This window comes from Gilliamella apicola, from assembly GCF_003202915.1.
GTDB lineage: Bacteria > Pseudomonadota > Gammaproteobacteria > Enterobacterales > Orbaceae > Gilliamella > Gilliamella apicola_Q.
Genome location: NZ_QGLP01000005.1, coordinates 517,447 through 632,789, shown reverse-complemented (window position 1 = coordinate 632,789; position 115,343 = coordinate 517,447). Strand labels below are relative to the sequence as shown.

The following is a 115,343-nucleotide window of genomic DNA, read 5'->3' as shown; positions in this document are numbered from 1 at the left end:
AATAGATGTACATCGATTCTTATTCCAACTACAGCGGGAACCGGTTCTGAAGCTACGCCAAATGCTATTTTAGCAATTCCAGAAAAGTCCACCAAACAAGGCATTATTTCACCGATTATGCTGCCTGATTATGTCTGTTTGATTCCTGAATTAACTATTTCTATGCCGAAGCATATCGCTGCGTCCACCGGAATCGACGCTCTATGCCATTTAATCGAGTGCTTTACTGCCAATATCGCTAATCCTGTGGGCGATAATTACGCTTTGATTGGTATGGATAAATTATTTAATTCGTTAGAAAAGTCAGTTAATGACCAAACGGATATTGAAGCAAAATTGAATATGCTTTGGGCTTCATACTATGGTGGCGCTGCAATTGCTCATGCTGGAACACATTTAGTTCATGCAATGTCATATCCACTTGGAGGTAAATATCACATACCGCATGGTGTAGCGAATGCCATTTTACTTGTTCCATGTATGGAATTTGTTCGTGATGCGGTTGTTGAAAAATTTGCTCAAGCTTATGACTTATTGCCTGATGCCAATTTAAATTTAACAGACGAAGAAAAATCACACGCATTAGTTAATTATTTTAAGGAGTTAGTGAAACGTTTAGCGCTACCTTCTAAGTTACAGGAACTGAATATCTCACCAGAACATTTACCTTATCTTGTTGATTCTGCATTAGAAGTTAAACGTTTAATGAATAACGTACCTAAACAAGTGACTAAAGATGATGTTCTAACTATTTATCAATCACTTTTATAAACAATCCTACTTCTGGAGTAAAAATTATGAGCAAAAAAGTAGAGGGAATTTTAACGGCCATTGTCACAACTTTTGATGATAATGGTGATTTTTGCCCTAAACGAATGCGCAAACAAGTTCAACGGCAATTAACTAATGGCAATAGTGTTTTTTGCAATGGTACTAATGGTGAATTTTTTGTATTAACTCAGCAAGAAAAGATACAAGTTACAGAAGTTTGTGTCGATGAGGTTGCAGGACGCTCACCGGTAATGGCTCACATTGGTGAAATCTCAACACGAGAAACAATAAAACTTGGCAAAGAAATAGCAAAATTAGGTGTCGATGCGGTATCAGTAATTGCACCATATTTCATCCCATTGAAACAAGAAGAGCTAATCTACCATTATTCTACCATTGCCGATGCTCTCACTGTTCCCGTATATCTTTACAACATTCCAGCCAGAACAGGTAACACTATTTTACCTGAAACCGCCGCAAAACTTGCTGAGCATCCTAATATCGCAGGAATAAAAGATAGCGCAGGAAGTGCTGAAAGTTTGCAGGCTTTTCTTGACGTAGCAAAAAACCTAGATGGTTTTGATGTATTAACGGGGCCTGACTCATTGATATATCAAGGCTTTGTAGGTGGGGCAGTTGGATCAATTTCAGGGCTGGCTAATGTAGCACCGGGATATATCAATGCAATCTGGAAAAATTTTAAAGCGGGTGATTTTGAAAAATCTAAAGCAGCACAAGACGCTGTGGGTGATTTAAGGAAAAATTTATACGCAACAGTGTTCTCTCCTGCGGCTGTTAAAAAAGCATTGACTCTGATGGGGGAAGAGGTTGGGGTAAGTCGTTATCCAATAACGTTTACTGATGAAGACATAACAACCATTAAAGCTATTGTCAAACAATTATAACAACTATTTAACATGTAATTATAAGAGAAATAAAGGTGATATATGCATTACTTTGGAACAATGGACACAATAATAATAGTTAGTATTGTCGTCCTTTATATATTAGCTACATCATGGATGACTTATTTTTTAAGAAGTAAAAATAATAGCGATTTCATGGAAGGCTCAAGAACTGTACCAGCAATAGTAGTTGGAATATTATTAATGACTGAGTACATTGGCGCAAAATCAACAATTGGCACCGCACAATCCGCATTTGATAATGGGATAGCCGCATCATGGTCAGTTATTGGCGCGGCTATTGGTTTCCCACTGTTTGGATTATTGTTAGTAAAAAAAATCTACAATACTGGTGAAATTACCATTTCAGCTGCTATTGCCCAAAAATATGGCAATTCGACCAAAAATTTAATATCGATCATTATGATTTATGCATTAATTCTTGTTAATGTCGGTAACTATATTAGTGGCGCAGCTGCAATTTCAACAGTTTTACAAATTTCATTACCAGTTGCAGCTTTCATTACCGCTGTAGTAAGTACTTTCTATTTTGCATTTGGTGGCCTAAAAGGTGTTGCTTATGTCACTATAATACATAGTGGTGTTAAATATTTTGGTGTGTTATTTATATTGGGTACGGCTTTATATCTTACTGGCGGTTTCGGACCAATGATTGAACAAATGCCACCACATTATTGGACATGGGATGGAAAAATTGGCGCAAGTACTATTTTTGCTTGGTTAATTGGAACAATTGGTTCAATATTTTGTACTCAGTTTGTTATTCAAGCGATCTCTTCAACTAAAGATGCTAAATCGGCTAAGCGCGCATGTTGGTATGCATTCTTTTTCTGTCTTCCTATTGCGATTGCTATTGCGGTTATTGGTGTATGTGCAAAATTTTTGCATCCTGAAATCAAAAGTTTATATGCATTACCGGTTTTCATTCAAGATATGAACCCTTTCATGGCTGGTATTATTACCACATCATTAGTTGCTTCTATATTTATTAGTGTAAGTACAGTTGCTTTAGCAATTGCATCATTAATTGTGAAAGATTTTTATGTTCCATACTTTAAACCAACACAAGATAAAGAATTTAAAGCAACCAAAATTATTTCAGTTATTGTTGGATTTGCTCCGCTACTACTAGTACTAGCGTTTCCTGAGGTTTTAAAACTATCGTTCTTCACTCGGGCTATTCGTTTATCAATTACTATCGTTGCAATGATCGCGTTTTATCTACCATTTTTAAATAGTACTAGAGCAGCTAATATGGCTTTAATTGGTGCAGCGGTTATCACTTCAACCTGGTTTTATTGTGGAGATCCGTTAGGTATTAATAATATGTATGTAGCATTACTTTCGCCAGCAATCATCATGTTATTAGATAAAATCTTAATCAGTCCTTTTGTAAAATCCAACCAAAAAACTGATGCTTAATAGGGAGATAAATGAATGACGAAAATTACATTGGACTGTAGCGGAAAATTGACCACAAATAGTTCTGATCCATTACGCATTGATGCTTATTTACCAACTGAATGTGTACAAAACCATGCTGCAAATTTATTACCATTGCCAAATGGTGATTTGCTCTGTACATGGTTTGGTGGTACACAAGAAGGGATTGCGGATATTTCGGCTTATTATTCAAGATTGAAGAAAGGCTCAGATACCTGGAGCAAAGCAATAAAACTCTCTGACGATGCCACTCGTTCTGAACAAAATCCATTATTCTTTTTGGATCCAGACAATGTGTTATGGCTTTTATATACAGCTCAAGTTGCAGGTAATCAAGATACGGCAATCGTTCGTTATCGTAAATCAAATGATTTCGGTGAAACTTGGGGGCCAATAAATACACTTCTTGAAGACTCAGATAAAGGCATTTTTATAAGGCAACCTATAACAGTTATGCCAAATGGTGATTGGTTATTACCAGTATTTTATTGTATTGCTAAACCTGGTGAAAAATGGGTTGGTAGCTATGATACTAGTGGTGTAATGATATCAAAGGACAAAGGTAACACTTGGACTAATGTTGATATACCAGACAGTCTTGGTTGTGTTCATATGAATATTATGATGTTACAGGATAATAGCTTATATGCTCTTTTCCGTAGTCGTTGGGCTGATCATATTTATGAAAGTCGATCTAATGATGGTGGATATACCTGGACAAAACCAATTCCTACAAAATTACCTAATAATAATTCGTCTATTCAAGCAACCGTATTGAATAATGGTCATATCGCCTTAGTTTTCAATAATTCAAGCGCGAAGGATGCTAAAGAAAGACGAGTATCGTTATATGATGAAATTGAAGATAGTAGTAGCGCCAATAAAAAAGAAGCCGCTATCATTCAAGGACAAAAAAATGCTTTTTGGGGAGCTCCAAGAGCACCGATGTCTTTAGCTATTTCAACCGATAATGGTAACACATGGTCTTTTATTCGTAATTTAGATGAAGGCGATGGTTACTGTATGTCGAATAATTCTAAAGATAAATTGAATAGAGAGTTTTCTTATCCTAGTATCAAACAAGGTTTAGATGGCAAACTCCATATCGCTTATACCTATTTCCGCATGGCAATTAAATATGTCGTTGTTGATGAAAATTGGGTTAAAGCTGGTAAATAATTTAATCTAGCCCATCAATTTTGATGGGCAATATTGGATTAGATATTATTTTAAACAATGTAATGGAGAGTAATGATGATTGCAGGGAATATGAATTTTTTGAAATTAGCAACACTACCAAAATCGTTATATGATATTTTGTCTCAGCCAGAAACAAGCCTAAATTATTTAAAAAGTTTAGGCGATGGTCGTTATCAATTAGAGGGTGAAAAATGGTTTTATAATATAGGTGATTCAATTACTTCACCAATTCAAGATAGGCATACTGAATTTCACAAAAAATATTTAGATATTCAATTAATTTTAGACGGTGAAGAAATTATCCGTTATGGATTAAATGATTGTAGTTCTGATTCATATTTTGAGAAAAAACCAGATCTTTTTATTCTAGAACAACCTTTGTTGACTAATTCTATTCATCTAAAAGAGGGGGATTTTGCTACTTTTTATCCAGGAGAACCACATCAAGCATTGTGTATGGTTGATACGCCTAAGAAAGTTCGAAAAGCAGTATTCAAAGTTCCTGTAGAAATTATCTAATTGTAATTTCATTAAGATTAAGTTAAATCCTATTTAAGTTTATTGTAAACGCATTATTTGACTTTACAGTAGACTTATATGGTTGTTTTTATAACAATGTTGTAAAGTCTTGGTTAATTTATCTCGCTATCTATCCTCTTAAGTCAATTAATTTTTAGGCTAATTATCACATATAACCAATAGTTATATAGATGTAAATTTTTGTTATTTAGCACTAAGAGTGTTTATTGGTAGACTTTTTAAGTAAACACCAAATTACCTTATTGAGGATCTGTCATGAAATTTCTAACTAAATCGTTAACAGCTGTTGCTTTAATCGGTACATTATTGAATGTTAATTCTGCTTATGCAGATCGTTTGGATGATATTGAAAAACGGGGGGAGATTAAGATTGCTGTTTTTGATAGTAATCCTCCGTTTGGCTTTATTGATGAAAAAACCAATAAAATTGCCGGTCTTGATGTTGATTATGCCAATGAAATTGCCAAAGCATTAAAGGTAAAAGTCGAACTCGTTCCTACTAATCCAGCTAATCGCATTCCTCTACTTACTTCACAAAAAGCGGATTTAATTGTGGCAAACTTTACGGTTACTGACGAGCGGGCTAAAACAGTCGATTTTAGCTTACCTTATTTTGCTACCGGTCAGAAGTTTGTAGCTAAAAAAGGGTTATTAAAAACTGCTGATGACCTTAAAAATCTTCGCATAGGAGCAGATAAAGGAACAGTAATGGAAATTACGTTACGTGAAAAGTTCCCAACCGCTAAAGTGATCTCATATGATGATACGCCTTTTGCTTTTGCCGCATTACGCAATGGTGTGGTACAAGCTATTACTCAAGACGATGCGAAGTTAATTGGTTTGCTAGCTAATCTTCCTGAAGAACAACGGGCTGCTTTCGAAATTTCACCATTTAGTATTACTCAAGAATATCAAGCTGTTGGTATTCCAAAAGGGGAAACTCGTTTGCAAGAAAAAGTTAACCAAATATTATTAAAACTTGAAAATGATGGTGAAGCCTTAACTATTTATAACCGTTGGTTTGGACCAGATACTAATTCAACCATGCCTCGTGGTGATTTCAAAATTGGTAAAGGTCAATAAATAATGTTTGAGCAATTACTAGAGCCACGTTATTTGTGGTGGTTGTGGGATGGTTTTTTAGTTACGCTTGCTATTTCATTTTTAACCATCATTTTATCTACAATATTGGGATTTTTGCTAGTTATTGCTCAACAAAGCCAAATCAAAATTATCAAAGCCGTAATCATCGGTTATAACGCCATATTTCGTTATTCTCCATTGTTACCGCAACTTTTTTTCTGGTATTTTGGTGTCGGTAATTTATTACCGGTGGAATTTAAAATATGGTTATTTGATGAACCACAAATCCAACTGCTTTTTTTCACGTTAAAAATACCTTCTTTTGAGTTTATTATTGGATTAATTGGTTTAACATGTTATTCGAGTGCTTTTATTGCTGAAGAATTTCGTGCAGGAATCTTGGGCGTAAGTAACGGACAAGAACAAGCATCATTAGCTTTAGGTCTTACTCGTTGGCAAAGTATGCGATTTATTATTTTACCGCAAAGCATTCGTATCGCATTTCCTCCACTAATTGGTCAATATATGAATATTATCAAAAATTCCTCCTTAACAATGGCAATTGGCGTCTTGGAACTATCTTATGTTTCACGCCAAGTTGAAACCGAATCGCTAAAAACATTTCAGGACTTTGCGATAGCCACATTTTTATATATTTTAGCTATTGTGATGGTGGGTACCTTTGGTAATATTTATCAATCAAAGCGATTAAACAAGGTCTAATGCATTATGGATTTTAAAGGTTTTGAAGTTATTTGGAATAATTTAGATTACCTATTGTGGGGGAACTTCCCTGGCGGCATTGTTTTGACATTGTTGATGAGCTTTGTGGCTATTATCTTTTCGACTATTTTGGGAATTTTTGCTGGTATTGGTTTGACTGTTTGTCGAGGTTTTTTACGTCAACTTTTAGTTGTGGTTTTGGGCTTTTTAAGAGCTATCCCCGTCATTATGCTGATATTTTGGACTTATTTTTTATTACCCGTGTTATTGAATGTCGATGTACCGGCTATCGCCACTGTTATTTTTGCTTTATCCTTGATTGGCGGGGCCTATATTGGACACTCTGTACATGCGGGAATGGTTGCTATTGCCAAAGAACAATGGCAAGCAGCTTTTTCATTGGGCTTAAATAAAAAACAGGTCATATTTTTTATTATTTTGCCACAAGCGTTAAAAATGATGCTACCATCATTTGTTAATCAATGGGTATCATTAATTAAAGATACCTCTTTAGCCTATATAGTTGGTGTTGCCGAGTTTACTTTTATTGCTACTCAAATTAATAATCGAAGTATGGTTTATCCAACTGAAATATTTTTGTTTGTTATTATTGTCTATTTTATTATTTGTGCTGCACTTGATTTCAGCGTATCAGTGTTACCGAAGCTTCATTTATTTACTCGAAGAAAGAAGATAAATATTTAAATATTGTTTCATGAAATAAAAACATCTATATAAAGCTCAAAATCGTTGTTAAGGTTCTTTTAAGCTTTATTAGTTAAATTACAATTAAATATTGTTATATAGGTCGTTGTATGTTGCTTGATATGAACACTCATCTTTTTTTATTAATTAATGCTCAGGAAAAAGCTTCTAAATTATTTATTCTCTTTGCTATCTTTTGTGCTAAATATTTAATCTTAGCACTTATCGGTATATTGGTAATATATTTTTTATTTAGACCTATATATAGACAGTTAATTATAAAAATGGCTTTAGGGTTAGCATTAGCATGCATCATAACCTTCATCATTCGGCATCTTTTTTATTTACCGCGACCATTTGTACAAAATATTGGTACTAATTATTTAGCTCATGACAAAACTAGCTCTCTTCCTAGTCAGCATGCGGTTTTTGTTTGGACTATCTGCTTCACAATTTATCTAAATTATAAAAAGCAGTTTAAGGCGTTAGCTTATTTATGTACGGTTGTGGCATTGTTAGTTTGTTGGAGTCGTATCTATCTAGGCGTTCATTGGCCATTAGATATACTAGTGGGTATTTTGTTCAGTTTTATATCAGTTTATTTAGTCAAAAAAATAGGGATTATACGTTATAATAGTTTTAAATAGTTACCGCTATATTATAACTATTTGAATAATATAAATTTTTTAATAAGCTCAATGAATAAATTGTAAAGCGTATAATAGTTCTTAATGTTAACTTTAACATTTCTCAATTCTACATTAGGTAACATTATAATGAAAATTCTTATAGTAGAAGATGATAGTTTATTACAAAAAGGTTTATATGATGCGATAACCTCTAATGGCTATGTTTGTGAAGTTGCATCGAATGGAAAGCAAGCTGAAGAGCTTGTCGAGTTTGCGCAGTTTAGTTTAATTGTTCTGGATTTAGGGCTACCAGATTGTGATGGTTTAGCGTTACTTAGTCGATGGCGTAAAAAAAATATCGATATTCCGGTTCTTATCTTAACTGCTCGCGACACAATTGAAGATAGAGTTGAAGGTTTAGATCTTGGTGCTGACGATTATCTAATTAAACCGTTTGCTTTAACCGAATTGTTAGCCAGAATAAGGGCGTTGATTCGTCGAAATCAAGGAACAGCAGATAATGTTGTTAGTTATGGTCCTATTTCAATTGATATTAAACTGCAAAAAGTCACTTTAAATAATCAAGAGGTGATATTAACGCCTAAAGAGTTTATTTTATTATCTCGACTGATGCTAAAAGGGGGTGAAAAAGTGCACCGAAGCTTATTACAAAATGACCTCTATGATTGGCAAAGTGATCCCAATTCAAATGTGCTTGAGGTTTATATTCATGCACTACGTAATAAAATCGGTAAAGATTTAATTAAAACCGTACGTGGATATGGTTATCAACTAAATATTAATAGTTAGTTATTTTTTTATTCTTATTATATGGCAAATTTATGATTGAAAAGTCTTTGAATAACATCCGTCATAGTATTCGTTGGAATCTATTTCTTACGTTGGGTGCAATTATGTTAATTTGCCAAATCATCACGGTTTTTTGGTTGTGGTATGAAAGTAAAGAACAAATTGATGCTTTAGTTAATTTAACCTTGAGTAAAAATAAAATAGCTGAAGTGATTGAGCATGAAGAGTTAGAAGCAATTTTTGCATTGTTTTGTTCAGTATTTTCCATGATGGTTGTGACCCTGTTTTTAGCTTATAAGGCAATTAAATGGATTACTAAACCACTTGAGATACTTGAAAAAGATCTTAATCAAAGAACCGAAGATAATCTTAAACCGATAAATCCGATTAGTAATATGCGAGAAATTAAGTCTATTACTACGGTATTAAATAAGTTGTTTGAAAGACTCAATAATACGCTTTCCCAAGAACGTTTGTTTACTGCTGATGTTGCCCATGAGATGCGCACGCCATTAGCCGGAATTCGCTTACATTTAGAATTGTTAGAAGCTAAAGAAAAAATAGATTGTCATGAATTAATCGAACGTATAGATCGCTTAGTTAGTACTGTGGAACAACTGTTGTTGCTAGCTCGTGCAAATCAAAAATTTACTTTAGGTCATTATCAAAAAATTAATTTTTATGATGATATTCAACTCCCTCTTTATGATGAATTAACTGAGTTAACCGAACAAAAACAACAATCTATTGATTGGCAAATTGCGAGTAATAATATTACTTTTAATGGTGATGCGACCTTGATTCGTTTATTGATTCGTAATTTAGTAGAAAACAGTAATCGATATAGTCCGAATAAAAGTAAAATCACTATCTGTTTTTATAAAGGTTCAGAAGAAATTATATTAGCGGTCAAAGATGAAGGATATGGGATTGATGAATCAAAAACCGAAAAATTAACTCAAGCTTTTTTCAGAATGGATCGTAAACATGATGGAATAGGGTTAGGTTTAAGTATTGTCAACCGTATAACTAAATTACATCATGGGCAATTTACTTTAAGAAATCGGCAAGACCATAAAATGGGTACTATTGCCGAAGTCAGACTTAATGATTCACTTCATCAATTAACTTAGTAATTAATGTATTATGCTGATTTTCTCGAATAAGTGATGATAAAAATCGTTGCCATGTGCGTTCAATTTTTGCTTTGGCAAAAAATCCCACATAATTAGCGATAGGAATAAAGGTCGAATTACCTATGTTATCGATAATAATTAAGCGATTTTCTTCAGCTGATAAGTGCTGAAATAGTATATTTTTACTTTTGATTGTCATTGTAATAATGCGATCTTTTAGTAATGCGACTTTTAATGCTTTAAGTGATACAACTAACGCTGCATAATATTGTTTGGTTAACTGTTCATCGAATAGGTATTTTTCTAATGGTATAGAGATTTTTCCATCATAATCTCGAATAAGCTCAAAAACATGACCTTGGCCAAAGTTAGTGGTTACCGGACTATAATATTTGGCTAATACATCCCATGATATGTTGCGATTTATAAGATGTTTATAATAAGCAATTTCACGGTTGGTCTCTTCTTCTGCGCCATCATTATAATTAACCTTGATACATTTATTAGGATCATCGGGATGATGATAGCATTTGCGGTGTAACCCTTTACTTATATAATCTTTCTCTGTAAGTTGAATTAAGTTTTCCATCAATCTTTATCGTATTTGTGAATGTTAGGTAAAAGTGTAGCAGTTACTGTTTTTTATCGCCATGCTTTTTTTATTATAAATCCTAGCGCTTTTGTATTATTTCTGTATAATATTGCCACCCACGTTACAACAGTGTTCTTCCCAATACTGTTTTCGATTGTCAACATTTAGTATAACAACTCGAAGGGGTTAGTTAATTAAATAGTAGCGATCAAAAAGTGTAAATAAATCAATTGATTTATTAACGTGAGATTAATTAAAATTTGGATAAATACAAATGAGTACTTTTTCAGCTAAACCAGAAACAGTTAAACGCGACTGGTATGTTGTCGATGCAGCAGGTAAAACGTTAGGTCGTTTAGCTACTGAAATCGCAAGCCGTTTGCGTGGTAAACACAAAGCAGAATATACACCACATGTTGATACAGGTGACTATATTATCGTTATCAATGCAGAAAAAGTTGCTGTAACAGGCAAAAAACGCACTGATAAGATCTACTATCGTCATACTGGCTACATTGGTGGACTTAAAGAAGCGACTTTTAAAGAAATGATTGAACGTCATCCTGAACAAGTCATCGAAATTGCTGTAAAAGGCATGTTACCGAAAGGTCCTCTTGGTCGTGCAATGTACCGTAAACTTAAAGTTTATGCTGGTAGTGAGCACAATCATGCGGCACAACAACCGCAAGTATTAGATATTTAAGGGGATAGAAGATGGCTGATAATCAATATTACGGTACAGGTCGCCGCAAAAGTTCTGCTGCTCGCGTGTTTATTAAACCAGGTAGTGGAAATATCATTATTAACAAACGTTCATTAGAGCAATACTTTGGTCGTGATACTGCTCGTATGGTTGTTATGCAACCTTTAGAGTTAGTTGAAATGACTGACAAGCTTGATCTTTACATTACTGTTAAAGGTGGTGGTATTTCAGGTCAAGCTGGTGCGATTCGTCACGGTATTACTCGTGCATTAATGGAATATGATGAAACTTTACGCTCTTCATTACGTCAAGCGGGCTTTGTTACTCGTGATGCACGTCAAGTTGAACGTAAAAAAGTGGGTCTACGCAAAGCTCGTCGTCGTCCACAATTCAGCAAACGTTAATTATTACGTTACAAATTTGTTTCAAAACCCAGTTTATGCTGGGTTTTTTTTAAATTTTTCATTGCTCAATAAGCTACAATATCTATGGTTTTATCTTTAATTTAATTATATATTATTCAATTAGATAAGTTATTTTATTACATCTGTTTCACTTCTTTTAAAAGCCATTAACAAAAGTTTAAAAAGACTATTCTTAGAAAAAACAAAAGAAAATACATTTTTTTTAACAAATTTGTTATCCAATTTGCTAGAATAGTGATCATATAATAACTTATTTTAAATTTGCATATTTGGAGTGAACATGGTTGTTGCTGTTAATAAACGTTCTGTAATGACATTATTTTGTGATACAACTGATATTTACGGCCATCAGATTCGTTTCGTGTTGGCAGAAAAAGGGGTAACCGCTGAGGTTGAATTTGTTACAGCAAATAATTTACCTCAAGAATTATTGGATCTTAATCCATATGGTTCAATTCCAACATTAATCGATCGTGACCTGACTCTATATGAACCACATATTGCACTAGAGTATTTAGATGAACGTTTTCCTCATCCACCATTAATGCCGGTATACCCAATTGTTAGAGCAAACTCTCGATTAACAATGTATCGTATTAAAAAAGAGTGGTACAGTGCTTACGAAACCATCTTAGCAGATCCTGATAGTAGCAAAGCCAAAGAAGCACGTAAAAATTTACTTGATGATTTAGTTTCTATATCTGTCATGTTTAAAGAAAAAGATTATTTTATGAGTGATGATTTTACTTTGTGCGATTGCTATTTTGCTCCATTACTTTGGCGTTTACCGATGATAGGTATTGAATTGCCGAAAATTGCTGAGAAAAATTATCTTTCATATATGGCACGTATTTTTGAACGTCCTGCTTTTATAAGCTCGTTAACTGAAGATGAAAGAAAAATAAGAGCATAATATTTTATTTTAAAAATTACAGTTTAGTAATTCAACAAGGTAGCCATTATGGAACTTGATAATATGACTCCTCGTCGTCCTTATATGTTTAGGGCGTTTTATGATTGGATTTTAGATAATGAGTTAACCCCCTATATTGTGGTTAATACTTTAATTGATGGCGTATTAGTTCCTCAAGAGTTTGTAAAAGATAATCAGATAATACTTAATATTGCTCCTCAATCTGTTGGGCAATATTTGGTAACTAATGATCAAATTGAATTTAATGCTAGATTTTCCGGCGTTCCGCAACATATCGTGGTACCAATGGCCGCCATTGAAGCTATCTATGCCCGTGAAAATGGAGTGGGGATGGGATTTGAAGATGAACCGCATTACAAAGCATTAAGGGAAGGCACAAATAAACCATCAGAAAAAAACAAACCAGCTAATCCTTTCCGGGTTGTTAAATAACTGCTCTTAGCTACTCCTAATTATTTTTATTTATTAACCTAATTTCATTATCCTATTTTGAATATTGCCAAAATAGGATACCTTTCTACCTAAGGTAATATCTATCTAAATAATAGCGAAGATAAATCATGCAATGTATAAAAAGAATTGTTATTTCGCAATTTATAATTGATAATGATTATTATTTCGGATATGGAGTATTCATTCAATGAAAACGAGTAATCCCACTTATCGTCTTTGGCAACTCACATTTAGATATAAAATAATAATTATTTTATCTTGTTTATTTTCAATCCTGAGTGTGGCGACAGCTTTTATTCCTTTTATTTCAGTTTATTATATTGTTTACGAAATAATAACGGCCTTGGTAAATCATCAACTATTAAATAGTGAACTTATCATTAGTTATGGCTGGTTGGCTTTTATTGCCGCAGCCTCTTCAATCTTTTTTAATTTTCTTGCACTCTGTTGTTCACATATTGCAGCGTTTAAAACTCTCTATCATTTAAAATATAATTTTGTTCGTTATTTATCATGTTTACCACTAGGATTTTATACTGCACATTCGAGTGGAGAATTACGAAAAATTGTTGATGATGATATTGAAAAAATTGAGATTTTTATTGCCCATCAATTACCAGATATCATTGGATCATTTGCAACACCTGTGATTATATTAATTATTTTAGCCTTTTTCGATTGGCGTCTAGGCTTAGCAACGTTAGTACCAATAATCTTAGCCTATATTGTGTTAATCAGCGGTTACCGTCGAAAAGGTATCAAAAACAATATGCAAGAGTTTCAAAAGCGACTTGTTGATATGAGCAATGCATCAGTGGAATATATTCGAGGAATAACGGTTGTCAAAGCTTTTAACCAAACGTTTTTCTCATTTAAACGTTTTTATGAATCAATCAAAGCCTATGAACAATATTGCCTTAGGTTTATTAATTGCTTCAAATACCATATGGCATTTTTTATCCTTATCTTAAATAACATTTATCTTTTTATTGTTCCAGTAATAATTTTGTTATTAGGTGTGACTGATAATTATGCAAATTTTATTTTGGCTTCTATTTTCTATTTAATCTTCTCATTGGCATTACCAGCGCCATTTTTTAAACTTTTGTATGTCTCACAAGGTTTACAAAGAGCAGTGAAAAGTGTTGAAAATATGGATAATATTTTAAATACTAAGCCATTGGTTGAACCTGAATTGGGCCTTGAAGTCGATAATTATGATATTCGTTTTAATGAGGTTACTTTCACTTATGATACAAATGAAGCAAGTGATGCTCCAGAAAATAATGCATTGAATAATATCTCTTTTGATGCCAAACAAGGAACCACTACCGCGCTAGTTGGACTGTCGGGAAGTGGTAAAAGCACAGTTTCTTTACTCATTCCTCGCTTTTTTGATCCAAATAAAGGTTCAATAACGATTGGTGGTGTGGATATTAGGCAAATGAAAAGTGATTATTTATTATCGTTGGTAAGTTTTGTGTTTCAAGATGTTTTTCTTTTTAAACAAACTATTCTAGATAATATTAAAATCGGTAAACCAGATGCCAGTTTAGATGAAGTTATTGTCGCAGCTAAAGCTGCACAATGTCACGAGTTTATTGAAAGATTGCCTGATGGCTATCAATCTGTAATTGGCGCCAAAGGAATACATCTTTCAGGAGGGGAAATGCAACGTTTAGCGATAGCCAGAGCACTATTAAAAAATTCGCCTATCTTGATTTTAGATGAAGCGACTTCTTTTGCTGACCCGGAAAACGAATATAAAATTCAACTTGCCTTGAAAGTTTTGATGGAAGGTAAAACCGTTATTATGATTGCTCATCGTTTATCGACAATAAAAGATGCAGATCAGATTGTAGTATTAGATAAAGGTAACCTTGTTGAAAAGGGAACCCATGACGAACTCATTGATCGTCAGCAAACCTATTGCAAAATGTGGCAATACTATAAACAAACGTTAGATTGGCAGATGGATGGTTCTTGTGGCAATGATGAGGTGGCACATGTTTAAAAAAATCTTAATGTTGTCTGATATCGAAAGTAGAAATCTTAATCAAGCTATAATAGCTTGTAGCATATCCAATTTATCATTAATGTTACCTTTTATCATTTTATTACAGATAATCATACTGTTAATTGAACCATTAACTAATCAAATACCGGTAAATATTTATTATCTCTGGATAATGGCTGGCTTAGGGGGTGTATCAGCAATTTTGTTCTTACTATGTTATAAAAGAGAATATAAAAAGACCTATACTAATGCTTTTAGTCAAGCAGCGAATACCCGAATTGAAGTTGCTGAAAAGATTCGAAAACTACCACTTAGCTTTTTCAATCGAAAAGATCTTTCAGAGCTCACAGCTAATATCATGGGAGACTGTGCTGTTATAGAAAACATGCTTAGCCATGTAATACCACAATTGATTGGTTATTCATTAAGTAGCTTTATAACATGTTGTCTATTAGCATTTTATGATTGGCGTATGGCTAGTGCTATTTTCTGTACTTTACCGATTGCCATTATTATTGTTGTTGTCGGTAAAAGGTTAGAGCAAAAATTAGGGGAAAAACATGTTCAATCCAAATTAGCTGTATCAGGCGAAGTTCAAGAATATCTTGAAGGTATAAAGATTATAAAAGGATTCGGCTTAAGTGGTAAAAAATTCCAACGCTTAGATAAGGCCCTTAAAAATATGATGTGGGCATCAATAAAGTTTGAAGGAATAGGCGGCATTATTGTCACCTTGTCTACCATGGTATTGCAAGTCGGTTTAGGCATTGTTGTACTCCTAGGAGTTAATTTGATGGTTACCGGTAGTTTGGATCCAATTACTTTTATTGCTTTTATCATTATTAGTTCTCGGATTTATAGTCCTTTGATATCGGTTTTAACATTATTACCTGAACTGTTTTATATGCTTGTCTCTATCGACAGAATGAAGAGTCTGCAAACTGAATCAATCATGGAAGGTAAAGATGATGTAATTTTTGACAATTTTTCTATTAATCTTGACCATGTTAACTTTTCCTATAACCAAGCCAGTGTTATCAATGATTTAAGTTGTACTATTCCAGAAGGTAAAATGACGGCATTAGTTGGACCATCAGGTAGCGGTAAAAGTACCTTATTGCAATTGATCGCTCGTTTCTGGGATGTCAATTCCGGTAAAATTACCATTGGTAATCAGGATATTAAACAGATTGATCCTGAAACCTTGATGCACTCAATGGCCTTTGTTTTTCAACAGGTAGTACTATTTGATGATACCATCATGAATAATATTCGAATTGGTAAGCATAATGCTAGTGATGAGGAAGTTAAATTAGCAGCTAAAATAGCCCGATGTGACGAACTTATAGCTCGATTACCCGATGGTTGGAATACATTAATCGGTGAAAACGGTAGTAAGCTTTCAGGTGGTGAAAGACAACGAATCTCAATAGCCAGAGCATTATTAAAAAATGCGCCAATCATTTTACTTGATGAAGCTACAGCTTCATTAGATCCAGAAAATGAGGTTTATATTCAAGAAGCAATCGCTAATTTAGTCAAAGATCGGACCGTGATTGTTATTGCTCATCGCCTAAAAACCATCATCGGTGCGGATAATATTATTGTCTTAGATAAAGGTTTAATTGTTGAACAAGGTAATTATCATGAATTAATGGAAAGAAATGGCTTATTTGCCAAGCTTTATAGTTTACAAAAACAGACATTCTCTGTTACTTCATGACAGGCTATATTTATCAACTTAATCAGTATATCATATAGCAAAATAACTGATAAAAAACAGACAAATGAGTAACGAAATTGAATTAAAGTTTCAAATCAATCAAAGTGATATAGAGCAGTTACAAAATTATTTAGATCAATGGGTTTGTTGTGATGAAGCCGAGTTTTCATCACAACAACATTTGGTTAATCAATTAAATCTGACTAACACTTATTACGATACAGAAGATCATTTTTTACGACTTAATGGTTGTGGTCTTCGAATTCGAACTACAGAAACTGAGCAAAGTAAGTGTTTTGAAATTACATTGAAGTCAAAAGGTAATTCTATAGGTGGATTACATGAACGCATTGAAATTAACCAACCTTTACCTAATGATAAGCTCGATTTAAGTGTCCTACCGAAAGAGGCATTACCTAATGGATTAACGCCGTTAAAACCACTTTTCACCACCAATTTTAAGCGGCAAACTTGGCTGATTTCATTTGCCAATAGCGAAATTGAAGTTGCTTTAGATTTGGGGCAAATTACCTTAAATAGTCAATCTATGCCAATACAAGAGGTAGAGTTAGAAATCAAACAAGGCAACAAACAAGATTTGCTCAACTTTGCAATCGAATTAAGTCGTTTTAACTTACATCTATTTTCTCAGAGTAAGGCTTCTCGGGGCTATCGTTTATTAGATAACTTAACCTTAACTCCTACTGTTCTTTCTTCACAAATTAAGCAAGATTTAGCAGGACTACTAAACTTTTGGCAACAAAATGAAGAATATGCTTTAGCAAATAATGATTTAATTTTTTATAAACAGCTACTTATTCAAATAAACGAGATACTGATTAACCAAAATCTGCAAATTGAGCCTGAATTTAAACAGTGGCAAATGGCGATACCATTGATTGACTCGATTAAACAGTTTGCTTATTGCGAGGTGAATACCAAGTTCAAGTTGATGTTAATGGCTGAAATAAATAAAAAATAGGTATACGAATTAAAATGAAAACAACCCTCTTCAAATTACCACTATTATTAGTGGTATTTTATTGGTTACTATATAGTGTTTTTACTGTTATTTATCTTACTGGATTTGATAACGATTTTATATTATCAGATAGTACGACTTATCAAATTGGCTTGAAAATTGTTAAGCAAGTTTTAATCAATTTTTTAATTCAAATACCTAATTCAATAATTCTTTTTATTATTTCCACAATAACATTTAATCAGTATTCCATTACCATAATTAATCAGAAAAACATTATTAATACCTTTTTAATTGCCATATTTATTGTATTAAGCGATATGGTTTTTCGCTGGAGTTTCTACTCTTATAGTTATGATTGGATTGTGTCTAAACTAAGATTTTTAAATATCAATTATTACTATAATTTTTCTCAAGATATATTTCATCTAATTGAATATCTCATTATCTATTTTTTTATAACACTTTGTACTTATCTTAGTATTAGGTTATTCAAAAAAAATTATATCTGTAACGAAATCATATTAACTCAAACAGAGAGTCAAAAGTTACATATGGGGTTATTCATCTGTTTTTATAACTGTTACTTTATAACCATGTCATATTTATTGCTTTTCAATGATATGTATTACGGTTTAAGTAACCTGATTTTCTCTATAGTCTTATTAGCTATATTTTTATCAATAGTAAATTTAGTTGGTTATTTCTTGCTAAGAAAATGCTTTAAAGCGGTAACAGAAATTTTGGTCATAAAAAAGGTAATTTTTAGTTCGCTTATTACCTTTATATTAAACTGCCTTTTATTAGTACTTATTCTATACATTTACAACTATATCTATAGTCTCCTACCATTCGATATTATCTCTAGTACTTTTGAATTGTTTTACTTATGGATGTTTTTAATTACTTTGTTGATTTCAAGTTGTCTATTGGTAAGAAAGATGACAAAGCTGTTTTTTGATAAACATTAACCCGCTATTCGAATCAAAGAATATAACATTGTTATTGGCCGTTACGATATAAACAATAACAATGATAAGGTAAACAAGCAATATAAGACCTAACGATAGTCAGCTGCTATAGTTTTATCGGTAAACAGATTGCAGAAAAATATCAATATTGTTTTTCGCGATTTGTTTAATAAAAAGATAGGTGAACTTAAAAAGTCATTTATAATAGTTAATTAGGTGATTTCATCAACATGTAACTATTTTAAGTGAGTGCTTATTATGTCTCAGCCTATATCGCTAGCTTCACCATTAATTGCTCAGCAAAAGCAGAAAATTATCTCCCAATTATCACAATGTAATACAAAAGAGGTGTTCGATAACCTTGATATTTTGCTGCAAAGTGATTTTATTGTTGATGCTGTTTATCGCTATCCCGAGTGGCTGACAGACATTGTTAACAATCCCCCGCAAGCTGATGAAAGAAATTACTATCAACCGTGGTTAATTGAAAAATTAGCATCAATATTTGATGAATTAGCATTGATGAAAGCGTTAAGATTATTTAGGCGCTATATTTTGCTAAGACTCGAATGGTCACAATTAACCCGCACAAGTAGCGATGAGCAAATTTTATTGCAACTTACTCACTTAGCTGAGGTGATTATTGTCACTGCAAGAGATTGGCTTTATGAACTAAGTTGTAAAGAATGGGGAACTCCCTATAATTCACAGGGACAAGCTCAGCCATTACTCATCCTAGGTATGGGGAAATTAGGTGGTGGAGAACTTAATTTTTCCTCCGATATTGATCTTATTTTTACCTATCCTGAGCATGGTCAAACACAAGGTGGCCGGCGAGAATTAGACAATGCTGTCTTTTTTACCCGCTTGGGACAACGTCTAATAAAAGCTTTAGACCAAATTACCGAAGATGGTTTTGTTTACCGCGTTGATATGCGTTTACGTCCGCTTGGCGATGGCGGTCCGCTCGTCTTGAGTTTTTCCGCGATGGAAGACTATTATCAAGAACAGGGGAGAGACTGGGAACGTTACGCTATGGTAAAAGCGAAAATACTCGGCGATCAGCAAGATCCTTACATCAAAGAACTCTACCAAATGCTAAAACCTTTTGTTTACCGTCGTTATATTGATTTCAGTGTATTACAATCATTGCGCAATATGAAAAGCATGATTGAACGCGAAGTTCGTCGTCGAGGTTTAACCAATAATATCAAACTTGGGGCAGGTGGTATTCGTGAAATAGAGTTTATCGTACAAGTTTTTCAACTTATTCGCGGTGGCCGAGTTGTTGGTTTACAAACTCGTTCCATATTAACGGCTCTACAGGTGATAGAACAAGAATCCCTACTTAATGTTAACGAAGTAAATACGTTACGAGAAAACTACTTCTTCTTACGTCGCTGTGAAAACCTATTACAAGCGATACATGATGAGCAAACCCAAACTTTACCAGAAGATGAATTAGACCAAATACGTTTAGCAATCGGCATGAATTTTAGTAACTGGAACGAATTTGTAACGGAACTCACTAGAAGAATGCAATTTACTCGACAAATATTCAATCAGCTTATCGGTGAGGAATCAATAGAAACAGCACACAACGCAAACAACGACCAATATGCTGAGCTTTGGGTTCCTGATTTACAATTAAGTGATGTTACTTCGGTCTTATCCAACTATGCACATGATGATGCTGAAAAGCTCTATCAGATGCTTTGCCAATTTCGTAATGATATAGGTAAAAGGACGATTGGTGTTCGCGGACGAGAAATCCTTGATCAGCTAATGCCAAGATTACTGGAATTGGTTTGTAATGATAAGCATACGCTAATCGTATTGTCGCGGATTTTACCGCTATTGGTTAATATTGTTAGTAGAACTACGTATTTAGAATTACTGCTTGAATACCCAACTGCATTGAAGCAACTAATTCGATTATGTAGTGCTTCGCCAATGATTAGTGAACAACTTGCACATTATCCAATACTATTAGATGAACTAATAGATATTAACTCACTTTATCAAACTGTTGCACCTAATGAATACAAAAGTGAACTTTATCAATATTTACTAAGGATTCAAGTTGATGATGAAGAACAACAACTTGAGGCATTAAGGCAGTTCAAACAGATGCAACTACTGCACATAGCGGCGGCTGATGTTGAACAAGTTTTAAATACCATGAAAGTCAGTGATCATTTAACCTATGTTGCTGAATCACTGCTTGATTTTGTCGTTCAAATGGCGTGGAATCAAATGGTTGCTCGTTATGGAATACCCGCACATTTAACCGATAATCAAAAAGGCTTAGTTATTATCGCTTACGGTAAATTAGGCGGCTTAGAATTAGGATATGGTTCTGATTTAGATCTGGTATTTCTTCACGACTGTCCAGCCGATAGCATGACCAATGGGGATAAACAAATTGATAGCCGCCAATTTTACTTGCGATTGGTGCAGCGAATCATTCACCTATTTAATGTCCGTACAAGCTTTGGTATTCTTTATGAAGTTGATGTTCGTTTACGTCCACAAGGGGATGCAGGATTATTAGCCTGTAGTTTAAGCGCATTTTATGACTACCAAATGCATGAAGCTTGGACATGGGAGCATCAAGCACTGGTTCGAGCAAGAGCTGTTTATGGTGAAATAGATCTTATTAAACGCTTTAACCAAATCAGACATGATGTTTTATGTAAAAAACGTGAAGAAAATGTTTTAAAAACCGAAGTCCGAGAGATGCGTGAAAAGATGCGAACCCATTTAGGTACTGGTGGATCTCATCGATTTAATTTGAAAATTGATGAAGGCGGGATTGGTGATATTGAATTCTTATCTCAATATTTGGTACTAAACTATGCGCATCAATACCCTAAAATGACCACATGGAGTGATAACGTACGAATTCTTGAGTTAGCGGCAAATTATCAAATTATGGACAGTCAAGAAGCAGAGCAACTGACTAAAGCTTATATTGATATGCGTAATGAAATACATCAATTATCATTACAACTTTTACCTAGCACTGTTGATGATTCCTGTTTTAAATCAGAAAAGCAGATTGTTAACCAAAGTTGGTTAAAATGGCTTAAATCATAATTAGTCCAAATCTATTCTTAATTAATGTTGTTGATTTGATTGATGAGAAAAACTTATGGAGTTTAATAATTAGTGGCGACGATCAAAGATATAGCGAAACTTGCTGGGGTATCTCATGGTACGGTTTCAAATGTACTTAACGACCGTGGCAATGTTAGTGTAAAAAAAATTAAATTGGTTGAACAAGCGATTCAACAACTAGGCTATCAAATCAATTTATCAGCCAAAATTTTGAAAGAGGGTTCAACCAAATCTATATCGGTAATTCTGCCGAATATTACTTCAGAACAGTATAGCAATTTATATGATGGTCTATTTAGTCAAGCTAACCGACAAGGGTATGAACTTTCCCTTTACCTTACTTATGATTCTAAAGAACTTGAATTACAATTAATACACAAGGTAGCGGCCAAACGTGATCACGCCATTATAGTAGTTAGCTCATTATCCGATGCTAATGACTATTACCAAAAAGTTAAATTACCAAAAGAAAAAATCATCTTTGTATATCGAAAACCTTCATCCGCACAACAGTTTGTATCCCTTGATTATGAAAAAGCCGGGCAAGATATTGCTAAAGAGTTAATGAAAAAATCGTATCGTCACATTGGTTTATTTAGTAATTCAGAGCATTATACTCATATTCAAACCTTCAAAAAAGGTTTACAAAATACCTTCAAAGAACAGCATTACGATATAACCCTGAATAACATTACCTCAAAACCTTCTAACGGTACCTATAACTTAGCCTTTAGTTTTTTTGCAGACGAGCAGGTTAATTATGATGCTATTATCACCATGGATATGGATCGAGCTCATTTTGTACGCAATGCAAATTATTTTGGTAGTCTACAATCTTGCCCTGCAATTTATACATTAACCAATAATAGTTTTTTTTATGAAGATAACATTTACCAATACCATATGAATTATGGCATATTAAGTGAGCAAATTATTAAGTTGATAGATGGAAAAAAGATTAACCAGCTTGAGAATAAAGGATTCTCATTATTACCTGACTCAGGTTCTGATAATATCACTAAACATTCACAAACCATTAACTTTTTGATATTACCTAGTCCATCAACCCAAGCAGTTAAAAAACTATTGCCTCATTTTAAAAAGATGAGTGGCATTGATGTTAACTTAATAATAAAACCTTTCGATGAAATATATCCTATTCTTAATCAACTTGAACAGCATCAGCAAATTGATATTATTCGAATTGATATGGCCGGATTACCATGGTTTGCACCGTCGGTATTCAAACCCTTAACCAACTTAGATATTAACTTAAACCAGCTATTAACAAAATATCCTCCTGAAATTGTTGAGCGATTTAGTTTTGTGAATGATATCACTTATGCTATTCCTTTTGATCCTAGTGTACAGATGCTTTTTTATCGCAAAGATTTATTTAATGATCCATTAATTAAACGGGCTTATTATGAAACATATCGACAACATCTTAATATTCCTAAAAGCTTTAAAGAGTTTGACCAAATTGCAACTTTTTTTAATCGAGAACAAAATCCAGAATCCCATGTAGAGTTTGGCAGTTGTATTACTCTTGGTAATTATGAACTTATCGCATCTGAGTTTTTAGTTCGTTACTATTCTCAAGGTGGAAAGTTAATCAATTCTAATCAGTTTGGTTTAAATCCAGCTATTGCACTAACCACCTTGAATCAGATGCGATCATTTATAAATGTAGCTAAAAATATACAATCAACTTGGTGGCAAGAGTCGGTAAATTTATTTGAACAAGGTAAACTAGCCATGTTAATTGTTTATATGAATTTATTTAGCTATATCAATCATCGTAATATTTTGCCTTTAGTTGGGTATGCCAAAGTACCTGGCAAAAAGTCACTATTTGGTGGTGGTTCTCTAGGAATATCAAAATACAGCTCTAAAGACGAACAAGTAAAAACTTTTTTCAATTGGCTTTATTCCAGTGAAATTAGCGAACAAATAGCGCTACTTGGGGGGGCCACTGCTCAAAATACTATTTTTCAAAATCATCGAATTATTAACAGTTATCCATGGTTACCAGTGGTACAACAACAATATGCCAATGGAATTCGGGAAAATAGCATGACAGGGAACGCGGTTAATTTAAGGTTGATGGAAAACATTATCGGTAAACATCTAACACAATGGATCACCAGTCAATATAGCTCAAAGCAAGTCATTGAGTTGATCAATTGTGAAATTGAAAAAAATATGGCTAATAAATAATTATTAGCCATGATTAATCTTTTAAATTAAAGCAATTATTCTACTTCATTGACTTCTACTTATTAGGTGTCATGATGACATCTTTATCTCTAAAGAAAAACCAGAACCCAAAAGCAACGATTGCGGCAACTACAGCAGGGTAGATCCAAAACTCTTGCCATTGTGGTCCAGCGCTTGGTAGTGTTTTTTCGGTAACAACGCGATTATTGATAAATCCACATACTGATGCCGCCATAAATACCCCAAAACCGTTAGAAACAATAAAACGTAAGCCTTGAGCTTGTGCTTTAATTTCTGGGCCGGCTTTCTTATCAACATAGATATCACCAGCAGTAAAGAAGAAATCCCAACAAATACCTTGTAATAACAAAGTACCAATAATATAGAAGAACATATTACCGTCAGATGTTGCTGCTAACGATAGCATCATGCTACGAATTATCCAGCAAATTGCGCCGAATAAAATGATTTTTTTGAAACCAAAACGACTTAATAAGAATGATAAAAGGAACATAAATAGCACTTCGGTTGCGATGGCAATTTGCATCATTGACGCAGGTTCTAAACCTAATACAGGTAAATACACCGGTAAATAAGCACTGTATGCAGTTTTAGTTATCATTAAGACAAAAGTCGAAAGCATGAAAATAGTAAAATATTTATCTTTGAAGAGTGATAATGCATCTAAACACATTGCATCTCGGATTGAGAATTTTTTATTTCGACTGGTTGGCGGTGTATTTGGTAGGGTGAAACAATAGATCCCATAAACCACAGAGGCACCAGAAGCAAGTAAAAATGAATTAATAGAACTTGAGAATCCGGTATAACCAAGAATCAATCCTACAATCATAAAACCAATAGTACCAAATACCCGAATAATTGGGAACCAACGTACGCCATCTATATGTCTGAAGCTAACGCTGTTCGCTAACGCAGTTGTTGGATAGAATAATAAACCAACAATAAAAATCATAATTAAAAAGCCTGCTATATTACCGCTTTCGACAAAATTAGGAATGATAAATAAAACACCTGCATTTAGAATATGTAATATCCCCATTACTTTTTGCGAAGCAATAAATCTATCAGCAATCATTCCAATGAAAAGCGGAGAGATAATGGTTGCTATTCCTAAAACAGAATAAGTCGAACCAACAATTTCTTTTAATCCATAAGCAGCAAGAACTGCCCCAATAACCATATTCCATGCACCTTGCACAAAATATTGTAAAAACATCATTACCAGTAAACGTGGTATTTTAAACATATAAAGCTCCGTTTTAAATCGTCTTCGTCAGGCCATCATAGGCAACTTGAATATTGTAAGGTTTAAATATTTCAACCAATTCATCATGCATAAAACCACTGCTATGCGAGTGATGAGAAGTGATAAGTTGAGTGTTTGAATCGAAAATACCCTCATCTAACATACGCTTTTGCGTTGCAATAACGGTTTCAATACTCATGTGATTATTGGTCTTATCATTCTGTTTGTAGCCGTAAGTACACTCAAAAATAGCCATATCTACTTTTTTACCGCTATCTTTTAACCATTGCCAAGTGAGCTCAGGAAAATAGCCTGAATCATGACCATGCAGTAACGTTTTTCCATCTTTTTCGATTAAGTAAATAAAGCAGAATTCCCATTTAGCATGATTAGCCAGCAGAGCCGTAACGGTATAGCCAGCAGAGGTCACAACAGTTTGAAAAGGCACTAACAAATTAAATACAAAACGCTCAGGACTATATCCTGGTAAGACATTTAAACAGCCATTAATAGCAATATCATTGCCATAGACATAAAGAGGATGGTCAATATTAAAACCATAATCCACCATACGACTGAATAGATCGCCGACATTAAAATGGTCTGGATGAGTATGAGTAAACAATAAGTCCTTTATTTTAGTGACATCAATGTTTTCTCTCATAGCTTGATAACTATATTCAGGGGCAAAATCAATTTGCACAATATCATCAATAAGAATTGAACTGCGGGTTCTAATATTTTTACCTTTTTCAATGCGTGATTTTTCACAAATCTGACATTTACAAAAAGGATTTGGGATACCTTCCGATGCAGCCGTACCCAAAAACTGTAATTTCACATTGTTCTCCTAATTAAACTTCAAACATCGTTATTTTATAAAAATTGGAACGTTTCAATTTTATTTTAATGTCATTATAACCACAATAAAATTAATATTTTTTTTTGCTAATTCGTGAGCCGGATCAAGTTTTATATATTAACTGTTACTGTTTTGATGCCTGGGGAGGATTATCGACGATATTGATCATCGCCGATAATAGAGGAATTGATATGGAAGAGAAAATCTTTAGTTAGCCTCTTTCCACAGAATTAGATCTTGATCGTCGAGTTCTGACGCATCAAATCCGACCATGGCTGGTAATTCTTCACGGTCAAAAGCTAAATCGCCACCATTAACATCGATATCACCCTTCTTAATCCCTTTAAAATCATAAAGGTTGGTATCACATAAATGTGAAAGGGTAATATTTTGCGTGGCACGAAACATGGTTTCTATACGACCAGGAAACTTTTTATCCCAATCATTTAGCATCTCTTTGATCACTTGACGTTGCAAATTAGGTTGTGAACCACAAAGATTACATGGAATGATTGGAAATTGCTTAATTTCGGCATATTTGGCAATATCCTTCTCTTTGCAGTAAGCGAGTGGTCGAATAATAATATGCTCACCTGAATCATTCATCAGCTTGGGTGGCATAGCCTTAAGTTTGCCGCCATAAAACATATTTAAAAACAAGGTTTCCAAAATGTCATCACGATGATGTCCAAGCGCAATTTTGGTTGCACCAAGTTCAGTTGCAGTGCGATATAAAATACCACGTCGAAGCCGAGAACAGAGTGAACATGTAGTTTTGCCTTCAGGGATTTTTTCCTTAACAATACCATAAGTATTTTCTTGAACAATTTTATATTCAATACCTAAGGATTCTAGGTATTGAGGTAGAACATGTTCAGGAAATCCTGGCTGTTTCTGATCTAAATTAACGGCTACTAATTCAAATTGCACTGGGGCACTGATTTTTAAATTAATAAGAATGTCTAGCAATGTATAACTATCTTTTCCGCCTGATAAACAGACCATTATACGATCGCCTTCTTCAATCATATTAAAATCAGCGATTGCTTCGCCAGTAAGACGACGTAAGCGTTTATGTAATTTATTTTGATTGTATGTATTCATCACGATTTAATTGATTATTCCGCTCGGCTCATATATCGGCGTTCAGCAATATGAATTTTAACTTTTTCGTGGTTATCAATATATTCTGGTACTTGAATAACAAGACCAGTAGACAGTGTAGCGGGTTTAGTTCGTGCACTTGCCGAAGCACCTTTAATACTTGGCGATGTTTCAATGATTTCAAGTTCAACTGTTTGTGGTAATTCTAAAGCCACCACTTCACTTTCAGCCATTAAAACTTGAATGCCATCCATACCTCCTTCAGGGATAAATAGCAGTTCCTCTTCAATTTGATCCTTCTTAAAAATAAACGGCGTATAGTCTTCATTATCCATAAATACATATTCATCACCGTCAATATAAGAGAAGCTAACAGGGCGTCGAAATAATTCGATAGTATCTAAAATATCATCACCTTTAAAACGCTCTTCAACTTTGCCTCCAGATTTAACATCGGTAAAACGCATTTTATAAAGTGTACTTGCACCACGAGCACTAGGGCTTTGTACATCAATTTCTTTTACCAGCAACAATTTGCCGTTATAGGTGACCGCATCACCACGTTTTATTTCATTTGCTTTAGCCATAATACATTCTTCATATTCAAAAGAGTTAAAAATTAGCTCGCTATTTTACTCTTAACTTGCTATTGTCACCAATAAAATTTATAAAACAAACTCAAATTCATCTAATTCTCATGACTGATTCATTCAAATGCCGTAAAAATTGTGGTGCCTGTTGTATTGCACCGTCAATCTCATCAGCTATGCCAGGTATGCCAAACGGCAAACCAGCGGGAGTTGCATGTTATAATTTGGATGAAAATTTTCAATGCAAATTATTTGGTCTAGCAACCCGTCCTAAAGTTTGTAGTCACTTAAAGCCATGTTTTGAAATGTGTGGTACCAATCGTAACCAAGCATTCGATTATTTAACTCAATTAGAACAGTTAACTAGCAACTAAGTATTGCGAATATTTAACATATCCGCTGTATTATTAGAATTATTTATCTCGCGAATAAATTTTTTTGATACACTTCACGCACTTTATTAGCTAATGATAAATATCAAATAAATTAGCTTAAATCAGCTACTCATCTACAACACATTAGGTAGTAGCTAGGATATTTAGTAAATTTAATCTGTTTAATAAGAAGAAAATTAATATGACGAAAAAATTAAAGCGTGATTTGAAAGCTCGCCATTTAGCAATGATCGCTATTGGTGGCTCAATCGGTACAGGGTTATTTGTTGCTTCTGGGGCTACGGTTGCACAAGCGGGACCAGGCGGCGCCTTACTCTCTTATGCGATTATCGGCATAATGGTTTATTTTTTAATGACTAGCCTGGGTGAGCTTGCTGCTTATCTTCCTGTTTCAGGAACTTTCGCAACCTATGGAGCTCGCTACGTTGATGAAGCCTTTGGTTTTGCCATTGGTTGGAATTATTGGTATAACTGGGCGATTACCGTTGCTGTTGACTTAGTTGCTGCACAATTAGTGATCTCTTATTGGTTTGATGCTGGTGCTTATAGTTGGTTATGGAGTTTATTGTTCCTAAGTATCATATTCTGCTTGAACTATATTTCTGTAAAAGGCTTTGGTGAAGCTGAATTTTGGTTCTCATTAATCAAAGTGGTTACCGTTTTATTATTTATTGCGATTGGCTTATTGATGATAATTGGCATCTTAAAAGGTGCTGAAAATGCTGGTTGGCAAAACTGGGAAATAGGTGATGCACCATTTGTTGGTGGATTTTCATCCATGATCGGTGTTGCGATGGTTGTAGGCTTCTCATTCCAAGGTACCGAACTGATTGGAATTGCGGCGGGAGAATCAAAAGATCCAGAAAAAAATATTCCCAAAGCCATGAAACAAGTCTTTTGGCGTATACTGCTATTCTATATCTTTGCGATTTTAGTGATTAGTTTAATTATTCCATACACTGACCCTAACTTACTGCGTAATGACGAAACAGATATTAGTGTTAGCCCATTTACTTTGGTGTTCCAACATGCAGGGTTATTATCAGCAGCTGCTATTATGAATGCAGTAATTTTAACCTCAGTTCTTTCTGCGGGTAACTCGGGTTTATATGCTTCAACACGTATGCTATATGCCTTAGCTAAAGAGGGGAAGGCTCCTAAAATCTTTAGTCGATTATCTTCATCAGGTGTACCGGATATGGCGCTGTTTGCCACAACATTAGTGGCTATGCTGTGCTTTTTAACTTCACTATACAAAGACCAACAAGTTTATTTATGGTTACTTAATATGTCTGGTATGACCGGGTTTATTGCATGGCTTGGTATAGCTATTAGCCATTATCGTTTTAGAAAAGGCTATGTGTCACAAGGACGAGATCTGAATAAATTACCGTATCGCTCAAGTTGTTTCCCATTTGGTCCTATTTTTGCCTTCGTACTCTGTTTGACTATTACGCTTGGTCAAAATTATGAAGCATTTTTACAAGATACCATTGATTGGAATGGTGTTATTGCCACTTACATCGGTATTCCATTATTTCTTGCAATTTACTTTGGTTATAAGATTGTCAAAAAGACAAAATGGATAAAATACGATCAGATGGATTTTTCTCAAATGGACTAAGTCAGCCACATATAAATTATGTATTGCGCTTCCGTCGACATCTGTCGACGGAATTGTATTAAAAAAGAGAGAATAACCAATAAACTGGTTAACGAAATACAAACAACAAGTGTGATAACGATATTAGCGACTACGGAATATGATACGTGCCTTTGAAAGATCATAAGGTGTCATTTCAACCGTTACTTTATCACCGGTCAGAATACGAATATAGTTCTTTCTCATCTTTCCAGAGATATGTGCGGTAACAACATGACCGTTTTCAAGTTCAACACGAAACATCGTATTCGGAAGAGTATCAAGAATAGTACCTTGCATTTCAATGTTATCTTCTTTTGCCATTGGGGCCTCTTAATATTAAATACAAATTAAATACACTCAAATCAATTAATATTACTCCGATTTTCTTTATGCTTAAAATAGAAAAGCGAATTTATCAAATAAATCACCTATTTTTGGTGTGTGCAAATTCATTGATTTGAGTATAAACACAGAATAGCTATAATTAGAATAACTAAATATAGCGGCGAAATAATGCCGAAAAAACTCTCAGATGTAAAGTCATTTCTAACATTTCTTTGAATTATAAAGCCCATACTCATGGATATACTGCCAAACTTTGGCAGGTAACAACTTTTTACAGCTTTGTGGGTCATCAATATTTTGCCTTATTTCTGTCGCAGAAATCGCTTCAAGTGGCGTATTAGCAAAATATATATAACCGTTAGGGCTGTGGTGTAATGCTTGGATATCTTTGGTTTGATGTTGATTGATCCAGGTTTGTAAATTGATTTCGAAAGTAGGTTGAGCGTAGCCTGGCCTTTTACATATAAGCAAATGGCAATAATCGACTAGTTTTTGCCACTCTTTCCACGTTGGTAAACTGAGCAACGAGTCTTGCCCCATTATAAAAGCCAAGGCTGATTGAGCACCATTTTGTTCACGCCATGCTTTAAGGGTATCTATGGTAAAAGAGGGTTGATCAATCAGTTGCGGTTGTAATTCGCGAGTATCGATTGTAAAAAACGGATAATCAGCAATTGCCAACTTCAACATAGCTAAACGTTGCTCTGTTGTGGTTCCTGGTTGAGGTTTATGCGGCGGTATCCGATTAGGCAACAAACTGATACTACTCAATCCTATCTCTTTAGCTAAAGCTAAAGCAGGGCGTAAATGACCATAATGAATGGGATCAAAAGTACCACCAAATAACGCAGTTAACACTTATCTAAACCCATAAACTGCATAGTTAAACTTAACAGTGCGTCCCAAATAGATAAATCATTATTCTGCTTTAAGCTAATCTCGATGTCAGTTAAAGTCGCCAGTAACGCAAATAGACTGTTAATAGTAAAACGATTTAAACAAGCACTATACATCGATCTTCTATTTTGCCAGACTCGATATTCATCAAAAACCTGTCGAGGGGATTTGTCTGCTAAAGCCAATTTTAAATTGATTAATAAAATCAACTCACGTTGAACAATGCGCATCAATATTAATGGTTCAAAATCATTCATCTTAAGCTGTTGTAACACATGCATCGCACGCTTAGCTTTATTGGCGATCATTGCATCAATCCAATGAAAAGGCGTAAATATTGCCGAATCATTAATATTAGATTCAATCTGATCATAAGTAATAGTCTGGTTTGGATAAAGTAACTTTAATTGCTCGATAATTTGTGTTAAAGCCAGTAAATTACCTTCATAATAGTAACTAAGCAATTCAATAGCAGGTTGTTCAATAGTCATCTGCATTTGTTGCAAATAGGCTCTTATCCATTGAGGTAATTGAGCTGCATCTGGTGTTACACAATTTACCACTACTAATTGATCCGATAAAGTCTTATACCATGGTGCATTTTCCTGAGTTTTGGTTATCTTAGCTAAACTGATTATCAAGCCAATATCAGGAGTTAACATTTCACATAACGTATTTAACTTTGCAGCAACTGAAACATTAAATACCCCTTCACCAATATCTAAACAGAGCAGGGTTTTACTTGAAAATAGATTCATTGCCTGACAACAATCATACATTGCAGGCCAATCGGTTTGGGCATTGATAGTAAAAGAGAGTTGCTCGTCATAGTGAGCTTGTTTAAATGCACTACGTAATTCAGTTAGTACATAGTGTTTCAAGTAAGGATCGCTATCTAAAATTAAATAATAGGGCGATCCTAAATGCTGGGTTACTTTTTCCGCACTAATTTTAATCATAGTATCTGGTTAATTAGCGGTATCAACCGATTTTAATTTACCGATGATCTGTTTTGCAGCTTGTTTATACATTTCATCTTCAATTAAATTTTGTTCTACCGTTTTCGCCAGTGCTTCGGCAGGATTATCAAAGAATGTGCGGAAAACACGAACGTTAATTGGGTGAATTTGTTCACCTGCAATTACCACTTGAGCTTGAACCGCTAGCACCAGTTGATATTCCGCTGCTTTACCATCTTGATAAATTGATATAGTGCTTCTATCTAAAGAATCACCTACTATTCTCAGTGATGGATATTTTGCTACATCATTAACATCAGCTAAAATTACGCCATTGTCGCGTAGTAACTCTTTAATGTCTCTAGACAAACGACCATAAGGATCGCCGCTAATATAAGAGAGTGTTTTAAATCGAGCTGGAACTTCTGTTTCATGTTGCAAATGAAAGCCACAACCAGTTAGTGATATTGTCAATAACATCAGTAAAGCTAAATATTTTTTCATTGGTATTACCGCCTATATCTCAATTATCCAACAATATTAACTTACCACTAGATTCAATAACTTACCTGGTACATAAATGACTTTGCGAATTGTGGTATCAGTTAAGTATTTTTGAATATTGGGTTCTTGTTTTGCTTGCTCGACAACAAAATCTTGCTGAGCATCTGCGCTTACCGTAAACTTACCGCGCACTTTACCATTAATTTGCACCACAATTAATTTTTCGTCTTCAACCATTGCTGATTCATCGGTAACCGGCCATGAAGCATTATCAATTGTTTCACTATGACCTAATGCTTGCCACATAACAAAACAGGCGTGAGGCATCATAGGGTAAAGTAATCGAACCACCGCATTTAAAGATTCATTCATTAATGCTCGATCTTGATCTGTCTCTTGCGGTGCTTTTTGTAAGCGATTCATCAATTCCATTACTGCAGCAATAGCAGTATTGAAGGTTTGACGACGACCAATATCATCACTCACTTTCGCAATCGTTTTATGTAATTCACGACGTAACGCTTTTTGATCAGCATTTAATTTAGCAATATCAAGCGAGCCTGCTTGACCACCTTGGGCATGTTCATACACCAAACGCCACACACGTTTAATAAAGCGGTTTGCTCCTTCAACTCCCGACTCTTGCCATTCAAGGGTCATATCAGCCGGTGAAGCAAACATCATAAACAGACGCACAGTATCGGCACCATATTTATCCACCATCTCTTGTGGATCAATACCATTATTCTTCGATTTAGACATCTTAGTCATACCGGCGTGAACCAGCTCATTGCCTTTACTATCTGTTGCTTTAGCAATACGACCTTTATCATCACGCTCAATCGTCACCTCTGTTGGCGACACCCAAATACGCTCATTAGTTGGGCTGGTATAATAAAATGCATCGGCCAACACCATACCTTGGCAAAGTAAACGTTTTGCTGGTTCATCAGATTTAACCAAACCAAAATCTCGCATCAATTTATGGAAAAATCTGAAATAAAGTAAATGCATAATCGCATGTTCGATACCGCCAACATATTGATCAACTGGCAACCAATAATTAGCTGCGTTTTCATCTAACATGCCTTTGTCATAATGAGGACAAGTATAGCGAGCGTAATACCATGATGACTCCATAAAGGTATCAAAAGTATCCGTTTCTCGTAGAGCAGGTTGACCATTAACAGTGGTTTTTGCCCAATTAGGATCGGCTTTAATAGGACTGGTGATACCATTCATCTCAACATTTTCAGGCAAAATCACCGGAAGCTGATCTTCAGGGGTTGGGATAGTTGTACCATCTTCAAGGGTTACCATTGGGATTGGTGCTCCCCAATAACGTTGACGAGAAACACCCCAATCACGTAATCGGTAATTTACCTTACGATTACCAATACCTAAAGCAATAAGTTTATCGGCAATGGCATTAAATGCTTGTTCAAAATCAAGGCCATCAAACTCGCCAGAATTAAATAGTTTGCCGTGTTCAGTATAAGCTTGCTCAGAAAGATCTGGAGCATGTCCATCTTTATTTAAGATAACAGGCTTAATTGGTAGTTTATATTTTGAGGCAAATTCATAATCACGCTCATCGTGACCCGGAACCGCCATTACTGCTCCGGTACCATATTCAATTAAAACAAAGTTTGCAATCCAGACAGGAACCTTATCACCGGTTAATGGATGGATGGCAAAAAATCCAGTCGCCATGCCTTTCTTTTCCATGGTTGCCATATCGGCTTCAGCAGTTTTGGTCGTCTTACATTCAGCAATGAACTCAGCAATTTTAGGATTATTTTGCGCAGCTAATTGTGCGAGAGGATGTTCAGCCGCCACCGAAACAAAACTCACCCCCATTAAGGTATCTGGGCGAGTAGTATAAACACGTAACTTATCATTATAGTTTTCAACTGCAAAATCAAATTCGACGCCTTCAGAACGACCAATCCAATTACGTTGCATGGTTTTAACTTGCTCAGGCCAACTTTCAAGCGTATCTAAATCATTCAATAATTCATCGGCATATTCAGTAATTTTAATAAACCATTGTGGAATCTCTTTACGTTCAACCGGTGTATTACAACGCCAACAACAACCTTCAACTACTTGCTCATTCGCAAGAACAGTTTGATCGTTAGGGCACCAGTTAACCGCCGAAGTCTTTTTATAAACTAAACCTTTTTCAAACAACTTAGTAAAAAACCACTGCTCCCACTTATAATATTCAGGACGACATGTTGTAACTTCACGATCCCAATCATAACCAAAACCAAGTAATTGCAATTGCTTTTTCATATAAGCAATATTTTCATAAGTCCATTTAGCCGGCGCTGTATTATTTTTAACGGCCGCCCCTTCTGCTGGTAAACCAAATGCATCCCAACCGATAGGTTGCAAAACATTTTTACCATTTAAACGTTGATAGCGTGAAATCGTATCCCCGATTGTATAGTTTCGCACATGACCAAGATGCAGACGACCGGAAGGATAAGGAAGCATCGACAAACAGTAATACTTCTCTTTAGATGGATCTTCAGTAACGTGGAAAGTTTTCTCTTCTTGCCAATGTTTTTGTACTTTGGCTTCAATTTCATCTGGGCGATATTGTTCTTGCATGACGAATTAATGTCCTATCTATTATTGCTAATAAAAATAATTTGCTAATTGTATTGGTTATTGACTTGTTTTACAAACGTTATATGCTCTATCAAGCGTGAATTATTGATAGATGATTTACAGATTTCGACTACTTAATTACTAAATAAGTAATAGAGTAGGAAAGGATATTCTATAAGTTATATAAATGAAGCTAAGTAATAAAATGCAATAATTTCACTATTTAACTAAACGTTCTACTATATTATCGTTGTGTTCAATGATAACGATTGCATTTATTGTTGCATCTGGTGCAATTTGCTTTTTATTTATACAGTATTTAGATTTAATCACTCACTTTGGGTTTATGATTGTTTTTTCGGGTGCCTCTATGGCAATTAGCGTTTTATTTGGCTTGCTGAAGGTTAAAGCGTTACGTCAAAAATAGCCGAATATTTGATAAATATTAATGTTCCAGAATATCGTTTGGTCTTTGAAAGAAAATAATTTAGATCAATAATATCTTAGAGCAAGAGTAAAAAAATGGCTATTTGTAATTAAATAGCCATTAATTTTAAATTATGAATGAGGCGTTAATATACCTTGATTTAACAATTACCCACCATTAAATACACTCAAAAAGCGAGAAAAGTATGATTTTTTCTCTTCAATTGGTATATTATCAAGGTTAGCTTGAATAAGCTTTTCCACTTTTTGACTCTCGTCAGTCAAGCCTAATTCATTATAAGCATTATGCATTAACAATAACGCAGCCTTTGTTGCATCAGTATCTGGGAACAATGATAACATTTGCGTTACACGATTAATCACCGCAACATAGGCACCACGTTTGGTATAATATTGAGCAACTTTTAGTTCATATTGCGCGATACGATTTTTCAAATAGATCAAGCGTTTTTTCGCATCAGCCGCATAAGAACTATTTGGAAAACTAGAAACTAAATAAGTAAAATCTTTAAATGCTGCCATTGCAAATTCAGGATCACGATCTGAGCGATCAACATTAAACCAACCCTGAATAGTATTATCACTTTGAGCCATATTACTAATACCGCGCATATAAATCACCCAATCAATATTAGGATGGATTGGATTTAATTTTAAAAAACGGTCAATTGATGCAATGGCTAAAGGGTAATCAGCTGTTTTATAATAAGCATAAATTAAATCGAGTTGAACTTGTTGAGAAAAAGGTCCAAAAGGATAATTTTTATCGATAGTCTCTAAAACAGTAATACTGGATTTTATATTGCCACCTTCAAGCTCATTTTTAGCTTTATTGTATAGCTCAATTTCTGGCACACTTTCAACATCAGGCTTTGAGCTTGTACAGCCAATTAGTACGCTACTTAAAGCGATGACTAATAAAGTATGTAAACGCAGTTTCATTCGATTTCAATCCAAAATATAATTAAACATTAAAGGCAATGATTAGTATATAATACTCTAAAACATAACAGCTTAAAATAGATAAATTACACATGTATAAGTTAAAACTTTCATCTGATATCGAACCAACACAACTTGGAATGCGTCTGGATCAGGCTTTATCAGAGCTTTTTCCTGATTATTCAAGGTCAAGAATTAAAGAATGGATTATTAACAATAAAGTGTTGGTTAACAATAATATTATAAATAAACCCAAAGAAAAAGTATTAGGCGGTGAAAAAATAACCATTGAAGTTGAAGTTGAAGAAGAAACTTTTCACCAACCTGAAAATATCCCATTAAATATTGTCTATGAAGATGATTATATTTTGGTTATCAATAAATCCCGCGATCTCGTTGTTCATCCGGGAGCGGGTAACCCAAATGGCACGGTATTAAATGCGTTACTTTATCACTACCCTGACATCTCTCGAGTGCCGAGAGCTGGTATTGTTCATCGCTTAGATAAAGATACAACAGGACTTATGGTGGTAGCTAAAACCATAGAAGCACAAACACACTTAGTTGAAGCGCTACAATTACGTGAAATTACACGTGAATATGAAGCAGTGGCAATGGGTATAATTACCGCAGGTGGAACAATCGACCAACCGATAACACGTCATCCAACCAAACGAACCCATATGGCGGTGTTTCCTACAGGTAAACCTGCCGTTACTCATTATCGAGTCATGGAAAAATATCGACTTCATACTCGATTACGGTTAAGACTTGAAACTGGTCGTACTCACCAAATTAGGGTGCACATGGCACATATAGCCCATCCACTCGTCGGCGATCCACTTTATGGTGGAAGACCAAGACCACCAAAAGGCGCGAGTGACTCTTTTATCCAAACATTACGTGATTTTGATCGTCAAGCCTTACATGCAACAATGTTACGTTTATATCATCCGATAACTGGTGAACTAATGGAGTGGCATGCTCCAATACCAGATGATATGTTAAAATTAATCCATGCGTTACAAGAAGATACCGAGCTTCATAAAGATGAACTTGATTGGTAATTATTATGATTAAATCTATCTATCCTTATTGGCCTGCACCTAGTAATATTCGCGCTTTCACCTCCACTCGTACTGGAGGGGTAAGCCTTGCTCCTTTTGATAGTCTTAATTTAGGTAGTCGAACAGGAGACGACCTAAATAATATCGTCGAAAATCGTAGTCGTTTAATAAAATCTGAAAAAATTCCTAGTGAACCTTATTGGTTAAATCAAACCCATAGTACAACAGTACTGGATATCTCAGAAATACAATTAAAACCAGCAACAGGGATGATAGGCAACACGGAACGATTTGAAGCGGACGGCTCGTATACAAGTCAAATTAATCAGGTTAGCGTAGTCTTAACTGCCGATTGCATGCCAGTACTTTTTTGCTCTCTTCAAGGCGATCAAGTTGCGGCAGCTCATGCTGGCTGGCGAGGATTATGTCATGGTATTTTGGAAGAAACCGCTAAAAAATTTCAATGTGCTACCAATGAAATTCTTGTCTGGCTAGGACCCGCAATTAGTGCACAAAAATTTGAAGTAGGGGTTGAAGTTAAAAAACAGTTTGAAGAACAGGATGCCAATGCGCATTATGCATTCAAATTAATTGACGGTAAACAACAAAAATATCTTGCCGACTTGTACATGATAGCCAAACAGCGATTAAATGCTATCGGTATAACACAAATTTATGGCGGTAATTTTTGCACTTATACCGAGCGAGATCTGTTCTACTCATATCGTCGAGAAAATAAAACCGGAAGGATGGCAACTATGATCTGGTTTGAAAAACATTAAACCAGCGGTGATAATCATTACTAGCTTTGATGTTGTAACTTGGACCAAGATATCTATTCATTATCTTCTTCGTGATGACTAATAAAGAGTGGTAAAATCCATTTACCGCCTGCTAGCGAATAATCGCCACTGACAGTGTTTTTTTCGCGTAAAACAAAGTCAGCACCATCCCATTGCAAAACAGCAGTAGGAATGTACCCATCTCCGTCAAAACCTAAATCTAGGCCTGGTTCCTCATTTATTAAACCATTATTATAGTTCATACCATGGCGAGTAATGAGTTTAAGTTCTTGGTTTGAAGAATCACTGTTGGACTTGTTAACCAACCAATACGCATTCGATTGATTTCTGGTCGTACTTGCTGAACAGAGTACTTCAAGTAATTGATAATTATCATCTAAATCAAAAAGTTTAGGCAAATAATCTTTATCAACAAAAAAGTTGTCAGTTTTATTTCCGGTTAACTCGTCAAGCGCATCACACTCCTCAACCTCTCCAGCGCCTTTATTCATATAAACTTCAGGAAAATGAGGAAATTGTTCTAACAACTGGGTATAAGTTATTGGCATAGCTTCGTAGGAATTGGAGATCGCAGCTCTATTTATAACGGGTATAGCAGCAGCCGGATAAACCTCTGACTCATCTTTAGCACCTTTTTTAATAATAGCTCCGACAGTCCCAACCCGACCTTGCACATCATCCATTTTCAACATCGTGGCATTAAAACCTCTTGAGGACAAATTAATCTTTTGATCTTCAATAACCAACATCACAACATCATCTACACTTTTAAGTGAATTAATAATTACATTAACTTGATTTTCATTAAGTTTATATTGATAGTTGTCAAATGTTAATGGCCCATATTGATGATCATTAATCAATAAATCCACTTGCGTACCGCTAGGGTAATCAACATTTATCTTGACTACACCATCAATAGACTGTTTTTCACCGGCGTGACGAATAAGGAGCAAATTTGCTTTGCTGACAAAGGCAGCATCACTATCATTGTTAATGGCATAACCTACCGCATAACAAGTTAACGTATTGTCACAAGTTATATGCCAATCAGCATGATGAAACTCAACCGATGCATTGGCATGCGCTGAATAAATACATATGAATAATAAACCGACTAAAATGCGATAAAACATAACCATTTCGATCGCTATTTTACTTGAGTGACTCTAAGTGGCAGTCGCCAAGTGCCTCCTGCAAAACCGTTACATGAGCCAGTTGTATTTTCGGCAGAAGGTACAAATTTATATCCATCCCAAGTTAGCTCTTCATATAGCCAACAATCTCCCAATCCACGCCCTTTGCTGTTGCTTTTTATTACACCATTACTATATTCAGGAAACACATAGGTTCCTACATAATTGATTTTATTATTATTTGTTTTTTTCTTAGGGATAACCCAATAAGCATCACTAAAATTATAAGCACCAGTTAAACACGATGCTTTTAATAAATCGTTATTCTTATCTAATTTGTATAGATAAAAATGTGGTTTAAAGTTAACTTCTTCTTCATCTAAATCATAAGAAAAACAATCAGCTTCTTTTTCGTCACTATAGCGTGTTTTAAATTCAGGAAAAATTGCTACAACTTCTTCAAGTATTAAATTTTTGCCTTCATCAGACTTAATCACCGCCCCTTTTTTTATAACAGGAGCTGGTATCGGTTTATAAACATGGTTTTCGTTTTTTTTACCGGGTTTTATAATTGCGCCAATTGTACCGATACGACCTTGTACTTCATCCATTTTTAACATTACTGCATTATAGCCTTTATCAAATAACTCCCAATATCTATCACCTTGTTTGAAAATAATTTCATTATCAGTTTTTTTTAATACTTTTAGGAGTACGCTTAATTGATGAGGTTTTAATTGATAAATAGAATTGGGTTTCTTTGTTAGTGTACCCAAGTCTTTATTATTTATAACTAGGCTGATTGGCTGATTCTTTAGTATTTGCTCTTTCTTGTCATCGTCTTCATATTTATAAGATTCGTATTTAAAATAACCACCAGTAATAGGTTGATCTGCACCTGCTTTACGTTCGAGTAGGATTGATATAGGGCTTTCACCATCATCAACCTCCCGACCAAAACCCGCTACACGACAAGTTAACGTGTTGTCACAAACAATTTCCCAGTTTGCATTATAAAATTCAACTGGGGTATTGGCATGCGCTGAATAAACACATATCAATAATAAAAAGACTAAAATACGATAAAACATAACCATCACTAATAAAAAATATTAGCCAATAATAACGCTATCTTATTAAATTTTAAAGCCTAACTTATGGATAAGATCGTTTTTTTATATTTAGTCGTTAATCGTAAAATATTATTCAATATTAGCAAACTTGTGCGTTTGCAAACTTAACAGCCACTTATTATCAATACGATTATGATTAATCAGACCTAACAATTCAATGGTATCTAACATATTCATCCCGCCATTGACTTCGCAAGGTGACAAATAATAACGCTTAGCTTGAATATGTTGCTCAATATAGTAACAAAAATCGATAAATCCTGTCTGTTTCTCTGCGACAATTCGCACTTCATTTGCCGTCGGTTGCACAATTTTATGATAACGACTTTGATAACAAAATTTTGGGCTCAATGCGATATAATCAATCAAAGGGTCGACCTTACCCAGCCCATTACTCTCAATAGCAATATAGTAACCAGCTTGCTTCAACCGAGACAACAGTAAGGGTAAATCTCTAACCATAGTAGGCTCGCCACCAGTGATAATAATATTAGAACTGTTAAATTGCCCAACTATAGCCATTAATTGATCTAAAGTAAGGCGTTTAAACTGACGAAAATTAGTATCACACCAACTACAATTCAAATTACAACCCGCCAAACGAATAAAAATAGCAGGCATGCCGGTATTATAACCTTCGCCTTGTAAAGACTCGAAGATTTCAACAATGCGATACTCAATCATTTTTCGCTCCGCTGATACTCGCAATAAGAGGTTGGTGTTTCCCAAAGCTTAATCATCGACACAGGCAAAAAATGTGACAAACGATCGAAAATAAATTTACTCATTCCCTCGGCTGTGGTACGGCAAGGAAAAGCAAAAACTTTACGTTGCATCTGCTGTAAAAGTGTAGCGATTTGACATTCATTAGCATTATCTCGATGATAAAGGAAAGCATGATCTAACTGATCGACAATCTGTTGATTTACAATCAACTTTAAATCTGCATAATCCATTACCATATCGGCACTTGAACCATTGGTAATAAGCTCATCGCTGATCTCGACTAATAAACGGTAGGTATGCCCATGAAGGTTATGACATTTCCCATTATGCCCGTCTAACATATGACAGGCATCAAATTGAAATTCTTTAGCTATTTTAAACATACATATTCCTAGTTTTTTTACGTGGGATGGATCACGAACCACGGTTAGTTAACTTAAAAACGTGGCCAATATAAAGGATAAACACCATTGTGTCATCTAAATTATGTCAACATAACTGATTAATTGATGATTTTTCAAATCACTTTATCTTTTGCTAAGGTGCGAGTAAAATAACAGCGTTTTTGTTTCAAAAAATCATCAAAAATATTGTTAATCAGCTCTTGAAATTTATTCTTCCACACTTATTTAGTGATTATGCAAATGGATTGAATGTTTTGTACATTTAAACCAAATCTATTGCTTAGGAGATGAATAATATGAGGTTAGATAAACTCACTAACAAGTTTCAACAAGCTTTAGCTGATGCGCAATCAATTGCATTAGGTAAAGACAATCAATATATAGAACCTGTACATGTGCTATCAGCCATGTTAAACCAAGAAGGAAGCAGCATAAATCCCTTACTAGCTGCATCAGGCGCCAATGTGCAGACATTACAACAAGAACTTAATCAAGCAATTGAACGTTTACCGCAAGTTCAAGGTATTGGTGGCGAAGTTATCCCATCACAAGAATTTGTCAGAATTTTAAATCTTTGTGACAAACTATCCCAAAAAAATGGCGATAGCTTCATCTCGTCTGAACTATTTATATTAGCAGCATTAGACGAAAAAGGTAGTCTAACAGATATCCTTAAAAAAGCGGGTGTTACCAAAGAAAAATTTAGTCAAGCTGTCAATCAAGTAAGAGGGAATGATAACGTGAACGATCCTAATGCTGAAGAGCAACGTGGTGCACTAAAAAAATACACCATTGATTTAACAGAACGCGCCGAACAAGGCAAGCTTGACCCTGTCATTGGTCGTGATGAAGAGATTCGCCGTACAATACAAGTATTACAACGTCGAACCAAAAATAACCCGGTACTTATTGGTGAACCCGGTGTGGGTAAAACGGCTATTGTTGAAGGATTAGCACAACGAATCGTCAACGGAGAAGTGCCAGAAGGATTACGCAACAAACGCGTATTATCCTTAGATATGGGTGCACTAATCGCCGGTGCAAAATATCGTGGTGAATTTGAAGAGCGTTTAAAGGCCGTACTAAAAGATATCGCCAAAGCTGAAGGTAGTATCATTTTATTTATTGATGAAATACACACTATGGTTGGTGCAGGTAAAAGTGACGGCGCGATGGATGCCGGCAACATGTTAAAACCAGCTTTAGCACGTGGTGAACTTCACTGCGTAGGGGCAACTACGCTTGATGAATATCGTCAATATATTGAAAAAGATCCGGCATTAGAACGCCGATTCCAAAAAGTCTATGTGGCGGAACCAACAGTTGAAGATACGATTGCTATTTTACGTGGCTTAAAAGAGCGTTATGAACTGCATCACCATGTACAAATTACTGATCCGGCAATTGTTTCTGCGGCAACCTTATCGCATCGTTATATATCTGATCGTATGTTACCAGATAAAGCCATTGACTTAATTGACGAAGCTGCATCAAGCATCCGTATGCAAATGGACTCAAAACCAGAGTCATTGGATCGACTTGAAAGGCGTATTATCCAACTCAAACTTGAACAACAAGCGCTCAAGAAAGAGTCTGATGATGCAAGTAAAAAACGACTAGAGATGTTAAATGATGAACTTGCTGAAAAAGAAAAGGATTATGCATCACTTGAAGAAGAGTGGAAGTCAGAGAAGGCTGCACTTTCGGGCACTCAAAATATCAAGGCCGAGCTGGAAAAAGCGCGTACCGAGATAGAACAAGCTCGCCGAATCGGTGATTTAAACAAAATGTCCGAATTACAATATGGTAAAATTCCTGAGTTAGAAAAGAAACTGGCTTCTGCAACTCAGTTAGAAGGCAAAACCATGAAGTTATTGCGTAACAAAGTCACCGATAACGAAATTGCCGAAGTATTATCAAAAGCAACGGGTATTCCCGTATCAAGAATGCTCGAAAGCGAAAAAGATAAACTACTTCACATGGAAGACGCTTTACATAAACGCGTAATTGGCCAAGACGAAGCTGTTGTTGCTGTTGCTAATGCGATTCGTCGTAGTCGGGCAGGGTTATCTGATCCGAACAAACCGATAGGATCTTTCCTATTTCTAGGACCAACTGGGGTTGGTAAAACCGAACTTTCTAAAGCATTGGCTAACTTTATGTTCGATAGTGATGATGCTATGGTTCGAATCGATATGTCCGAATTTATGGAAAAACATTCTGTGGCTCGCTTAATCGGTGCGCCTCCTGGATATGTTGGTTATGAAGAAGGCGGCTACTTAACTGAAGCGGTAAGACGTCGACCATACTCAGTCATTCTTCTAGATGAAGTCGAAAAGGCCCATCCGGATGTATTTAATATCTTATTACAAGTGCTGGATGATGGTCGATTAACTGATGGACAAGGTCGAACTGTGGACTTCCGTAACACAGTGATCATCATGACATCTAACTTAGGTTCAGATTTAATTCAAGGTCAGATTGAACTTAGTTACGATGAAATGAAAGCTTTAGTTATGACAGTGGTAACCAAACACTTCAGACCGGAATTTATTAACCGAATTGATGAAACAGTGGTATTCCACCCACTAGGCCAAGAAAACATTAAAGCAATTGCTAAAATACAACTAGCACATGTTGAAAAACGCCTAGATGAACGCGGATATGAAATGGATATCTCTGACGCTGCACTTGAACAACTTGCTACAGTTGGCTTCGACCCAATTTATGGAGCAAGACCGTTAAAACGTGCAATTCAACAAGAGATTGAAAACCCACTTGCTCAACAGATTCTATCTGGCAAATTAGTGCCGGGTAAAAAGATTCATCTCGATGTAGATGATGGAAATATTGTTGCAAAACAATAAGTTTGTTTAGTTATTGCTTGGTAGTCGAATACCCAACAATATTAATAAGCCAAAAAGCCTGAAAAGTAATTTTCAGGTTTTTTTATTTATAGCATTAGTATTTTTAAATTTAAAAGATGAAATCAAACACATTTATTTGAATAAAAAGTTGAGGAATAAGGTTTTTGAAAGTTTGTTAAAATTGCCTTATAGATAGGTCAAGAAAGACTAACTGATATAAGATTCAGAATATAAAAAGCCTGACTCCGGTTAAATATCGAAATCAGGCCTTATAAGCTATTTAATAAAAGTGTCTAACTTTATGGTGGCACTTCATTACTTTTCAGGATTATTTTAAATAATTAAAAAAAGCTTATATTACAACGGATTTACATCAGAAAATCTAAAAATATAATTAGGTTTTGTTAACTTAACATCCAAACTTAGACTTGATTCAAAAATACAGTTTTTTATCTTTAAATAAATTACCAGAAAACTTCACTTTTTGACCTTTTTTCATATTTGCAACTTTATCGAATAAAGGCGTATTAGGTTTAAGTAATGTTTTATGGAATATGTCTGATAATGTATTATTCAAAGTTTTAACATATACTTTTCTAGCAATTTCAATTTTTAATACACCGTAACCATCAGAATTTGAATCAATCTTCTTAATAGTTCCTACCCAATCCTTAAATGACAAATTAGTGATACCGTCACAAATTACCTAGGTTCTCTCTTAGGGAACTGCCTTTTTGCATATCATTATTAGATTTTATAGTTTTATCCATAGCAGTTTTACTTGCATCAATTAATGTAATTTAATCTTGAGGATATTGGATTTCAGGTTTTGTTTTTTCTCAGTATCATCATTGTTACTATGCCCCCAAATAGCCACAAAATTTATAAAAATTATAGCAGCGATTAAAATCATCTTAGTTTTAAAACTCTTTTTTGGGGGGGATTTGTCATAAATCATCCTTTTAATTAAGCATAAAATAAACCCTAAGAAAAAATTATCAAATTTCAAATAAATATTTATTTTAATCTCGACCAGATATTGCTAAAACACTATATTGCATGTCTAAAAATAATAGGGCAGAATAAATATAAAGCTGATTAACAACCTTAATGGAAGCGAGTATGATTAAGTTGATTATTACTGATTTAGATGGAACATTCTTAAACAATCAAGGCGACTATGATCGAGCTTTATTTACCCAAGTATATGAACAAATGGCGAAACAAAATGTGCAATTTGTTGCTTGCACAGGTAAACAGTGCGAACGTGTTGAAGAACTTTTTGGTCATTATAGCGATAAAATTTGGATAGTCGGTGATAGTGCTACGGCTATTAAACATAAAGGTGAATTTATCTATCGCTCTTTCATCCAAAACCAACTTGGTCAACGTATTATCAAAACACTTGAGGACGTAAGCCAAGAGCATGTCGTAATTGCCTGTACTGCAAAAGGAGCGGTCATTAAATCCTATCTACCAGCACATTTAAAACAAAAAGTTCGGGGATCATATGCCACCATTATTGAGGTCGATGATTTTAAAACCGTTACTGATGATTTTATCAAAATCACAGTGTATGATGAAAAAGGTCAATGTCCAAAAACGCGTATTCACCTAACACCTTATGATACCGACGTTTACATTGTAGTATCCGAAGCCGCTTGGATAGATATCACCGAACACAACGTCCACAAAGGTAATACCATCAAAAAACTACAACAAATTTTAAATGTTACCTATTATGAAACCATGGCTTTTGGTGATGGTATCAATGACATCGAACTTCTCGAACAAGCCGACTTCAGCTTTGCGATGCGCAATGCCTTCGATGAAACCAAAGCCGTAGCTAAATTTATTACCGGTCTAAATGATGAAAGCGCAGTAATGAAAACTATTCAGCTTATGTTAGGCTTACAAAGCAAAACTAATTAAAAGCAACAAATGCATGATATGGAGTTTTTTAAAGCTTTAGCATCCACCAATTTTTTAAATAGATGCAAATAATCTTTGATTTTCTCCATTAACTTCCTATTTTTCACTTATTTTAGAAGTTTTTTGCACTTTATTCGCAATTAAGAGCTAAAAATGCGAATGATTATCTTTTAAAATGTCGCATTTATTGAAATACAACCGTATTTGATAGGAAGTATGATGTCTGTATTTACGCTTGATCACCTTTCATCAGGACGAGAGGCTATTATTAAACGCTTGTTACCTGAATCGTTACCTTTTCGTCGTAAACTTTTAGCTATGGGCATGACACCCGGATGTCAGTTGACTGTTATGCGAATTGCGCCATTAGGTGATCCAATTGAAATAAATCTTCGTGGTTTTTTGCTTTGTTTGCGTCGTCATGAGGCTGCTACCATTGAAGTCGAGGTAGCTGCATGAAAATTGCCTTAATTGGTAACCCCAACTGTGGTAAAACCACCTTATTTAATTTGTTAACGGGTTCAAAACAGCGTGTTGGTAATTGGCCAGGGGTGACGGTAGAGCACAAGTCTGGTACGTTTGATTATCAAAATCAACATTATGATATTGTGGATTTGCCAGGGACTTATTCGATCGAGCCAGATCCCGCAGGTGTCGCGCAAGATGAATTTATTACTCGTCAGTTTTTGTTAACTGATAAGAATAGCCTGATAGTTAATGTTATTGATGCCACTAATTTGCAACGTAGTTTGTATTTAACTTTTCAGTTAATTGATATGCAAGTACCGATGATAATTGTGCTTAATATGGTTGACGCATTGCAAGCTATGGGTGAGAAGTTAAATATTACCAGATTAGCCAAAGTATTAGGTTGTCCGGTTGTGGCGATTTCATCGACACAAAAGATGGGATTAACTCAGTTTTATCAGCAAATCGAAATTAGCACTCAGGATTTAAAAGCCGCTACACCAACAATAGATACCTTGAGTTGGGATTCACAAGCCATTTTTAATCGTTACTTAACTGAGTTACCTGCGACAAGTGCGATTCATCAATTCAATCGTTGGCAATTGATAGAAGCATTGCTTAATGGTACTGATTCTTCATTAGATTTAGTCGAAAACGAAAAGCTAGATACTTGTCGTCGTTTGTTATCGATCAATTTCGATAATCAAATAGATGTCGCTCTTGCTAGTGCGCGTTACGATACGATTGACGTTGTTTGCAAAATGGTGATCGATAAACCGCGAGAGGCGAGTATTAATATCACTGAGAAATTAGATAAATTGGCTCTAGGACGAATAACCGGTATTCCATTATTTTTATTGGCAATGTATGCCATGTTTTTAGTTGCGATTAATTTTGGTACGGTTTTTGTTGATTTTTTTGATGGCATATTTAGTACCATTTTTGTTGATGGTTTTGCACGTCTTTTAAATATGTTACATGCACCGACATGGTTGACGGTCATTTTAGCAGACGGACTAGGGAATGGTATTACGACAGTGTCGACATTTATTCCTGTGATTGCGGCGATGTTTTTTGTTTTGTCGTTTTTAGAGGATTCAGGTTATTTAGCTCGTGCTGCGATGATTGTTGATCGTTTTATGCGATGTATTGGATTACCTGGTAAAGCTTTTGTGCCGATGTTAATGGGGTTTGGTTGTGGCGTGCCAGCAATTATGGGAACGAGAACATTAGATAGCCCACGTGATCGTATTTTATCTATTTGTTTAATCCCTTTTATGTCATGCAGTGCACGCTTACCGATTTATGCTTTGTTTGCTGTCGTTTTTTTCCCTAATTATGCATCAACCGTGGTTTTTATGTTGTATCTGTTAGGGATTTTTGTGGCGATGCTCACGGGATTTGTCTTAAAAAATACCTTACTTCAAGGTGAGTTAACGCCATTTATTATGGAAATGCCTGTTTATCGTATCCCGACTTTACGCAGTATGTTGCGAATAACTTGTCAACGTTTGAAAAGCTTTGTTTTACGGGCAGGAAAAGCGATCGTGGTAATGGTAACAATATTGAGTGTCTTAAATTCATGGGGTGTTGATGGCTCTTTTGGGCATGAAAACTCCAATGATTCGGTGTTATCAGCTATTGGTCAGAAAGTTACACCAGCATTTATCCCAATGGGCATCGATAAACAAAATTGGCCAGCTACCGTTGGTATTTTTACTGGGATTTTTGCTAAAGAATCGGTGGTTGCTACGTTAAATTCCCTTTATTCAATGGATCATCATGAACTGGAAGATTTTTCGTTTTATGTTGGGATTAAGTCAGCTTTTGCCACCATTCCCAACCATCTTATTGATTTAGTCAGCTCAATAAGTGAGCCGCTTGGTTTGTCTAGTGTCAATCAAGATGTAAAAAGCGTACAAAATCAATTTTCCGTCGATTCAAGTATGATATCTAAAATAAGCAGTTCATTTGTTACTTCGACATCTGCTATTGCTTATCTTATTTTTGTTTTACTTTATACTCCGTGTGCAGCTGCATTGGGCACAATTTATCGTGAGGCCGGGCTTAAATGGATGATGTTTGTTGCGGTTTGGACATTTGTCATCGGTTGGTTATGTGCAACGGTATATTACCAATTTAGTTTATTAGGCCAATCGTCATCAGCGGTCTATTGGCTAACTGGTATTGGTTTATTGGTTATTTGTGTATTTATCGTTATGCGTAAACTTGGGCGTTTGTCATGTTTTAATCACTACCAGCTACCTACACCAAAATCACATAAACAATCGGCTTGTTGTGAGTAAGTATTAAATATTCATTAATATGTTAATAATATCTATCCGCGATTATGTTCAGTTAAAAGGACGAGTCAATTTACAAGATGTGGCTCGTCATTTTCGTTTATCGGAAAGCGCCACCGAACCTATGCTTAATTTTTGGGTGAAAAAAGGGGTGATGAAATTAGTTAATAATGATTTATTAACATGTGCAGGCAAGCAGTGTTCGGCATGTATTAGTTGTAAATTGAGCATTTATCCCAATTATGTGTGGATTGATTAAGTTAACCTTTAAAGTAATCACAATTAATTCTATTGATGAGTTTACATTATTGTTGATGTATCAAATGTGTTGATCATTAACCTTTGATTAAAACTTGTCACTTTTTTGATTTCACTCCTTATTTTTGCCTAATATTCACTTTTTTGTCGCGTAAAAAGTTTAATGCTTTTTTATTTTGAATATCTTTTTTGAGATCTACGTCACAAAAATAAATTTATTTATACCTCAAAATAACAAATGATATTAATATGAACTTATGTTCATTTTGGAGCGTGAGGGAGAATATATGAAGTCTATAGCAATTGGTGCGGATGATGCTGCATTCGAATTCAGGGATAGTATTGTACTATATTTAAAACAACAAGGAATTGAAACGGTCGATTATAGTAGTGATAAGCAAGCAACTAATACATTGTATCCTGATGTGGCAAATGCAGTTGCTTATGCTATTAAAGATAAAAAACATGATAGAGGCATTTTAGTTTGTGGAACGGGAATTGGTATGGCAATTACTGCAAATAAAGTTCCCGGCATTCGTGCCGCACAATGCCATGATGTATTTTCAGCTGAACGAGCAAGGAAGAGTAATAATGCTCACATTATGACCATGGGCGCAAGAGTGATTGGTATAGAATTGGCCAAAAAATTGGTTCAAGCGTGGTTAGAATCTGAGTTCGAAGGCGGACGGTCAAGTGAAAAAGTACAACGTATTGATTATTACGATAAGTTATATAGCAAGTAATTGTTGTACTATTGTGTAAGATGTTTTACTTTTGAATTAAATTTAGCTAGTTTAATCTTGCTGATATTTAATTTTAATTGTACCTTGTTTTTAGACTATTTTTGATAAAAATAGTCTTAACTGAAACGACTTTGTCCTGTCGTTTTATTATTTAATAGATGTTATTATAACAATGTTTAAAAAAACATGTAGTAGAGGAATTAGAAGTATGAGTCAATTAGATGAATTTAAAAAGTTAACCGTAGTGGTTGCCGATACTGGTGATATCGATTCGATTAAACAGTTTTCTCCAGAAGATGCAACCACCAATCCCTCCCTTGTTTTAAAAGCTGCTCAACTTCCTCAATATCGTTATTTAATTGATTCTGCTGTTGAAACTGCGAAAAAACTTGGTGGCAGTAAAGAACAACAATTAGTTAATGCCTGTGATCAAGTAGCAGTAAATATCGGTGCTGAAATATTAAAAACTGTACCTGGTCGAATTTCAACCGAAGTCGATGCGCGATTGTCGTTTGATAAACAAGGTTGTATAGAAAAAGCCCGCAGAATTATTGAATTATATCAACAAAAAGGGATTGATAAATCGCGGATTTTAATCAAAATTGCTTCCACTTGGGAAGGAATTAAAGCGGCGGAAGTGTTAGAAAAAGAGGGAATTAACTGTAATTTAACCTTACTGTTTTCATTTGCTCAAGCACGCGCTTGTGCTGAAGTAAATGCGTTTCTTATTTCGCCGTTTGTTGGTCGTATTTATGATTGGTATCAAGCTAAAAAACCAATCGACCCTTATGTTGCCGATCAAGATCCTGGGGTAGTATCGGTTCGTAATATTTATAACTATTATAAGCAACATGGTTATAAAACGATCGTGATGGGAGCAAGCTTCCGTAAAGTCGATCAGATATTAGCGTTAGCGGGTTGTGACCGTTTAACAATTTCCCCTAATTTATTGGCGGAAATGCAACAATCCAATGCACCAGTTGAGCGAAAATTAAATCCAAATCAAACTGTGGTTGAACGTCCAGCATTAATGACAGAAGCTGAATTTAGATGGCAACACAATAGTGATGCAATGGCAGTGGAAAAACTAGCTGAAGGAATTCGTGCTTTTGCTGTCGATCAGGGTAAACTTGAAGATATGATCGGCGCCTTGCTTTAGCTAGCAATAAAAGAGGGGGAAATAGTTCCTCTTTTTAACTTTACTATAACCTGTTTTATTCGTCTGTAGGCAGCAGGCAATCAATGAATTATTAATTTATTTTTGGAGATTATTATCATGAATGCAACCACACTATCCCACCGCGAACTAGCAAATGCGATAAGAGCATTAAGTATGGATGGCGTGCAAAAAGCAAAATCAGGCCACCCAGGTGCACCGATGGGGATGGCTGATATGGCCGAAGTACTTTGGCGTGGATTTTTAAAACATAATCCAACCAATCCTAATTGGGCTGATCGGGATAGATTTGTATTATCAAATGGTCATGCATCAATGTTAATTTATAGCTTATTACATTTGACTGGTTATAACGTAACGCTTGATGACATAAAAAACTTTCGTCAATTAAATGCTAAAACCGCAGGTCACCCTGAATATGGCCATCTTCCGGGCATTGAAACAACCACAGGCCCATTAGGTCAAGGTATTGCTAATGCTGTTGGTATGGCAATCGCTGAAAGAACATTAGCTGCGCAATTTAATAAATCAGGTCATACTATTGTTGATCACCATACTTACGTATTTATGGGTGATGGTTGTATGATGGAAGGCATTTCTCATGAAGTTTGTTCATTAGCCGGAACCCTTAAATTAGGCAAACTGATTGCTTTTTATGATGATAATGGTATTTCAATTGATGGTGAAGTTGAAGGTTGGTTTACCGATGATACTGCTAAACGTTTTGAAGCATATGGTTGGCATGTGATTCGTGGCATTGACGGCCACGATGCGAAAGCATTAGCTCAAGCGGTTGAACAAGCACAAGCAGTGACTGATAAACCATCATTATTAATGTGTAAAACAGTTATCGGCTTTGGTTCTCCAAACAAAGCAGGAAGTCATGATTGCCATGGTGCGCCCCTTGGTGATGCTGAAATTGAAGCAACTCGCAAAGCATTAGGTTGGTCTTATCCTGCATTTGACATTCCAAAAGAGTATTATGACGCGTGGGATGCGAAAGCAAAAGGTAAACAACGTGAAGACGAATGGAATGCACGTTTTGATGCGTATGCTAAAGCTTATCCAGATTTAGCCAAAGAATTTAAGCGCCGCATGAATGGTGAGCTACCAAGCAATTGGCAACAAACAGCTAAAGATTTTGTTAATAAATTACAAGCTAATCCGGCAACTATTGCTACTCGTAAAGCCTCACAAAACGCGATTGAAGCTTTTGCGCCAGTGTTAACTGAATTCTTAGGTGGTTCTGCTGACTTAGCACCAAGTAATTTAACCATGTGGTCAGGCTCTAAAGAAATTTTAGCAAATCCAGCTGGTAACTATATCCACTATGGTGTACGTGAGTTTGGTATGTCAGCTATTATGAATGGTATTGCTCTACATGGTGGCTTTATTCCTTATGGCGCCACTTTCTTGATGTTTATGGAATATGCGCGTAACGCAGTCCGTATGGCCGCTTTAATGAAGATTCGTTCTTTATTTGTCTATACCCATGACTCAATTGGTTTAGGTGAAGATGGTCCAACGCATCAACCAGTAGAACAAATGGCAAGCTTACGTGTAACACCAAATGTAAGTACGTGGCGTCCTTGTGACCAAGTTGAATCAGCTATTGCTTGGCAATACGCGATTGAACGTAAAGATGGTCCTACTGCACTTATCTTCTCAAGACAAAATCTTAAACAACAAGAACGTACTGAAGAGCAATTAGCCAATGTTTATCGTGGTGGTTATATCTTAAATGATTGTAGCGGCACCCCTGAACTTATCCTTATTGCTACCGGTTCAGAAGTTGAGCTTGCCGTTGCTGCATATCATGAACTAACTGCAGCGGGTAGAAAAGTGAGAGTGGTTTCAATGCCATCAACCGATGCATTTGATAAACAAGATCAAGTCTATAAAGAATCAGTATTACCATCATCTGTAACGGCTCGCTTAGCTATTGAAGCAGGTATTAGTGACTTCTGGTATAAATATGTTGGCCTAAACGGTAAAATTATCGGTATGACAAGCTTCGGTGAATCAGGCCCAGCAGAACAACTGTTTGCTAAGTTCGGCTTTACTGCTGATAATGTTGTGGAACAAGCGAAAAGTTTGTTGAAATAAATTATAGTTTGCTTAATAGTATAAAACTTCGCTAATAACTTTAGCGAAGTTTTTTTATACGTTTATTTTATGTTTCTAGGAGTTATAATCTTAATCTTAATTTTAAAACGCATTATCGATTATTTTAGTCACTTATATATCCAACTCCCAGTAAGGAAAGCCATTTTATAACTTATTGTTTATTATTTGGTTATAAATTTTTCCCCCACTACAGCACAATCAAAAAATCGATGCTTTTGATAAGCAGTTCAAACCTATAAAGAATTACTATTACCATCATCAGTAACGGCTCGTTTAGCTATTGAAGCAGGCATTAGTGACTTCTGGTATAAATATGTTGGCCTAAACGGTAAAATTATCGGTATGACAAACTTCGATGAATCAAACCCAGCAGAACAACTGTTTGCTAAGTTTGGTTTTACTGTTGAGAATGTGGTTGAACAGGCGAAAAATTTGTTGAAATAAATATCAATTTAAATATAAAAATTTGAATATTCTTTTGTCTTGGTATATCAGTCATATTGAATTGAATATAATCATGTTGGATGTTCAATTGAATCCCTATCCAATGACTTAATAAATAAACGAATTGATAACCTGAAATTTGCTTATTAATTTTAACCTGATTGGTTTCACCTGGATTAAAAAATAGCAATGGCACTTGGTAACTTTTTTGGTTTTCCCAATAATGTTTTAAATCTTGGTATTGTTCAGTGTGCGAAAGCCTATGATCAGCAAAGAAAACTACAGAGTAATCATCATTATGTTTTTTAATATTTCTATTGTTGATTTTATCAAATCGTCTGTTTCTTTTATGCTACTAACATAACAGGATACATTTTTATTGTTAGGAGCAAATTGCATATCAAACTGTAATTATTTTGCAAAAATGAGTATAGGAACCAATTAAGTTCATAACAATAAATTTTGGTTTATCATGCTATTATGTTAATAAGGGATCTAATTCAGTTAAAAGTAAAGTATCGTATTTACCACGAGATAATTTACGGTTGTATTCGCCTTTTTTGGTATAGAAGATATTTTTACTATAAGCTGTAATTCTCTGTACCGTTATTTCCATTCTACCTTATATTCCTTAATTAGATAGCAAATAGGTTTCAAATCCTGCATTAATAGCAATCGCGATAATATTATTATTTAATTTTGTATTGACCTCACGATTATAAAAATAACTAGACTGACTAATTAAGGGAATTGAAATTTTAAAAAAAGAATAAAACCTATGACTAATAGTAATGGTATAAAATAAAAGTAAAGTAAAAGAGTAATTGTGAACAAGATTTTTGTATTTCAACAATATGAGTTTTTGATACTGCACTTACCACTGCAACTTTGGGACTTACATAATAAAATCCTATCGGAAAATAAAGTGCAGCGATAAAAAATTATAATTTCAATAAAAAACGGAAAAATGAAAACCTGACTAAAAAATTATAAATAAATAGTATATTATTAAATCTTTCTGGTTAACTTTGTAATTAAATCAGTAATATAGAAAGGCAAATAAAAAAACTATGTGGAAATAACTCTTTTTTGATGATTATTAGAAAAAAATATCTTTTAAAACAGTAGATTAATAATTTGAAAATTATATAAGAAATCAAAATTTAAGCTACATATATTTACCTTAGATGAATATGAATAATCATTACATATTTATGCAATGATTATTTATTCGAAAAATTAATATATTAGGATTATTTTTTATTTTTTATGCTATACATTAGAATTACTGCACCAAGTAGTGAGCAAGCCATCAGTGTGTAGGAAGTGTTTGGGCTGCCAGTAATACCGTTTAAATAACCAACAAACCAAGCGCCTAAAAACGAACCTAATGCGCCTGAACAATTTATAGTACCAATGGAAATACCTAGAACATTTTTAGGTATGAGTTCTGGAACATAAGCAAAGAATGGTCCATATGGCGCATACATACATGCAGCTGCAACAATGAGTAAAAGATAAGAAACCCAAAAATATTCAATACCTAGTATATATGATGTAAAAAATGATACTGCTGCGATTGCATGTAATGGCCAAACAAATAGTTTACGATTCTGAAATTTATCTGATAACCACGAAATTGTTACCATCAAACAAATTGCAGCTAGATAAGGAACGGAGGTTAACCATCCTGTTGAAACTAAATCAAACGAAGACGCCGATTTGATGATTGATGGCATCCACATCATTAATCCATATACACCAATGTTCCATAAACCATGTATTAGGCTAAGTTTGATGACGATAGGAGAATGAAAAACCGCGCTATAATTTTTAATAGGAACAATATTTTCTTGCTCTTTATTCATTTCATTTTGTAAGCTTTCTTTTTCAGAAGTGCTTAACCATTTGACTTCATCAGGTTTATCCCGAACTATTGCAATCCAAAAAAAAGCCCAAAGAATAGCGGGTAAACCTTCAATTATAAACATTTCTCTCCATCCATATGCTTCAATTAAATAACCTGAAGCGATGGACATCCATAGTACTGTAACGGGATTGCCAAGTATCAAATAAGTATTTGCTCGTGAACGTTCTGATTTAGTGAACCAATTGCTAATGTAGATAAGCATTGCAGGCATTACAGCTGCTTCAACAACACCTAAAATAAATCTAATCGCCATTAACATTGCTATATTCTGTACCATTCCAGTTGCAGCTGCACAAAGCCCCCACAATATCAAACACCAAAATATGAGTTTTCTAACACTTCGTTTAGATGCGTAAATAGCTCCAGGGATTTGAAAAAAAAAGTATCCTAAAAAAAACAACGCTCCAATCAACGATGAGATACTGTGGCTAATACCTAAATCTTGTTCAATTCCTGCTGCTGCTGCAAATCCATAATTAGCTCGGTCGAGATAAGCCAAACTATAGGTGATAAAAATGATTGGCATCAAATACCACCAACGTTTTATAGATAATTTTGTATTCATAATAACTCTTACCTAGATAATTTATTTTTAATTAAAGTACAGCTAACCAGCCACCATCAACGTATATTACTTGACCATTTATATAGTCTGATGACGAAGCAGAAAGAAATATTGCTGTTCCAATTAATTCTTCAGTTTTCCCCCAACGTTTTGTTGGGTTACTATTTTTAACCCAATTATCAAAAGCTTCATCTTTAATTAAAGCTTCATTCATATCAGTTAGAATGTAGCCAGGACCAATCGCATTGGCTTGAATATTAAATTGCCCCCATTCAGCTGCCATTGATTTAGTTAACATTTTTATACCACCTTTTGCGGCAGTATATGGAGCAACCGTCGGACGAGCCTGTTCACTAGTTAACGAACAGATATTAATGAATTTACCGCCTGATTTACGGGCGATCATTCTTTTAGCCGCTTCACGTGAAACTAAAAAAGTGCCGGTTAAATGAATATCTACTACACGTTGCCAATCTTTTAATTCGAGCTCAACCATTGGTTGTCGATGTTGAATTCCTGCATTATTAATGACAATATCAACATGAATACCATCCTTATCCATAAGGTTAAACACATTAATAATTTGTTCTTCTTTAGCAACATCAATAACATAACCAGTTACTTTATAACCTTTAGCTTTTAATTTATTTACCGCTTCATTAAGAGGCTCCTGATGAAGATCACTCAGTATAATATTAGCACCAGCAGAGGCTAAACCCTGCGCGTAAGAAAAACCTAATCCTCGTGCAGAACCGGTTATCAAAGCAGTTTTTCCTGTTAAATCAAATAATTTATGCATTATATTTGTCCTTTAAAATTTGTTGTATGTTTAATAATATTGGCGAGATACATTGTCATACATTTGCTTGTATCATGACATACAAGATGTTGTTAGAATGCATTTAGTTTTTATTTTGATCAAGAAAAGAGTATTAATTTTGTGATCAAGTCTACAAAATTAATCGAGAATTTTGATAACTGATTGATTAAAAGCATTGATAAAATAGAAGCAATCAGCTGTAATATCATTAATAATAATCAAAAGATGATAAAAGTAATGATTCAATCAATTCCAAAAAATAATATAGTTGACTCAGTCTATGAACAGATGTTAAGTAAAATACTAGATGGAAGCTGGCCTGAAGAGAGTAAATTACCATCTGAATTTGAATTAACCGATCTTTTTAGTGTCAGTCGCACCAGCATTCGTAGTGCGGTGCAAAAGTTACGTGATTTGGGGATTATCTATACAAAACATGGTATGGGTTCTTTTGTCTCTAAAAATTTGAATAAGAATAAAATATTTAATATTAATCAACCCATTATGCATTTAAGTCAAGAAGAATTTACTGACATGATGGTTTTTAGACAAACGGTTGAATTTAAGTGTATTGAACTTGCTGCTATCAATGCTAATGAGCAAGATATTTTAGCAATCGAAGAAGCGTTAAACCGTATGTTAATAAATAAGAATGATTACAAAAAATATTCACAAGCTGATTTAGACTTTCATATCGCGATTATAGAGGCATCACATAACAAAATATTTATTAATATTATTCATACTATTAAGGATGTGTATTATTATTATTTAGAAGAACTGAACCGAGTGCTAGGTATAACACTCGAAAGTATTGAAGCTCATATTAAAGTCTTTATGGCTATCAAAGAGCATGATGTTATTACCGCAAAACTCTCACTTGATAATGCAATGAAAACCAATGTTGTTGCAATTAATAAACTAAAAGAAGAAGTTTGATCAATGCTAATTTAAAAAACTTGCATACTATCTGAGATAGTGTTATTTTTAATTTGCGAGATACGATGTCATACAAGTTGGCTAGAAAACAAGTATACATCGGAGATTTTATGTTAAAAATAACAAATGTGAAAACTATCTTAACAGCACCGGGTGGAATAGATTTGGTTGTTGTTAAGATTGAAACTAACCAAGACGGTCTATATGGTCTAGGCTGCGCAACATTTACCCAACGAATTTTTGCAGTTGAAGCTGCAATAAACGACTACATAAAACCATTTCTTATAGGTAAAGATCCCCGTCGAATCGAAGATTTATGGCAATCAGCCGTGGTTAGCGGCTATTGGCGTAATGGTCCAGTAATCAATAATGCTGTATCTGCTATGGACATGGCACTTTGGGACATTAAAGGTAAAATGGCAAACATGCCTGTCTATGAGCTGTTAGGTGGAAAATGTCGTGATGGTATTCCTCTTTATCGTCATTGTGATGGTGGGGATGCTATTGCTGCTGAAGACAATATTCGCGCCGCCATGGAAGAGGGGTATCAATATGTACGTTGCCAGATGGGGATGTATGGTGGCGCTGGCACTGAAGATCTCAAATTGATCAATACTCAATATGATAAAGCCAAAAATATTCACCCTAAACGTTCACCTCATAACAAAACTGCTGGTATCTATTTCGATCCTGATGCATATGCGCGCAGTATTCCTCAATTTTTTGACCATCTACGCAATAAAATTGGTTTTGATGTCGAATTTATTCATGATGTTCATGAACGAATTCAACCGATTGCAGCACTGCAAATGGCAAAAAGTTTAGAGGATTATCGTTTATTTTATTTAGAAGATCCTGTTGCTCCTGAAAATGTAGATTTTTTAAATGTTATGCGCCAACAAACTTCAACACCAATTGCAATGGGGGAACTTTTTGTCCATATTGCAGAATATAAGCATCTCATTACCCAACATTTAATTGATTTTATCCGTTGTCATATCAGTATGATTGGCGGAATAACACCCGCTAAAAAATTAGCGACACTTTGTGAATTACATGGTGTCCGGACCGCATGGCATGGTCCTGGTGATATTTCACCTGTAGGTGTTGCTGCCAATATGCATATTGATTTAAGTATTACTAACCTAGGTATTCAAGAATACACCCCAATGAACGATGACCTGCGAGAAGTGTTCCCAGGTTGTCCTGAAATTGATCAGGGCTATGCTTATCTAAGTGATAGACCAGGATTAGGTATCGATATTGATGAACAAAAAGCGAAAAAATTTCCAGTGATTGGTGGATTACCGTCATGGACAAATGCTCGAACTCCTGATGGAACCGCAGCACGACCATAACTACTATAATGGATTAACTTATTTTTGTATAATTGAAGCAAAAATTATGTTAATCCTTTTAATGTTATATATTATTTAGAGTCTATTTTTAAAAATTACTTTCAGTGGTTGCTTTTTACTGTTGATCATTTTAGCAATAAAGAAAAATGTTGTTACAGCTAATACTGATATTATTCTTATCCAAAAAATCAGCTACGCCAATTGACTATATAATAAGATCGGTTAATCCTTTGTTATATCTATCCGGTAATTCAACTCATCAATAAGAGTAATGTAAAAACACTTTTAGTGTTTTTATGACTTCGTAATACCTTAACATTTGTTGGTCGTATTTATGATTGGTATCAAGCGAAGAAACCGATTGAGCCTTATGTTGCCGATCAAGATCCTGGGGTGGTATCGGTTCGTAATATTTATAACTATTATAAGCAACATGGTTACAAAACGATAGTGATGGGAGCAAGCTTCCGTAAAGTCGATCAGATATTAGCGTTGGCGGGTTGTGACCGTTTAACAATCTCCCCAAATTTATTGGCAGAAATGCAACAATCCAATGCACCAGTTGAGCGGAAATTAAATCCAAATCAAACTGTGGTTGAACGTCCAGCATTAATGACAGAAGCTGAATTTAGATGGCAACACAACAGTGATGCAATGGCAGTGGAAAAACTAGCAGAAGGAATTCGTGCCTTTGCCGTCGATCAGGGTAAACTTGAAGATATGATCAGCGCCTTGCTTTAACTAGCAATAAAAGGGGGAGATAGTTCCCCTTTATTTCTCCGTTTTATATAACCAATTTTGCTAAATTCAAAGTTTACGACTGCTAATAATCCCTTAGCTATACTCGAAATAGTTTAATTATTATCTGATGTTAGTGAGCAAAAGACGTCCAACTAAATTAATTCATTCTGTTAAGTTGATATGATGAATACTTCTCGTTGCTATATTATATAAAAAATTAAATTTAGTCATTTATCTCGACATATGAAAATATCGCCAAAAACGGAATCATTTTAGCAAATACTCCTCTCATCAGTTAATCAAACACAAAATGTGATAAGTGTAATAAGTTATTTATTTTTAATTTGTTTAAGTATGTTTATTAAATTTCATAACTGTGTTTTACTAATATTAGTGATTAACCGCTAAGCTAATATTTGATTTTTTTCGATTTATGTTACTATGGGTAAAGCATTTGTTATATTGATTAACTATTGTTAATTACAAAAAATCGGCAGGAGTGATTTATGAGATGGGAAGAAAAGCGAGATTTAGTCAAAATTGCGACTTGGTATTACCAGTATGGTTGGACTCAAGCTCAAATAGCTCAAAAGATAGGTATTTCACGATCAATAATTTCAAAAAAATTACAGGATGCTAAAGATTTAGGTATTGTTGAAATTTTTATTAAAGATGAAACTGCATATACAGTTGAATTAGAGCAAAAACTTGAATCTAAATTTAAACTCGAAGAAGCGATTGTTGTTGCAACCCATGATCTGTCTTATGAAGAATCCTCTAATTGGTTAGCCAAAAAGGCTGCTTATGCATTGAATAAACGAATTTTGAAAGTTAATAAATTAGGTATTTCATGGGGAAAAACAATTAGAAAATTTGTTAATGAATTTCCTTATATTACGCATAAAGAGCTAGTTATTGTCCCCTTAATTGGTGGTATGGGGACAGAAGAAGTTGACTTGCACTCTAATCAAATTTGTTATGATCTTAAGAAAAAAATGCAGTGTACCTGTAAATATCTTTATGCACCGGCGTTAGTTGAAGATCAAACCATGAAATTAGATTTATCTAAAAATAAATATATAAATGAAGTTATTAATGAAGGTAAAACTGTTGATATGGCCATCGTCGGTATTGCAAATCCTTATCATAACAGTACTATGCAAGAGATTGGCTATATTAATAGCAAAGATCTTGAGGAGTTTCGTTATTACGATGTCGTCGGCGATTGTAATTCACGTTTTTATACTTCTGACGGCGAAGAAGCTAACAGCCCGATAAATCAGAGGATTATAGGTTTAAGTTTAGCGGATTTACGTGAAATTCCAACCGTGGTTGCCATTGTATCAGGTGAAAATAAAGAAAAAGCGGTGGTGGCGGCTTTAAATTCTAACATTATTGATATTGTTGTGATGACTGACAAAATGGCTGAATATATTTTAAATACCACTTTTTAACGAATTTAATATTTAAATTTCAGTTAGCAAGCCTCTTTATTGTTATAAAGAGGCTTTTTTATAGCCAAAATCTAAACATTATAGATAAATGTCATTTAGTGTGACAAAAGTCACATAATGGTATTTTATTAATTGTGGTTAATATTTGTTATGTTATCTTTATGATAAATAGATGTTAAATCTATTTAATATTAATTTTCATAAGGAGAAAACAAAAATGACCGTCTATAAACAATTGTTACAAAGAGAAGAAAATGACAACCCAATTAGAGTGGGGGTTATTGGTGCTGGTCAAATGGGAACAGGAATGATAGCGCAGATAGCTACCATACCGGGAATGTGTGTAACTGGAATTAGTGATATCAATTTAGAAGCTGCACAGCAAGCTGCAAAAGATTATAAGACAAGTGCCAGTAAAGAAAATAATATTCTTGTTTCTAAAAATTTTAAAGAAGTAATTCAATCAAAAGATGTTGAAATAATTGTTGATGCAACAGGAGTACCTGAAGTAGGTGCAAAAATTGCATTAGAAACATTATTAGCCAAAAAACATTTAGTTCTTCTTAATGTTGAGATAGATATCACAATAGGCCCTTTGATGCATAAACTATTTAGTGCCGCTGATCTTATCTATACCGGTTCTGATGGAGATGAACCAGCAGCAACACTTGAAATGTATGAATTTGCCAAATCAATGGGAATGGAAGTTCTAGTTGTAGGTAAAGGAAAAAACAATAAATTAAAAATCGAAGCAAACCCTGATACAGCACAAGCTGAAGCTGATTCAAAACATATGTCATCTCACATGTTAGCTGCATTCCAAGATGGAACGAAGACTATGGCAGAAATGAATTTACTATCTAATGCAATGGGGTTCATCCCAGATGTAGTTGGCATGCATGGTGTCAAAGGCGATTTAGATTCAGTACTTAAAGATTTAAATCTTTAAGAAAATGGAGGTGTTCTTAATAAATTTGGCGTTGTTGAATATGTTGATGGTTTAGCTCCTGGTATTTTTGTTATTGTTAAAGGTCAAAATCCTAATGTAAGTAATGAATTGAATTACTTAATGAAAAAAGGTGATAGGGATCATCACATTTTATATCGTCCTTTCCATTTAGCTAGTCTTGAAACACCAATGACTATTGCGAAAGCTATTTTAAATCATGATACCGCTATTGTTCCTTGTGGTGCTCCAGTATCTGAAACAGTTACTGTTGTTAAAAAGGATATCAAGATTGGTGAAAGACTTGATGGCATTGGTGGTTTTTGTGTTCGTGGTGTAATTGAAACTCATGCGGATATGAAGAAAAACAAAAATATTCCAATTGGTCTTATCAGCGGTAATGTCGTTGCCAAACGAGATATACCAAATGGTAAGTTTTTAACTGAAGATGATGTTGTTTTAGATGAAACAACAACAGTTTGGAAGTTACGCAAACTTCAAGATGAAGTCTTTAGTTAAAAATATAAGAACTGCTGAGTAATAAGATTCAGCAGTTCTTAGCGTTATAAGTTAAGTTGTTTTAATGAGGTTTGTAAACATGAATATTGTAATAATCGCCAGTGTTGTTTTTGTTTTACAGTCGATATTGAGTTTAATGCAAATTAGGTATTATCAAAGATATATGTACAACATCACTCAACAATATTCAAATTCTAAAAATTATCATCTTTATTCATCTATTGAACGTAAAAAGTTAGGTTCAAGCGCAATTGTGGTGATGGTGATAGATGAAAATAAAATGGTTAAGGAATGCCAACTTTTGAAAGGAAAATCAATCTTTGCCAAATTTAAACCATTAACAAGATTCTATGGATGCCACTTATCACAAATTTTAACCAATTTAAAAGAAGAAAGTGAAACTAGAAAACTTTCTCTTGAAGAAAGAGCAATTATAAAAATGGGAACAAACCAACTTCCTGTTTAATTTGACTTATTAAAATCTTACAAGACAACAACAAAGGAGATAATAATGGAATATATTGAGTGGTTTGGAACCCATTTTATTGGGTTATTTCAGGCTGGTGGGAAAGTTTTTGTTGGGTTTATGACAGATATTGTCCCGCTTTTGATTGTGTTACTGACATTTACATATTCTCTAATCGCTTTTATTGGTGAACAACGAGTCACTAAAGCGATTCAATTTTCGGCCAAAAATATGTTATTGCGCTACAGTTTAATGCCAATTCTATCTGTTTTAATGCTGACTAATCCAATGGCTTATACTTTTGGTCGTTTTGTTAAAGAAGAACAAAAACCGGCTTTTTATGATTCGGTTGTTTCTTTTTTGCACCCTGTAACTGGTATGTTTCCTTATGCAAATGCTGGTGAGTTATTCGTATATTTAGGTATTGCAAATGGTGTTATGAATGCAGGTTATAACATTTCAAGTCTTTCTGTTCGGTACTTTTTAGCTGGTATTATCATTATTTTAATGCGTGGTGTTATCACTGAAATGATCACCAGATTCTTGATACGTAAAAAAAATCTGTAGGAGAGTGACGCTATGTATAAAACAATTATTATTGATAAAGGTCAAGGTGGCAGGGGAACTGGTTTTTCTTTAACGCCAACGGCTGAAAAACATAAGATACTTTCTGTAACAGGTGGTGGTATTCATCCAGTTGCTCAAAGAATTGCAGAACTTTCGGGTGGGGAAGCGGTAGATGGTTTCAAAAATGCAATTCCAGAAAATGAAATTCTGTGCGCAATTATTGATTGTGGTGGAACAGCTCGAATTGGTGTTTATCCAATGAAAAAAATTCCTACTATTGATGTTATTCCATCAGCACCAACGGGTCCTTTAGCAAAACATATTACTGAAGATGTTTTTGTTTCAGGCGTTAAACCTCAAAACATAAAACTATCAGAAGGTCATAATGAACAATCAACAGCATCTGCGCAAAATGAACAACAGCAAACACAAACGGCTGAAGATCCAGTTTTGGATCGCGAAAAATTCAAAGAAAAATATGCACAAATAAAGAGTGAACATCGTCAAAATCAAAAAGAAGGCTTATTGATTAAATTATCCCGAGGTATTGGTAAAGCAATGGGAATCTTTTATCAAGCCGGTCGTGATTCGACTGATATGTTAATTAAAAATATTATTCCTTTTATGGCATTTATCAGCATGCTTATAGGTATTATTAATTACACCGGTATCGGTCATATCATAGCTACCACCTTGTCACCTTTAGCTGGTTCAATATGGGGGATGATGGTAATTGCGTTCATTTGTAGCTTACCATTTCTATCCCCAATCCTTGGGCCAGGAGCGGTTATTGCTCAAGTTATTGGGGTTTTGATTGGTTCACAAATTGCAATTGGTGCAATACCTGTTGCTTATGCACTACCTGCGTTATTTGCGATTAATGCGCAGGCTGGATGTGATTTTATTCCGGTTGGCTTATCTTTAGGTGAAGCCGAGCCTAAAACCGTTCAATTTGGCGTACCAGCAGTACTCTATAGCCGTATGCTAACAGGAATATTAGCTGTGGTTGTTGCATGGGTAATGAGTTTTGGAATGTATTAAATATTAAAAGGATTAATTATGGCAAAGAGTATTATTACTGAAATTGGTTCTATTGTTCCAGAATTCAAAGAAGAAAAAGTTATTATTTTATTTGGTCCAATGGCAACACCTGATTTACGTGAAATTTGTGTGATACATGAGTTTCATAAAAAGCCTAATCAAACATTAGTTGCGGGTAAAGAATTTAGGTTAGGTAGACATAAATATACCATTAAAAAGGTTGGTAGTGAGGCTAATAGAAACTTTGAAGAATTAGGACATATTTCTATCTATTTTAAATTAAGTGATGATGGCACCTTGCCAGGTGCCATAGAAGTTGAACCAGCTGTTTTCCCTGAATTAAATATTGGCGATGATATTTGTTTTGAGTAATAGATGGTAATAAATGGATTTATATATAAGGGTTTACTTATTTTTAGTAATACTCAATTTAAAAAACCATCACTATTAATTTAGTGATGGTATAGTGATTTTTAACTAAAAATTGATTATTTAAAATGGATTAGGATCTTTTTTCAAATTATTAAATGGATATAGTTTATTCTGCCAATCTTTGATTTGAATATTCTTTTGTTCTGGTATATCAGTCAAATCATATTGCATATAATCATGTTGGACATTCAATTGAATCCCCATCCAATGACTTAATAAATAAACGAATTGATAACCTGAAATTTGTTTATTAATTTTAACCTGATTGGTTTCACCTGAATCAAAAAAAATCAATGGTACTTGAAAACTATTTTGATATTCCCAATTGTGTCTTAAGTCTTGATATTGTTCGGTGTGCGAAAGCCCATGATCTGCAAAGTAAACTAAAGAGTAATCTTCATTATGTTTTTTTAATATCTCTACTGTTGATTTTAGCAAGTCATCCGTTTCTTTAATACTACTGACATAACAGGAAACGTTTTTATTGTTAAGATCAAATTGCACATCAAACTGCAATCTTTTACAAAAATGCGGATGGGAACCGATTAAATGCATAACAATAAGTTGCGGAATTGATGATTGGGTATTTGATGCTGGAGCGATGAATCCATCCCAAATTAATGAGGCATTATTATCGGTAAAAGGGGTATTGTTATATTTAAAGCCGTAAGCACTCATATAATCTTTACGAACACTTTCACCAATGATAACCACATAAGTTTTATGTTGAGGATTGACCGAAACAATAGGTATTGTATTAGTTTGTTGGAGTTGCTTAAGCTGTTCTTATTTTTCCGTTAGATATATTTTTACACTTGAATATAAATCCAGACAAAATTCAAAAAAAGGATATTTAAAATTATCTAATACGGTTGTTGTAATTCTAGTAAATGTAGTTGGTTGATATTTTAAGATACCTTTGACTGGTCTATAAAGACAGATAAGTAATGCTATAGTAATAACGTAATAATTTCCTATTTTAGAAAATTGAAATTTTCTAAAAAAAAGAATAAAACATACGACTAATAGTAATGGTATAAAATAAAAGTAAATGGGTAATTGTGAACAAAATTCTTGTATTTCATCAATATCAGTTTCTGATACTGCACTTACCACTGCAACATTTGGACTTCCATAATAAAATCCTATCGTAAAATAAAGTGTAGCAATAACAGTTAATAATCCTAATAAAAAACGGAAAAATGTGAATCTAGCTAAAAAAATTAGAGAAAAATAAGTAAGCAGTATTCTATCAAATCGTTGCGGATAACCTAATAAGTAAAACAGTAATACAGAGAGACTAGTACAAACAGTATGCAAAAATAACTCTTTTTTGATGAATGTCACAAAAACAATCTATTTTAAAACAATCCATCTTAAAACAATCAGTTGACAAGTTGCAAAATTATATAAGTAAGTAAATAAATTTTAGGCAATATGAAATTATTATAAATTAAGTCTAATTTTTTGATCTTATTATTCAATAAACTATAATTGGTTATAAATATTAATATTTTCGGATAAAATAATCGCCAAACTTTCAATATTTTTTGATAAATTTGGCGAGGAATTTTGACTTTTATTATCTTGAGGCTCTTTTTAATATCACATCTTGCGGTAGTTTTTGAATGTAGACCATTCTAACAATAAGTAAGAATGCTGCTACAGCTAGACCTAATATAATTCCTATCCAAAAACCGGCAGCGCCAATTGGCTGCATAACAAGATCGGTTAATCCTAAAATATATCCAACCGGTAATCCGACTCCCCAATAAGAGATTAGGGTAATAAAAAAGATGCTTTTAGTATCTTTATAACCACGTAATACATTACTTGCTACGACTTGCAAATAATCTGATGCTTGATAGATGGCAAGTAAAATAATCAGTTGTAGACAGATAGTTATTACATCGATCTCACGAGTGAATATAGTTATTATTGGTGTTCTAAAAATAACCAGAATTAATGCCACGATTACGGCTATTATGAAAGATATTGCTAAACTTATATAGGCAGTTTGTCTGGCAAGTATCGGTTTATTTTTACCTAATAGGTAACCAACACGAATACTGGTTGCTACCCCCAAAGATAATGGTATAGCAAACGTTAAACTACTAATAGTGAAGATAATTTGATGCGCAGCGACGGTTATTTGACCAAGTGGCGCAATAAGTAGTGCGACCACCGCAAATAAACTCATTTCAAAAAAATAAGCTAATGCTAGTGGTATGCCGAGGATAACTATTTTTTTGATGATAACAAAATCAATGAGTTTGGTTAGTGGTGTTTTGCGAATATCACGTTGGCTAGCTGCGGTTAATGTATACAAACGAATTAAAGCAAACATTAACCAAAAAATTATAGCGGCAGTAATACCACAACCAACACCGCCAAAAGCGGGCAATCCAAACTTACCATAAATTAATACATAATTAATCGGAATATTGGCAAGTAGTGCTATAAATATAATCACCATAGCGGGTTTGGTGTTAGATAAGCCTTCGCATTGATTACGATAAACTAAAAATAATAAGAAGGCAGGTACTCCCCACATAATTGCGCGTAAAAATGCGACTGCTACATCAACCATCTCTGGATCAATTGGATGATCAGTAGAGCTTCTTAGACTAATTATTTTGTCAGAATTGTACAAAATTAGCATCATAATGATGGATAATATTAACGCGATCACCACTCCTTGACGAGTCTGATCGGCTACCTGCTCACGTTTGGCTGCTCCATTTAAGTTAGAGATTATAGGTGTTAACACCGTTAATAATCCTTGACCAAACAAAACAGTAGGCAACCAAATTGATACAGCAATGGCTACTCCTGAGAGTGCTGTTTTGCTATAATTACCCGCCATAATTGTATCGACAAACGTGATTGCCGTTTGTGATATTTGTGCAATCATGACCGGTATAGCTAACGTGATTAGGTTTTTTATTTCGTGTCGATAATGTAGCTTCATTGGAAATATTTACTGTATTACAGTACCCCATAAATCATATTCATCTGAATGTTCTATATTGACTTGAACAATATCGCCGACTTTAACATCTTTCTCTTCATTTAGATAGACAACACCATCTATTTCTGGCGCATCAGCCATACTTCGTCCAATAGCTCCTTCTTCATCAACTTCATCAATTAAAACAGATAGAGTTTTGCCAATTTTGTTTTGTAGTTTTTGGGTCGAAATGGTCTGTTGTAATTGCATAAAACGATGGAAGCGTTCTTGCTTTATCACTTCCGGTATCTGATCAGCTAATTGATTTGCAGCCGCACCTTCAACAGGACTATAAGGGAAACAACCAACTCGATCTAATTGCGCTTGCGACAAAAAGTCGAGTAATAACTCAAAATCTTGTTCAGTTTCGCCTGGATAACCAACGATAAAGGTTGAACGCAAAGTAATTTCTGGGCAAATATCACGCCAATGATGAATTCTCTCTAAAGTTCTTTCGATTGTCCCGGGGCGTTTCATGGATTTTAAAACGCTAGGACTGGCATGCTGTAATGGCACATCCAAATATGGTAAGATTTTTCCTTCGGCCATTAATGGAATTAAATTATCGACGCTAGGATATGGGTACATATAATGTAGACGTACCCAAATACCAAGGGTTGATAGTTGTTCACAAAGGGTATGAATATCCGTTTTTAAGGGCATTCCATTCCAAAAGTTGGTGCGATTTTTTACATCTAAACCATAAGCAGAGGTATCTTGAGCGATGACTAAAAGTTCTTTTACACCACTATCCACTAAACGTTTTGCTTCATCAAGTACATTACCAATAGGACGACTAATCATTTCTCCTCGTAAAGAAGGTATGATACAAAACGTACAGCTGTGGTTACAACCTTCAGAAATTTTTAAATAAGCGTAATGCTTCGGTGTTAATTTCACCCCTTGTTGTGGCACAAGACTAGTAAATGGATTATAACTCGGTTTAGGTGCATATTTGTTAACATGTTGTAGTACTGCTTCGTAACTGTGTGGCCCTGATATTTCCAAAACTTTAGGATGCACATTACGGATCTGATCTTCTTTGGCTCCAAGACAACCAGTCACAATAACTTTGCCATTTTCGCTTAACGCTTCGCCGATTGCTTCTAATGATTCTTGTACCGCACTATCAATAAAGCCGCAAGTATTAACAATAACTAAATCAGCATTATCGTAGCTCGGTACAACTTGATAACCTTGAGTACGTAACTCGGTTAAAATTCGCTCAGAGTCAACTAAATTTTTAGGACAACCAAGGCTCACAAATCCAATAGTAGGGGATGACATATTCATAATAATTATAGTAATTTTAAATTAATTGAGGTATTTTTCGACAATCTAAAATTGAGTGAATTTAGATTAAGATAACTGATGAGCATTCTAACATAATTAAATTGGTCGAAATAAAAATTTTTTATTGGTTATAATGAATATGGATAAAATCTAAAAAAAGCCCTTATACCATAAGGGCTTTTACTATTATAGGAAGTTAATTTAGGAGAAAAAAGATTATTTTAATGCATCCATTACTTCATCAATTTGTAGATCTAGACTTTCAGCACCGCCACCAGATAAGTACCAAAGATCTGGTGTTAAGTAGACTACTTTCGTTTGGCTATTCGCTAAGACTTTTGAGTCGAAAAAGTCACCTTTCATTGCTGATTGACCAATGGCTTTACTTCGGTCAACAACATAAACAATGTCTGGTTTAATCTTACTAATATAACTGTTATCAATAAAGATTGGTTTAGGTTTGCCAACACTATTGGTAGGTTGTAATGCGAATGGCGCTGCGCGTTTTATTTTTAATACATCGTGAATTAACGCAGCGCTTGAACTTGCGTTGATTAGAATCATTTTACCGTCATTATGGATAGCTACAATTGCTTTTTTATCGCTTGCTTCAGCTATCGCTCGTCCACTGGTAATTTTTGCCTCAAGTGATTGAATTAAATTACTAGCTTTTTTTTCAGTGCCTGTAATATTGGCTAAAATATTGATGTGGTTTTTGGTTGATTCAAGATAATCTTTGGCATCAACGCTTAAATTAATTACTGGTGCTATTTTATTTAATACTTCAGTTCGATTAGCTTGACGACCATCAATGATGATAAGTTGTGGTTTAGCTTTTTCGATTGCTTCAATATTCGGTTCTTTCATATTACCAGTATCGGTAATATCATCTCTTTTATATTGTTCAAGATAAGAAGGAAGAACGGAGAGTGGTGTTCCTGTAACAATTGAACCTTTACCTAATGCATCTAACGTGTCTAAGGCGCCATAATTCATCACGACAACTTTACTTGGCGATTTAGGTACAACAACCGATAGCTTACTATCTGGGCTTACCGTGATTGATGATTGACACCCCGTTAACCCTAAAATAACAGCAGTTAGCGTACTTAATAGTACCTTTTTTTTGGTATTCATGGTAATTCCTTTCGCTACATTGAAAATGATAACAATTATTATTTAAAGATTACTAATTGTCTAGCAATAAATAAATTTTCGTAAAGATATTGATAATTATTCTCATATAATATATCGTTGTGCACGGATTACTTTGGAAAATATCAATATAAATAATAGGGTTAAACAAATGAATACTAGGTTTAAGTTGGCAACACATGTCATAAATACAAGTATTTTATTATCACTGTCAGGTTTAGCAATGGCAGCCGATGATAAAAATACGGATACTATGGTAGTGACAGCATCGGGATTTTCACAACAAATTAAGGAAGCTCCGGCAACGATTTCAGTAATCACACCGGAAGAGATTAGCAAAAAACCTTATCGTGATGTTACCGATGCTCTTAAAGATATTCCAGGTGTCACCATAACTGGCGGTGGTGATTCGACCGATATAAGTATTCGCGGAATGGATGCTAAATATACTTTACTGTTAATTGATGGTAAAAAAGTTAGCACTCGTGAAACTAGACCAAATAGTGATAATTCCGGTTTTGAACAAGGTTGGTTGCCTCCGCTAACTGCTATTGAACGTATTGAAGTTGTTCGTGGACCAATGTCTTCCCTATATGGATCAGATGCTATGGGTGGGGTAATTAATATTATTACAAAAAAAGTCTCAAATGACTGGCATAGTGGATTACGAGTTGAATCAATTATACCTTATCGATCAAAAGAAAAAAATACCTATGTTGGTAATTTTTCAACAATGGGGGCGATTATTGATAATATTTTAGGTATTCAGTTATATGGTCAATACACCAATCGTCACGAAGATAAGTTTTTAAATGGGCATGCAGCTCAAAAATTGCGAAGCTTAAATGGTAAATTAACACTTAATGTTTTGGATACCCAAGCATTTGATTTTGACTTTGGACGTTCCTTACAAAATAGTAAAGCAACATATCCAAAAACGAGAACAAAGAAACAAGGGGCTTTTCTAAGAGATAATGATCGAAACTCATTTGCTTTGACACATAATGGTATATTTGGCGATGTTTCGACGACATCATTTGTTGCTTATGAAGAAAACAATAATCCAGAAAGAAAAATGAAGATTAGGAATACCGATGTGGATTCACGGGTTACCATTCCTTTTAACATTAATATGCTAACGGTAGGCGGTAAATATAATTACCAAGAGCTTCATGATAAAGGTAATGAACTTAGTAGTGATATAACTAAAATCGATCGTTGGAATTATGCACTGTTTGCTGAAGATGAGATTAAAATTTTTGATAACTGGAGTATAACAGCCGGTTTGCGTTATAACAAAGATGAAAACTATGGTAGCAACTGGAATCCAAGAGTTTATAGTGTTTGGAATATTGATGACAACTTTACTTTGAAAGGCGGTTATTCAACTGGTTTTGCAACGCCGCAATTACGTCAAGTTGTGTCTGATTGGGGACAAGTGACTGGTGGTTATGCGTATGATGGCGTTATTCTTGGTAATCCAGACTTAAAACCAGAAAAATCTGATAATTTTGAAATAGGTCTTGGATATACAAATGATTATGGTATTGATGCTTCAGCTACAGCTTTTTATACAAAATATAAGGATAAAATTCAATCTTACTATATTTGTGATTCTAGAAAAATTCCAAATACAAAGTGTCTATATAAAAATTTTAGTAAGGAATTTGATTTTATTCAAGGAAGAGAAAATGTAGATAAGGCTGATCTTAAAGGTATTGAGCTTTCTTTTAAAACGCCACTATTTACCGATTTCTTGTTAAGTTCTAACTATTCTTGGACTAAGACAGAACAAAAAACTGGTCAAAATAAAGGTAAACCTTTAAGTCGTATACCTAAGCAAAAATTCAATACCCAGCTTGATTGGAACCTAACTCAACAATTGGATCTATGGACTAAAGTTGCTTATTATGGTGTAGAAAGTACTACAAACCGAGACGGTAAGAAAATTGAATACCCAGGTTATACCTTCTGGGATGTTGGTACATCTTTCCAAATAAATAAAAATGCTAAAGTTTATGGCGGTATTTATAACTTGTTTGACAAAGAAGTGACCAATGATGACTTTGGTAAAACCTTAGAAGGTCGTCGTTACTTTGTTGGTACTGAAATTAATTTCTAATTAGTATTCATCAATAAAACTGCTATTATTAATATTAAGTGGCTGTTAATACAGCCACTTTTTTATTTAATTAATAAACTATATGAACATTTTAATTTATTAGTTATGATTTAGAACTGACTCTGTTTTCGACCCGTATGCAGCAATATTTGCTGTAGTTACCTTTTTGTTTTATGGCAAGTGTTTAAAATATGGGTAATATGGAAAGTTAAGCAGTGTGAAAAAGAAGAACTGCAACAGAAGCAGCAGAAAAAGGCTGAAAGAGATCGATTGTTTGCCGAATGAAGAGCAAGAATGCGCTTCGCTTAAGAAAAACAATTAACTAAACAAAAATCATGGAAGAAAAAAACAGCAAAAAGTAATATCAGTTCTTAGTCGGTATTTATTCAGTTCAGCTAATTTTTTGATAATAAAAATTTTGAGGAAAGCGGTTTTTAGAATTAATATTCATTAATCTTTGGTCATAGTTATTATAGTTGAACAACCACTTATATTCACTTTGCTATTATCAAGCTTAATAAACTATCATCTCTTTTTTGAGTTATTTATGGATCGTAATAAAGAGAAAGCTACAGGATATTTATAATACATTTTTTGCTATGAACACAAAAAGTTACACCAATGGCGAAAGGCAAAATTAATGGTTATATTTGAAGATAAATGACAGTCAGAGCTATTTACGCAAATGGGCATTGTTTATTATGAGGTAGAAAGTACTCCAAGTGCAACAGTAAGAAAGCCGAATATCTTGGTTATACCTTCTGAGATGTGGAGACATCATTCCAAATAAACTAAAATGCTGGAATTTATGATAGTGTTTATAATTTATTTGATAAGAATGTTTCAAACGATGATTTTGGTAAAAAACTTAGCAGGTCGTCATTACTTTGTTGCTGAAGAAATTAATTTCTAATTTTTAAAACTCATCAGGAAGCTAGTTTTTTAGCTATTTGTTAAGTATTATTCATTTAATTCAAATACCAATTTATTACAATTCAATTATATTTCTTTTAAGATTAGCCCAATCAGTCAAAAAGAATTTTTAATAGTGAAAAATTAACCCTTCTAATACGATTTTTTCGTATCTAAAACAAATCAATTAAAAATCATTGCTAGAAATCATACAAACCAAATATGACGATAGAGAAAAACGTTAGTGAGAGTTGACGACTAATACGATAACTCAAACATTTAATTAAGATTTAAATGAGGTAAGTAACACCTTTCGATCATGCGAAATATAAATTGCCAACTATTGATAGCTTATATGGTGTCGAATGAACGAAAATCGCATTTTTAACCCTATCGGATGTATGTCAAGTAGTTAGGTAATGACTAACTAGAGGTTGGTTTAAACTGATTGGGAAATGCAGATGATAATAATTGCCTGATTTTAAGTTTATCAAATTGTATTTAAACTGTTTTTTTGATTAAAAGTTTAAAAATGTGTTTTGCAAAACTAACATTTGCCAAATTTGATTTCAATAAAAAACAGCATGATACAACTATTTAATCTTTTGTTTTGATTGTGATCTTATGAGCGGTGTGTTGTCTGATTAAATCATATTACTTATTAATATATTTCTCCAATATCTGCCCGTTTTACATTAATAACATTTCAGCGAGCTTTATTTGATTAAGTAATAATCACTGATAAATAATTAATATTTAGATCTTAGTCACAAAATTACTATAAAACCATTTGCGAATAAAATTTATTGGCTATAATTGAACAAAAGATTGGTATGGAAACATTTGTTCGGGGGTTTTATGATCAGTATTATTTTAGTGTCTCATAGCAAGAAGATAACCGATGGGCTAAAGGAGATGATTGAGGAAATGGTTGATTCAACAGGAGATGTGAAAATTTTTTCAGCAGGGGGGACAGAAGATGGCCGTTTAGGAACTGATTCTGTTGCTATTTATAACATTATTAAACAATCAAGCCAGCATAATAATATTCTGATTTTTGCGGATATAGGTAGTGCAATTTTAAGTACAGAAACCGCTATTGACCTCATTGAAGATGAAGAATTAAAAAGTAAAGTTACATTAGTAGATGCACCATTAGTTGAAGGCGCTTTTGTTGCTTCAATTCAAGCTATGGTTGATAAGGATGTAGAAGGTATTTTAGCTGAGTTACAAAATATTTAGAGAGAGAATAGCTATGAAATTTTTTCGAAGTTTTGTTGGTTATTGTATCGCGGGCATGATAGTGATGGCTGTTTGGTCACAATTAGGCAGTTATGGCATTTTTGGTGGTTATCTTGCGGCAATAATCATTATTGGACCAATGTGGTATATGAATCATTACATTAATTTAACTGGTAACGAAGATGATGCAGCTTTTGTTGATATGGGATTAGCTATCGCTGTATGTGGCATTATGAGAGATACCTTTATTCAGGGAGGCGATGCCTTTTCAACCTCTTTACCGACAATTTTATTAGTTGGTTGTGGCGCTACTCTAGGGGGAATCACTGCGGCATTTATTGAAAAAGACATGGCCAAGAAAAAAGAGTTTGTTAATGAAAATCCAAGAGAACCAGGACTTAGACGTTCTGATTTTGAAAAATTAAAAGAAGCCAAAGAGAAAATCTTACGCGCTAAAAAAATTAAAATTTTTCAAAAAAAGAGTTCAATCTAGGATTAAGGAGTGAATGATTATGACAATACAATTAGCTATTGCAACGTTAATCGGTGGTTTCATTTTCCCTTTTGTCATTCGAATGGCTTGGGGACGAATGGTTGATAATTGGGGGCCAATCGGTGGGTGGATGGCCGCGGCATTTATTGTCGGTACAGTATGGTGTATCAATCATGGTATAGCTACACCGATGATTACTCAAAGTGGTACTGTTTGGGTAGATCAGGGGTTAGCCGCAGGTGTTGGTGTTTGGGTTGCTTCAGCATTAACCGGTGGCAGTAAGCGTAAATCAGTTAAAAATATCGTTGCTGCAGTTAGCGCAGGTATTGTAGGTGGCTATGTTTTGTCACTTTTTCTTGTTTCTTAAGTAAAAGATAAAGATTTGAAGGATAGTAAGGAGTAACACAATGAAAAGATTAATTAATGATGGTTATGATGTGGTTGAAGAGCTGTTAGAAGGTTACTGTTTAGCACACAGTGATTATGTGGAGCTCGATAATGATTGTAATCGAGTAATTGTGAGTAAAAAAATGAGCTCAGAACCAAGAGTAAGAATTATCGTTGGTGGTGGCTCAGGTCATGAACCAGCTTTTTTAGGCTATGTTGGTAAAGATTTTGCTGATGCAGCGGCCGTGGGTAATGTAAATACCTCACCATCACCGGAATATTGTTACGCAGCGGTAAAAGCTGTCGATGCGGGCAAGGGATGCCTTTTTGTTTATGGGAATTATGCCGGCGATGTAATGAACTTTGATATGGCAGCCGAACTTGCTGCCGAAGAGGGTATTCGCGTCGAAACAGTAACCACAACTGATGATATTTATTCATCAGAAAATGTACAAGATCGTCGTGGTGTGGCAGGAAATGTGTTTGTGTTTAAAGTTGCTGGTAGTGCCGCAGCAAAAGGTTATGATTTAGATAAAGTGAAGGCACTTACCCAAAAAGCCAATGCAAATACTTATTCAATTGGCGTGGCATTATCTTCATCAACACTACCGGTTACCGGCGAACCGATTTTTGACATGAAAGATGGTGATATGGAAGTGGGTATGGGCATCCATGGTGAACCAGGAATCGAAAGAACTAAACTAGAAAAGGCTGATGTTGTTGTTAGTCAATTAATCGATCATATCTTAGCTGATTCTAAACTAAAATCGGGTGATGAAATTGAGTTACTCATCAATGGACTAGGTGGTCTGGCATTGATGGATCAATATATTTGTTATCGAAAAGCTCATCTTTTATTAGCAGAAAAAGGCATCAAAATTTATAAATCATTAGTTGGTAATTATGTTACGTCAATGGATATGGTTGGTATGTCTATTTCAGTTATAAAACTGGATGAAGAGCTTAAACAACTGTTGGATCATCCTTGTGATGCCCCTTATTTTAAAGTTGCTTATTAAACACAAGGAGAATTGAGATGCGTGCTCTGATGCTGAATAAATCATATTTTATTGAGACTTTAAAAAAATTGGCTGCAATGGCTGAAGAAAATCGTGACCACTTAAGTAAGTTGGACTCAGATATCGGCGATGGTGATCATGGAATCAATTTGACTATCGGTTTTCGTGAGGTTGAAAAACAGTTACCTCAACTCTCTGAATCGGTTACTGATATAGCCGAATTAATGAAAAAAGTAGGTATGATTCTCTTAAGTAAAGTTGGTGGAGCATCAGGGCCGCTATATGGAAGTTTTTTCATGAAAATGGCAACGCATATAATTGGAAAACAAGAAGTGACATTTAAAGAATTTTGTCAAATGTACCAAGATGGCGTTGAAGCTGTTCAAATAAGAGGAAAAGCGGAATTGAATGATAAAACGATGCTTGATGCTTTAATTCCTGGTCTTGAAATATTAAAAAATTATCAAGAAGGCGATGATCTCATTAATACTCTAGAAAATTGTGTAAATGAAATGAAGTTGGGTTCAGATAAAACTATTCCGCTAATGGCCAAAAAAGGCCGAGCGTTACGCTTAGGTGAACGTGCAGTTGGTCATCGAGATCCCGGCTCTGAATCTGCATGGATGATTATGAATGTATTTTTACAACAACTCAAAACGATATCCTAATTAATGGCTTTGCTATTTATTTAATTTAACGAGTTTTAAATAATATTTAGTTGATAATAGAAGGTTGAATATGAAAAAAATCTATATTGGTACAAGTTGGAAGATGAATAAAACTTTAGCTGAAGCGTTACTTTTTTGTGAACAGCTTAACACCTTTTATCCGGAAAATCTGAAAAGTCATATTCAACCATTTGTTATTCCTCCATTTACTTGTGTACGGGATGTCACTGATTATATCAATAATCACAAGATTAACTGTTTAACTGGTGTGCAAAATATGCATTTTGCTCAATCGGGGCCTTTCACTGGTGAAATTTCACCCAATATGGTTGCCGATACTGGTGCCACCATAGTTGAAATAGGGCATTCAGAACGGCGAGAATATTTTGCGGAGACAGATAGCTCTGTGAATAAAAAAGTCCATGCGGCTTTAAACTATAATTTAACCCCATTAATTTGTATAGGTGATAGTGCTCAAGAAAAATCTTGGGGTGTATCTGTCGAAACTGTGGTTAAACAAATGAAGATTGCTTTATCGGGCATTGATAAAAATCAAGTGATTAAGACAATTATTGCTTATGAACCAATATGGGCAATTGGTGAACAAGGGGTACCAGCTACCCCTGATGAGGCTGAATATATCCATACTAAATTACGTTCAGCATTGATTGAACTTTATGATATTGATACCGCTAATCAAGTAATTTTACTTTATGGCGGTAGTGTAAATCTCGAAAATTCTAAATTATTTATTAGCCAACCGAATATTGATGGATTATTTATTGGACGTAGTGCATGGCAAGCTAAAGGTTTTTGTACTATATTATCTGCTATTAATCAGCAAAGTTAAGATAATAAAAGGCAAACCTAATGGATATATTTGAAGATAAACAAGAATCAGAGCTACTTACGGAAATTGCCGTTGCTTATTATGAGTATGAACAAACTCAAGAAGAAATTGCTCAGCGATTTGGTATTTCACGTATTAAAGTAGGTCGCTTGCTAAAAAAAGCGCGAGCGGAAGGCATTGTTGAAATTAATGTCAAATATCATCCGGTATTTAGTTCACGCATTGAACAACAATTTGTTAATAATTTTGGGATTAAAAGGGCGCTGATAGCTTTAGATCACCAAGATGAAGATGAGCAACGACGACAAGTTGCGGCACTTGTTTCTAACTATCTATCCAGTACCTTAAAGAATGGCATGACGATTGCTGTTGGCCAAGGGCGTAATGTCGCCGCTATTGCTAGCCATGTAGGGGTTTTTCCTGAAAAACAGTGTAAATTTATTTGTGGTATTGGTGGTACCCAGCGAGTTGGAGAGATTATTGACGCCGATCATATTAGCCGTAGTTTAGCAAGAAAATTCAGTGCCAGTAGTGAAACTTTATATGCGCCAGCGTATGTTGAAAATCGTGAACTCAAACGTGCGTTTATGCAGAACCGAGTGATTAAAGATACCATAGAACGCGCGGGTAAAGCAGACATTGCCTTAGTGGGTATTGGTGATATGAATGAAAACTGTTACATGGTGCAATTGGGATGGTTTACTCCACAAGAAGTGACTTATGCAACATTGAATCAAGGTGTTGTCGGTGATATTGCTGGTTATGGCTTCTTTGATATTAATGGTAATCCAGTTGATACAACCATGAACGATCGGGTAATTGGTTTAAGTATTGATGAGTTACGTAATATCCCTTGTGTTATAGCTATAGCATCTGAAAACACTAAAGCGACAGCAATTTTAGGCGCGCTTCGTTCAGGAGTGATTGATGTTATTGCAACCAGTGCTTCAAATGCCAGAACGGTAATAAGTTTACAACAAAGTAAAATTTAATTTGGATTAAAAGCTATTTGTCACCAAGCGACAAATAGCTTTTTAATTAACTTGATGATTATAGTAAGCGTTTAATAATTCGATCTACCCGAATTCGGCTTAAACGTTTAATTAACTTATGTACATGTTTTGGATAGAATTGGCTAGCTTGAATTTGCTGGAAATGCGTAACTAAGGTCGTTTTTTCACGGATTGTGACAAGTTCTTGCTTAATCTGTTTTAGCAATTCATGTTTTGGGTCATGGATTAATAGTGCATTTTCCAGATCTAAACGCCAAGCTCTAGGATTAAGGTTATTACCAGTAATCATCATCCATTCGTCATCCACCCAAATCCCTTTTAAGTGATAGGTTTGATCCCCATCTTTCCATAAACGAATGATTAACTGTTCTTTATCTATGTAACTTTGTAAACGTTCAACAAAACGTCTTAAGTTTATTTCATACAAATAAGGTAATCCACCCGAGATATTAAAAGGTTGATCTTCTGGAATATAAAAGTCGTTGGCAACTTTATCACCAATGATGATTTCCACTTGTTTACCCTTTCTTAGAAGGCGAATAATATCGCGTACTAGTATGTTTGGTAAATTAAAATAGGGGGTACAAAAGGTGATCTTTTGTTCAGTAATATTGATTAAATGATGAATAATCTTATTGAGTTGATTATTTCGACCAAGACCAACTATTGGTGAGATGGATAGGGTATCATTATCAGTATCGCCTAAATATTGATAATTGGCATCAGTAAGATGTTGGCGTAATGCTTTAATTTCCGGTTTGATTTGTTTCCGGGTTTTATGTTCATTAACATCTAAGCGTTGCACACCCTCAAGTGGTAGGAAATTGTCATTTACGTAATTAATCATAGTGTCAGATAAGGCTTTATTGGTTATAAAGTGATATCTGTCATAACGGTATTTATCAAGTTTATGTAAATATACGTTGTTAATACTTGCCCCGCTATAAATTACGGTATCATCAATGATTAACCCTTTTAAGTGTAGTACACCGAGTACTTCACGGCGATTTATCGGTACACCGTAAATAGGGATATCAATATTTGGATGTTGTTGTTTTAAATCATAGTAGTAACGAGCATTGGTTTGAACTTTATCTTCACCAATTCTTCCACGTTGAGCTCGATGCCAATCAACAAAAATCTTAATATCTAAATTAGGGTGTTCTGTTTTAGCCTGATAAATTGCTTCAAGAACTTCGCGACCAGCTTCATCTTTTTCTAAGTAAAGTGCAACAATATAGATACGCTGTTGAGCTTTTTTGATATGTTCAAGCAATGCAACTCTATAGGAATTTGGATCGTAGATAATTTGGTATTGTTCAGCTTTTTGCTGAATTTTAGCTAACTCATCAAGATGTTTTTGATGATTATATTTTATAAAAGGTATTCGCATGATCTAAATATCATTAAATCTGACACAAAGTGTAGAATATCACAAATTATGACAGAAAATAACACTCCCGTTTTTCATAGTTTATCCTATGGTTAAATTAGTTTTTTATTCAAATTGTTTTTTAATTCAAATCAATGTTATCAACTTTAAATTTAAGCTTGTTCATTAACCCAAGTTTGAATGATTTTGTAACTTAATGCTAATACCACAGGACCGATAAATATTCCCATAATACCAAAAGCCAGAATGCCACCAATTACGCCAAATAGAATAAGCAGAAAAGGAAGATCGGCACCTTTTTTAATTAAATATGCTCGCATTACGCTATCTAGTGTTGTTAATATGATGGCAACTATAATTAATACAATACCTGATACTACGTGACCATCCCAAAATTGCCAAAAAATACAGCCAAGCATGACGATAACTGGCCCAATTTGAGCGACGCAGCAGATAAATAAAACTAATGTTAATATGCCAGGAAATGGCATTCTGGTAATTAAAAAACTTAAACCGCTAATTAAGGCCAAGGTAATGGCCGTGACAACAACGCCTAACGCTACTGCACGTATTGATTGACCCGCTAACGTAACGGTAGTTGTACCATATTGTTTAGATAAACGATTAGCTAAAAGATAAACATATTTGGTAATACTCTCACCTCTAAGGAACAGTAATAAACTAAATATAATCATCACGCCTGCATGAAATATAAAAACCCCAATATTAGTCACTTGTTCTAAAAGCCAACTAATCATTATGCCAATATAGGGTTGAATATCTGACATCAATTGCGTACCATCTGTTTTGATAAGTTCAAGCCATTTTTGGTGAAGTTCTTCGCCAAACATCGGAATACTCATTAACCAGTCAAAGGTAGGTAATTCCCTATGAGAAAGCGTTCTAACCCATTCAATTAAATAATGTCCATTCTGAGCAACACTGCTAATTATGAGAAGGAAAGGAATAACACAGACAAATGCTAGTAGTAAAGCCATGACTAAAAGCGATAACCAGCGTTTATTAAAAAGTTTTTGTTGGATTTTTATCATTAATGGCCAAGTTGCAATAACTACCATCACCGCCCAAAAAAAGCCAAACAAGAATACTTCTATCACCCGATAAGTTACAACAATGAGTAAACCTATTAATAATAAGTTTAAAATAAGTTTCAGTAAGTCATCAGTTTTTTTTTCTGCTGGCATTTTTACCTCATATTCTTTAATCTAGATAGTGTTATTATACGCATTATGTTTTAAAAAGAATATGATATTGTATAAAGTAGACAATTTTTATTGGAGGTATAAAATGAAAAAATTAATGTTATTAGTTTTAATGGGTATGGCATTATCTGCTTGTACAAGTACGCAAAAGGATCAACAAACTGGGCAAAAGTTAAATGAAATTGCACCCTATCCCGATGCAAAAGCAGACTCTACGCGTTATGTAATTCATCTACCAATCTTAAAGGATGAAGCTAACGCTAAAGTAGAAATACTAATTGGTAAGGAGATGAATGTGGATTGTAATACCCGTAGTTTAGGCGGAATTGTTAAAGAACAAGAGCTTAAAGGTTGGGGATATTCTTACTATGTTGTTGAAGAAGCTAAAGGTAGCATCTCTACTATGATGGCTTGCCCTGAAGGTACTAATGAGAATAAATTTGTTTCTATCAACCATAAGTTAGGTTTATTAAATTATAACAGCCGATTACCATTAGTATTCTATGTTCCAAACGATTTAACGGTTAAATATCGTGTATGGCAACCAGAAGCAAAAATTTTGCAAGCTAGCGCCGAATAAAAAAAGTAAATTAATTGTTAATAGCTCGCTAATAAAGGGTTGATTGATTAAAATCTAGTCACTCAATCCTTAATCTTCGAATATTTGATTTTTTAAGTAGACATCTGGAAAAAAAAAGGTATTTTATCCCACGTAATGCAAGGTTAGCTCTACTTGTTCATTAATTATATTAATGACTTGTGATTGCCTGATTACCTCGGTTTCGCCATATTATTAAATCAATAATAATGGTAAAATTTGGGGGTCCGTTGTATTTTACAATGGGCTTGTGTCTAACATGTAATATCCCTAACTAGAGGAGAAGTGGTGAGCATGTTTACTCAACGTAAAACAATTCTTTCAATCATCGCTGGTGTATCACTAGCACTATCTCAATCTGCTATAGCAAAAGACCGTGTCGTGCATTTTTATAATTGGGCAGGTCAAATTGGTAATAGTACAATCTCTGATTTTGAAAAATCAACTGGTATCAAACTGGTTTATGATGTGTATGATTCCAATGAAGCACTTGAAGGTAAATTAATGGCCGGTCATTCAGGTTTCGATGTAGTTTCTCCTTCAGACAGTTTTTTAGCTAGACAGATCAAAGCTGATATCTATCTACCATTAGATAAAAGTAAATTGCCTAATTGGAACAACCTCGATCCTAATTTAATGAAATTAATGGCTAACCATGATCCCGATAATAAGTATGCAATCCCTTATGTATGGATGACTACAGGTATTGGTTATAACATAGATAAAGTTAAAGAACGTCTTGGTGAAAATGCCCCTGTTGATAGTTGGGATTTAGTTTTTAAACCTGAAAATATGGAAAAACTTAAAGATTGTGGTGTGGCATTCTTAGATGCTCCAACTGAAATCTTTGCTAGTGCGCTTAAATATTTAGGTAAAGATCCAAATAGTACTGATGCTAAAGATTATACCGAAGCCGCTTATGGTGTGTTGGCAAACGTCAGACCAAATATTCGTTATTTCCATTCATCTCAATATATTACTGACTTAGCAAATGGTGATATTTGTGTGATTTTAGGTTGGGCAGGCGATATTTTACAAGCTCGCGACAGAGCTAACGAAGCTAATAATGGTGTTCATATTAATTACAACATCCCGAAAGAAGGTGCATTGGTTTTCTTTGATACCCTTGCTATTCCAAAAGATGCAGCTAATCCTGATGAAGCACACGAGTTTTTAAACTTTATTTTGAAACCAGAAATCGCAGCTCAGGTAACTAATGATGTTAACTTTGCTAGTCCAAATAAAGTTGCTAATGACAAGTTTGTGAAACCTGAAGTGAGAAATGATCCTGCGGTTTATCCAAAACCAGAAGTAATGGCAAATTTATTCACTTTAACGGTAAAAGAACCTAAACTTGAACGTGTGATTACTCGCACATGGACAAAACTGAAAACGGGTAAATAACCGTTTGAAAATGTCAACTAATTGACTTATATATTCTAGACGGGGAGATTTAAAATCTTTCCGTCTTGTTTTTTTTGGCTTGTTGTTATGAGGAAAAAAGCGTGAACGATAAAACAACAAATCAGGTACAGCCTAAAAAAAAGATGATAACTCCATTATTGGAGATCAAAAATTTAACCAAAGTTTTTAATGATGATTATTATGCCGTTGATGATGTCAATTTAACCATTTATACCGGAGAGATTTTTGCCTTATTAGGTGCTTCTGGTAGTGGTAAATCAACATTATTGCGAATGCTTGCCGGTTTTGAACAACCGACTTCCGGACAAATTATTTTAGATGGAAAAGATTTATCACAAGTACCACCTTATAATCGTCCGATTAATATGATGTTTCAATCGTATGCTCTTTTTCCTCACATGACGGTTGAGCAAAATATTGCCTTTGGTTTAAAACAAGATAAATTAAATAAAAATGAAATAAAACATAGGGTTGAAGAGATGTTGGCACTTGTTCATATGGAACAGTTTGGCAAACGTAAACCTCATCAACTTTCAGGTGGTCAAAGACAACGTGTCGCTTTAGCCAGAAGCTTAGCGAAAAGACCGAAATTACTACTGTTAGATGAACCAATGGGCGCATTGGACAAACAACTTCGTGATCGTATGCAACTTGAAGTGGTTAGCATCCTAGAACAAGTAGGTGCAACCTGCGTAATGGTTACCCATGATCAAGAAGAGGCGATGACTATGGCAGGCCGTATTGCGATTATGAATAAAGGCCAGTTTGTGCAGATAGGTGAGCCTGAAGAGATCTATGAACATCCAAATAGCCGTTATAGTGCAGAGTTTATTGGTTCTGTAAATGTTTTTGACGGTATTTTACAAGAGACCTTAGAAGATGGATTAATTATCAGTTGTCCGATGATCAAACACCCATTAAAAGTCGATTACGATTCACCAGCGGTCGAAGGTGTACCTATTCAAGTCGCATTAAGACCGGAAAAAATTAAACTTTGTGATGAAATTCCAGCCGATGGTTACAACGTTGCAACGGGTGAAGTGGTTGAAATTGCTTATTTAGGTGATCTGTCGATTTACCATGTTAAATTACAAAGTGGACAGATTATTATTGCTCAACTACAAAATGAACACCGTTATCGTAAAGGAATGCCAACTTGGGGTGATATAGTCAACTTAAGTTGGGAAATTGATAGCTGTGTTGTGCTGACCGAATAAACACAAGAGGATAAATTGATGCGATCCATTTTATGGGGTTTGTTGTTAAATGCCTTAGTGTTACTTGGTGTTTATTTACGTTTTGTAACCATCAATGCATTTGACAATCTGTTTTTAGATGCGTTATTTACGTCAATGGTATTGAGTTTATTAGTATCATGTCTTGGCGCATACTTGGCACATTATAAACCATCTAAATTTTCTTATCGGTTGATTATAGCCGGCAGTATTTTATATATACCATCTGGATTAGGTTTAGTGGCGATCTATTATGCTTATCGTAAGTTGCGACTACAACGTGATGATTCTGATTTGATGACACTCTACGGACGTCTATTAGTAATAGCTATTCCATATTGTTGGATGTTGTTGCTATTTTTATTACCGTTTTTGATTGTATTTCGAATCAGTTTTTCCGAAGTGGCGATAGCCGTACCACCTTATACTGAACTGCTAAGTTATGAAGATGGCCTAGTTAATATTGTTTTAAACTTTGGTAATTATTTTAATTTACTCGAAGATACTATTTATCTAGATTCTTATTTACAATCATTAAAAGTTGCAGCAATTTCCACATTGCTATGTATTTTAATCGGTTACCCTTTGGCTTGGGCTATTTCACAATGTAAACCGTCAACCAGAAATATTTTATTGCTATTAATCATTTTGCCCTCATGGACTTCGTTTCTAATTCGAGTTTATGCCTGGATTGGTATTTTAAATCCTAATGGTCTATTAAATAATTTCTTAATGTGGTTAGGGGTTATAGATCAGCCATTAATCATAATGAAAACCTATCTGGCGGTTTATATCGGTATTGTCTATTCTTATTTACCATTTGTGGTATTACCAATTTATACCTCATTGAGTAAAGTAGACACAACACTGATTGAAGCAGCGTTAGATCTTGGTTGTAAACCAATTAAAACCTTCTTCAAGATTATTGTACCGTTAACCAAAAATGGCGTTATTGCCGGAGGAATGTTGGTATTCATTCCTGCGGTAGGTGAATATGTTATCCCAGAATTATTAGGTCCATCCGATGGTCTAATGATTGGTACACAGTTATGGACTGAATTCTTCAACAATCACGATTGGCCAGCCGCGTCAGCAGTGGCAACAGTGATGTTATTGATATTAATTGTACCTATCTACTACTTTAATAAGTTCCAGAACCGACAAATGGGAGGTAAATAAATGAATAATTTACCATTAGTCATGCGCTCAGCATTGATTGTTTTTATTGCTGCATTATTCGGTTCAATAGTGCTATCGGTTTTGATCTCTGCATCAGGATTTGCACTATTAGGTAGTGCTAGCTTGTATGTCGGATGCTTGCTATTTAGCCTTATCTTAACAACTATTGTAACAATCGCGTTATTAGTGAGATGTTTAAAAGGATTGATTCTCTTAGTAGTATTTTCCTTTTTATATATCCCTATGATTATTCTGATTGTTTATTCGTTCAATAGTTCAAGGTTGGTAACGGTATGGGCAGAGTTTTCAACCAAATGGTATGTTGAGTTAATACATAACGACACTTTACTCAAAGCGGTAGGATTGAGTTTGACTATCGCGGCAGGAGCAGCCTCATTAGCGATTGTACTGGGTACTTTAGCTGCTTTTACTATCATTCGGTTTAGACGATTCCGTGGCTCTAACCTGTTCTCGTTTATGACTACGGCACCGTTAGTTATGCCTGATGTCATTACTGGTTTAGCCTTGTTATTGCTATTTGTCGGAATGGGACAAGCGCTTGGTTGGCCAAAAGAACGCGGTGCATTGACTATTTGGATGGCGCATGCAACATTCTGTACCGCCTATGTGACTGTTGTTATTAGTGCTAGATTGCGAGAGTTAGACAAGTCAATCGAAGAAGCGGCTTTAGATCTCGGTGCTAATCCATTAAAGGTATTTTTCATAATTACTTTACCAATGATTGCACCAGCACTGGTTTCTGGTTGGTTATTGGCATTTACTTTATCACTTGATGATGTGGTTATTGCTAATTTTGTTACCGGACCGGGTGCAATGACATTACCAAAACTGGTATTTTCTAAAGTTCGTTTAGGTGTCGATCCACAAGTTAATGCCTTAGCGACCATTATTTTACTAATTGTTGGTATTATCGGCTTTATTTCATGGCTTTGGATGCGTAACGCCGAAAAACGGCATTTAAAAGAGATTCGCATGCGATAATCTATCTATTAATTATTGCCGCTTTTGCGGCAATTTTTTTATCCTTATAAAATATACGTGTTTTTTTAGCCATTTTATATTATAGTGTGCGCAGTCAGGTTACTGACAAAATTCTCAGGGCGGGGCGCAATTCCCCACCGGTGGTATAGCCCACGAGCGCTTAGTAAAATTCTATTTTATTAAGGACAGCAGATTTGGTGAGATTCCAAAGCCGACAGTTAAAGTCTGGATGAAAGAGAGTAGCTTATCTTTTCTATATTTGCGCTATAGCAAAATCACTATGGTCAAGCACTTGCCCTGATTCTGGTATTTAATATATTTAATACTTAATAAATTTAGTTTAGTTAATTAAGAATAAATATATTTAGTTTAATAAAACAGGATAGGTATCTACCATGAATCAGTTTAATTTAAATGAATTCGGAACCCCAATTGAGCGCGTAAAAAGAGCAATCGCGTCAATCAAAGCTGGATCTGGCGTATTAGTTTTAGATGATGAAGATCGTGAAAACGAAGGGGATATTATTTGGGCAGCCGAAACAATCACAACCGAGCAAATGGCACTAACTATTCGATATGGTAGTGGTATCGTCTGTCTATGTATGCCGCAATCCTATTGTGATAAATTGGAACTACCAATGATGGTTGCCAATAACACGAGTAAAAATCATACCGCTTTTACCATTACTATTGAAGCGGCAAAAGGTGTTACCACTGGTGTGTCAGCGGCGGATAGGGTCACTACAGTAAAAGCTGCGGTCGCCGACGACGCTAAACCAAGTGATTTGAATCATCCTGGACATGTCTTTCCATTAGTTGCCAAAGAGGGTGGGGTATTAAACCGTCGGGGACACACCGAAGCCTCTGTGGATTTAGTGGCATTAGCGGGCTATAAACCAGCAGCAGTGATTTGTGAATTAACGAATGATGATGGTTCAATGGCTAGAGCGCCACAAGTTGTTGCGTTTGCAAAACAGCATCAGCTACCGGTAGTCACAATTGAAGATATAGTGGCTTATCGCCAATCAAATTAACTATAACCACGATTAACTGTCGAATTGATTATTCGACAGTAATTTCAGTTTTATTTAGTTTAACATTGGTAAACTTAGCATATTTAGCCTATCTTATAGTTAATTGATAATTGATATTCTGGTGCAATTTATGTCACGATTAAGTTTTTTGTATGTTCTAATGATTTTTATTCTAACTGGTTGTCAGTCAAAATCTAATCTGTCAAAAAATGTGATTGTCCCGAATACTCAAATTGAACTATTTCATTCAAAAACAAATGGCGATTATAAAATAACGATTTATACCCCTAATAAACCGACTCCCGACGGTGGTTGGCCAATTATTTATCTACTTGATGGTGACAGTTACTTTTTAGCAACTAAGCAAATAATTACTAATCAAACGTGTGAACGTTGCATTATTCAAGAAGGCATCATTGTTGCCATAGATTATTTTAATCAAACGCGGCGTGATGTTGATTTTTTACCTAAACCAGAGAATTATGTTTTTGAAGTTTTGCCCAACAAGCAAATAAATTTGGCAAATAGGTATGGCGGAGCGGATGCTTTTTACGATTTTTTAACCCAAGAGCTTAAACCGGAAATAGAAAAGCGCTATGTTATTAATCCTAACCAGCAAGCCATTTTTGGCCATTCCTATGGTGGATTATTTAATTTATACATTTTTTTAACTAAACCAGTGGTTTTTAATACTTATGTGATATCCAGCCCATCTCTGTGGTTTAGTGATGGTTATATGTTTAGTGTGTTATCAAAATATCTACTAAGTCATCAACATTCTTTAAATCAACCCGTTAATTTGTTGATCTCTGTGGGCGGTGCCGAACAATCTTTACTGCCTGTTGAGCAGGCATTACCCGAACAGCAGCGAAAACTGCTATTAAAACACCGCCAGAATCGAAAAATGGTCGATTATGCAAAACAGCTATTTACTCGATTAAAACAAGCTAAACTTAATCAGCTCGCCATAAGTTATAAAGTCTATCCTGAACAATCGCACAAAACAGCGGCTATTATTGCGCTACAAGATAGCATTCAATTAAATTTCAAAGTTAAATAAAAATTTATTTAATCCAAATATCCCTAATTAGCTTGAATATAAATGAATTTCATTTATATTACTTCGGCTTAATTAATAATGATAATCATTATTAATAAAATATCAGGGATAATATATGAATACCAAATATAAATCGACTTACTTATTAGCAACACTCATCAGTTTTATTTGTCACAATGCCTATGCAGATAATGGTGATTCATCAGCTCATAATGATAACGATTCCGATGAGGTTATGGTCGTCACCGCCTCTGAGCAGAGCAAACAAGCGTTAGGTGTTTCAGTGATTACCCAAAAAGAATTAAGTAAAATGCCACCTAGAAATGATATTTCAGAAATCATTCGCACCATGCCTGGTGTTAGTTTGACCGGTAACTCTACTAGTGGCCAACGCGGTAATAATCGACAAATCGATATTCGCGGAATGGGACCAGAAAACACCTTAATTTTAGTTGATGGACGACCAGTAAAAAGCCGTATGTCAGTTCGCTATGGCTGGCGGGGTGAAAGAGATACTCGCGGTGATACCAATTGGGTACCTGCTGAAATTATCGAAAGGATTGATGTTTTGCGTGGTCCAGCCGCCGCTCGTTATGGTGATGGTGCTGCTGGTGGTGTCGTGAATATTATCACAAAACAGCCGACTAAAGAGTGGCATATTTCGTGGAATAGCTATTTAAATCTACCTTCACATAGAGAAGAAGGGGCAACCAAAAGGACCAATTTTTTATTAACTGGTGGCTTAACGGATAATTTAAGTATGCGTTTATATGGTAATCTCAACAAAACTGAGGCTGACGATTGGGATATCAACAAAAAACATCAAATTAATCCATCTTCGGTTAGTGCCGGGCGTGAAGGGGTGCGTAATAAAGATATCAATGGCATACTTCGTTGGGATATCACTGATAAACAGTTACTAGAATTTGAAACAAGTGTTAGTCGACAAGGTAATATTTACGCCGGAGATACCCAAAATAATAATCCTGATAAATTAGTAAGCCGATTTTATAATGACGAAACTAATAGAATGAACCGTCAAAATTACTCAGTTACTCATCGTGGCTATTGGGACAATGGCGTTAATACACTGTCTTATATGCAAATGGAAAAAACACATAATAGTCGTTTAAATGAAGGTTTAGCTGGTGGTACTGAAGGCCGCTTTAAAGATGATAATTTTTCAACGATTACATACAATAATTTTACCTTACATAATGAAACTAGTTTTCCGTTAACCATTGTGGTTCCACAAACCATGACTATTGGTGGTGAATATAATCATCAAAAGATGAAAGATCCCACTTCCAATACACAAACTATTACAGAAGGTGGCAGTATACCATGGATTAAAAATAAAGATCGCAGTGAAAACGCTTCAGCTAATCTTCGGGGCGTGTTTGTTGAGGATAACATCGAACTCACCCAAACTACCATGTTGACGCCAACGATACGCTATAATCATCAAAGCGAGTCAGGTAGTAACTGGAGTCCAGGGTTAAATTTATTTCAGGAAATAGGTGACTATTTTAGTTTAAAACTGGGTATTGCTAGAGCCTATAAAGCACCTAATTTATATCAAACTAACCCTAATTATCTGCTTTATAGTCGTGGACAGGGCTGTTATGGCGCGGGTGGTAGTTGTTACTTAATAGGTAACAAAAAATTAAAAGCGGAAACAAGTGTAAATAAAGAAATCGGTTTAGAGTTTCATAATAATGCAGGCTTAATTGCAGGCTTAACTTATTTCCGTAATGATTATCATAATAAAATCGATTCTGGTACTAGCCCTATTGGTCAAGCAGAAGGTGGCCAAAATAAGTTTAAAAATTCGAATATTTTTCAGTGGCAAAATGTACCTAAATCGGTAATTGAAGGATTCGAAGGTAGTATAACTATTCCTGTTACATCAACCGTTAATTTTCGTAATAACTTAACTTGGATGTTGCAGTCAAAAAATAAAAAAAGCGGTGATTATTTGTCAATCATCCCGAAATACACATTAAATTCCTCAATAGATTGGCAAGCAACGGACAAATTTTCATTATTAACTGCTGTTACTTGGTATGGCAAACAACGACCAAGAAAATATAACTATTTGGGCGAAAAACTTACTGATAGTTCAACTAATCAACTCAGTCCTTATGCGCTTTTAAATTTAAGTGGAAAATACCAATTTAACAACAATTTTACGTTCACAGTTGGTGTTGATAATTTGTTTGATAAACGTCTGTTTAGAAAGGGTAACTCTTCTTCTTTGAAAAATCCTCAAAACGGTGTAATCAGTGTTCGAGGCGCTGGTGCAGCTACTTATAATGAACCAGGGAGAACGCTATTTATTAATACTAATGTCTCATTTTAAACAATTACGCTCAGTGACCGCCGAAATAATCGGCGGATTTATTACTTAACCTAAAACTTTCAAAGCACAAGTTTTAGTAATTTTTACTCCATTTTCTAATGCAGATGTATCAAAAGTCATATCAGGATGATGAAGACCGGGTGTCAAATCAACACCTAAGCCCCAAAAACCAGATTTTACATCTCTTTCACGCGGATAATTAAAGAAGTCTTCGCCACCTGGTGTGAAAATTGGTTCTTTCAATCCCTCTTTGCCAAGTACATCGATAATAGATTCAGCAATAATTTGCGTAACTTCATCATCAATTTCTGCAGCAGGGATTTCCTTCGATACTTTGATATCAGCTTTAGCACCGATAGATGCTACACTTAATTCAATCGCTTTAAGCGTTTTGGCTTTTAATTCATCCATAGCAGGGTTGGTTGGTGCGCGTAAATCCCAACAAACATAAGCCTCGGACGGAATAGCATTGGTTACACCGGCATCACAAATACAACGAGTTGCTTTGACGCTATAGGTTAAACTTGGTGCTAGATGAATGGTATTCACGGCTTGAATTGCCATAGTTGCCGCATCTAAAGCGTTGACGCCTAAATGTGGTCTTGCCCCATGTGCGGGAACACCATGAATATTGACTTCAACTGTGGTTGAAGCCGAATAGAACATAGCAGCAGATGCAAAGCCTTTAGGGCATTCTTCTTTAGGACGAACATGTAAACCGATGATCATATCAACATCGTCAATTGCCCCCCCCTCAATCATAGCTAATGCACCAGAACCTAACTCTTCAGCAGGTTGGAAGATCAACTTTAGTTTGCCTTTTTTGATATTCCCTTCTTTAATAAGCTCTTGGGCGGCGGTCAATAACATTGATGAATGGCCATCGTGACCACAGGTGTGTCTGGCACAATGTTGACCATCAATAATATGTCCTAAAGCGTCCATATCAGCGCGTAATGCCAGTACGGGGCCTGATTTACCACTATCATATTCAGCCACAATTCCGGTGGTATTACTAATATTACGCGTGACTTTATAACCGGCTTCTTCCAGTTTAGTGGCTATATAGTTGGATGTTTTAACTTCTTCAAACCCAAGTTCAGGAATTTGATGCAAATAGTGGTAGTGTTCGAGTACGTTCGACATAGATATCTCCTTTATCACACAATAAATCGCATAATGATCATAGCTATTAACGCATTAACAATACTATTAACCATTAATAGTGGCCAATATTTTTTCGGCACATCAGCAACCCCTAATAAGCGGCCCATATATTGTAATTGTGAACCCATTAAGAAAATAGCTGGTGCTAAAATTGTGATATCCATACCACTAAGAGTGCCTGTACTAATTAAATTTACTGCAACCCCCGTTCCTGCCGAGGCTGATAACCAAGCTGTCAATAAAACGGTAATTGCTTCACCCGGTAAACCAAATAGTCCCATGACCGGTGCAAATACTTCACCAATTAATTGCATTAAGCCAAGTCTTTTTAATATTTCGGTAATAACAAATGCCATAATGATATTAGGCATTAAATTGTTAATCGCAATATTAAAGCCTTTACGTGCACCAATGACAAAAATGTCTAATGGATTGTTAGTCTGTTTTTGATTGCTTGAATTACTCATTGATAAAATCCTTTTTATAAACTGAATTTAAAACAAGGCGGACTAAAATTGCACCGACAAATTTCAATACAATCATAATGACGAGTGGCGTAAATATTGCGACAGACATCGAGGCGAATAGTGCTGAACCAATCGAAAAATAGTTATTTATTAACCCGGCTCCAGAATATTGCCATGCGCTAATGATGACCAGATCTTTTTTCGTGATCTGCTTCTCATCATATAATTCTTTGGTTAATACCGCGCCAGCATCAGTACTCTGTAAATCCGTAATTAACGCTAAACCCGTTTTACCCGGAACGCCTAGGATAGGTTTAAGTAGTGGAGTTAATAATTTATGAGCAGCACGGATCGTACCATAATGGGTAAAAATTTCTAAAACGCCTAATGCTAGCATAACGGTTGGGATTAATGACAGAGCGAAAATAAAGCCGGCTCTGGCGCTAATTCCACCCTCACCAACGAAGGTATTTTTCTCTGGATGGAGCATTGTGCCAAACTTACCACTTAAACTGGTAAAATCAAATGCCCCCAACCAAGCCTTTCCATCTACATTATAAAATAGTCCGGAAAAAAAAAGTATGGCCACAATAAGTGATACATAAGCTTTTATGCCGACTTTAAATTCATCGTCCGATTTTTTTGACATTGTCTATTCCTTTTGATTTATCTGACTTATCCTTTAATAAAAGTATTAAATAAGTTGTGTTTAAAGTACTTGAATTATTTTGCTTTCGAAAAGAATTAAAGCACTAAGTGAAGTATTCTATATTGATTTAATTGAAAAAAAACCCCTTTCAGCAAATTTTTTACAATTCAAATTGTCTATATTTATTAATTCATATTAATAATAAAGCTAAATAAAACTAAATAAAGCTAAAATATCGTTGGTATTAAGGGCAGAATCAACCCAATAATAGCTGATCATGTTGGGTAAGAAATATGGGTTAAAGTACTATTATTCTGTCAATTTTTTTTGATTTTTGAGAAAGTTATTTAAAAGCATGCAATTAACAACAACTCTGGGCTTGCCATTTTGTAACCGTCATTATAGAATTGTAAATATATGGCAAGAAATAGTAATAAAATATCAATAACCTGTTTCCGAATTATCGATATTTTATATGAAGTTGAATTGTTTCTCTGCATAAACATCATAATCTTTAGGTGGCAAACCTTCTAGTTTGCGAACCGTCTTTTGTTTTCATTAAGCACATTAATGAAAAGACAAATTTAGCAATATAAATTAAAAATAAAAAAATAATGAGGTCATTATGTACAGCAGGAATAAAGAGTGGGCATTTGTTGTTCTCACCTGCTTTTTTGAATTGTGTTGGGTATTTGGTTTTACAACTGCAAATCAGTGGTGGCATTGGGTTATTGTTATACTCATAATCGTTATTGACTTTACGTTTTTAACTAATGCATGTAAAACCATTCCTACTGGTACAGTGTATGCAATATTTTCTGGCGTCGGAGCCATTGGTTCATTAGTTATTGACATGGTTGTATTTGGTAAAGAAATCAAACTTATTGAAATATTTTTTGTTGCATTAATTATTATCGGTGTTGTGCAACTTAAACGAGCAGATAGCTAATTAACTCAAATTTGGATTAAGATATGGGATGGTTATTTATTTTAACAGCTGCAATTTTTGAAGTTGTTGGCGCTATTGGTCTTAAACTTTATTCTCAGCAAAAAAGCTTGTTTCGCTTAATGCTATATTGGGGTGGTTTTTTCGTTTCGTTCACCCTGTTTTATTTTTCACTTCAATATCTAGATTTAAGTATCGTTTACCCTGTCTGGGTAGGACTTGGTACTTCCGGCGCCGTATTAGCTAATATGTTTATATTTAATGAGCCCAAAAATTGCACGCGAATATTTGGTCTAAGTGTTATTGTTATTGGTATTGTCGGTTTGCATGTTACTATGTAGCAAGAAAAGCGTGTTGAATTTAGTTATTATATTAATTTCAAACTAGAAGATATTGCATTACTCTATAAAGTTATATAGAATAATGCCACTTTCCAGTGGGTTGTTAGCTCAGTCGGTAGAGCAGTTGACTCTTAATCAATTGGTCGCGGGTTCGATCCCCTCACAACCCACCATTCCTCAATTCTTCAAAATTCAATAACGTTCAAAAAACCTTTATATAACAAGTTTTTTAACTAATTTACTGTTTATCTAAGTTCAAGTAGATTTAGTGAAATTCAAACTTTTATGTTATATATTATGTTATACGCTCAAATATAACTTAAATTCGTATAACATGGCCAAGATTATAAAACCTCTAAATGATACTCAAATCAAGTCAGCCAAGCCAAGGGAATGAGTCTTTATCAGGGAGTAATGCTTTAAAAACGGTTAATGGTTAGTTTTGCCATAAATACATATTTAAAACAGTCAACTAGACTGTTTTTTTATTGACTATTATTTAATAAATACTTTATATATATTTTGATAACACTAACAATACTAATAATAATTATATAATTTATTTATATGTATTTTTAAAGTGTTATTAAAAGAAAGTAATAACATAGAATTATGCTAGCAGGCCGGATTTCAAATCCGTGCTGATTTCCCAGTGAAACTCTTTCCTTTGGCTGGCTAAATTCCACTAAATAGTGGTATTTAATAAGCATGATTTATAACAGTAATGATATAATTTTCAAAGACGTTCAAAACATAAGATAGGGCTTAATTATGGTTTTTCACAATAATATTTTTAAACTGAAAAAATACTTAACTCTTTCTGAGGTTGCTAAAAGATTAACAAATTTATTTAATGAAACTGTCACTGTGATTGATGTTCTGGAATTAGTATTGGATCAAAAACTAATATTGTCAGTTAAATTTCCTTATGGTGTAAAGGTTATTGCATGTAAATATGGAAAACACGAAGAACTAAAAAGTGAAGCTGATAAAAGAATGTTTTCTATGTTTTATGCACCTAAAAAAGTTTGGGAAGATGAAGAGTATTATAAATCTGATGAGTATAAAGCTTTAGAAATGGAGTTTCTGAAAAAATGTCATCATGAAATGCTCGAAGTTATAAAAAGACAGTATGCTGATAATGATGAGCAATGTAAGGAGCTTTTAAATAAATACACGTTTGAATTTTATTTAAATGACGTTAAATTAATTACAGATAGAAGTATAGGTCAGCCATTTTATCTAGATGAAAATATATATGATTTTCCATTAGTGGGAACAGAAAAAATATGGGTTGAAAATATGATTTCTTCTTTAAAAAATCATGATGTAATAGAGCGATGGTCAATTGATGGGGCATTTATTGCTGATAATCATGGAAATCTTTTGAGTATTAGAGAACAGATTGATTTTGAGACCGCGGTGGCAGGGAATAAAAAAGGAAGCCCTGAATATGAAGATATACAAAAAAGATATCGAAATTTAGATAGTGTGTTTTGTTACCCTGCAGATAATTTTCCTGAAGATACAGAGCTTGTCATAACTACAAAAAATTTACTGAAATTTGAACAGATTATTTTTGATGAAACCAGTAATAATGAAGATATTAATTATAATCAAGCTCAGTTATTAGTCGCATCTATTTTAAAAATACTAAAGGATTCTAACCCTAAAAAATGGACTCAAGGAGAATTGTCTGATTTGATATCAGAACAAGAACAATTTAAAGGATTAGGTAAAAGGAAAATTGATGGTTTTTTTTCTTCTTGTAATAAATTATTAAAATAATTAAATTAAATAACTTAATATTATTTTGCATGCAAAAATCATTTTTTGTGTGCAATGAGTTTTAAAAAACAAATCACCATAATTACCTCATTAGTTAAACACAAACGAACTTAATGAGGTAAAAAAATGCAGTTAAATACTCCTAAATACTATTCCCTTGATGAATTAGCATTAATTTTAGGCTGTGCTAAGAACACATTACGCTATGATCCAAACTTCCCAAAAGGTTTAAAAGTAGGTAAACGTTGCGTCGTTTACGATATGGTAGAGGTTAAAACCTACTTAGAAAGCAACCGAGTACAGTAGGAGGCTTTCAATGTCATATTCAATCACATCTGAACAACACAAAGCCATTAGGGATAAATACGGTATCCAATATGATCGCCTTGTTCGTGAAAATGAGAGATACAAAATTACTAGTATCGCCCGTTCAACAGCATGGCAACTTGAGAAAGACGGTAAATATCCATTAAGAAAATCATTAGGTGCTAACTCATGCGGTTGGTCATTAGTGGAATTACTTCACTGGATCGACAATCCGCCAACAGTTGAAAAGATAAATCAACCGACTAAACGCCGAGAGTTTGCTAATGGGAGCTATTAAGATGATAGTTAAACAAGATGAATTAAGCATCATAAAATTTGATGGCATCAAAGTACGAATTATTACTTATTTGGGTGAACCGTGGTTTATAGCTATTGATATTGCAAAAGCCTTGGAAATTACAAACTCAAGAAAAGCATTAATGTCATTAAATGAGCATGAACGGAATACTGTAACTTTAAGTTACGAAAATAGTGGTAATCCAATTTATGCCATAGTTTCAGAATCAGGATTTTATAAACTCATTTCACGAAGTAGAAAGGCGACTCAACAAGGAACATTTGCTTATCGATTTAGTAACTGGGTATTTGGTGAAGTTATTCCAACAATTCGCAAAACTGGTGCTTATGGTGTACCTTGGGCTTTCTTGAATGATCATGCTAAACGTGAAAAAGAATATCTTGTTGAATCAAGCAGAAGAGGACGCAATTTAGAAGCTTGTAAAAAATGGAAAGCTAATTTGATAGCAGAAGAGCAAGCACTATGGAAAAAATATCAACCAGAATTGATTTAATAAAAAAGGCAACTTGTCACAGTTGCCCATATTCAATCACTAAAATCAATTAATTAAGGTAATATCAATGTCAATAGAACTAATCAAAAGCATTGAACTTTTGCCAAAGCGTAACGCGTTTAAAGCACGTTCTTATAATAACGCAGGGTTAAAAACATGGGTAGATTTGGAAGCGTTTGAAAGAATTTTAGTTATGCTTTTGGAGTGATTCCTCTTGATTGCAATTCTTTTCTTAAAACTCTCTTTATCCAAGTTGCTAAATTTGTATCGCCATCTTTTGCAGCTTCTTCTTCTAGTTGTTGCCTGAATTCTTCAGTTAACCGCATTTGGTATTGTGGTGATCTTTTTTCTTTTGGTATTGACATGGTACTTACCCTATATTATTATAATTACATGGTAACGACCATTATAATGGTAACGACCAAAAAATCAATCCCTCGAAGTGGTGGAACACTATCGAGGGATCTAACCACAATAACATTAAAAGAGGTAATGATTATGGCTAATAGTAATGATACCCTATGCCCTAAAAATGGGCAATATGACTTAACTAACCTTTTATCTGTCTTGAATTTATATCAGGCTGATATTCAACCACAAAACTTATTACACGCAAAAGCACACTTAGAGGAACTTAGACAATCAATTATATGGGGAATCGGTGCTATTGGTAATTTGTTGTTTTGGGCTTCTGAATGTGAAGAATATGAGGAACAACAATTTAAAGACGATACACGCGACATTGGTTACTTGTTAGCACAATTAAAAAACGTTGCTTGCTTTGCTTCCAATCAAATTAATTTACTCGACGATAAACTTAATGATTAAGGAAGTTAACGATAATGAATAATAATCAAAAAATAACCGCAATTCACCATATCATCGTTGATTCAACTATGGCGATAGTAGCAGGTTTGTTTTTAATTGAGCAGATTAACAAAAATGATAGTCAGGTATTTATTCATGAGGGTATCAAGATTGATATTAATAAAGATTTAATTGTCTCAGGTTTAAATATCAATCTTAAGCAATGCTTAATTGAGGATTTTGGTGAAAGTGAGGGATTAAATCGCACTTATGGAATGTTAAAAGACATGTACACAGAAAGCGCAGATAAACCTATTTCATTAACTCTATTCGGGCAAGAATTGCTTTCATCATTGTTTATTGATTTAGCCGAAGATATCAAAGCTGAATCTAACGCGACAGTCCATTAAGGGGACAGTAATGAAAATAAACGAAATTACAGCCGAAGCGATAGGCAAATGGGAATCAATCTTTAGTTAATTAGGTATTGAGGTGGGTAATGGTAAACATTACCCTAGCTCTATCTTTGGTGGTAAAGATAGATTCTGGTTTGATAATAAAAATGGTTACGGTACTTATTCCTGCAATCTATGTGGTAGCGGTGACGGTTTAGAACTTATCAAAACTATTATCATTATTTTTGTTGAACTGAATTTTTGCTACAAGTCACCACTAAATTTAACTATAGAACTGGTTATTCTAGTTTTTGAATTTATTTCGCCAATGAAGCTCTTTATTAAACAATACCGTTTCAACCTACAAACTTAATCACAGAAAGTGTTTATAATTTAATTGTTTTACCATGTTCATTATCATCTAGCTCATCAGGTGTTTAGTACATTTTTAATTAATGATATGTTGCGTTACACCTCAACACCATCTTAATAGATGTAATATAAACAATAACTGCATGCTTAAAAATCTGTTGAAGTGGCACTTGATAATAAGTAATAGATTTTATCGTAGTGGAAATATTCTGATTATAATCCAATGATTCTGGGCAGATGATAGCCAGCGTATGTTGGCTAAAACTTGTCGAAATGTCATCAGCCGCTATGTTTCCATCTAGGGTAATATAAAGTTTTATATTCTAATTTGCATAACTGATTATTTTAATTAAAGATTTAATCCCATTTTAGATCTCGATTGAGATATTAACAGAACTACCGAGAAAAATATTTTTAATATATTCTTCTAATAAGGCGATATCTTGATCAGCAAATTCAGCGATCAGTTTTTGTTTGCCGACTAGATGTTGTTTATCCGCTTTTATTTCTACGGTTAGGGCATTTTTTTCGAGTAACAGATAGTTGATTGCATTTGCGACTTCCATGGTTGATTTGTTGGTTTGTATAGCTATTGAATCATCAATTTCACCATCATCAAAACGCGAAATAATTAAATAATGGTCGGGGGATGTCGGATGGTTGCCGGCACCAATAATCAAGACATCATTTTCGGTATAACAGTTTATTGTAGTAGCAAAAAATCGTGCTTCTTGTTGCATCTTTTAATTAGGTAACTCCATAATTAAGTCGGAGAAATTATTATTAAATAATAGGCTATTGTAATAGTATTTAGTCATGTTGTATTTACATTTTTGATTAACGCCATAAATCTGTTTAACCAGTATAAGATTGATGCAATTCGCGACGATCAAAATCAAGTTAAATTTTGCAGAAGTCTACCTTTAGGTCTCTATATTTTTTAAATAGCGGAGCATGGTATAGATTCCCTAATAATTTTTACAAAAAATAACTTATTTTATAGAGCATCAATCAATATCGTTAACAATAATCTTTTATTGCCGTTTATTTTAAATAGTTGCTGTACTAAGGAATGCTGTTTAGGTTCGTTAATCACGATAGCATTGCATAAACAGGTATCTGTTAATTTTGTTGGATGCAAATGTAGATATTCCAAGATAAGCCATTGCCACCTCCAATTTAAGAAATATTAAAAATTAGAGCTATTCGGTCTAATAACAGCTATTTTAGCTAAATAGAAAATAGTTGAATGATAAAATTAAGCAGCCAAATAACTAACCAAACAACCAATACAAAGCATAGAAGAATCAGCTATAAAACCAAATTATTATCACAATATTATCTTAAAGTTTTCGACTAGCTGCTGCACTGTTATAAAATGAGAGTTTAAATGCTCATCCTAATCTTATTGAAATATCTTTGTCTAGGTTTAGAATGACTGGTCGGGCTATTTATTATAATGCAAAATATTTCAGCGAAAGAGTTGAGTTTATGGTAAAGCGGTGATTTATGTTGAATAAATATAGCAATATTTCCATTTTATAATAATATAGCGTATATAGTAAATTAATTGTATTTTTGTCAGCGGTATTTTTATGAAAACATTATCGAGCTATATTGAATCATCAAATAATATTAGCATTTATCTACTTGCTGAAGCGTTAGATTGTGATAGAGCTACTCTAGATAGCTGGATAAAAGATGAAACTCTTTTATTTCCTAAACCCATCCAACTAGGTAAAGACGAAATACATTTTATCTGTCAAGAGATTCAGGATTGGTTAAGTAAAAGACCGACATTTAACTGTTATTATGACAGAGAGGCAAATAATTTTATCATAAACCATAATCAAATTGTTTCAGCAAATTCTAAGACTGATACCTTGATTAATAAACAACAAGCCTTGAATAAAATACGTACCAAAATTAAACTAGGCAAAGAAAATATGTTTTTAAATAATACTGATATTGTTATACCATGTATTTCAATTGATGGTGTTGATTTATTTTTTTCTGATAGATTTCAACCATATTTTTCTCATCTTGAAAAAGTCTCTATTCAGCATGAAATTGGTGTTGAATTATCAAAAAAAGAAAAAAAGGATATAAATTCCAGCTCGCCGAAGCTAAAGCGCATAACAACAATATAGCTGTTCCAATGAATTTTAAACTGTACTTACAACATCATTTTTAGCTACGGCAAAAATAATTGCTATAAAATTAACCTGATCACTAAAATTTTCTATTGGAATTGATAAGAGGATATCTCTCATTATAGTTACTGTTGATAAATCATTTGTTGATTTTTTTATTGTTCAACTTTTATTATATCCAATTATTAAAAACGTAACGTTAATAATAAATGATCGAGTTACAATATCATCGGTGTTATAAATAACTACAACATCCTTAATAGGTTTAACCTTTGAGGGGGGGGAATTAATCAATGAAATATTAAAATTTTTAAGAAATGTTATAAATTATAACTATAACTACACTAGCACTATATGAAAGATTTTATTACTTTTTTAGCAATTTATATTGTCTGATATTGAAATAGATGAACATTAAAATGAATAGAATATTCAAGTTTAGTAAAATTTCTGTCGAAAAAATCAGCTAATTTGCTGACGTTAATCACTCCACATTAATAAAAGAGACTGCAAGTTCCTTATTTTTAGGTATAATAAACAGCAATAGCCGATGTTGGTTATATTTTATATATGGGCATTTAAGCTAATCATTTATTAATAGGTACCTTAACCACCATTAACAGTTGTAATATTCCATAAATCATAATCTATTTAGCGCATTTTAATATCGCAATACTCTATAAAAATGTACCACAACGAGTCTATATCCTATTGATTAAAATTTTAACTTATTAAAGAGTAATCATATGAACGCATATCTACTACTTTTGGGGGCAATTATCTGTGAGGTCATTGCAACATCTTCCTTAAAACTATCTAATGGTTTTACCAACTTGTTTTTTTCGATTATCACCATAATCGGTTATAGTGCCTCTTTCTATATTCTATCGCTAGCCTTGAAAACTATACCTGTGGGCATAGCTTATGCAATTTGGTCAGGAATAGGGATTATTATCATCAGTTTAATCGCCTGGATCTTCTTAAAGCAATCATTAGATCTTGCCGCATTAATTGGTATGGGGTTTATTATATTTGGCGTGGTAATTATCAATCTTTTCTCTAATGTTTCTGGGCATTAATAAACAATTAATGACTAAATTTTTATTAAGATAAATTATTTTAGCGTTTATAGAAACAAAAAAACCGGAGATAAACTCCGGTTAAAGTCAGAAGGAAAGTAAGAATATTATTACTTAGTGTCAAAAAAATGGTTAGATTTCGTTAGCATGTTGTTTTAAGTAGCTAGCAACACCATTTGGATTTGCTTGCATACCTTGTTTGCCTTTAGTCCATTGTGCAGGACAAACTTCACCATGTTCCTCATGGAATTGGAAAGCATCAACAATACGTAGCATTTCATCAATGTTACGACCAATTGGTAAATCATTAATGGTTTCGTGACGCACCACACCGGATTTATCGATAAAGAATGAAGCACGAAGCGCAACGCCAGCTTCAGGATGTTCAACACCGTAGTCTTGCATAATGCTATGTTTAATGTCAGCTACGATTGGGAATTTTACTTCACCAATACCGCCTTTATCTTGTGGCGTGTTTCGCCATGCATTATGAACATATTCAGAATCCATAGAGACACCAATTACTTCAACACCACGTTTTTTGAACTCTTCTAAACGATGATCAAATGCAATAATTTCAGATGGACATACAAAAGTAAAATCCATAGGCCAGAAAAATACCACAGCGTATTTACCTTTGATATGCTCAGCTAAATTAAAATTATTCACAATTTCACCAGAACCCAGCACCGCTGCTGAAGTAAAATCTGGTGCTTTACGAGTTACTAATGTCATAAAATGTCTCCTTGTGTAACGAATATTTATATTTTCTATGCGGTGCATTATAGCAATTTATGACAATACGCCAAGTTGTTATCAGCGATTGATTTCATAAGTTTAACCTATGATAAGCAAATTATTATTCGGTTTTAATTATCATTTTATTGGGTTTTCCCTTATTTTTAGTATCTCTGTGACGTTGTTTTACTTTTTTCTTTTTCATCTCTTCTTGTTTTTTAGCTGCGTTTTTTTGTTTAGTTTTTTGCGAAGGTTTCTTTTTAGTCACCGGTTTTGGGGCTTTGGTTTTTGGACGTAGTTCATCAATGGTTCTTAATTTGATTGGTTCACGAATATAACGTTCAATTTTCTGTAATAATTCATTATCGTGAGCTTCAACGAGCATAATGGCTGTACCTTTTTTTCCTGCTCTTGCGGTGCGCCCAATTCGGTGTAAATATACATCGGCTGTTTTAGGTGCATCGAAATTAATGACATGAGTAATATCATCAATATCAATTCCTCTAGCAGCAACATCAGTGGCGACCAGTACATTAACGCTATTATTATTCATTCGTTTAATGGCTTCATTACGTTTGGCTTGCACCATTTCACCCTCTAAATAACAACTATGAATATCAGCTTGATGCAGTAATGATACTAATTCATGCACTCGTTCACGTTTACGCACAAAGACAATGGTTTTTTTAACTTCCTCTTGTTTCAACAAGTGTGTTAATAATGCCACTTTGTGAGTCAAATCATCGGCACGATAATAGAATTGTAAAATCTTTTTTCGTTCTTTTCGCGAAGGATCGGCATTAATTTCAACTGGTTCGTTAAGAATACGATTAGCAAAACTGTGTAAACCTTCACCCTCTAATGTTGCTGAAAACAGTAGGGTTTGTTTTCGCCAGCGAGTTTCAGCCGAAATAGTTTCCACATCCTGAGCAAATCCCATATCTAACATACGATCTGCTTCATCTAAGATTAACATTTCAACAGCACGGCAATCGAAGTTTTCTTCTTTAATGTATTGTAACAAACGGCCGGTTGTTGCAATAACAATATCCTGATTTTTGCTGAAAACTTCGGCGTGATTCATATAAGCAACACCACCGGTAATCGTAGCTATACTTAGGTGAGTTGACTCGGTAAGTAACTTGGCTTGCTCAGCTATTTGCATGGTTAATTCACGAGTAGGGGCTAAAATTAAAACTCTTGGTGGCCCAGGTTTTCGACGTGGAAAATCAAGTAAATGCTGAACGGCTGGAATGAGAAAGGCTAACGTTTTACCGGTACCTGTCGGCGCCGACCCTAAAACATCTTTACCGTCTAAAGCTACTGGAATGGTTTGTGCTTGAATTGCGGTGGGTTCGTGAATGTTTTGCGCTTGTAGGTTTTCAATTAAAATATCATCTAACTGTAAATCAGTGAAAGTTTGCGTTGTCATAGTGCTCTTCTAATCTATCATTTTGCTCCACATTATAACGGCAATCGCTATAACTACAATCTTTATCGACACGCAACTGATTTAGCTTTAAACAAGCATAAAACTGGTTTTGACGACAAACGCGGTAGATAATAAAGCAGCTACTCGCCTATAACCTTATCATAGGTTAGCGATTATGATAGAATTAAACACCTTATAAGATAGCGAATACTATTCACACTTTATCTAAATTGATGATCGAATTAAAAATATGACAGAATCTTTTTCTAACGATAAATATAACCAACAACTAAGCAAAAAAATAACCAATTTAAAAACTATACTATCAGATTTTTCCTTGCCTGAATTAGTGACTTACTCTTCACCAATTAGTCATTATCGAATGCGAGCTGAATTTAGAATTTGGCATAATGGTGATGAGCTTTATCATATTATGTATGATAAAAAAACTAAGCGAAGAGTAAGAATTGATAGTTTTCCTATTGCCGCAAAATTAATTAATAGTGCAATGCAGACCATCTTACCGTTAATTCAATATAACGATATTTTACGTCATCAACTTTTTCAAATCGATTATTTCTCAACGCTTAGTGGACAGTTATTGATCACACTTTTGTATCATAAAAAATTAGATGCGCAGTGGATTAGTGCCGCGGAGAAATTGAAACAACAATTAGCTGAACGAGGTATTAAAGCCAATCTAGTTGGTCGAGCAAGCAATCAAAAAATTGCAGTCGATGTTGATTATGTTGATGAGACTTTATCAATATTCGATAAAACTTTTAGTTATCGACAAGTAGAAAATAGTTTTACTCAGCCTAATGCAGCTATAAATATAAAAATGCTAGAATGGGCTATTTCGGTGACTAAAGGGTCCGAAGGGGATCTACTCGAATTTTATTGTGGCAATGGTAATTTTTCGATCGCCTTAGCACAAAATTTTCGTAAGGTGTTAGCGACCGAGATTGCCAAAGCTTCGGTCTATTCAGCGCAACATAATATCAAAATCAATAATATTGATAACCTGATTATTGTGCGATTATCTGCTGAAGAGTTTAGTAGTGCGATTAAAAAAGAGCGAGAATTTAATCGATTAAAAGGGATTAATTTGGATGATTATCATTGTCAAACGGTGTTAGTTGATCCTCCTCGAGCGGGGTTGGATGATAAAACGATTAATATTATTCAAAGTTATCAGAGAATTGTCTACATCTCATGTAATCCTTACACGCTAAAAGATAATTTACAACAACTGACTAAAACGCATCATATCGAACATTTTGCGATGTTTGACCAGTTTCCTTATACAGAGCATGTTGAAACAGGTATTGTTCTTCGTAAAAAATAACATCAATAATATCCAACAAAGGTTAATTTTGCTACAATAAGAATAGCTTTACGCTTAATTAACCGTTTTATTCTAATTATTGCATATCAAGTAGTTTAAAAAGCAAAAAAAAACCCTAGATAAACTAGGGCTGCATTAAATTGCAAGGAATGGATGAAAGGAAATAAAACAATGAAACAATACTGTCTAGCCTCATGAATCATTGTGGCGTTACTATAGCAAACCCAAACCGACTAATTAATGACTGGAGAATTACAAAATAGTCATTGATCTGTCATGATGTCATTTGACTTCCTAAGATATCCTATTACTACATTATGCAATTTCGATAACCTGATAAAATATTAAGGAATATTCAATATGAAATTGTTAGTTGTTGAAGATGAACAAAAAACTGGTGAATATCTTCGTCAAGGTTTAGTTGAATCAGGATTTATTGTAGATCTTACCGATAATGGTCTCGATGGTTATCATCGAGCAATGACGGAAGATTATGATTTAATTATTCTAGATGTCATGCTACCTGATATTGTGGGTTGGAAGATTGTCCAGTCGTTACGTGAGGCTGGCAAAGATACTCAGATTATTCTGCTAACTGCAATGGGCAGTGTTGAAGATAAGGTCAAAGGGCTCAATTTAGGCGCTGATGATTATTTAGTCAAACCTTTTTCTTTTGCAGAATTATTAGCAAGAATTAAGTCGTTATTAAGACGCAATGTCCCACAAGTTAATAATTATCAATTAAGCATTGCTGATTTAGTTATGGATCTCCCAAAGCGAACGGTAACGCGAGGTGATAAAAGAATTGATTTAACCAATAAAGAATTTTTATTGCTCGAATATTTTTTACGTTATCCCGGTGAAGTGTTACCAAGATCACTTATTGCTTCACAAGTATGGGATATGAATTTTGACAGCGATACCAACGTCATTGATGTGGCAATTAGGCGATTGAGGAACAAGATTGATGCCGATTTTGAACCGAAATTAATTCATACCGTGCGTGGAATGGGATATAAATTAGATGTATTGGATGAAGAAAACTAACTTCATATCGTTTCGTATACCACTTATTGTATGCCTACTGACTTGTGGGCTACTTTATTGTTTTAGCTATCTTATTGAACATACTTTTGAAAAAATTTCTATTCAACAAAATGTCACAGAACTTAATTCTGTAATTACCTCAATTGAACGTGAGCTCATTTATTATTCACCTGATGAAAATCGTGATGAATTCTTTCAAAATCTTCTCCTGATTTTAACTGGTCACCATCATCTATTTGTTTATATTATTGATGATGCAGGAAAAATAGTGTATCGCACCCGTGGCCCTAATTTATCTATTGCTTTATCGCAACAAGATTTTGAACGATTAATTAGCCAAAACAGTACGGCAATTTGGAATATAGATAAGTCATCTTACCGTATTGGTGCATCAAGAGTTATGTTGGATGGCGGGCGACAATATACAACGATTGTTGCTGTTGGACGCGATTTACAACTTGATTTTATCAATAGGTTGAGAAATGGATTAGGTTTACTTATTGCTATTTCTTGTGTGTTAGCCTTAATTGGGTCATTAATTTCCATCTATTACACACAAAAACCGATTAATCGTTTAATTAGAAAAATTGAACGAATTAATATGAAAAGCTTAAATTACCGTATTTCAACGGCATCTGTGCCGGTGAAATATGTGAGCTTAGTTAAAGCTTTTAATAATATGCTTCATCGTATGGAAGATGTTTTTGAGCGACAACGTAATTTTACTGCCGATATTGCTCATGAAATGCGAACTCCGATCACCAATCTAACCACTCAAACCCAAATCGTGTTAAATAATGCTCGTTCTACAGAAGAGTATCGAGAAATCCTCTACTCTAATTTAGAAGAGTATGAAAAAATGTCGCAGATGATATCAGATATGCTTTTTTTAGCTCAGGCAGATAATCATCAATTGGTACCACATCTTATCGATATTGATTTGTATTCAATGATTAGTTTGATGTGTGAATATTTCGAACCTTTGGCTGATGAGAAAAATATTACCTTTGAGCTTGAAGGTAATTGTTCCCATATTCAGGGGGATAAAATGATGTTAGGGCGGGCAATAAGCAATATAATCTCCAATGCGATTCGCTACACATCGGAAAATCAGACAATTAAAATTAATTTGAGTCAGCTAAGCCTCAAAAAAGTTCAGATTGTTATCGCCAATCCCGGTAAAAAGATTGAAAGTCGTCATTTACCTCATCTTTTTGACCGTTTTTATCGAGTTGATCAATCTCGTCACCGAAATAGTAAAGATAGTTCAGGAACAGGAATTGGTTTGGCTATTGTAAAATCGATTATCGACACCCACAAAGGTCATATTTATGTTGAATCGGATGATCTCTCAACTCGATTTATTATTAAACTTCCGACGGTTATTTCACGTCATAATCACTGATTAACAGATTAGCTGCCGCATAGGCAGCTTTTTCGCGTAAATCCTGTGGTACTTGTTGATTTTCAACTATTTCATTTAGAACTGTCATTACCGCGCCCAACGCATCTTCAATATAACCTAAATCATTACTACCAATTTGCGCATATCGTTCACGTATGAGCTCATTATATTTGTTCATTTTTCTATCCTATTTATTAAAACTTCTATGCTATTTTAGATAAAATCAGTTAATTGTTGGTAAACTTCATTGGCTGAGATTGATTGCATTGTTTTATCTGTTGAAATAATGCTATGCTGGTTTTTACCATATCCACCAATTAGTTTTGGATCAGTTTTTCCAAATAAAGTTATATTTGGTCGATCTAACGCGGCAGTTAAATGGCTCAATCCGGTATCTACAGAGACGACAGCCTTAGAACCAGCAATAATTGTGGCGATCTCGTTAAGAGAGAGTTTAGGTAATACTTCAACATGATTAAATCCTTGTGCTAAACGCAAAGCGCGCGCTTGCTCATGAGGTGCCCCCCAAGGAAGTTTAATCTTGAGTCCTGTCGGTTCGATTAATTCAATTAACTCTCGCCATGCTGCTTCTGTCCAATGCTTTTCTTCTCGCGTGGTAGCATGAAGAAAAACTAAATATTGTTGATTATCAGCCGGTAATTCCGATAAAAAGTGACGAGCAATAGCATAATCACCGATTGAATCTGGTTGGATGTAGTTAAGGCTTTTGGCAAATAACAGACGAACACGTTCAATGGCATGCATCTGTTTAGGTACATGGTGTTTGACATCATAAAACCAACTAGCAATTGGTTCTTTAATACTTTGCCGATCTAAGCCATGTTTAATGCCTCGAGCTTTACGAGTAATTAAAAATGCACTTTTAATTAAACCTTGGGCATCAATAATACAATCATACTGTTGCCGTTTTAAATGAGCAATAAATTGCTGACGTTCTTGGCGAATAGCTTTAGCAAACCAGTTTTTCCGCCAACGTCTTATGGCAACAGGAATAACCTCATCTACTGCAAAGTGCCAAGAGGGGATCTGTGAGAAGTTTTCCTCAACCACCCAATCAAAAGTAATATCAGGTATGCAGTTAGCTGCATCAGTTAAAGCAGGTAAAGTATGCAATACATCACCCATAGATGAAGTTTTAACAATTAATACGCGCATAATTAACGGCTCTTTTCGCAGCGAACAATAAGTTTCATTAATGTTTCAAATACTAAATCTGGTTTTATATCAATAAGGCTTTGATGATATCCTTGTTCTGCATCACCTTTACGAACGCGATGATAGCCAGTGATTAAACGGATCACTTCAGCTTTATCGGATAGTGGCGGGGTAAAATCAGGACTACTTGGCCCATAAAGTGCCACTAAAGGTTTATCAAGCGCTGCTGCAACATGCATTAACCCAGAATCATTTGTGACTATGGCTTTACATGCTGAAATCACATTGATTGCTTGCTCTAATTTTGTTTGACCGGCCAGATTGATACATTGATCACCATGTACCATTTTGGCAATAATTTGTTCGCCAACCGGCTTATCTTTTTCTGAACCAAAGATAATAATTTTAGCATGCTGTTTTACGATTAAATCAGCTAACGCGGCATAGTGATAATCAGGCCAACGTTTGGCTGGACCAAATTCAGCACCAGGACAGAAGCCGATTAAAGGCACGTCACTAGGAATATTGAAAGTTGCTAATGTTTGATCTAATTCATCTTTTTCGACACTAAGTTTTGGCCACAAAATTGGTTGAGGTAGATCTTTAGCCGAATGAATATCTTGTTTTGGATAGGCGAGAGCGACATAGCGTTCTACCATTAATGGAAAAGCTTGTTTATCGAGCTGTCGTAAATCATTCAATAAACCATAACGCATTTCACCTTTCCAACCAGTGCGTTTAGGAATTTTGGCAAAGAAGGGTACAAGGGCGGATTTAAATGAATTGGGTAAAATGATTGCTTGATCGTATTGATTGTTACGTAACTCTTTGCCGAGTTGATAACGTTTAGCTAATGCAAACTCTCCATGACTAATTGGCATAGCGATCGATTGATTAACTTCGGGCATTTTACTTAATAAAGCACGGCACCATGCAGGTGCCATTACATCAATTTCCATGGTTGGTTGTAAATGTTTTAAGGTGCGATATAAGCTTTGTGACATCATCATGTCCCCCACCCAAGATGGACCAATAATCAGCGTTTTCATTGAAGCTCCTCTTATTGCTCGTTAAGCCATTTCATATATTCGGTTGTACCTTGAGCAACAGTTTTAAATTCAATTGGACATCCTGTTTTTCTAAAGTTAGTTAAATCTGCTTGAGTAAAGCTTTGGTATCGTCCTTTAAGGTTATCTGGGAACGGAATATAATCTATTTCTCCTTTTCTATGATAATTAACTACAGCATCAGCTACGGCTTGGAATGATTCTGCTCGACCAGTGCCACAGTTGAAAATACCGGAAATTTTATTTTCCCAGAACCATAAATTTACATCAACAACGTCACTTACATAAATAAAATCGCGTTTAAAGTTATCACTACCTACAAATAGTTTCGGTTTTTCACCTTTGGTAATTTGTTCATTTAAATGGAAAGCAACGCTTGCCATGCTACCTTTATGTGATTCACGTGGTCCATAGACGTTAAAATAACGGAATCCACAAACTTGTGACTTAGCTTTAGGTAATACTTGTCTAACATATTGGTCAAACAAAAATTTAGAATAACCATAAACATTCAATGGTTTTTCATAAGCGCGATCTTCAATGAAATTATCACTGCGGCCACCATAAGTAGCAGCCGAAGATGCATATAAAAATGGTATATCAAGATCTAAACAGCAATCTAACAAGTCTTTTGAATATTGATAGTTGTTTTCCATCATAAATTTGCCATCCCATTCGGTGGTCGATGAGCAAGCTCCTTGATGAAAAATAACATCAATATCCATATCTTCACCTGCTATAATTAATGAGATAAATTCGTCTTTATCCATATAATCAGCGATATCTAAATCAACTAAATTACTAAATTTAGTGCCGTCAGTTAAATCATCCACCACTAAAATATTTTTGTGTCCAAGATTATTTAAACCTTTGACGATATTACTTCCAATAAAACCAGCACCACCAGTAACAACGATCATAATCACAACCTTTAACTAATAAAATTAATGACACTATAATAGCGATTTATTAGCAAATTTTCGAGTGCTCTTTTAGTTATCTTAATGTTGTTTGTTGTTACTCGATGATCATAATATTTAATTTAGTGATATATATCTGTTATATGAATCATGCCAATAAATTGTTTTTTATTATCAATCACAGGTAAAACGGTTATTGGTCTAGGTTTATGTTGTTCCATTTTATGTATAGCTTCTGATACATATTGGCTATCTTTAATGGTTATTGGTGTAGTCACCATTAATTCTGAAACTTGAATATCTAATAGATTAGTCTGATGTTGTAATTGTCTACGAATATCCCCATCTGTAATGATGCCAAGTAATACATTGTTGTTATCAACTATGGCAACAGCACCTATCCCCGAATTCGTCATTGCGAAAATAGCGTCAGAAACAGATTTTTCTGCGGTAATAGCAACCTTTCTATTATGCTTTTCAACTAACTGTTGCACTGTCATTAAACGTATTTGGCCTAGATTTCCGCCTGGATGATAAAAAGCAAAATTTTGTGAGCTGAATTTCTTTGCATGCATCACTGAAATTGCCAGTGCATCACTTAAGGCTAATTCTACAGTTGTACTTGTTGTTGGTGCTAAATTGAGAGGGCATGCTTCTTGGGTTACATGGGCACCTAAATTATAGGTTGCAAAGCGAGCTAGAGTTGATAAAGGATTACCACAAATGGAGATTAATGGAATATTAATTTGTTTTATGGTCGGTAAAATATTAATAATTTCGGCTGTTTCTCCACTGTTTGAGAGGGCAATAATAGTGTCATCTTTGGTAATGCAACCTAAGTCTCCATGAATAGCTTCTGCTGGGTGCAAATAAAAAGACGGAGTACCGGTACTCATAAATGTAGCGGAAAGTTTACGAGCAATATAACCAGGTTTTCCCATTCCAGTCACGATGACTCTACCTTTTGTATGCAAAATTAATTCTACTGCATGGAAAAAAGTTTCATTAATCGAGTTAATAATTTTTTCTATTGCGGCAGCCTCTTGTTTTAGAACTTGTTTGGCTAGTTGTAACGTTTCATTTTTGCATACTTGAAAACCTTCTGATTTTGTTGCCATATCCAAATTATCCTTATTTATAAATTAAATTAACTCTGATGAAGCTTGCATTAGTAGATATAGAAATTGTATGCATAAAACTGAAGATAATTTTATTGATTCACAAAAAACTAACTAAGAAAAAGTGAAAGTTTGATTCAGATCACATTTGTTAAACCCGGTTGTGAAAGTGTTAAAAGATTAACATTTTGTTGATTATTTTATTACTACAATGACGCCAACTTAATTGGGAAACTCGCTATGAAACAAGAACTACCAAGATATAAAAGAATTTTAGAGTACTTAGATGAATATGATGTTGCCAACATCAATTTACTATCTAATTTATTTTCCGTTTCTCATATGAGCATCAGACGGGACTTAAAACTTTTACAAGAAAAAGGATTAATAAAAGTATCGTATGGAGGTGAAATAAAAAGAAGTTTTTTAAATGGTACCCCCCTTTATAACATCAAACAAAATCGATTTTCTGAAGGGAAGAAAAGAGTAGGGAAAATAGCGGTAAGTTTATTACAACCAGGGATGGTAATTTTTATTGATGCAGGAACGACGATGCGTGAATTTGCCTTGAATATCAATGTTCCAATTACAGTAATTACTTTAGATTTACATGTGGCCTTGGAGTTATCTTCTCGGCCAGAGGTGAATACGATTATTTGTCCTGGTGAAATACAAACTACAAATGCCTCAGCTTATAACACTCAAGCCATGAAGTATCTTTCAGAACAGGTTATTGATTTAGCTTTTATTGGCGCAGATGGTTTTAATCTAGAAGATGGTGCATTGACTACAACACAGATTAAAGCTGATTGTAAATGGATGGCATTATCCAGATCTATTCAATCCGTCCTTTTGGTTGATAGCAGTAAATTGGGGCTTAGATGTCGTTTTAAAATCTGTGATTTAAATCGATTTAATTATCTTATAACTGAAAAGCAATTTCCTAGTAATTTTGAAAAACAATTAATAAAACAGGACATTAAATATATTTATTAACTGATGTAACTAATAGTTAGTTAATTTTGGTAGATGTATAAAAAGTTCATTTAGTGAGCTTAATTTTTGAGAGGAAGCAAAAATATGA

Annotated in this window: 108 protein-coding genes, 1 tRNA gene, 5 pseudogenes and 2 riboswitches (2 of these 116 only partly in view); of the genes and pseudogenes, 76 read left to right on the top strand and 38 right to left on the bottom strand. The window is 34.5% G+C overall.

Annotation, left to right across the window (positions count from 1 at the left end; translation table 11 throughout):
* From DKK79_RS09150 to pmrB, 11 genes are all read left to right on the top strand, one after another.
* Nucleotides 1–771, top strand: partial view of an iron-containing alcohol dehydrogenase gene (locus DKK79_RS09150; RefSeq protein WP_110423800.1) — the 3' portion only. Its footprint begins 366 nt before the window's first position; the window shows 771 of its 1,137 coding nt (coding positions 367–1,137); the start codon falls outside the window, past its left edge; its stop codon occupies nt 769–771.
* A gap of 26 nt (nt 772–797) precedes the next feature.
* Nucleotides 798–1,676, top strand: coding sequence for a dihydrodipicolinate synthase family protein (locus DKK79_RS09145; RefSeq protein WP_110423799.1), 879 nt, complete (start codon nt 798–800; stop codon nt 1,674–1,676).
* Between the two features lie 42 nt (nt 1,677–1,718).
* The gene (locus DKK79_RS09140) at nt 1,719–3,119 is read left to right on the top strand and encodes a sodium:solute symporter family protein (RefSeq protein WP_110423798.1); all 1,401 of its coding nucleotides are present in this window, start codon (nt 1,719–1,721) and stop codon (nt 3,117–3,119) included.
* Between the two features lie 15 nt (nt 3,120–3,134).
* On the top strand, nt 3,135–4,319 hold the full coding sequence (locus DKK79_RS09135) for a sialidase family protein (RefSeq protein ID WP_110423797.1): 1,185 nt from the start codon (nt 3,135–3,137) through the stop codon (nt 4,317–4,319).
* Between the two features lie 75 nt (nt 4,320–4,394).
* Nucleotides 4,395–4,859: a YhcH/YjgK/YiaL family protein gene (locus DKK79_RS09130; RefSeq protein ID WP_110423796.1), complete on the top strand. Its 465-nt coding sequence runs from the start codon at nt 4,395–4,397 to the stop codon at nt 4,857–4,859.
* A 276-nt stretch (nt 4,860–5,135) separates the two neighbouring features.
* Complete coding sequence (locus DKK79_RS09125) at nt 5,136–5,963, top strand: ABC transporter substrate-binding protein (protein WP_110423795.1); 828 nt, start codon at nt 5,136–5,138, stop codon at nt 5,961–5,963.
* Nucleotides 5,964–5,966: 3 nt separating this feature from the next.
* Complete coding sequence (locus DKK79_RS09120; RefSeq protein WP_110423794.1) at nt 5,967–6,686, top strand: amino acid ABC transporter permease; 720 nt, start codon at nt 5,967–5,969, stop codon at nt 6,684–6,686.
* 6 nt (nt 6,687–6,692) lie between these two features.
* The gene (locus DKK79_RS09115) at nt 6,693–7,391 is read left to right on the top strand and encodes an amino acid ABC transporter permease (RefSeq protein WP_110423793.1); all 699 of its coding nucleotides are present in this window, start codon (nt 6,693–6,695) and stop codon (nt 7,389–7,391) included.
* Nucleotides 7,392–7,501: 110 nt separating this feature from the next.
* On the top strand, nt 7,502–8,038 hold the full coding sequence (locus DKK79_RS09110) for a phosphatase PAP2 family protein (RefSeq protein WP_110423792.1): 537 nt from the start codon (nt 7,502–7,504) through the stop codon (nt 8,036–8,038).
* A gap of 129 nt (nt 8,039–8,167) precedes the next feature.
* Nucleotides 8,168–8,830 (top strand): two-component system response regulator PmrA, encoded by a 663-nt coding sequence (gene pmrA, locus DKK79_RS09105; protein ID WP_110423791.1) that lies wholly within the window; start codon nt 8,168–8,170, stop codon nt 8,828–8,830.
* Between the two features lie 32 nt (nt 8,831–8,862).
* Complete coding sequence (gene pmrB / locus DKK79_RS09100; protein WP_110423790.1) at nt 8,863–9,963, top strand: two-component system sensor histidine kinase PmrB; 1,101 nt, start codon at nt 8,863–8,865, stop codon at nt 9,961–9,963.
* Here the strand turns inward: pmrB and DKK79_RS09095 are convergent.
* Nucleotides 9,935–10,555, bottom strand: a complete 621-nt coding sequence (locus tag DKK79_RS09095; protein WP_110423789.1) for a YrbL family protein — start codon at nt 10,553–10,555, stop codon at nt 9,935–9,937. The two genes, pmrB and DKK79_RS09095, sit on opposite strands and share 29 nt — an antisense overlap.
* A 277-nt stretch (nt 10,556–10,832) precedes the next feature.
* Between DKK79_RS09095 and rplM the strand changes: the two genes are divergently transcribed.
* The 9 genes from rplM to DKK79_RS09050 all read left to right on the top strand — a co-directional run bounded on the left by rplM (nt 10,833) and on the right by DKK79_RS09050 (nt 24,106).
* Entirely contained in the window at nt 10,833–11,261 is a 429-nt protein-coding gene (gene rplM, locus DKK79_RS09090) for a 50S ribosomal protein L13 (RefSeq protein WP_034901369.1), read from the top strand.
* An 11-nt stretch (nt 11,262–11,272) separates the two neighbouring features.
* Nucleotides 11,273–11,665: a 30S ribosomal protein S9 gene (gene rpsI, locus DKK79_RS09085; protein WP_065561853.1), complete on the top strand. Its 393-nt coding sequence runs from the start codon at nt 11,273–11,275 to the stop codon at nt 11,663–11,665.
* A 301-nt stretch (nt 11,666–11,966) separates the two neighbouring features.
* On the top strand, nt 11,967–12,599 hold the full coding sequence (locus tag DKK79_RS09080; protein WP_110423788.1) for a glutathione S-transferase N-terminal domain-containing protein: 633 nt from the start codon (nt 11,967–11,969) through the stop codon (nt 12,597–12,599).
* 48 nt (nt 12,600–12,647) lie between these two features.
* Nucleotides 12,648–13,052 (top strand): ClpXP protease specificity-enhancing factor, encoded by a 405-nt coding sequence (locus DKK79_RS09075; protein ID WP_110423787.1) that lies wholly within the window; start codon nt 12,648–12,650, stop codon nt 13,050–13,052.
* A 208-nt stretch (nt 13,053–13,260) separates the two neighbouring features.
* Entirely contained in the window at nt 13,261–15,087 is a 1,827-nt protein-coding gene (locus tag DKK79_RS09070; RefSeq protein WP_110423786.1) for an ABC transporter ATP-binding protein, read from the top strand.
* On the top strand, nt 15,080–16,813 hold the full coding sequence (locus tag DKK79_RS09065) for an ABC transporter ATP-binding protein (RefSeq protein WP_110423785.1): 1,734 nt from the start codon (nt 15,080–15,082) through the stop codon (nt 16,811–16,813). Before DKK79_RS09070 ends, DKK79_RS09065 begins: the two co-directional genes overlap by 8 nt.
* 64 nt (nt 16,814–16,877) lie before the next feature.
* Nucleotides 16,878–17,795 carry a CYTH domain-containing protein gene (locus DKK79_RS09060; RefSeq protein ID WP_110423784.1) on the top strand — a complete coding sequence of 306 codons (918 nt, stop codon included), beginning with the start codon at nt 16,878–16,880 and terminating at the stop codon, nt 17,793–17,795.
* 1,229 nt (nt 17,796–19,024) lie between these two features.
* Nucleotides 19,025–21,865, top strand: coding sequence for a bifunctional [glutamate--ammonia ligase]-adenylyl-L-tyrosine phosphorylase/[glutamate--ammonia-ligase] adenylyltransferase (glnE, locus tag DKK79_RS09055; RefSeq protein ID WP_110423783.1), 2,841 nt, complete (start codon nt 19,025–19,027; stop codon nt 21,863–21,865).
* Between the two features lie 72 nt (nt 21,866–21,937).
* Complete coding sequence (locus tag DKK79_RS09050; RefSeq protein ID WP_110423782.1) at nt 21,938–24,106, top strand: extracellular solute-binding protein; 2,169 nt, start codon at nt 21,938–21,940, stop codon at nt 24,104–24,106.
* 55 nt (nt 24,107–24,161) lie between these two features.
* Here the strand turns inward: DKK79_RS09050 and DKK79_RS09045 are convergent, their stop codons facing one another.
* The 4 genes from DKK79_RS09045 to yeiP form a co-directional block, all read right to left on the bottom strand.
* Nucleotides 24,162–25,376 carry an MFS transporter gene (locus DKK79_RS09045; protein WP_034884123.1) on the bottom strand — a complete coding sequence of 405 codons (1,215 nt, stop codon included), beginning with the start codon at nt 25,374–25,376 and terminating at the stop codon, nt 24,162–24,164.
* A 13-nt stretch (nt 25,377–25,389) separates the two neighbouring features.
* Nucleotides 25,390–26,217, bottom strand: a complete 828-nt coding sequence (locus DKK79_RS09040) for an MBL fold metallo-hydrolase (RefSeq protein WP_034884124.1) — start codon at nt 26,215–26,217, stop codon at nt 25,390–25,392.
* A 228-nt stretch (nt 26,218–26,445) separates the two neighbouring features.
* Nucleotides 26,446–27,342, bottom strand: a complete 897-nt coding sequence (gene ttcA, locus DKK79_RS09035; RefSeq protein WP_034884125.1) for a tRNA 2-thiocytidine(32) synthetase TtcA — start codon at nt 27,340–27,342, stop codon at nt 26,446–26,448.
* A gap of 14 nt (nt 27,343–27,356) precedes the next feature.
* A complete protein-coding gene (gene yeiP, locus DKK79_RS09030; RefSeq protein WP_034884126.1) occupies nt 27,357–27,929 on the bottom strand; it encodes an elongation factor P-like protein YeiP in 573 nt (190 codons plus the stop codon).
* A gap of 110 nt (nt 27,930–28,039) precedes the next feature.
* Here yeiP and DKK79_RS14385 point away from each other — a divergent pair, with 110 nt between their 5' ends.
* Complete coding sequence (locus DKK79_RS14385) at nt 28,040–28,306, top strand: YkgJ family cysteine cluster protein (RefSeq protein ID WP_034884138.1); 267 nt, start codon at nt 28,040–28,042, stop codon at nt 28,304–28,306.
* Nucleotides 28,307–28,484: 178 nt separating this feature from the next.
* Entirely contained in the window at nt 28,485–29,951 is a 1,467-nt protein-coding gene (locus DKK79_RS09025; RefSeq protein ID WP_258363451.1) for an amino acid permease, read from the top strand.
* A gap of 123 nt (nt 29,952–30,074) precedes the next feature.
* On the opposite strand, the gene infA is transcribed toward DKK79_RS09025, so the two are convergent.
* The 6 genes and pseudogenes from infA to bamD form a co-directional block, all read right to left on the bottom strand.
* Nucleotides 30,075–30,293 (bottom strand): translation initiation factor IF-1, encoded by a 219-nt coding sequence (gene infA, locus DKK79_RS09020; RefSeq protein WP_025315083.1) that lies wholly within the window; start codon nt 30,291–30,293, stop codon nt 30,075–30,077.
* A gap of 225 nt (nt 30,294–30,518) precedes the next feature.
* Nucleotides 30,519–31,175, bottom strand: a complete 657-nt coding sequence (nadD, locus tag DKK79_RS09015) for a nicotinate-nucleotide adenylyltransferase (RefSeq protein ID WP_034884128.1) — start codon at nt 31,173–31,175, stop codon at nt 30,519–30,521.
* Nucleotides 31,169–32,173 carry a DNA polymerase III subunit delta gene (gene holA / locus DKK79_RS09010; protein ID WP_110423781.1) on the bottom strand — a complete coding sequence of 335 codons (1,005 nt, stop codon included), beginning with the start codon at nt 32,171–32,173 and terminating at the stop codon, nt 31,169–31,171. The genes nadD and holA overlap by 7 nt, the downstream gene beginning before the upstream one ends.
* 9 nt (nt 32,174–32,182) lie before the next feature.
* Nucleotides 32,183–32,677, bottom strand: a complete 495-nt coding sequence (gene lptE, locus DKK79_RS09005) for an LPS assembly lipoprotein LptE (protein WP_110423780.1) — start codon at nt 32,675–32,677, stop codon at nt 32,183–32,185.
* Between the two features lie 36 nt (nt 32,678–32,713).
* Nucleotides 32,714–35,296, bottom strand: coding sequence for a leucine--tRNA ligase (gene leuS, locus DKK79_RS09000; RefSeq protein ID WP_110423779.1), 2,583 nt, complete (start codon nt 35,294–35,296; stop codon nt 32,714–32,716).
* A 666-nt stretch (nt 35,297–35,962) separates the two neighbouring features.
* Nucleotides 35,963–36,685: pseudogene (gene bamD / locus DKK79_RS08995) on the bottom strand (outer membrane protein assembly factor BamD); the annotation flags it as partial.
* Nucleotides 36,686–36,777: 92 nt separating this feature from the next.
* Here bamD and rluD point away from each other — a divergent pair.
* Nucleotides 36,778–37,752 carry a 23S rRNA pseudouridine(1911/1915/1917) synthase RluD gene (gene rluD, locus DKK79_RS08990; RefSeq protein ID WP_034884132.1) on the top strand — a complete coding sequence of 325 codons (975 nt, stop codon included), beginning with the start codon at nt 36,778–36,780 and terminating at the stop codon, nt 37,750–37,752.
* A gap of 8 nt (nt 37,753–37,760) precedes the next feature.
* Nucleotides 37,761–38,534 carry a peptidoglycan editing factor PgeF gene (pgeF, locus tag DKK79_RS08985; protein ID WP_110424067.1) on the top strand — a complete coding sequence of 258 codons (774 nt, stop codon included), beginning with the start codon at nt 37,761–37,763 and terminating at the stop codon, nt 38,532–38,534.
* A gap of 53 nt (nt 38,535–38,587) precedes the next feature.
* Here the strand turns inward: pgeF and DKK79_RS08980 are convergent, their stop codons facing one another.
* The 4 genes from DKK79_RS08980 to queD form a co-directional block, all read right to left on the bottom strand.
* Nucleotides 38,588–39,691: a DUF1176 domain-containing protein gene (locus DKK79_RS08980; RefSeq protein WP_181415285.1), complete on the bottom strand. Its 1,104-nt coding sequence runs from the start codon at nt 39,689–39,691 to the stop codon at nt 38,588–38,590.
* A 14-nt stretch (nt 39,692–39,705) separates the two neighbouring features.
* Nucleotides 39,706–40,782, bottom strand: a complete 1,077-nt coding sequence (locus DKK79_RS08975) for a DUF1176 domain-containing protein (protein WP_181415284.1) — start codon at nt 40,780–40,782, stop codon at nt 39,706–39,708.
* A 111-nt stretch (nt 40,783–40,893) separates the two neighbouring features.
* Complete coding sequence (locus DKK79_RS08970; RefSeq protein WP_110423775.1) at nt 40,894–41,508, bottom strand: 7-carboxy-7-deazaguanine synthase QueE; 615 nt, start codon at nt 41,506–41,508, stop codon at nt 40,894–40,896.
* The gene (gene queD / locus DKK79_RS08965; RefSeq protein WP_110423774.1) at nt 41,505–41,933 is read right to left on the bottom strand and encodes a 6-carboxytetrahydropterin synthase QueD; all 429 of its coding nucleotides are present in this window, start codon (nt 41,931–41,933) and stop codon (nt 41,505–41,507) included. Before queD ends, DKK79_RS08970 begins: the two co-directional genes overlap by 4 nt.
* Nucleotides 41,934–41,935: 2 nt before the next feature.
* Nucleotides 41,936–41,981: riboswitch (PreQ1 riboswitch) on the bottom strand.
* Nucleotides 41,982–42,250: 269 nt separating this feature from the next.
* Here queD and clpB point away from each other — a divergent pair.
* Complete coding sequence (clpB, locus tag DKK79_RS08960) at nt 42,251–44,821, top strand: ATP-dependent chaperone ClpB (protein WP_110423773.1); 2,571 nt, start codon at nt 42,251–42,253, stop codon at nt 44,819–44,821.
* 433 nt (nt 44,822–45,254) lie between these two features.
* Here the strand turns inward: clpB and DKK79_RS08955 are convergent, their stop codons facing one another.
* Nucleotides 45,255–45,503 carry a hypothetical protein gene (locus tag DKK79_RS08955; protein WP_110423772.1) on the bottom strand — a complete coding sequence of 83 codons (249 nt, stop codon included), beginning with the start codon at nt 45,501–45,503 and terminating at the stop codon, nt 45,255–45,257.
* A gap of 440 nt (nt 45,504–45,943) precedes the next feature.
* On the opposite strand from DKK79_RS08955, the gene DKK79_RS08950 reads away from it, so the two are divergent.
* The 8 genes and pseudogenes from DKK79_RS08950 to DKK79_RS14720 form a co-directional block, all read left to right on the top strand.
* Nucleotides 45,944–46,753 (top strand): HAD-IIB family hydrolase, encoded by an 810-nt coding sequence (locus DKK79_RS08950; protein ID WP_110423771.1) that lies wholly within the window; start codon nt 45,944–45,946, stop codon nt 46,751–46,753.
* Between the two features lie 219 nt (nt 46,754–46,972).
* The gene (locus DKK79_RS08945; protein WP_110423770.1) at nt 46,973–47,212 is read left to right on the top strand and encodes a FeoA family protein; all 240 of its coding nucleotides are present in this window, start codon (nt 46,973–46,975) and stop codon (nt 47,210–47,212) included.
* Complete coding sequence (feoB, locus tag DKK79_RS08940; protein WP_110423769.1) at nt 47,209–49,527, top strand: Fe(2+) transporter permease subunit FeoB; 2,319 nt, start codon at nt 47,209–47,211, stop codon at nt 49,525–49,527. Before DKK79_RS08945 ends, feoB begins: the two co-directional genes overlap by 4 nt.
* Nucleotides 49,528–49,546: 19 nt before the next feature.
* On the top strand, nt 49,547–49,783 hold the full coding sequence (locus DKK79_RS08935) for a FeoC-like transcriptional regulator (protein WP_034884652.1): 237 nt from the start codon (nt 49,547–49,549) through the stop codon (nt 49,781–49,783).
* A gap of 286 nt (nt 49,784–50,069) precedes the next feature.
* Nucleotides 50,070–50,525 carry a ribose 5-phosphate isomerase B gene (gene rpiB / locus DKK79_RS08930; protein ID WP_034884649.1) on the top strand — a complete coding sequence of 152 codons (456 nt, stop codon included), beginning with the start codon at nt 50,070–50,072 and terminating at the stop codon, nt 50,523–50,525.
* A 208-nt stretch (nt 50,526–50,733) separates the two neighbouring features.
* Nucleotides 50,734–51,684, top strand: a complete 951-nt coding sequence (gene tal / locus DKK79_RS08925) for a transaldolase (protein ID WP_110423768.1) — start codon at nt 50,734–50,736, stop codon at nt 51,682–51,684.
* Nucleotides 51,685–51,801: 117 nt separating this feature from the next.
* Nucleotides 51,802–53,808: a transketolase gene (gene tkt, locus DKK79_RS08920; protein WP_110423767.1), complete on the top strand. Its 2,007-nt coding sequence runs from the start codon at nt 51,802–51,804 to the stop codon at nt 53,806–53,808.
* A 229-nt stretch (nt 53,809–54,037) separates the two neighbouring features.
* Nucleotides 54,038–54,273 (top strand): annotated as a pseudogene (locus DKK79_RS14720) (transketolase-like TK C-terminal-containing protein); the annotation flags it as partial.
* Nucleotides 54,274–54,751: 478 nt separating this feature from the next.
* Here DKK79_RS14720 and DKK79_RS14520 read toward each other — a convergent pair.
* The 3 genes from DKK79_RS14520 to DKK79_RS08905 all read right to left on the bottom strand — a co-directional run bounded on the left by DKK79_RS14520 (nt 54,752) and on the right by DKK79_RS08905 (nt 57,567).
* Nucleotides 54,752–54,889, bottom strand: a complete 138-nt coding sequence (locus DKK79_RS14520; RefSeq protein WP_181415283.1) for a hypothetical protein — start codon at nt 54,887–54,889, stop codon at nt 54,752–54,754.
* A gap of 637 nt (nt 54,890–55,526) precedes the next feature.
* Nucleotides 55,527–56,768 (bottom strand): MFS transporter, encoded by a 1,242-nt coding sequence (locus DKK79_RS08910; protein WP_110423766.1) that lies wholly within the window; start codon nt 56,766–56,768, stop codon nt 55,527–55,529.
* A 31-nt stretch (nt 56,769–56,799) separates the two neighbouring features.
* A complete protein-coding gene (locus DKK79_RS08905; RefSeq protein WP_110423765.1) occupies nt 56,800–57,567 on the bottom strand; it encodes an SDR family oxidoreductase in 768 nt (255 codons plus the stop codon).
* 258 nt (nt 57,568–57,825) lie between these two features.
* On the opposite strand from DKK79_RS08905, the gene DKK79_RS08900 reads away from it, so the two are divergent.
* From DKK79_RS08900 to DKK79_RS08860, 9 genes and pseudogenes are all read left to right on the top strand, one after another.
* Nucleotides 57,826–58,527, top strand: coding sequence for a FadR/GntR family transcriptional regulator (locus DKK79_RS08900; RefSeq protein WP_220019150.1), 702 nt, complete (start codon nt 57,826–57,828; stop codon nt 58,525–58,527).
* A gap of 110 nt (nt 58,528–58,637) precedes the next feature.
* Nucleotides 58,638–59,885: an enolase C-terminal domain-like protein gene (locus DKK79_RS08895; RefSeq protein WP_110423764.1), complete on the top strand. Its 1,248-nt coding sequence runs from the start codon at nt 58,638–58,640 to the stop codon at nt 59,883–59,885.
* Between the two features lie 318 nt (nt 59,886–60,203).
* Nucleotides 60,204–60,626: pseudogene (locus DKK79_RS08890) on the top strand (transaldolase family protein); the annotation flags it as partial.
* 506 nt (nt 60,627–61,132) lie between these two features.
* The gene (locus DKK79_RS08885) at nt 61,133–62,080 is read left to right on the top strand and encodes a sugar-binding transcriptional regulator (RefSeq protein WP_110423762.1); all 948 of its coding nucleotides are present in this window, start codon (nt 61,133–61,135) and stop codon (nt 62,078–62,080) included.
* Between the two features lie 217 nt (nt 62,081–62,297).
* A pseudogene (locus DKK79_RS14935) lies at nt 62,298–63,545 on the top strand (NAD(P)H-dependent oxidoreductase).
* A 79-nt stretch (nt 63,546–63,624) separates the two neighbouring features.
* Nucleotides 63,625–64,011, top strand: coding sequence for a transcriptional regulator GutM (locus DKK79_RS08875; protein ID WP_025315782.1), 387 nt, complete (start codon nt 63,625–63,627; stop codon nt 64,009–64,011).
* A 45-nt stretch (nt 64,012–64,056) separates the two neighbouring features.
* Nucleotides 64,057–64,578, top strand: coding sequence for a PTS glucitol/sorbitol transporter subunit IIC (gene srlA / locus DKK79_RS08870; protein WP_110423761.1), 522 nt, complete (start codon nt 64,057–64,059; stop codon nt 64,576–64,578).
* Nucleotides 64,579–64,590: 12 nt separating this feature from the next.
* Nucleotides 64,591–65,619, top strand: coding sequence for a PTS glucitol/sorbitol transporter subunit IIB (gene srlE / locus DKK79_RS08865; RefSeq protein ID WP_110423760.1), 1,029 nt, complete (start codon nt 64,591–64,593; stop codon nt 65,617–65,619).
* An 18-nt stretch (nt 65,620–65,637) separates the two neighbouring features.
* On the top strand, nt 65,638–65,991 hold the full coding sequence (locus DKK79_RS08860) for a PTS glucitol/sorbitol transporter subunit IIA (RefSeq protein ID WP_110423759.1): 354 nt from the start codon (nt 65,638–65,640) through the stop codon (nt 65,989–65,991).
* 120 nt (nt 65,992–66,111) lie between these two features.
* Here DKK79_RS08860 and DKK79_RS08855 read toward each other — a convergent pair whose 3' ends face one another.
* From DKK79_RS08855 to DKK79_RS08835, 5 genes are all read right to left on the bottom strand, one after another.
* Nucleotides 66,112–66,765 carry a sulfatase-like hydrolase/transferase gene (locus DKK79_RS08855; protein WP_146212012.1) on the bottom strand — a complete coding sequence of 218 codons (654 nt, stop codon included), beginning with the start codon at nt 66,763–66,765 and terminating at the stop codon, nt 66,112–66,114.
* 72 nt (nt 66,766–66,837) lie between these two features.
* The gene (locus DKK79_RS08850; RefSeq protein WP_146212011.1) at nt 66,838–67,398 is read right to left on the bottom strand and encodes a hypothetical protein; all 561 of its coding nucleotides are present in this window, start codon (nt 67,396–67,398) and stop codon (nt 66,838–66,840) included.
* Between the two features lie 235 nt (nt 67,399–67,633).
* A complete protein-coding gene (locus DKK79_RS08845) occupies nt 67,634–69,022 on the bottom strand; it encodes an MATE family efflux transporter (RefSeq protein ID WP_110423756.1) in 1,389 nt (462 codons plus the stop codon).
* Between the two features lie 9 nt (nt 69,023–69,031).
* Complete coding sequence (rimO, locus tag DKK79_RS08840) at nt 69,032–70,348, bottom strand: 30S ribosomal protein S12 methylthiotransferase RimO (RefSeq protein WP_220019141.1); 1,317 nt, start codon at nt 70,346–70,348, stop codon at nt 69,032–69,034.
* A 222-nt stretch (nt 70,349–70,570) separates the two neighbouring features.
* Nucleotides 70,571–71,491, bottom strand: coding sequence for a siderophore ABC transporter substrate-binding protein (locus DKK79_RS08835; protein ID WP_110423754.1), 921 nt, complete (start codon nt 71,489–71,491; stop codon nt 70,571–70,573).
* A gap of 169 nt (nt 71,492–71,660) precedes the next feature.
* Between DKK79_RS08835 and DKK79_RS08830 the strand changes: the two genes are divergently transcribed.
* From DKK79_RS08830 to DKK79_RS08795, 8 genes are all read left to right on the top strand, one after another.
* The gene (locus DKK79_RS08830; RefSeq protein WP_110423753.1) at nt 71,661–73,631 is read left to right on the top strand and encodes a TonB-dependent receptor domain-containing protein; all 1,971 of its coding nucleotides are present in this window, start codon (nt 71,661–71,663) and stop codon (nt 73,629–73,631) included.
* Nucleotides 73,632–75,401: 1,770 nt separating this feature from the next.
* Nucleotides 75,402–75,785, top strand: coding sequence for a dihydroxyacetone kinase phosphoryl donor subunit DhaM (dhaM, locus tag DKK79_RS08825; protein ID WP_110423752.1), 384 nt, complete (start codon nt 75,402–75,404; stop codon nt 75,783–75,785).
* Between the two features lie 13 nt (nt 75,786–75,798).
* Nucleotides 75,799–76,278: a Lin0368 family putative glycerol transporter subunit gene (locus DKK79_RS08820; RefSeq protein WP_110423751.1), complete on the top strand. Its 480-nt coding sequence runs from the start codon at nt 75,799–75,801 to the stop codon at nt 76,276–76,278.
* A 19-nt stretch (nt 76,279–76,297) separates the two neighbouring features.
* A complete protein-coding gene (locus DKK79_RS08815; protein WP_110423750.1) occupies nt 76,298–76,645 on the top strand; it encodes a Lin0368 family putative glycerol transporter subunit in 348 nt (115 codons plus the stop codon).
* A gap of 40 nt (nt 76,646–76,685) precedes the next feature.
* The gene (locus DKK79_RS08810) at nt 76,686–77,684 is read left to right on the top strand and encodes a dihydroxyacetone kinase subunit DhaK (RefSeq protein WP_110423749.1); all 999 of its coding nucleotides are present in this window, start codon (nt 76,686–76,688) and stop codon (nt 77,682–77,684) included.
* Nucleotides 77,685–77,701: 17 nt separating this feature from the next.
* Complete coding sequence (gene dhaL, locus DKK79_RS08805; protein ID WP_110423748.1) at nt 77,702–78,352, top strand: dihydroxyacetone kinase subunit DhaL; 651 nt, start codon at nt 77,702–77,704, stop codon at nt 78,350–78,352.
* Between the two features lie 70 nt (nt 78,353–78,422).
* Nucleotides 78,423–79,202, top strand: coding sequence for a triose-phosphate isomerase (locus tag DKK79_RS08800; protein WP_110423747.1), 780 nt, complete (start codon nt 78,423–78,425; stop codon nt 79,200–79,202).
* A gap of 20 nt (nt 79,203–79,222) precedes the next feature.
* Entirely contained in the window at nt 79,223–80,194 is a 972-nt protein-coding gene (locus tag DKK79_RS08795) for a sugar-binding transcriptional regulator (RefSeq protein WP_110423746.1), read from the top strand.
* Between the two features lie 58 nt (nt 80,195–80,252).
* On the opposite strand, the gene pssA is transcribed toward DKK79_RS08795, so the two are convergent.
* Nucleotides 80,253–81,608 carry a CDP-diacylglycerol--serine O-phosphatidyltransferase gene (gene pssA, locus DKK79_RS08790; protein WP_110423745.1) on the bottom strand — a complete coding sequence of 452 codons (1,356 nt, stop codon included), beginning with the start codon at nt 81,606–81,608 and terminating at the stop codon, nt 80,253–80,255.
* A gap of 152 nt (nt 81,609–81,760) precedes the next feature.
* Nucleotides 81,761–82,813 (bottom strand): AI-2E family transporter YdiK, encoded by a 1,053-nt coding sequence (gene ydiK / locus DKK79_RS08785; protein ID WP_110423744.1) that lies wholly within the window; start codon nt 82,811–82,813, stop codon nt 81,761–81,763.
* A 103-nt stretch (nt 82,814–82,916) separates the two neighbouring features.
* On the opposite strand from ydiK, the gene eco reads away from it, so the two are divergent.
* The 8 genes and pseudogenes from eco (at nt 82,917) to DKK79_RS08745 (ending at nt 92,726) form a co-directional block, all read left to right on the top strand.
* On the top strand, nt 82,917–83,411 hold the full coding sequence (gene eco / locus DKK79_RS08780) for a serine protease inhibitor ecotin (RefSeq protein WP_110423743.1): 495 nt from the start codon (nt 82,917–82,919) through the stop codon (nt 83,409–83,411).
* A gap of 312 nt (nt 83,412–83,723) precedes the next feature.
* A complete protein-coding gene (locus tag DKK79_RS08775) occupies nt 83,724–84,833 on the top strand; it encodes an extracellular solute-binding protein (RefSeq protein ID WP_086358517.1) in 1,110 nt (369 codons plus the stop codon).
* A gap of 101 nt (nt 84,834–84,934) precedes the next feature.
* Nucleotides 84,935–86,071 (top strand): putrescine ABC transporter ATP-binding subunit PotG, encoded by a 1,137-nt coding sequence (gene potG, locus DKK79_RS08770; RefSeq protein WP_220019126.1) that lies wholly within the window; start codon nt 84,935–84,937, stop codon nt 86,069–86,071.
* A gap of 324 nt (nt 86,072–86,395) precedes the next feature.
* Nucleotides 86,396–87,268, top strand: a pseudogene (gene potH / locus DKK79_RS08765) (putrescine ABC transporter permease PotH); the annotation flags it as partial.
* Between the two features lie 243 nt (nt 87,269–87,511).
* Complete coding sequence (locus tag DKK79_RS08760; protein WP_110424063.1) at nt 87,512–88,270, top strand: ABC transporter permease subunit; 759 nt, start codon at nt 87,512–87,514, stop codon at nt 88,268–88,270.
* A 106-nt stretch (nt 88,271–88,376) separates the two neighbouring features.
* Nucleotides 88,377–88,515, top strand: a riboswitch (FMN riboswitch).
* Nucleotides 88,516–88,665: 150 nt separating this feature from the next.
* Complete coding sequence (ribB, locus tag DKK79_RS08755; RefSeq protein ID WP_110423742.1) at nt 88,666–89,304, top strand: 3,4-dihydroxy-2-butanone-4-phosphate synthase; 639 nt, start codon at nt 88,666–88,668, stop codon at nt 89,302–89,304.
* Between the two features lie 130 nt (nt 89,305–89,434).
* Nucleotides 89,435–90,364 (top strand): alpha/beta hydrolase, encoded by a 930-nt coding sequence (locus DKK79_RS08750; RefSeq protein WP_110423741.1) that lies wholly within the window; start codon nt 89,435–89,437, stop codon nt 90,362–90,364.
* Between the two features lie 115 nt (nt 90,365–90,479).
* Nucleotides 90,480–92,726, top strand: a complete 2,247-nt coding sequence (locus tag DKK79_RS08745; RefSeq protein WP_110423740.1) for a TonB-dependent siderophore receptor — start codon at nt 90,480–90,482, stop codon at nt 92,724–92,726.
* 45 nt (nt 92,727–92,771) lie between these two features.
* On the opposite strand, the gene DKK79_RS08740 is transcribed toward DKK79_RS08745, so the two are convergent.
* The 3 genes from DKK79_RS08740 to DKK79_RS08730 are packed head-to-tail and all read right to left on the bottom strand — an operon-like array spanning nt 92,772 to nt 95,009.
* Entirely contained in the window at nt 92,772–93,872 is a 1,101-nt protein-coding gene (locus DKK79_RS08740) for a M20 peptidase aminoacylase family protein (RefSeq protein ID WP_110423739.1), read from the bottom strand.
* Between the two features lie 14 nt (nt 93,873–93,886).
* Complete coding sequence (locus DKK79_RS08735) at nt 93,887–94,360, bottom strand: YjiG family protein (RefSeq protein WP_086358514.1); 474 nt, start codon at nt 94,358–94,360, stop codon at nt 93,887–93,889.
* A complete protein-coding gene (locus tag DKK79_RS08730; RefSeq protein WP_086358513.1) occupies nt 94,353–95,009 on the bottom strand; it encodes a nucleoside recognition domain-containing protein in 657 nt (218 codons plus the stop codon). The genes DKK79_RS08735 and DKK79_RS08730 overlap by 8 nt, the downstream gene beginning before the upstream one ends.
* Before the next feature lie 625 nt (nt 95,010–95,634).
* Here DKK79_RS08730 and DKK79_RS08725 point away from each other — a divergent pair.
* The 8 genes from DKK79_RS08725 (at nt 95,635) to DKK79_RS14515 (ending at nt 99,410) form a co-directional block, all read left to right on the top strand.
* The gene (locus tag DKK79_RS08725; protein ID WP_110423738.1) at nt 95,635–95,958 is read left to right on the top strand and encodes a DMT family transporter; all 324 of its coding nucleotides are present in this window, start codon (nt 95,635–95,637) and stop codon (nt 95,956–95,958) included.
* 23 nt (nt 95,959–95,981) lie between these two features.
* A complete protein-coding gene (locus DKK79_RS08720) occupies nt 95,982–96,296 on the top strand; it encodes a DMT family transporter (protein WP_110423737.1) in 315 nt (104 codons plus the stop codon).
* Between the two features lie 97 nt (nt 96,297–96,393).
* Nucleotides 96,394–96,469, top strand: a tRNA-Lys gene (locus DKK79_RS08715).
* 598 nt (nt 96,470–97,067) lie between these two features.
* Nucleotides 97,068–98,084 (top strand): hypothetical protein, encoded by a 1,017-nt coding sequence (locus DKK79_RS08710; RefSeq protein ID WP_110423736.1) that lies wholly within the window; start codon nt 97,068–97,070, stop codon nt 98,082–98,084.
* A gap of 126 nt (nt 98,085–98,210) precedes the next feature.
* Nucleotides 98,211–98,390, top strand: a complete 180-nt coding sequence (locus tag DKK79_RS08705; protein WP_110423735.1) for a helix-turn-helix transcriptional regulator — start codon at nt 98,211–98,213, stop codon at nt 98,388–98,390.
* Nucleotides 98,391–98,400: 10 nt separating this feature from the next.
* Nucleotides 98,401–98,688, top strand: coding sequence for a helix-turn-helix transcriptional regulator (locus tag DKK79_RS08700; RefSeq protein ID WP_110423734.1), 288 nt, complete (start codon nt 98,401–98,403; stop codon nt 98,686–98,688).
* A gap of 1 nt (nt 98,689) precedes the next feature.
* Nucleotides 98,690–99,202, top strand: coding sequence for a BRO-N domain-containing protein (locus DKK79_RS08695; RefSeq protein WP_220019124.1), 513 nt, complete (start codon nt 98,690–98,692; stop codon nt 99,200–99,202).
* A 67-nt stretch (nt 99,203–99,269) separates the two neighbouring features.
* A complete protein-coding gene (locus tag DKK79_RS14515) occupies nt 99,270–99,410 on the top strand; it encodes a hypothetical protein (protein WP_181415282.1) in 141 nt (46 codons plus the stop codon).
* Here the strand turns inward: DKK79_RS14515 and DKK79_RS14510 are convergent.
* Nucleotides 99,394–99,567, bottom strand: coding sequence for a hypothetical protein (locus DKK79_RS14510; protein ID WP_181415281.1), 174 nt, complete (start codon nt 99,565–99,567; stop codon nt 99,394–99,396). The two genes, DKK79_RS14515 and DKK79_RS14510, sit on opposite strands and share 17 nt — an antisense overlap.
* Before the next feature lie 46 nt (nt 99,568–99,613).
* Here DKK79_RS14510 and DKK79_RS08690 point away from each other — a divergent pair, with 46 nt between their 5' ends.
* From DKK79_RS08690 to DKK79_RS08680, 3 genes are all read left to right on the top strand, one after another.
* Nucleotides 99,614–100,030, top strand: coding sequence for a hypothetical protein (locus tag DKK79_RS08690; protein ID WP_143413900.1), 417 nt, complete (start codon nt 99,614–99,616; stop codon nt 100,028–100,030).
* Nucleotides 100,031–100,044: 14 nt separating this feature from the next.
* Nucleotides 100,045–100,419, top strand: a complete 375-nt coding sequence (locus DKK79_RS08685; RefSeq protein WP_110423732.1) for a hypothetical protein — start codon at nt 100,045–100,047, stop codon at nt 100,417–100,419.
* 82 nt (nt 100,420–100,501) lie between these two features.
* Nucleotides 100,502–100,777: a primase-helicase zinc-binding domain-containing protein gene (locus DKK79_RS08680; protein ID WP_181415280.1), complete on the top strand. Its 276-nt coding sequence runs from the start codon at nt 100,502–100,504 to the stop codon at nt 100,775–100,777.
* A 367-nt stretch (nt 100,778–101,144) separates the two neighbouring features.
* Here the strand turns inward: DKK79_RS08680 and DKK79_RS08675 are convergent, their stop codons facing one another.
* Nucleotides 101,145–101,516 (bottom strand): hypothetical protein, encoded by a 372-nt coding sequence (locus tag DKK79_RS08675; RefSeq protein ID WP_110423730.1) that lies wholly within the window; start codon nt 101,514–101,516, stop codon nt 101,145–101,147.
* An 855-nt stretch (nt 101,517–102,371) separates the two neighbouring features.
* Between DKK79_RS08675 and DKK79_RS08670 the strand changes: the two genes are divergently transcribed.
* Together DKK79_RS08670 and DKK79_RS08665 are read left to right on the top strand one after the other, a co-directional pair.
* Complete coding sequence (locus tag DKK79_RS08670; RefSeq protein WP_110423729.1) at nt 102,372–102,926, top strand: helix-turn-helix transcriptional regulator; 555 nt, start codon at nt 102,372–102,374, stop codon at nt 102,924–102,926.
* 749 nt (nt 102,927–103,675) lie between these two features.
* The gene (locus DKK79_RS08665; protein WP_034884272.1) at nt 103,676–104,008 is read left to right on the top strand and encodes a DMT family transporter; all 333 of its coding nucleotides are present in this window, start codon (nt 103,676–103,678) and stop codon (nt 104,006–104,008) included.
* 132 nt (nt 104,009–104,140) lie between these two features.
* Here DKK79_RS08665 and DKK79_RS08660 read toward each other — a convergent pair whose 3' ends face one another.
* Together DKK79_RS08660 and srmB are read right to left on the bottom strand one after the other, a co-directional pair.
* On the bottom strand, nt 104,141–104,743 hold the full coding sequence (locus DKK79_RS08660) for a peroxiredoxin C (RefSeq protein WP_034884270.1): 603 nt from the start codon (nt 104,741–104,743) through the stop codon (nt 104,141–104,143).
* 124 nt (nt 104,744–104,867) lie between these two features.
* Nucleotides 104,868–106,178 carry an ATP-dependent RNA helicase SrmB gene (gene srmB / locus DKK79_RS08655; RefSeq protein ID WP_110423728.1) on the bottom strand — a complete coding sequence of 437 codons (1,311 nt, stop codon included), beginning with the start codon at nt 106,176–106,178 and terminating at the stop codon, nt 104,868–104,870.
* 250 nt (nt 106,179–106,428) lie between these two features.
* Between srmB and trmA the strand changes: the two genes are divergently transcribed.
* From trmA to DKK79_RS08640, 3 genes are all read left to right on the top strand, one after another.
* Entirely contained in the window at nt 106,429–107,526 is a 1,098-nt protein-coding gene (gene trmA, locus DKK79_RS08650) for a tRNA (uridine(54)-C5)-methyltransferase TrmA (protein WP_110423727.1), read from the top strand.
* 360 nt (nt 107,527–107,886) lie between these two features.
* Nucleotides 107,887–108,573 (top strand): heavy metal response regulator transcription factor, encoded by a 687-nt coding sequence (locus DKK79_RS08645; RefSeq protein ID WP_086358090.1) that lies wholly within the window; start codon nt 107,887–107,889, stop codon nt 108,571–108,573.
* A complete protein-coding gene (locus DKK79_RS08640) occupies nt 108,560–109,978 on the top strand; it encodes a heavy metal sensor histidine kinase (protein WP_181415279.1) in 1,419 nt (472 codons plus the stop codon). The genes DKK79_RS08645 and DKK79_RS08640 overlap by 14 nt, the downstream gene beginning before the upstream one ends.
* Here DKK79_RS08640 and DKK79_RS08635 read toward each other — a convergent pair.
* The 5 genes from DKK79_RS08635 to DKK79_RS08615 all read right to left on the bottom strand — a co-directional run bounded on the left by DKK79_RS08635 (nt 109,956) and on the right by DKK79_RS08615 (nt 114,259).
* Complete coding sequence (locus DKK79_RS08635) at nt 109,956–110,156, bottom strand: YaeP family protein (protein WP_110423725.1); 201 nt, start codon at nt 110,154–110,156, stop codon at nt 109,956–109,958. The genes DKK79_RS08640 and DKK79_RS08635 overlap by 23 nt on opposite strands.
* Before the next feature lie 35 nt (nt 110,157–110,191).
* A complete protein-coding gene (rfaC, locus tag DKK79_RS08630; protein ID WP_110423724.1) occupies nt 110,192–111,154 on the bottom strand; it encodes a lipopolysaccharide heptosyltransferase RfaC in 963 nt (320 codons plus the stop codon).
* Between the two features lie 2 nt (nt 111,155–111,156).
* Entirely contained in the window at nt 111,157–112,203 is a 1,047-nt protein-coding gene (gene rfaF / locus DKK79_RS08625) for an ADP-heptose--LPS heptosyltransferase RfaF (RefSeq protein WP_110423723.1), read from the bottom strand.
* A gap of 11 nt (nt 112,204–112,214) precedes the next feature.
* Nucleotides 112,215–113,141 (bottom strand): ADP-glyceromanno-heptose 6-epimerase, encoded by a 927-nt coding sequence (gene rfaD, locus DKK79_RS08620; RefSeq protein ID WP_110423722.1) that lies wholly within the window; start codon nt 113,139–113,141, stop codon nt 112,215–112,217.
* A 122-nt stretch (nt 113,142–113,263) separates the two neighbouring features.
* Nucleotides 113,264–114,259, bottom strand: coding sequence for a KpsF/GutQ family sugar-phosphate isomerase (locus tag DKK79_RS08615; protein WP_110423721.1), 996 nt, complete (start codon nt 114,257–114,259; stop codon nt 113,264–113,266).
* A 240-nt stretch (nt 114,260–114,499) separates the two neighbouring features.
* Here DKK79_RS08615 and DKK79_RS08610 point away from each other — a divergent pair, with 240 nt between their 5' ends.
* Both DKK79_RS08610 and DKK79_RS08605 read left to right on the top strand, forming a co-directional pair.
* Nucleotides 114,500–115,255 (top strand): DeoR/GlpR family DNA-binding transcription regulator, encoded by a 756-nt coding sequence (locus DKK79_RS08610; protein WP_086360826.1) that lies wholly within the window; start codon nt 114,500–114,502, stop codon nt 115,253–115,255.
* 84 nt (nt 115,256–115,339) lie between these two features.
* Nucleotides 115,340–115,343: the 5' portion of a four-carbon acid sugar kinase family protein gene (locus DKK79_RS08605; protein ID WP_110423720.1), read on the top strand. 1,295 nt of this gene lie beyond the right edge of the window; only the first 4 of its 1,299 coding nucleotides appear in the window; its start codon is at nt 115,340–115,342; its stop codon lies off the right edge, out of view.

What these genes read in the sequence shown, in the direction of transcription:
- DKK79_RS08670 (WP_110423729.1), top strand. Translation starts at nt 102,372, where the DNA reads ATGAAAACATTATCGAGCTATATTGAATCATCAAATAATATTAGCATT.
- DKK79_RS08730 (WP_086358513.1), bottom strand. Translation starts at nt 95,009, where the DNA reads ATGTCAAAAAAATCGGACGATGAATTTAAAGTCGGCATAAAAGCTTAT.
- rfaD (WP_110423722.1), bottom strand. Translation starts at nt 113,141, where the DNA reads ATGATCGTTGTTACTGGTGGTGCTGGTTTTATTGGAAGTAATATCGTC.
- DKK79_RS09110 (WP_110423792.1), top strand. Translation starts at nt 7,502, where the DNA reads ATGTTGCTTGATATGAACACTCATCTTTTTTTATTAATTAATGCTCAG.
- rimO (WP_220019141.1), bottom strand. Translation starts at nt 70,348, where the DNA reads ATGTCATCCCCTACTATTGGATTTGTGAGCCTTGGTTGTCCTAAAAAT.
- DKK79_RS09065 (WP_110423785.1), top strand. Translation starts at nt 15,080, where the DNA reads ATGTTTAAAAAAATCTTAATGTTGTCTGATATCGAAAGTAGAAATCTT.
- DKK79_RS08935 (WP_034884652.1), top strand. Translation starts at nt 49,547, where the DNA reads ATGTTAATAATATCTATCCGCGATTATGTTCAGTTAAAAGGACGAGTC.
- DKK79_RS08700 (WP_110423734.1), top strand. Translation starts at nt 98,401, where the DNA reads ATGTCATATTCAATCACATCTGAACAACACAAAGCCATTAGGGATAAA.
- DKK79_RS09045 (WP_034884123.1), bottom strand. Translation starts at nt 25,376, where the DNA reads ATGTTTAAAATACCACGTTTACTGGTAATGATGTTTTTACAATATTTT.
- DKK79_RS08735 (WP_086358514.1), bottom strand. Translation starts at nt 94,360, where the DNA reads ATGAGTAATTCAAGCAATCAAAAACAGACTAACAATCCATTAGACATT.
- ydiK (WP_110423744.1), bottom strand. Translation starts at nt 82,813, where the DNA reads ATGCCAGCAGAAAAAAAAACTGATGACTTACTGAAACTTATTTTAAAC.
- srmB (WP_110423728.1), bottom strand. Translation starts at nt 106,178, where the DNA reads ATGACAACGCAAACTTTCACTGATTTACAGTTAGATGATATTTTAATT.
- queD (WP_110423774.1), bottom strand. Translation starts at nt 41,933, where the DNA reads ATGTTTAAAATAGCTAAAGAATTTCAATTTGATGCCTGTCATATGTTA.
- DKK79_RS08695 (WP_220019124.1), top strand. Translation starts at nt 98,690, where the DNA reads ATGATAGTTAAACAAGATGAATTAAGCATCATAAAATTTGATGGCATC.
- DKK79_RS08905 (WP_110423765.1), bottom strand. Translation starts at nt 57,567, where the DNA reads ATGCATAAATTATTTGATTTAACAGGAAAAACTGCTTTGATAACCGGT.
- dhaM (WP_110423752.1), top strand. Translation starts at nt 75,402, where the DNA reads ATGATCAGTATTATTTTAGTGTCTCATAGCAAGAAGATAACCGATGGG.
- DKK79_RS08975 (WP_181415284.1), bottom strand. Translation starts at nt 40,782, where the DNA reads ATGTTTTATCGTATTTTAGTCTTTTTATTATTGATATGTGTTTATTCA.
- DKK79_RS09140 (WP_110423798.1), top strand. Translation starts at nt 1,719, where the DNA reads ATGCATTACTTTGGAACAATGGACACAATAATAATAGTTAGTATTGTC.
- DKK79_RS08845 (WP_110423756.1), bottom strand. Translation starts at nt 69,022, where the DNA reads ATGAAGCTACATTATCGACACGAAATAAAAAACCTAATCACGTTAGCT.
- rfaC (WP_110423724.1), bottom strand. Translation starts at nt 111,154, where the DNA reads ATGCGCGTATTAATTGTTAAAACTTCATCTATGGGTGATGTATTGCAT.
- DKK79_RS09080 (WP_110423788.1), top strand. Translation starts at nt 11,967, where the DNA reads ATGGTTGTTGCTGTTAATAAACGTTCTGTAATGACATTATTTTGTGAT.
- DKK79_RS09075 (WP_110423787.1), top strand. Translation starts at nt 12,648, where the DNA reads ATGGAACTTGATAATATGACTCCTCGTCGTCCTTATATGTTTAGGGCG.
- dhaL (WP_110423748.1), top strand. Translation starts at nt 77,702, where the DNA reads ATGCGTGCTCTGATGCTGAATAAATCATATTTTATTGAGACTTTAAAA.
- trmA (WP_110423727.1), top strand. Translation starts at nt 106,429, where the DNA reads ATGACAGAATCTTTTTCTAACGATAAATATAACCAACAACTAAGCAAA.
- DKK79_RS08705 (WP_110423735.1), top strand. Translation starts at nt 98,211, where the DNA reads ATGCAGTTAAATACTCCTAAATACTATTCCCTTGATGAATTAGCATTA.
- rpiB (WP_034884649.1), top strand. Translation starts at nt 50,070, where the DNA reads ATGAAGTCTATAGCAATTGGTGCGGATGATGCTGCATTCGAATTCAGG.
- DKK79_RS08640 (WP_181415279.1), top strand. Translation starts at nt 108,560, where the DNA reads ATGAAGAAAACTAACTTCATATCGTTTCGTATACCACTTATTGTATGC.
- holA (WP_110423781.1), bottom strand. Translation starts at nt 32,173, where the DNA reads ATGATTAAAATTAGTGCGGAAAAAGTAACCCAGCATTTAGGATCGCCC.
- DKK79_RS08795 (WP_110423746.1), top strand. Translation starts at nt 79,223, where the DNA reads ATGGATATATTTGAAGATAAACAAGAATCAGAGCTACTTACGGAAATT.
- feoB (WP_110423769.1), top strand. Translation starts at nt 47,209, where the DNA reads ATGAAAATTGCCTTAATTGGTAACCCCAACTGTGGTAAAACCACCTTA.
- DKK79_RS09070 (WP_110423786.1), top strand. Translation starts at nt 13,261, where the DNA reads ATGAAAACGAGTAATCCCACTTATCGTCTTTGGCAACTCACATTTAGA.
- DKK79_RS08815 (WP_110423750.1), top strand. Translation starts at nt 76,298, where the DNA reads ATGACAATACAATTAGCTATTGCAACGTTAATCGGTGGTTTCATTTTC.
- glnE (WP_110423783.1), top strand. Translation starts at nt 19,025, where the DNA reads ATGTCTCAGCCTATATCGCTAGCTTCACCATTAATTGCTCAGCAAAAG.
- DKK79_RS08750 (WP_110423741.1), top strand. Translation starts at nt 89,435, where the DNA reads ATGTCACGATTAAGTTTTTTGTATGTTCTAATGATTTTTATTCTAACT.
- DKK79_RS09095 (WP_110423789.1), bottom strand. Translation starts at nt 10,555, where the DNA reads ATGGAAAACTTAATTCAACTTACAGAGAAAGATTATATAAGTAAAGGG.
- DKK79_RS08900 (WP_220019150.1), top strand. Translation starts at nt 57,826, where the DNA reads ATGATTCAATCAATTCCAAAAAATAATATAGTTGACTCAGTCTATGAA.
- DKK79_RS08945 (WP_110423770.1), top strand. Translation starts at nt 46,973, where the DNA reads ATGTCTGTATTTACGCTTGATCACCTTTCATCAGGACGAGAGGCTATT.
- DKK79_RS08800 (WP_110423747.1), top strand. Translation starts at nt 78,423, where the DNA reads ATGAAAAAAATCTATATTGGTACAAGTTGGAAGATGAATAAAACTTTA.
- DKK79_RS09130 (WP_110423796.1), top strand. Translation starts at nt 4,395, where the DNA reads ATGATTGCAGGGAATATGAATTTTTTGAAATTAGCAACACTACCAAAA.
- DKK79_RS08725 (WP_110423738.1), top strand. Translation starts at nt 95,635, where the DNA reads ATGTACAGCAGGAATAAAGAGTGGGCATTTGTTGTTCTCACCTGCTTT.
- DKK79_RS08635 (WP_110423725.1), bottom strand. Translation starts at nt 110,156, where the DNA reads ATGAACAAATATAATGAGCTCATACGTGAACGATATGCGCAAATTGGT.
- DKK79_RS08895 (WP_110423764.1), top strand. Translation starts at nt 58,638, where the DNA reads ATGTTAAAAATAACAAATGTGAAAACTATCTTAACAGCACCGGGTGGA.
- DKK79_RS08710 (WP_110423736.1), top strand. Translation starts at nt 97,068, where the DNA reads ATGGTTTTTCACAATAATATTTTTAAACTGAAAAAATACTTAACTCTT.
- pmrB (WP_110423790.1), top strand. Translation starts at nt 8,863, where the DNA reads ATGATTGAAAAGTCTTTGAATAACATCCGTCATAGTATTCGTTGGAAT.
- tal (WP_110423768.1), top strand. Translation starts at nt 50,734, where the DNA reads ATGAGTCAATTAGATGAATTTAAAAAGTTAACCGTAGTGGTTGCCGAT.
- rpsI (WP_065561853.1), top strand. Translation starts at nt 11,273, where the DNA reads ATGGCTGATAATCAATATTACGGTACAGGTCGCCGCAAAAGTTCTGCT.
- DKK79_RS09115 (WP_110423793.1), top strand. Translation starts at nt 6,693, where the DNA reads ATGGATTTTAAAGGTTTTGAAGTTATTTGGAATAATTTAGATTACCTA.
- infA (WP_025315083.1), bottom strand. Translation starts at nt 30,293, where the DNA reads ATGGCAAAAGAAGATAACATTGAAATGCAAGGTACTATTCTTGATACT.
- DKK79_RS08720 (WP_110423737.1), top strand. Translation starts at nt 95,982, where the DNA reads ATGGGATGGTTATTTATTTTAACAGCTGCAATTTTTGAAGTTGTTGGC.
- DKK79_RS08665 (WP_034884272.1), top strand. Translation starts at nt 103,676, where the DNA reads ATGAACGCATATCTACTACTTTTGGGGGCAATTATCTGTGAGGTCATT.
- srlA (WP_110423761.1), top strand. Translation starts at nt 64,057, where the DNA reads ATGGAATATATTGAGTGGTTTGGAACCCATTTTATTGGGTTATTTCAG.
- rplM (WP_034901369.1), top strand. Translation starts at nt 10,833, where the DNA reads ATGAGTACTTTTTCAGCTAAACCAGAAACAGTTAAACGCGACTGGTAT.
- DKK79_RS09060 (WP_110423784.1), top strand. Translation starts at nt 16,878, where the DNA reads ATGAGTAACGAAATTGAATTAAAGTTTCAAATCAATCAAAGTGATATA.
- DKK79_RS08810 (WP_110423749.1), top strand. Translation starts at nt 76,686, where the DNA reads ATGAAAAGATTAATTAATGATGGTTATGATGTGGTTGAAGAGCTGTTA.
- DKK79_RS08835 (WP_110423754.1), bottom strand. Translation starts at nt 71,491, where the DNA reads ATGAATACCAAAAAAAAGGTACTATTAAGTACGCTAACTGCTGTTATT.
- DKK79_RS08875 (WP_025315782.1), top strand. Translation starts at nt 63,625, where the DNA reads ATGAATATTGTAATAATCGCCAGTGTTGTTTTTGTTTTACAGTCGATA.
- DKK79_RS08970 (WP_110423775.1), bottom strand. Translation starts at nt 41,508, where the DNA reads ATGATTGAGTATCGCATTGTTGAAATCTTCGAGTCTTTACAAGGCGAA.
- DKK79_RS08860 (WP_110423759.1), top strand. Translation starts at nt 65,638, where the DNA reads ATGGCAAAGAGTATTATTACTGAAATTGGTTCTATTGTTCCAGAATTC.
- DKK79_RS08910 (WP_110423766.1), bottom strand. Translation starts at nt 56,768, where the DNA reads ATGAATACAAAATTATCTATAAAACGTTGGTGGTATTTGATGCCAATC.
- rfaF (WP_110423723.1), bottom strand. Translation starts at nt 112,203, where the DNA reads ATGAAAACGCTGATTATTGGTCCATCTTGGGTGGGGGACATGATGATG.
- DKK79_RS08830 (WP_110423753.1), top strand. Translation starts at nt 71,661, where the DNA reads ATGAATACTAGGTTTAAGTTGGCAACACATGTCATAAATACAAGTATT.
- pmrA (WP_110423791.1), top strand. Translation starts at nt 8,168, where the DNA reads ATGAAAATTCTTATAGTAGAAGATGATAGTTTATTACAAAAAGGTTTA.
- ribB (WP_110423742.1), top strand. Translation starts at nt 88,666, where the DNA reads ATGAATCAGTTTAATTTAAATGAATTCGGAACCCCAATTGAGCGCGTA.
- DKK79_RS08690 (WP_143413900.1), top strand. Translation starts at nt 99,614, where the DNA reads ATGGTAACGACCAAAAAATCAATCCCTCGAAGTGGTGGAACACTATCG.
- clpB (WP_110423773.1), top strand. Translation starts at nt 42,251, where the DNA reads ATGAGGTTAGATAAACTCACTAACAAGTTTCAACAAGCTTTAGCTGAT.
- pssA (WP_110423745.1), bottom strand. Translation starts at nt 81,608, where the DNA reads ATGCGAATACCTTTTATAAAATATAATCATCAAAAACATCTTGATGAG.
- DKK79_RS08745 (WP_110423740.1), top strand. Translation starts at nt 90,480, where the DNA reads ATGAATACCAAATATAAATCGACTTACTTATTAGCAACACTCATCAGT.
- DKK79_RS08615 (WP_110423721.1), bottom strand. Translation starts at nt 114,259, where the DNA reads ATGGCAACAAAATCAGAAGGTTTTCAAGTATGCAAAAATGAAACGTTA.
- DKK79_RS08610 (WP_086360826.1), top strand. Translation starts at nt 114,500, where the DNA reads ATGAAACAAGAACTACCAAGATATAAAAGAATTTTAGAGTACTTAGAT.
- DKK79_RS14385 (WP_034884138.1), top strand. Translation starts at nt 28,040, where the DNA reads ATGACTGATTCATTCAAATGCCGTAAAAATTGTGGTGCCTGTTGTATT.
- DKK79_RS14520 (WP_181415283.1), bottom strand. Translation starts at nt 54,889, where the DNA reads ATGGAAATAACGGTACAGAGAATTACAGCTTATAGTAAAAATATCTTC.
- DKK79_RS09145 (WP_110423799.1), top strand. Translation starts at nt 798, where the DNA reads ATGAGCAAAAAAGTAGAGGGAATTTTAACGGCCATTGTCACAACTTTT.
- DKK79_RS08685 (WP_110423732.1), top strand. Translation starts at nt 100,045, where the DNA reads ATGAATAATAATCAAAAAATAACCGCAATTCACCATATCATCGTTGAT.
- DKK79_RS08645 (WP_086358090.1), top strand. Translation starts at nt 107,887, where the DNA reads ATGAAATTGTTAGTTGTTGAAGATGAACAAAAAACTGGTGAATATCTT.
- DKK79_RS08675 (WP_110423730.1), bottom strand. Translation starts at nt 101,516, where the DNA reads ATGCAACAAGAAGCACGATTTTTTGCTACTACAATAAACTGTTATACC.
- DKK79_RS08820 (WP_110423751.1), top strand. Translation starts at nt 75,799, where the DNA reads ATGAAATTTTTTCGAAGTTTTGTTGGTTATTGTATCGCGGGCATGATA.
- lptE (WP_110423780.1), bottom strand. Translation starts at nt 32,677, where the DNA reads ATGAAAAAATATTTAGCTTTACTGATGTTATTGACAATATCACTAACT.
- ttcA (WP_034884125.1), bottom strand. Translation starts at nt 27,342, where the DNA reads ATGAATACATACAATCAAAATAAATTACATAAACGCTTACGTCGTCTT.
- DKK79_RS09120 (WP_110423794.1), top strand. Translation starts at nt 5,967, where the DNA reads ATGTTTGAGCAATTACTAGAGCCACGTTATTTGTGGTGGTTGTGGGAT.
- leuS (WP_110423779.1), bottom strand. Translation starts at nt 35,296, where the DNA reads ATGCAAGAACAATATCGCCCAGATGAAATTGAAGCCAAAGTACAAAAA.
- srlE (WP_110423760.1), top strand. Translation starts at nt 64,591, where the DNA reads ATGTATAAAACAATTATTATTGATAAAGGTCAAGGTGGCAGGGGAACT.
- DKK79_RS08950 (WP_110423771.1), top strand. Translation starts at nt 45,944, where the DNA reads ATGATTAAGTTGATTATTACTGATTTAGATGGAACATTCTTAAACAAT.
- DKK79_RS08980 (WP_181415285.1), bottom strand. Translation starts at nt 39,691, where the DNA reads ATGTTTTATCGCATTTTAGTCGGTTTATTATTCATATGTATTTATTCA.
- DKK79_RS09125 (WP_110423795.1), top strand. Translation starts at nt 5,136, where the DNA reads ATGAAATTTCTAACTAAATCGTTAACAGCTGTTGCTTTAATCGGTACA.
- tkt (WP_110423767.1), top strand. Translation starts at nt 51,802, where the DNA reads ATGAATGCAACCACACTATCCCACCGCGAACTAGCAAATGCGATAAGA.
- DKK79_RS09135 (WP_110423797.1), top strand. Translation starts at nt 3,135, where the DNA reads ATGACGAAAATTACATTGGACTGTAGCGGAAAATTGACCACAAATAGT.
- DKK79_RS14515 (WP_181415282.1), top strand. Translation starts at nt 99,270, where the DNA reads ATGTCAATAGAACTAATCAAAAGCATTGAACTTTTGCCAAAGCGTAAC.
- DKK79_RS08740 (WP_110423739.1), bottom strand. Translation starts at nt 93,872, where the DNA reads ATGTCGAACGTACTCGAACACTACCACTATTTGCATCAAATTCCTGAA.
- rluD (WP_034884132.1), top strand. Translation starts at nt 36,778, where the DNA reads ATGTATAAGTTAAAACTTTCATCTGATATCGAACCAACACAACTTGGA.
- DKK79_RS08885 (WP_110423762.1), top strand. Translation starts at nt 61,133, where the DNA reads ATGAGATGGGAAGAAAAGCGAGATTTAGTCAAAATTGCGACTTGGTAT.
- DKK79_RS08760 (WP_110424063.1), top strand. Translation starts at nt 87,512, where the DNA reads ATGATTATTCTGATTGTTTATTCGTTCAATAGTTCAAGGTTGGTAACG.
- DKK79_RS08660 (WP_034884270.1), bottom strand. Translation starts at nt 104,743, where the DNA reads ATGACATTAGTAACTCGTAAAGCACCAGATTTTACTTCAGCAGCGGTG.
- eco (WP_110423743.1), top strand. Translation starts at nt 82,917, where the DNA reads ATGAAAAAATTAATGTTATTAGTTTTAATGGGTATGGCATTATCTGCT.
- DKK79_RS14510 (WP_181415281.1), bottom strand. Translation starts at nt 99,567, where the DNA reads ATGTCAATACCAAAAGAAAAAAGATCACCACAATACCAAATGCGGTTA.
- yeiP (WP_034884126.1), bottom strand. Translation starts at nt 27,929, where the DNA reads ATGGCTAAAGCAAATGAAATAAAACGTGGTGATGCGGTCACCTATAAC.
- DKK79_RS08775 (WP_086358517.1), top strand. Translation starts at nt 83,724, where the DNA reads ATGTTTACTCAACGTAAAACAATTCTTTCAATCATCGCTGGTGTATCA.